We start from the raw sequence: 115,343 nt of genomic DNA on the forward strand, positions 1-115,343 counted from the left end.
ACGCATAGGTGAGTGTGCCGGCACCATCAGCGCCAAACGCCGAGCTGAAGTTGGCGGCATAGTTCTGGGTGGCGTTGGTCGCCAGCACCGTCTCGTCCACTGTCAGCGTCGGCTCCGTACCGGTGGTGCTGATGTTCGGTCCATCGTCCTTGAATATCAGGTTCTGTCCGATGTTGAGAGTCGCCTGGGCACTGTCGCCGTCGCCGTCGGTCTTGGTCGCTATCAGCGTCACCAGATTGTCAGAGGTCAGCGTTTTCGAATCATCGGGATTGGTGGTGTTGGGGTGTACCACGGCGCGGAGCTGGTCGAGCGTGACATCGCCATTGGCGGCGACACTGACCGTGAACACCAAATCGTTGCTGGTGGCCGTGCGACCTTCCACCACTGTGCCGTTGAGCGACAGGTTTACCACCTGGCCGGTGGCCGTATCCACCAACCCCGACGCACCGGCCACCACGGCCAGCGCATAGGTCAGTGTGCCGGCACCATCAGCGCCAAACGCTGAGCTGAAGTTGGCGGCATAGTTCTGGGTGGCGTTGGTCGCCAGAACCGTCTCGTCCACTGTCAGCGCCGGCTCGGTGCCGGTGGTGCTGATGCTCGGCCCATCGTCCTTGAACACCAGGTTTTGTCCGATGTTGAGGGTCGCCTGGGCGCTGTCGCCGTCGCCATCGGTCTTGGTCGCCGTCAGCGTCACGAGGTTGTCCGCCGATAGAGTTTTCGAATCATCGGAATTGGTGGTGTCGGGATGCACCACGGCGCGGATTTGGTCGAGCGTGACGTCACCGTTGGCGGCGACACTCACCGTGAACACCAAATCGTTGCTGGTAGCCGTGCGACCTTCCACCACGGTGCCGTTGAGCGACAGGTTTACCACCTGGCCGGTGGCCGTATCCACCAGCCCCGACGCACCCGCCACCACGGCCAGCGCATAGGTCAGTGTGCCGGCGCCATCGGCGCCAAACGCTGAGCTGAAGTTGGCGGCAAAGTTCTGGGTGGCGTTGGTTGCCAGCACCGTCTCGTCCACCGTCAGCGTCGGCTCGGTGCCGGTGGTGCTGATGCTCGGCCCGTCGTCCTCGAAGATCATTTGGGAGCCGATTTCGGTTTTCGAAACAGAGGCCTGGACCAGCGTGAAACCACCGATATCAAAATCGGCGTGGTTATTGCCCTTGGCGTCGAGCGCCGCGCCGTTTTCGACGAGCACGCGGTTGTGATCCGTCGTTGTGGTGTATTCAATCTGGTAGCCGGCCAAAACGCCGGTGATGGTAGCAACCCCACCGGAAAAGGTGATGCCAATGGCCCCATCATTCACCGATCCGTTTGAATTCTCGATCACCACCCCGGCGCTGTTGAAGACGCGAACATTGGTGATGGCAACCGGCGTATCACCCACATAACCGTTGATGAAGTTCACACCAGGTTCAGCAGCGGTGGTGAACGCGCTGATTTTTACCACGGCACTCTTGCCGCTTTGCAACTGCACGACGTCGAAGTTGGCCATCTTCGCGTTGAAGACGCCGGTAAAGTCGATGTTGGACTCAAGATCTGCTTCGTTCTGACTCAGGTTGGGAATGGTCACATCCTGCCTGGCACCGGTGACGAACGAAAAGCGAATGCCATCCTGTTCCGTAATCATCTGGTTGTTGGTGCCGAAAGTGGTCGGGTTGGCCGCCTGGCTGGTGATGATCGTGTCGCCAGTGTTTATATTGGCGCCGCTTGACTGGTCTGCGGGGTTCTTGCCGGTGGCGATGATGGTGGGATCCGTGATCCGCACGACACCATCGACCGTTTCAGTTGTAGGGTTCGCTTTCGTGAACATCAGGAACAGGTTCGCACCGGAGGGCACACCGGCCAAACTGAACTCCAGGTCCTGACTGGCTCCAATGAACACCTTATTCAGCAGATTGAGCGAATCATCGGGATTCGCCGTATCTGTATGCTTGATCGGTTGGTACTCCACGGTCCAGATCTTGCCACCCGAGACCGGCGATCCGGTTTCTTCGATATAGGCCGCGAACACGATCGCGCCAGTCGAGCCACCGGCCCGGCCCAGAACGATGTTGTCGTTGTTCGCATCCGTATAGAGAAGGATGCTAGTGCCATTGAGGGTATCCAGTCCGCTGTCCAGGCCATTAAGCGGTGCGCCATTGGAGTCGACGAAGCTGATATTGGTAATGGTGGCTCCGGGGTCAGCGGTGACGGTGAATGCATTACTCCCTGTGTTGCCCACGGCACCGGTATAGCCACTCAACGCTGCCCCCGTTGCAGTACCGGCACCCAGTGCAGTCAAGCGGGCAGAGAAGATCGAGGGCAGAGACGCCACCAGAATGTCGTTGTCGTTAGCGTCTTCCGCAGGGCTTGGAGTGGCGGCGGCGTTCTGCAACCCGGCCGTTTCGTCCAGCGTCACGTTCGCGCCGGTCGCCACGACGCTCAGAGCGCTGTCTGTAAACGACGTTGTCGCCACTGCGTCGTCACTGGTACCGAACACACGATCGTCGCCCGCAGAGGCCGCGGTGAGCAGAAACGTCGCACCAGCGGAGTCGTCCGGGTTCACGTACCACGAGGTTGTGACGCTGCCGTTGACTTGGCCGTCGAGATCGCCGGCACCGCCGTCGGTCACGTACCAGGGCTCGTGTCCCTCGCCGGTGTCGGTATCGAGCACGTCGTCGGGCGTGCCCCATACGTTATCCGCGCCGGCGCCGGTGGCGTGTTCCACTTCGAGCTTCACTGTGCTGCCCGGTGCGAACCCACCAGCCGTGATGGTGGCGGTGCTGCCGGGCGCGTAGTCGCTCAGGTCGGTGGTGACGGTCGGAGCATATAGGGGGGCACCGGTGTTACCGGCCTGGTTGCTTGTTAGCGATGAGTTTTTTTTGTGATTAGCCATGATTTTCTCCAGAGCAACACGGGCCATCGAGGCCGGACCGTAGACTTTTTACTGCTATGGCTTGCAACTATGTGTAAGCGCCGGGGATTGCGCATCGGCCGATACTCCCAAGCGGGGTGGGAGTTTCAGACTACTCGGGAGGGGAAAAGCGGGATAAGGGCGCGCAGGAACGGTGCCGCATATTCCGCTTGCAAATCAGGACATGGTACGAGGGTTCAAAATCGGTCGGGTTTTATCCGCCATTGTCGCGCTGTGCAACATCTCCGCCCGTCACCCACATGGAAACCCAGACCAGCGAACCGGCACTAACCCGAGGTTGCGCGGTCAGTAATTGGCGCCTGTAGCGACGGGGATCGTCTCTGATAGCGGCACATCAGGCTACGTTTAGCGTTTTCTCCACTGCCTTAGGGCAAAAACCAGCGATGGATTGCGTCCTGGACCGACTATTTCTTTTGCGGGCGACACTTTATGGGTTTGCTTCTCGATCCGCGTCATGACATTGATGCCGCTTTATTAAGCTATCGCCGGGTGTTCTGGTCGCTGGCGCTGTTCAGTGGGGTGATCAACCTGCTGGTGCTGGTGCCGTCGCTCTACATGATGCAGGTGTACGACCGGGTTCTCACCAGCCGCAACGAAACCACCTTGTTCATGCTCACCTTGATCGCCCTGGGCCTGTTCATGTTCAGCGCCCTGATCGAGTGGGTGCGCGGTGAGGTGATGATTCGCATGAGCGCGGGGCTGGACGATGCCTTGGGCGAGCGGATTTTCGATGCCGCCTTCGCCCGCAGCCTGCGCGAGCACAACGCCAACCCGGCGCAGGTACTCACCGATCTGGCGACGCTGCGGCAGTTGATCACCGGCCAGGGCCTGATCGCCTTGCTCGATGCGCCGTGGTTGCCAATCTTCCTGCTGGTGGCGTTCATCTTTCACCCCTGGTTCGGCGTGCTGACGCTGGTGCTGGCCCTGGTGCTGATCGGTCTGGCGCTGTGGGGCGAGTTGGCGACTCGCACGCGTTTGGGCGAAGCCAATCGCCTGGGCGTGCAGTCGTCGATCTATGTAAACAGCACGTTACACAATGCCGAAGTCATCCAGGCCCTGGGCATGCTCGGGCCGTTGCGCCAGCGCTGGAGCCTGTTGCAGCAACGCATCGTTGCCGCCCAGGCCCATGCCAGCGACCGCGGCGCGCGAATCACTTCGATGACCCGTTTCGTGCGCATCTCCGGACAGTCTCTGGCCCTGGGCCTGGGGGCGTTGCTGGTGCTTGAAGGCGAATTGTCGGCGGGCATGATGATTGCGATGTCGCTGCTGCTGGGGCGTGCCCTGGCGCCGGTGGAAATTGCCATTGGCTCGTGGAAGCAGTTCAACTCCGGCCGCCAGAGCTACCAGCGCCTGAGCCAGCTGCTGGCCCAGCATCCGCGCGAGCGTCTGCGCATGCCTTTGCCACCGCCCACCGGCGCAGTGCGTTTGGAGCAGTTGTATGTCGGCCCGCCCGGTGCCTCGCAACCGATCCTGCGGGGCATCAATTTCAGCCTGGCCAAAGGTGATGTGCTCGCCGTTGTCGGCCCCAGCGCCAGTGGTAAGTCAACGCTGGCCAGGGCGATGGTCGGAGTATGGCCGGCCATGGGCGGGTCGGTGCGCCTGGACGACGCCGAGATCAGTCAATGGTCCCACGATGCCCTTGGCCCGCACCTTGGATACCTGCCGCAGGACATCGAACTGTTCGATGGCAGTGTGGCCGACAACATTGCCCGCTTCGGCGAGCAGGACGCCGACAAGATCATCGCCGCCGGGCGTCACGCTGGCATTCACGAAATGATCCTCAGGTTCCCCAAGGGTTACGACACACCGCTGGGCCCCGGCGGGCTTGGCTTGTCCGGTGGACAAAAGCAACGCCTCGGCCTGGCTCGCGCGCTCTATGGGCACCCGTCGCTGATTGTGCTCGATGAACCCAATTCCAACCTCGATGAAGCCGGAGATCTGGCACTGGTGCAAGCCATCAGTGTGCTCAAGGCTGCTGGCAGCACCGTGGTGCTGATTACCCACCGGCCTAATGTGCTGGCGGTGGTCGATTCCATCCTGGTGCTCAAGGACGGCACTCAACAAGCATTCGGTCCAAGGGACCAGGTGCTCAAGGCATTGATGCCGGGGCCAAGACCGGCCGCGGTAAAGGAGACTGGCGAAGATGCATGATTTGACCCGTGAGCAGGGGCTGAGCGTGCGCAGCGCCAACACGTTGCCCAGCGCCAGTACCGACGCCGGCGGAGCGGCACGCTATGGCGTGGGTTTCCTGATCCTGACGCTGGGCGGCTTCCTGCTCTGGGCTTGCCTGGCGCCGCTCGACCAGGGTGTCGTGGGCAGCGGCACCGTGGTGGTGGCGGGCGAGCGCAAGGCTGTGCAGTCGTTGGTCGGTGGGGTGGTGGAAAAGCTGCTGGTCAGCGATGGCGATCGCGTCACCCAGGGGCAGTTGCTGGTGCAGTTCAATACAGTGCAGGCGCAGTCGCAACTGGACGTGACCCTGGGCAAGTTGCTCAACGATCGCAGCATTGAAGCGCGATTGATTGCCGAGCGCCTGGGCTCAGCCGAGATCCAATGGCCCGCTGAGCTGCTGGAGCGCGCCGACGAACCGCGGGTCAAGGCCGCCATGGCTTTGCAGAGCCAGTTGTTTCTGACTCGCCGCGCAGAACTGGGCAGCCGCTTGCAGATCATCGAACACGAAGCCGCGGCGTTGCAGCAGCAATTGCAGGGCTACGAAGGCGTCAAGCGCAACTACGACGCGCAGATGCGCTTCCAGCAGCAGGAGCTGGAAGGCTTGCGTGATTTGGCCCGTGAAGGCTACGTTCCGCGCAACAAACTCTTCGAGTCCGAGCGCAACGCCGCTCAATTGGCCGGGCAGATAGCCTCCGGAGTGGGCGATGTCGGCAGGACCCGCCAAGCGATCAACGAAAGCCGGCTCAAGGCTTTGCAGGCGCAGCAGGAATTTCGCCGCGATGCCGAAACCCAGCTCAGCGAAGTCTCTGCCGAGGCGGCAGGGTATGCCGATCAGATTCGTGCCTTGCAGTTTGAAGTCGACAACGGTGCGATCCGTGCGCCGGTGTCCGGGCAGGTCATGGACGTGAGTATTCATACGGTCGGGGGTGTTGCGCAGGCTGGGCAAACCCTGATGCAGGTGGTGCCGCTGGATGCGCCGATGGCGATCACCGCGCGTTTCGAGCCGCTGATGGCCAACAAGTTGCGTCCGGGTCTGCCGGTGCATGTGCATTTCACCGCGCTGCAACGGGTGGATACGCCAACGGTCACCGGCACGGTGACTACGGTGTCGGCGGACCAGTTGATCGATGAGCAGACGCACCAGCCGTACTTTTCCGCCAAGGTCGAAATTCCCGCCGGCACCGTCGCTTCGCTCCAGACCGCCGGTCTGCTGGTGCGCCCCGGCATGCTCGCTGATGTCACGGTGGTGACGGGGGAACGCACGTTGATGAACTACCTGATGAAACCTTTGCGTGAGCGCTTGCTTGCGGCCTTCAAAGAGGAATGAGCATGACCGACCGTTGTCGCTATCGCTCCCGTGTGCTGCTGGGTTTGTATATCAGCTGGGCCGTGGTCAATCCGGTTTGGGCAGCCGAAGGAGGCCTGAGCCTGACCGCTGCCTATGACGCCTCGCGCGCTAATGACCCAACCGTGCAATCGGCGGCGCATGCCTTTGATGCTTCGAAGCAGGAGGAGGCGATTGGCCGCGGGGGCCTCTATCCGCAAGTGTCGTTGACGTCGCGCTACGGCTACGGCGGGCGTATCGATGGCGGCGACGACAGCACCTACGTCAACAGTAATGACTACCAGGCAAACAACGTCACTCTGGCGGCGCAACAACCGCTCTATGACAAGGGGCGCTGGGCGGCGTATCAGGAAGGCAAGGCGCGAGGGCAGTTGGGTAACCAGCTATTCGACGTTGCCGGCCAGACCCTGTACGACCGGGTCGCCAAAGGCTACTTCGACGTCGCCCGGGCTGAAAACGAGATCAAGTTGATCGCCCAGCAAAAGGCCGCCATCAGTGGCTTGGTGACACAGAGCAAAAAGCTTTATCAGGGCGGGCAGGGCGCGATCACCGACATTGATGAGGCCCAGGCGCGGCTCGATCTCGTCGAAGCCCAGGAGGCTGAAGCCCAGGCCCGTCGCGTGGCTGCGTTGCGGGCATTGTCCGGTCGCGCCAGCCTGCCTATCGATGACATCCAGCCGATGCGCGAAGAACTCGCCGCCGGTAGCCCGATCCCGCCGGAGCAGGATTTGCCTTACTGGACAGCGATTGCCCGTGAAGCGAGCCCCGAGCTGGCAGCCCGCCTGGCAGCGGTGAAAGTCGCCGAGGCGCAGGCCGACAGCCAGCGCGCCGGGCATCATCCGACCTTGTCGCTGACCACCCAGTTAACCCGTCGGGAAACCCGTCAATACGAGGATCTCGATCCGCGCCAGGACACCTATTACGTGGGGGTGCAGTTGGATATTCCGTTGTATCGCGGCGGGGCGGTACGCGCCTCGGTGGCGAAGGCCGAAGCACAATTGGCCGGTGCCCAGTCTGACTACGATGTGCAGCGTCAACAGTTGGCCGAGGACATCGAAGCCGATTACCTGGGCGTGGTGGCCGGGTTCAGCAAGAGCAAGGCGATGCAGCGGGCGGTGGAGTCCAATCAGCGAGCCCTGACTTCCACGGAAAAAGGCTTTCAGGGTGGCGTGCGTTCCACGGTGGATATTCTTGATGCACAGCAGCGGGTATTCCAAGCCCGCCGAGACCTGCTCAACACCAAACTCGACATGCTGCAAAGCTATGTGAGCCTGCACACCCACACCGGCCAGATGAACCGCGGAGTTCTGGAACAGGTGCAAAGCCTGTTCTGAAAAAGCCTCGGTTCTAACCAAAGCTCAAGATCTCAGCCTAACCCTGTGGGAGTGAGCCTGCTCGCGAAAGCGGTTGTTCAGTCAGCCTCCATGCTGAATGTACCGCCGCCTTCGCGAGCAAGCCCGCTCCCACAGGTTTGGGGCTTGACTCAGGCTGTAAAGTCGCTGGCGTGCAGCTCCTTGACGCCCACCAGTTCGAACTCGAACTCGGGGGTGGCATCGGCGTTGACACTGCCGTAGAGAATGCCATCGGCAAAGCGCAGTTGGCCGGTGGCGTTGGCAGGGTCGAAGGCATTGCTGCCGATGAATGTGAAGGCGTCGACAGTGGCGGTCAGCGGGTTGGCGTCCAGGCCGGTGAAGTCCAGATGATCACCCTCGGTGGTCTTGAAACCGTTGATCACATCGCGCAACGCCCCGACGCCCATGTCCGACAGCGCACCAAATGCGTAGGTATCCGCGCCTGTGCCACCGGAGAGGTTGTCGGTGCCGGCTCCGCCGATCAGCCGGTCATCGCCCGAACCGCCCACCAGCGTGTCGTTACCCGCGCCCCCGTTCAGAACGTTCGCGGCGCTGTTGCCGGACAAACTGTCGGCGTAGGCGCTTCCCGTCAGGTTTTCGAAGTATTTCAAGGTGTCGAGCCCCGAACTCACAGTGTTTTGTTGCGCTGACGTCGAGAGGTTTACGGTAACGCCAGACAGGGCGCTTTCATAAGACACCGTGTCAATGCCATCGCGCCCGTCCAGCACGTTGTTGCCGGCTCCGGCGAACAATGTGTTGTCCAGCGCGTTGCCCGTGCCATTGGCGGCACCAGTTCTATCAACATACAGATGCTCGACATTGTTGCTGAGGGTATAAGCCGTCAGGCTGCTATGTACACGGTCGATCCCCCCAGACACGGCATTGCTGCTGATCTCGACCACGCTGTCGCCGGCGTTGTCGACATAGTAGGTGTCGTTGCCATCGCCGCCGGTCATGGTATCGGCCCCTGTCGCACCATTGAGCACGTTATTGGCGGCATTGCCGGTGATGAAGTTTTCCCGCTCATTGCCGGTACCGTTGATGTCCGACACACCGGTGAGCACCAGGTTCTCGAGATTGGCGCCCAGGGCCCAACTGACCGAGGCCTGTACCGTATCGATCTGCGAGGTCGAGGTGTTGCTTTCCACCACGCGGTCGGACGCGCTATCGACTACATAGATGTCGTTGCCATCGCCACCGGTCATGGTGTCGGCGCCCAGGCGTCCATCGAGTGTGTCGTTGCCCGAAGTGCCCACCAGGGTATCTGCCTGGTCGGTACCGGAAATCATGTTCTGAGCGTTGTCGAAAATGTCCTGCACGCTGTTGTTGTCATTAGGGTTGCCCTGGAAGCCAAGGTCGCTGGCGATGTAGTCAGCCAGACGCTGGCCGACGATTTCCGCCGATTCTTCGTGCAGGTGCCAGACGTCGTCGGGATACGCCTGCGGGTCGACTTCGTGGCGCAAGGGGAGGTCGGTGTAGTCCACCGCCAGCTTGACATCGCTGCGCTCGGCGGCGATGGCTTCCTGGGCGGCGCGAACATAGCCAACCCCCTCGACGATGGAGGCAATCTTCTCTTCCGAATAACCGCGGGTACGCGCAGCGCCCTGATCGTAGTGACCGGTTTCCATCATGTACACGCTGAAGTTGCCGAGCTGGGCATGCAGGTAATCAAACACCTTCAGGGTCGCGGCCTTGTAGGCCGCCGCTGCCGCTGCTTTGTCCGTGGCGCGGCCGATCTCCTGGGCGGCTTCCTCGCCCTGGCCCCAAATGATGCCCATGGTGACGTTATCGATGGATTGCAGTTCGGTGAGCTGTTCGCGCAGCAGCGTCTCGGCGCGCAACAGCGCAGGCCCGGGTTGGTTGGTGTCGGTCAGCCACCAGCACAACTTGAGTTCCTCGGCGCTGAGGGTCGACAGGCCGGTGACCGTGCTGCCGCCTACCGCGAGGTCGATGCCGTTGCCATCGGCGTCGTTGAACTGGCTGCGCACGTCATAGGTGGTGTAGCGGTCCAGGTCGTTGACCAGCATCGAGGTGCCGGACTGATTGTCGTCTTCCGTCATGCGCAGCAGGCGTGCATTGGATTGGCCGAGGACAGGCAGGTAGAGGATGTCCTGCTGAGCACGTTCGCCGAACACGAAATCACTGGCGGTCAGGGTGTTGAGGTAGTTGCCGTTGAGGGCGATTTCGAAGCGATTGCCATTGGCGTCGACTTCGGCGGATTTGATGTAGGTCTTGTCGCCGGCCGCGTTGAGGGTCATGTACAACGTGCCATTGCTGCCATCGCCGAGGCCGAGAATGCCCAGGGCCGACACATCGATCTTGTCGACGCCCACGGTGAAGTCATAAATGGTGTCGGTGGCCGTGACACCGCCAGTGCCGTAATTGCGGTAGCTGTCGAGTAAGTTGGTGTAGCGGAAGGTGTCGGCACCGTCGCCGCCGTACAGCGAATCGCGTCCGGCGCCACCGTCGACAATGTCCGCGCCAGTGCCGGCCTTGATTGTGTCGTTGCCACCGAGGCCGAGGATCAGGTCTTCGCCCACCGTGCCGTTGAGGCTTTCAGCGTTGTTGGTGCCGGTGATGGTGTTGACGGGGGCGGGGGCATCGGCCACCGCCAGGGCGAAGCTATCGCTGACCGATGCACCGGCTGGGTCCGTGGCTTTGACCAGCACGTTGTAATTGCCGGAGGCGGTGCTGGTCGGCGTGCCGGTGAAGGTCAGGTTGGTGGCATTGAAGCTCAGCCAGGCGGGCAGGGCGCTACCATCGGCCAGGGTCGCGGTGTAGCTGAGGCTGTCGTTATCCGGATCGGTAAAACTGGTGGCCGGCACCGCGTAGTTGAACGGGGTGTTTTCGGTCGCGCTCTGATCCAGCAACGCCGTTGCCACCACCGGCGCATGGTTGACCGTTGGCGAAGTGGCAAAGACAAAGTTGGCGCTGGTCAGCGTGTTGAGGTAGTTGCCGTCCAGTGTCACTTCGAAGCGGTTGCCATTGGCGTCGGCGGTCAGGGACTTGATGTAAGTCTTGGTGCCGGCACTGTTGAGCACCGCGTACACGGTGTTGTTCTTGCCATCCCCCAGGCCGGTGAATCCAGTGGCCGAGAGGTCAATCTTGTCGGCGGCGATATCGAAATCGGTGATCACATCGCTAAGATTGGCACCGCCGGTGTTGTAGTTGCGGTAACTGTCCAGGCGATTGGAGAACGCAAAGATGTCCGCGCCAGTGCCGCCGGTGAGGGAGTCCATACCGGCACCGCCGTCGAGCTTGTCGTCGCCCGCGCCACCACTGAGGCTGTCGTTGCCCGCCAGGCCGAGCAGGGTGTCGGCCGAGTCGGTACCCAACAGCGAGTCGCTGCCGCTGGTGCCGGTGATCACTCGGTTGAAGATGAAATTGCTGGCGGTCAGGGTGCTGGCCAGGTTGCCCGAGAGAATCAACTCGAAGCGATTGCCGCTGGCGTCGGCATCGTAGTCCTTGATGTAGGTGCGGTCGTTGCTGGCGCTGTAGCTGACCTGCAAGGTGCCGCCACGGCCATTGCCCAGGCCGGTGAAACCGAGGCCTGCGAGGTCGATCTTGTCCTGGGTGACGTCGAAGTCGGTGATGGTGTCATCGAAGCTTGTGGTTGCGTTGCGATAACTGTCGGACTGAGCGACGTAACGGAACGTATCGGCGCCGGCACCGCCGGTGAGTTTGTCGAGACCGGCACCGCCCACCAGAATGTCGCCACCGGCCCCACCATTGATGGTGTCGTTGCCGGCAACGCCATAGAAAATCTCGCTGGCGGCACTGCCCAGCAGGGTGTCGTTGCCAGCCGTGCCTTGCACGGTGGTCATCGGCACCGTGGCGCTGACGTAGCTGCCGTCACCATAGACCAGCGTGGCACCGTTGCTGGTGTGGCTGATGGTGTTGCCGATGATGGCGTTGCGATCCGTGCCGTCTTCATTGCGCTCCGCAACGCCGTAGGTCGACAGGTTGCTGCCGGTGATGATGTTGCCCTGGATCGTGTTATCGCTGCCGTTGAAGTACTTGCCGGACACGCCCAGGGTGTCGTTGTAGGACTGGATGATGATTTCCGGTACGGGGTTGCCCAGGGAGTTGTTGGTGAGCGTGTTGTCGATGACCTCGACGTGGTTACTGCCGTAAATGCGAATCCCGGCGCTGGCGTTGTCGTGAATATCAACGCCGCTGACGGTCACCTCGCTGGACATTTTGATCAGCACCCCTTCGGCGCCGTTGCCGTACACCTCGCCACCGGTGATGGTGATATTGCTGGGGGAGGGGATGTCTTCGCTGCCGCGCTGCACCACGATGCCATTGCCGCCATTGTTGTAGGCAATGTTGTTGGTGAGGGTGAAGTCGTGGGTACTGGTGACAACGTTGAAACCGTGGCGGTCGTTGTCGTAGGCGACGTTGTTTTCGAAGGTGCTGTCGCTGAGGAAGTCAGCCACGAAACCGTCCAGGCCATTGCCGTGGGACACGCTGTTCTTGATGACCATGTTGACGGTCTGCTCGTGCGGGTCGAAACCGTACCCGGAGCAATCCTTGATTTCGACGCTGTCGAGGGTGACGTTGGAGTCGTAGCCTTCTTCGCCGGGAATGTAGCCATTGAACCAGCCGTCGATCTTGCCCGTAGTGCTGTCACGGTTGCCATCAATGGTGAGATTGCTGACGCCGAAGTCGTGGGTTTCCTCGCCATAGGCAGAGCGGATGACCCCCGTGATCTTGGTGTCGGAGCCGTCAGCCACTTTGACCGTAGTTGCGCCCATGCCGTCGCCGTACAGGTAGACGTTGCTCTTGAGCATCAGGCAACCGTCGGAGGGTTCTTCGCCTCCCGAAACGATATAAGTTCCGGTCGGCATATACACCTGCCCACCCCCTGCGGCGGCCGCTGCATCAATTGCACTTTGTATAGCCGCGGTGTCGTCAGTGATGCCATCTCCTTTGGCGCCAAAATTTTGTACGTTAAAAATCATATGCTTATCTCCATATCAGGCCGAAACTACGATAAATGCCAATATTCCATCGGCGGCTACCGTGTTATGACCCGGTGGAGCGCAAAAGTTGTGACCACATATCGGGGAAGTGTCAAAAAACCGAACTAACTGATCAGCGGTTATGCGGTCTTTCGAAAAAACAACGTTCTATTGACGCTGGGTCAGGTAGCGCGAGATGCCGTATGTCGTCCCCGGTGAACGTCTCGCCAGTTGGCAGTCTCTACCGCATACAGCCCTTGGAAACGGGTGCCATGTACGAAGACCGGAAATCACAAGCGCTAGCCACGTGGCATAACTTGCTGGATTGCTCTGATATCCGCATGACTGCGCAGGAGCAATATGAAGAATTGCTCCGACTGGTAGAGGTGTACCTGAGACAAGGTTTCATCGACCGAGAGGAGCGAAAGCGCCTGGTGACTGAGGCGACCAAACGTTATGCCCAGGCAGTGGAAGGCGTGAGAATTGGAAGATAGGGAATAAGCGGCAAGCTGATAGCTCTCGGCCCGGGCCTGATGCCCGGCTTGCTATTGCTTTCGTGTTCGCTGCTACCTTTTCTCAAAATGATTGGCCGAGTAGCGGGGAGCAACAGGGCTGACACGATCGAGGTCGTTGCGCAGATCCGAGATAAGGGTCTCGATGGCAAAACCGTTGTTGAGCGGGGCAATCGGGATCCCGGTGACCGTCAGGATTTCCTGATTCGAGGTGCCCTGATAAAAACGAACGGTCAGCGTTGCCGGTGGATCTACCGTACAGTCGCAGCGTGTCGGCAGAAAGCTTTGCTCTACGAGATGGCGCAGTTCCAGAGTCGATAACATGGCGACATACCTTGACGGGAGTCAGCCAAATGACTTTTGTCAGACGTGGATGGGGAAGCTCCTGGAAAGTAGATGCTTGGTGGGCTCCCTAAACACATTTGGCCAGGAGCCCCTCATCAAGTGTATTCCTCAAGCTCCCGGAGGGATTAGACCGTTTTTCTCTGGCAGCCTTGAAAGGTGGCGCATTCGTCGCGGTCGTTCAGAGAGGTTTTTTTGTTTATCTCGCCAGCTGCCGCCCAGACGTGTACTCGGATCCCTTCAAACATCCAAACATCCGGCTACCACCCCTTTCACGCTGCACAGGGCACGATGAAGGGGAACCGCTCGCACGCAAGTTGATCCAGGTCAAACGGCATCTGTCTATCGGCGCCATGATTTTGGTAAACATGGGCGAGAGGTCTGGTCATGACAACCAACAAGCTTGTCAGCAGGATTCACGCGGTACACGACTGGTGCTCGGGCAAAGGCTTGGCACTCGGGCACCTGCATCGGTCGGGCACCAGGCCCTGGAAACGCAAGGCAATCATCCTGCTGTCGATCCTGCTGGCGCTGGCGATGGCTTATCTTGCAACGTTTCAATTCGCCTCTCGCGCCATGCAGGATTTGATAAGTACGTGCACCGCGAGATTCGAGATAGAGCTTGAGAATGCCGGCATAGAGTCCCTTACAAATACCTTGCCTCGATCTTTGTGTGAATGCCTGGCACACAAGCTCCTCGACAAAAACGGTATGGTGCGCCTGGCGTTGGTCGATAGGCACAGGCTTGATCCTCTAGCCCTTGAACCTGTGACGGAGGAGGATGGTTCGGACTGTATCAATGCCCTGTGAGCGCCTGACGGTGGGCTGGCCCAGGTAGTTCAGCCGTGATTTCCTAGAGGTGATAGCGCGATTGCACAAGGCGCGTGATCTGTTCCAATGCATTCTTGGGCGCCAGTGTTCTGTCTGTTTCAATAAGGTGTGTCTTATTGGCAAGCACATCGTCCCGAATCACCTTGCGGAACCAATTGGAAAAATCCCCCGCATCCATATGTTCGCGAAGGGGGAGGTCCGCAAGCTGCGATGACGAGGACAAAAACTCAGTCAGGTTCGAGGCACTTTGGCCAAGAGTAGGAAAGTGGAATGAATGCCATGCGCCGACATCCCCAGCGACGTACTTGCCGCTGTGGCGATGGTGCTTTTGATTGGGCTGAACCTGATTGAGCAGGGTCACCTCATCGCCTTCATGAAGGTTCCAGAGACAGGCATGTTCGAGGCCTGGAGAGCGTTCCGGAAACTCGGGACTCCGGCGCCGCATGCGTTTGGCGAACTGTTCGGCCAACTCCCTGGCGGTGCAGCCTAGTGTCACCAGCACGTCTACCCCCTCAAGGAGGGCTGGGCATACCTGATCGAAGTCGAGGGCAACGATGATTGCACCGATGTTTCCGAGAAAACCGGGCGGCCAATCGGCACAGTGGGGAAGCATGTAATGAGCTTCGTCCACTATCAGCCAGTACGGCCGACCTGAAGCGCTGCGAAGATGCTGGATAAAGGGCAGTAGTTCGCCGAACAGTTGCACTCGTGCTGCCGGATCCAGAGCAAGGGCGCTGACCACTACATTGAGCTGCGCCTGTAAAAGGTGGTGGACCGACTCTTCTGTCGTCGGAGGGACGGTCAGGCCACCAACCGTTACCGCATTGTCCAGGGTCAGATAGTCACCCTCGGGATCAATGATGCAAAATCCCTGGTGAGCCTCGACCATACGTTCGGTCAGCCAAGTGATGTAGCTGGATTTGCCAGAGCCCGAATTTCCAACGACCAGCATCACCGATTCTGGAGCAAGCCATACCAAGCGTGCATTGGTGGTCTGGCCCAACTGGATCCCGGTGCGCTCGACGGGAACCAGCCTGGCGTCTTTTTCCAGCAGCATGTCCACCAATTCACAGACCCCTTGATCGGGGCATCAGGATGGAATCATTAAATCCCTATGTGTTAGTAAACGTTGAGCTTTGTCAGTATTTGAGGGAACAGCGGGGCGCTGAAGGCGGACTCGGCATCCAACCACCAGGCTTCGATAACGCTTGATGTCCTGAGCAAAGTGCAACAGAACACCACTGAAATCCGCAAACAGACCGTTTTACCAAAGCGCCCCTCATTCACGTTCTGTCATCGGTTGTTTTCGCCCTGGTATGCAACCACTCCTGCCAGGCTTCTTGGTATTTTTCATCCGCCCGTTTTTTTGCGTCAGAAAACTTATGGATGATCTGAGTCGAAACGGGCTCGCTCAACAGTGCGTAGGCTTGATCGTTCAGACGGTCGGCTTCAAAAAACAACGCCTTGCTGCGGCTGATCGATTCAAGGTTGGCTGCATGCTGCATGGCTGATTCATTGATGGCCATGGTCGTACTCCTTCTGGAAGCACAAAAAGGTGAGCTGGGTGTCCTGATCCCCCTCAACTTTCCATATTGAGACAACCGCGCCCGGTTCTATTCGTCACGTGTCCAGTTGACGCTCCAGGGCATGCTCGGCTGTGACCGAATAGCAGCTCCCTTCGACGTTCACCCCGCTGAACACACCTTGTTTTCTACATTTTCATTTGGACTCGGTTTCTTGCTGCGCGAATTGATCTTTGTCAATTCCGGGGCGTGAGCTGACAGTCGGTTATCCGGGCGGCTTGGGGCTTGGAGGCGTTGTCAATTTGTTGATAAAAGTCAACGTCGCTCGGGCCATTTCATAGAAGCTGCCAAAACACACTTGTTGTAAACCCGGCCCGGAGAGCACCCTGATGGCTCACACTAAAATCGTGTTTCGTGCTGCAGCTCGCGAGAAAATCCTGAGTGGCGCCACACAGTTGGCGGACGCCGTGCGCGTGACGTTGGGGCCGAAATCAAAATCGGTATTGATCCAGAACAAGTGGGGCAATCCGACGGTCTGCAATGATGGCGTCACGATCGCCAAACGCATTGACCTGCTCCACCCCGAGGAAAACCTGGGTGCGCAAATGCTGCGTCAGGCGGCCGAGCGCACAGGCGATGCGGTAGGGGACGGAACCAGTACGTCAACGGTGCTGGCCCATGCAATCCTGGCCGATGGCATCCGCAACGTCGTTGCCGGGGCCAGTGCGATCGACCTCAAGCGCGGCCTGGATCGAGGGCTGTTGCTGGTCGTGGAATCCCTCGCAACCCAGTCGCGTCCAGTCAGCACTCCCAAGGAAAAGGCCCAGGTCGCCACGCTGTCGGCGCATAACGATGCCGTCATCGGTCAGCTGGTGGCAGACGCCCTGGAAAAGGTCGGCGTTGAAGGCGTCGTCAGTGTCGAGGAGTCCAAGACCACCGAAACTGTGGTCGAGGTCATGGAAGGCATGCGGTTTGACCGGGGTTATGTCTCACCTTATTTCGTCACCGATGCCGAGAAGATGCAGGTCGAACTCGATGATGCCTACTTGCTGCTCTGCGACCATAAAATCGGTGCACTCAAAGACTTACTCCCATTGCTTGAGCTCGTTGCCAAAAGCGGGCAACCGCTGGTGTTGATCGCAGACGACATCGAAGGTGAGGCGTTGACCACACTGGTCGTCAACCAGATAAGAGGTGTTTTGCGAGCGGTGGCAATCAAGGCGCCAGGCTTTGGTGATCGGCGCAAGGAAATGCTTCAGGACATGGCCGTTCTGACGGGTGCAACGGTGGTTTCCAACGAACTGGGCGTCACCCTCGAACAGGTGGAACTGAACCAGTTGGGACGTGCTCATCGAGTCGTGGTGCAAAAAGACAGCACCGCGCTGATAGGGGGCGCCGGTACACGCGAGGCCATCGAGGCGCGTTTGCAGCAGATCCGTGCACAAATGGACACCACCACCAGCGAATACGACCGTGAAAAGCTTCAGGAACGACTGGCCAGGCTGTCTGGAGGTGTCGCGGTGATCCGGGTCGGGGCGCCTTCCGAAGCCGAAATGAAGGCGCGCAAGGATGCACTGGATGATGCTATCTCAGCGACCCGGGCGGCAATCGCCGAGGGCATTGTCCCGGGGGGTGGTCTTGCGCTGCTCAAGGCCGTCCCGATTATCGCAGCCGAAGAGGCCCGCTATGAGGGGGATGCCAGGACCGGCTTGCAGATTCTTCGCCGAGCGCTGGAAGCCCCGGCCAGACTCATCGCTGAAAATTCGGCAGTGGATGCCGGCGTCGTGGTTGCGCGCATGCTTGCGGAACCTGGGAACATTGGCTTCGATGCGTCCGCCAATTGCTATGTCGACATGTACGAAGCCGGCATCATTGACCCGACGAAGGTGGTGCGTGTTGCCCTCGAAAATGCTGTTTCAGTCGCCAGTATCTTGTTGCTGACAGAGGCGACCATGACTGATATCCCGGAAAAGGAATCACCTGCCCAGCCACCGTTCCCTGAGTGATGGCTGTGAAAGGGGTAACGCTCACGTATACGAAGACGTCTCGATCAACGCCAGGTGACTGAACAGCGGATTTTCGCCGTGCAGGTAGTTCAGTGCCTGGTGCATCAACTGCACAGCTTTTTCTTTTTTCTCGTAACGCTTGGCCGGATCGGCATGACGTAGCGCTGCACCCGCAAGGGAGAAGCAGCGCGTGGCAGCCCGCAAAGAAAGGAAAAACGCCAAGGGTTTGCAATCTTCCTCCCAAACACAGTGGTTGATGTAACTGGACAACAGACGCGCACCTAACCTGTTCAGGCCATGGTGTTGCAGGTCCATCAGCACAAACGCCAGGTCGTAGAGCACATCGATGCAGGCTAGCCGCTCACTGAACTCGATGCCATCGAAGAGTGTCGGCTGACCATCGAGCAGGCAGATATTGGCCAGGCGCATATCACCATGGCAGCGGCGAACAAGCCCCGCGCGGCGACGAGCCTCAAGGCCCGCGCTCAACGATTGCAACTGGGTCCGGGAGCTGTGTGCAATCGCCGTGACGGTCGCGATGTCGAGGATAGATGGGTAGCGAGACATTTCCCGATGGTTTTTCTCTATTTCTTCATGCAGGTTCTTGGTGCGGCCGAAAGCCGGAGTGATTTGTGCGCTCGCATGAAAGCGAGCGATCTCAGCCCCCAACTGTTCGATTATCGGTTCGGTCAGATGTCCTTCAACGGCCATGCGGTCAAATAGCCGATCCTGAGCGAAACGACGCATCACCACGAGCCAGTCAACCGCCTGTCCGCAACCGTTGAGCGCCAGCTGGCCATTCGCCAGGCGATTGATCGAACAGACGCTCAAATACAGCGTCGGCGCTGTTCGTCGATTGAGTAGTAACTCGGCCTGACAGGCGTTTTTGCGGTTTTGCAGACTGAGAAAATCCAGCTCGGCAAACGCGACGGCGCGTTTGAGTTTGTAGGCACGGTCGGCATGCAGAAAGATCACCGAACCATGGGTCTCGATACGCTCCACTGGCTGGTTTGACGTGCCATAGCTGGACGGTCTGGAGAGAAAGGCAATGACCTCGTCTTGCAGGTTGTTCATTCTTGCCTCCACGCCGTGTGCGGGCTTTTTGGCAGTGTGAAGAAGGAGGCCCCGCTCCAATTGATATTGATCAAGTACGGTGCAATGAAAGGCTGCGCATCTTACGGCGGGCCTCACGCCGGTATTTGATATTTATCAACGTCAGGCACAGTCCAGGGGAGCAACCTGAATCAACGCTGGTGCCAGGTCCGGCGTGGACGCAACGGCTGAGTCCTTCGAGGCCAGCGGCAGACGTTGAAGCCCTCTCTGCGTGGAGTCAGGTCATGAGCCAGTATCAACAGTTGTTACTCATCACCCACCTGGCCCTGCGCCATTCTCCGGCAATCGACCATGGCGCAGCGCTCGCCAAGGCCAGCGGTGCACGTTTGCATATTGCGACGTTGATTCCTGCGTTGAAACTGTTGTCGCTGCTCGAAGAAGGCGACCGGGAAAAGGCTCGGGCGCGTTACCTGCAGGACCATCGCGATTGGCTTAAGGACCAGGCCAAACGACTGCGTGGAAGAGGGATCGAGGTGACCACCGAGGTGGCTTGGACTGATGACATGGAGCAAGACATCCTGGATCACGTCAAGGAATTGCAGCCTGACCTGTTGATCAAGGAAATCCAGCATGAATCTGTGCTCAAGCGCACGTTTTTCACCCCGCTGGACTGGCACTTGCTGCGCCACTGTCCGATACCGGTTTATCTGGTGGGTGGAGCTCACCATGCCCTGGCGCGCAAGATCGTGGCGGCGGTTGATGCGGCGGCGGATGGGCCTGAGAACAGCGAATTGAATGACCGCATAATCCAACAGGCTTCCAGCCTCGCCATACAGTGTGATGCCGAGTTGCACCTGCTGTATGCCTATGACATTCCGCAAGACTACCTAGAGGAATTGGGTGGTGGTTTAAAACTGTCTGAGCTGACCAAGGGGCTGCGTAAAGAGCTGGAAAAATCGTTCCTGAAATTCGCCGGTCGGTACGGTGTGCCTGCAAACCGTCGGCATTTTACTCTGGGACATCCCGTCTCGGCGCTGAGCGAGTTCGTCAACACGCACAACGTGGATGTGATCGTGATGGGCAGAGTTCAGTACCACGGGAGGGAGAAACTGCTGGGCAGCACGACCGAACATATTCTGTATCAGGTGCCTTGCAGCGTACTGGCGGTTTAAAGACGGACCGATGACGACTATCGACAACGGCGGGTCAGCGCTGCGCAAGGAATGGCCAGGAAGGGCAGTTGGCTCCGTTAAACAGTGCGCTCTCAAGGGGGCAACCATGCATCCGGCGGTCATCAAGAAAACCCTGGCCAACTTGCCGTTAGCGCCGAATTGGCTCGATAGCGTGCAAGCTCGGCAGGCCTTTTCCTGGGAGGTGGAAGCGCAGAACATCCATCTGATGCAGGTCAGATTAGCTGATCAGGACGAGCAGCTTCACCTGCTCAGACGGTACCCCATGCTCCATTTTCAGCCAGCAACGTGGCTATCAGGCCGGTGGTGTCGAGTATGTGCAAGTGCTGCGTCACGCACTCGGGGGGCAGGCGAAAGGGAGGCACGCTGTCAGAGATCGCAATCTGTTCGAAAAGCGGCTTGTCGAACTGATGACTGCCAGCAGTGAACAGGCCATGGGTCGCCGCTGCGAACAATCGGGTGGCTCCAGCCTTTTGACAGGCAAGGCCCGCATGCTTCAGCGTTTCACCGGTGCTGATCAGGTCGTCGAAAACGATGGCTGTCTTACCCGATACTTCGCCAACCAAGAGGGTGCCCGTCAGCGTCGAGTGAGCACGGTGCTTTTCCATCAGTGCGCTGCCCACTGAGCGTCCCAGATGTCGTTCGAGGGCCCGGCGAAACTGTTCGGCGCGCTTGGCTCCACCGGAATCAGGCGACACCGCCACTACGTCGGCGTCGCCGACGAACCTGGCGAAATGCTGGGCGAATAATTCTGTGCACTGCAAGTTCCACGTTGGAATGCGAAAGGCATTGTCGAACGCTGCCGGATTATGCACCTCCAGGGCAACCAGACGATCTACGTGGCAGGCTTCAATCATGGTCGCCAGGTAGCGGGTGATCGTTGGGTCTTGAAGTTGGCTGCGACGATCTTTGCGTCCGTAACAGAGGTAGGGAGTTACGACCTGCACATGGCGAGCGCCGGCATCCTTGAGTGCTCCGCAAAAGAACAACAGGCGACACAACTTATCGTTGGCGCTCTGTCGGTCATCCCCATACAAAGAATGGAACACCACGACCTCGCGACCGTTAACCGACGCCAGCGGTCGGCATTTATGCTCGCCATCTTCATAGTCGCGCTCTTCATGCAGGGCCAGTTGGCAGCCAAGCCGCTGCGCGACGCGGGTTGCATAGTGCTCACTGCCTTGCAGGGCAAAAAGAAGCGGGCGATCGGTGAGCATGTATTGGCTCCTTTGAGGCTTATCGAACAGTTGCGCCGTCATCGGGCAGCACCATGACGCAAAACTTCAATGCAGAATTCCATTTCGTAGGGCGGGACGTTGCATTCGACGATGTCATGGGCGGCAACTTGCAGATGCACGCCGATAATGTCGGCATGGATCGGTTGCTGGCAAACATGCCGGTCAACCAATACCGCAGTGTAGACCCGACGAGCCCCCAGTTGCGCCAAATAGGCACAGGTGCGCAGGAGTGAATGACCTTCAAAAAGCACATCGTCGACAACAAGCAGGGTGGTATGGGCAAGGTCCAGCTCGCCCAAAAGTGGGTTCTCGGTCAATTCCGTGTATGCATGCAGCACCTCGAGGTCATCGGCATAGCGCTTGACCTTCAGGGGGTAAAGCGGCAGTTCTGGCTGGCCGGTCTGACGCGAAAGATGCTGCTGTAAACGCTGTGCCAGAGGCTCGCCTCGACGTTGGATGCCAATCAGTGCCGCTTGAGTGGGCGGCAACAATATCGCCGCTTGGCGCGCCATCGCCTGCAGCACGCCATCGAGTTCATCGCTGTCGTACAAGCGTAACCGCTGATTCGCAAGCTGGGTCGGCATAGCCGTCTCCTATCGAAAATCGATGGGTCAATCATGATGCAGGGACTGCGCTGCTGGCAGCGTCCGGTGTGGTGGGGGCGTCACACCATCAACGAACCGGCATGCATCAAAGTCCTCAGCACAGCAAAAAAAATGCTGTTCCATTTTGCCAACGTAATCGCGCTTGGCTCGGCCCTATTGATATTGATCAAGTACGGTGAAATGAAAGTTCAATCCATGAGCGGCGTTGCTCCATTGATCGGTGTTACGCAGGGATCTGATATAAATCAACGCCAGGGCGACATCAACGGAGGACTCTGAATCAACGCTGGTGCCTGATCCGGCGCAGACGTTACGGCTGGCCACAGCAATGGGGCAGCGGTGGACGTCGAGTCCCATCTGCCTGGAGTCAGATCATGAGCCAATATCAACGCTTGTTACTCATCATCAACCCGGCCCTGCGCCACTCCCCTGCGATAAACCATGCGGCCGCACTAACCAAGGCTAGCGGCGCAAGCTTGCATATTGCCGCGTTCGTAAAGCCGTTGGAGATACTGTCACTGCTTGACGAAGGCGTGCAGGAAAAAACCCGGCAAAGCTACCTCCAGGACCATCGAGACTGGCTGACGAACCAGGCAACCAATCTCCACGCTCTCGGGCTCAAAGTGACAACGGAGGTGACGTGGGCCAATGACATGAAGCAAGACATTCTTGATCACGTCACGGAAATGCAGCCCGATCTGTTGATCAAGGAAGTGCAGCACGAATCGGCTCTCAAACGCGCGTTCTTCACCCCGCTGGACTGGCATTTGTTGCGCCACTGCCCGATACCGGTCTATCTGGTGGGCGGCGGCCACGCCTTGCCGCGCAAGGTCGTGGCGGCGGTTGACGCATCGGGTACAGAGCCGGCAAACAGCGAGCTGAATGAGCGGATCATTCAGCAAGCTACCAACCTGGCGTTGCAGTGCGATGCCGAGTTGCACCTGCTATATGCCTGCGATCTTTCGGGTGTCTATCTGGCGGACATGGGTGGTCTGGCGCTTTCAGACATCACCAAAGAGTTGCGCACAACCGAGGAACAATCGTTCATGAAATTGGCTGGACGGTACGGCGTTCCCTCGGACCGTCGGCATTTTGTTCTCGGACACCCGGTTTCGGCGTTGAGCGATTTTGCCAACGAGCAGCAGGTAGATGTGATCGTGATGGGCAGAGTTCAGTACCACGGCCTGGAGAAGCTGCTGGGCAGCACGACCGAACACATACTGTACCAAGTGCCTTGCAACGTTCTGGCGGTCTAGAATGGACACCCTTGCCCGTGGCTTCAGACGAAGAAGTCATCGATTTGTTAATGCGGTCCTGGCAGCGAGCGCCTGCCACCAGTGCCTCGACTCAGGGGAACGTCGATGATTGAGTTGAAAAGTCGGCAGCTGGACTTGAGGGATGTTGAGTTATCAGCCGATTTGCGTCTGCCGACCAGCGCCAGCGCTCTGGTGGTCTTCGTGCATGGCAGCGGCAGCGGTCGTACAAGCCCGCGTAATCAGTATGTTGCTGAGTCGCTGGCCAAGCGGGGGCTGGCGTCGCTGCTGTTCGATCTGCTCACGGAGCCAGAGCAACGCCTGGACAACCTCACCCGAGAGCTACGTTTCGATATCGCCTTGCTTGCCAGGCGACTAGTGGAGGTCATCGACTGGGTCGGTAGGGATGTGGAATTAAACCCGCTACGAATCGGTCTGTTCGGCGCAAGCACCGGTGCTGCGGCAGCGTTGTTGGCGGCGGCCGTGCGCCCAGAGGCGGTGCATGCGGTGGTCAGCCGGGGAGGGCGCACCGACCTGGCGGGTATGGCATTGTCGCAGGTGAGGGCGCCCATTCTGCTGATCGTCGGCGCCCAGGACCCGGTGGTGCTCGAATTGAATGATCAAAGCAGTCATGCCTTGCAATGTGAGCAGCAGCTGGAAATCGTGGCGGGCGCAACCCATCTTTTCGAAGAACCGGGAGCCCTTGAGGAAGTCGCCAGACTCGCTGGCGACTGGTTCGAAAAGCATCTGCATGACCCCGACTGACAACTCTTGATCGGCCTCACCCGCCAAACGGATAGGTTTCGATTTCCGGTTTGCTCACAGGGCATCAAGCCCGCACGGATATTGCGAATGTAGACCTGAATGGCGCCTTTGCCTCTGACCTTGTAAATGGTCCGCGTGTAGCTAGGCTCCAGCCAAGGGGTGTCACCAGGCAGTTTTTTCAGAGGGAATTGAAACGTAGATGAGCGACGCGTATTGATCCGCTGAACGCAGGGGCGTAGATCATGGAAGCATTTGGCACGAAGAATATTTTCAACCAATCACATCTCACTCTTGCCCTCTGCGTAGCCGCGCTTATGGGTTGTACCAGTACGAGTGAAGAGACATCGCAAACAACGTCGCCGATGTCTGGTATCGCCATGGCGGACCAGGTTTGCGCCCAATGCCATGGGCTGACGGGGGAGTCGATTTCACCAACATTTCCCAAGCTGGCCGGTCAGCAAAAAGAGTACCTGATATTGCAGCTGGCTGACTTCAAGGACCATGCTCGCAGCGATAAAGCCGGGACTCAGTACATGTGGGGTTTTACCCATCTGACAGAGACCCAGATAGCAGAACTGGCAGATTATTTTTCAAGCCAGAGCCCCATGAAGGCTGATGCCGATACACCTGATGCGCGCGGTGAATTGATCTTTCTCAAGGGTTTGCCCGAATCTGGCGTCCCACAGTGCAGTTCCTGTCACGGTGTTGACGGCCAGGGCAATGGTCGGTTTCCTCGCCTGGCCGGCCAACATGCAAACTATATGAGTCGCCGGATCAAGGTTCTTCAACAGACCGACCAGCACAGCAGTGACACCCTGATGAAGCAGGTGAATCATTCACTGTCTGATGCAGATGCCGAATCTGTCGCAAATTACATGGCGACACTCGGGGCAAAAAAATAGTGGCTTCTGCTGTTTTCCGGTGGGTGGGTGAGCTTCTTTCAGTCAGCCAGTTCTTCCGGTGAAACCACCCACGCGCTGCACGGCATTTTGTACAGCAGCTGTTCCACCGTACTGCCGATCAGTCGGCCCATGCCACGATGGCCAACACGTCCCATGACGATGACATCGATGTCATAGGCATTCGCATAGCTGGAAAGGACCTTGGCCGGATTGCCCATGATCATGTGCTGGCGTTCCGGCGGGATCCCGTTGCGCTCGGCCAGCTCGCGAAAGGCATCGCCTTGTGCATCGAACAGCGTCTTGGCGGTACCTGAGGAAAAGAATGCAGAGGCGTTGTCGAAGCCGAATTCGTCGGCGCTAATGGATGAAAGGTCATGGGCGTAGATCACATCCAGCGTCGCATTACAGGTGCTTGCCAGTTTCGAGGCCTCGCGCAGAATCCGATCATTGAAATCTTTGTACTGACCAGCACGATAGAACGGATCCACTGCGGCGACGATCTTGCGCGGGAGGGCGTGCTGCACGTGACTGACGAAATGCAAAGGCACGGGGCATTCGCGCAGTAAATGAATATCAAGGGGCGTGAACATCAGGCGCGACAGCAGCGATTCGTATTCGAGTGCCTTGATCAGTGCGGTCATCGGCTGTTCTTTGAGGTGAATGAGGATTTCCTGCAAGGGTCTTTCCACCCAGACCACTTCAGTGGTGACGTGCACTCCGATTTTTCGTAAGGGACGGGCCTGCTCTTCCAGCCATTGACGATGGCGCTCGACATACCCGAGTCGCATCTGCTCCAACGCTTGTTCGTTGACCATGCCGGCGGTCGCCAGCCCTTCGAGGTAATCGAATGCAACGATATGCAGTGCCGCACCCGAAGCCTTGGCCAACGCCCCGGCCCGGTCGAACGCGGGGCTGTTTTCCATCAGGGGGGAGACGACCAGCATTAAACGTGATTGCTCAGACATGACAAATCTCCTGTAGGTAATCCGGAAACGCTTGCGCTCATTGGCGGGCAGTGAAGTCTTAGGCTCATCCTGCCGCTGACCGGGGAGGCGGGATTGATTTTTGTCAAACAGGCGGGGGATGGAAAAATGCCGTCCGACGCGCGGTTAGTCGCGCCGAGCCCATCATGAAATGGTTGACCATTATCAACCTCCCGTCCGTCATTGCGGCGCAGTCTTGGGCGCGTGCTGAACTCAAGCGCAAGAATGAGACGGGAGGGATCGTCATGGCGAACATGAGAGCGGGGCATCCATGATCGAAAACCTGGGCTTGGCGGGAGTGGCCGCTGCGCTGGGGATCGGCATGCTCATCGGTCTTGAACGCGAACGGCACAAGGGGCGAGGGGACAGCCGTGCCTGTGCCGGCTTGCGCACGTTTGCGATTACCGCGTTGTTGGGTTACGGGGCAATGTTGGTCGGAGGTGGTCTGCTGGTGGGGATCATGGCTTTCGGCCTGGCGATGCTGGTTTGCGTGACGTATTGGCGAAGCTTGAGTAACGATCCGGGTGTGACCAGCGAAGTGGCGTTGCTCACAGTGTTGGTATTGGGCGCGTTATGTAGCACCGCGCCTGAGCTGGCCATCATCATGGGTGTGGTGATAGCGGCGCTGTTGATGTACCGGCAGAAGTTGCACCACTTTGCCCGCAGCCAACTGACCGAAGCGGAAATGCGCGACGGGCTGGTGCTACTGATTGCGGCACTGGTGGTACTGCCACTGGCACCGGACCGTTTTATCGGCCCGTATGCCGCCATCAACCTGCGCACCATTTGCACCCTGACCGTATTGCTGATGGCGGTGGGTGCGATGGGCCATATCGCGGTACGTACCTTGGGCAGTCGTTACGGCTATGCGATCAGCGCCATCGCTTCCGGGTTTGCTTCCAGTACCGTAACGATCGCCGCCATGGGGCATCTCGTCATCAAAGAACCAGAGCACATCAAAACCCTGAGCGCCGCAGCGATACTGTCCAATCTGGCCACCGTCACCCAGGTTGGCCTGATCCTGGGGGCGGTCGATACCGGCCTGTTGCGTCATATGTGGGGGCCGCTGTTATGCGGTGCCGCTGCCACGGCGCTGTATGGCCTGGGCTTGATGTTTTTCACACCTGCGACCGGCGCGAACCAGCCGATCAAGGTGGGTGGTGCGTTCAATCTCAAGCTGGCCCTGATCGTCACGCTGACCATGACCGGCATCACTTTTCTGTCGTCAGTGATGCTCAGCCACTTTGGCGAGGCAGGGGTGATGTTGACCGCGACCCTTAGCGGATTTGCCGACGCGCATTCCTCGACGGCGTCCATTGCCTCCCTGGCCAAGGCCGGGCTGTTGCCTTTCGATGCTATTGCCGGCCCCGCGCTGATAGCTGTCAGTAGTAACTCGCTGAGCAAATGCCTGGTGGCCTGGGTCAGCGGCGGACGACGATTCGCCGCGTATGTGATCCCCGGCCAGGTGTTGCTGACACTGGCGATGTGGGTGGGCACCTTGTTGCACTGAGGTCGTGTATTGAGTTCTTACTCAGCATGTGGCGGCAGGAGGCTGAAACGGCAGGTATTGCCACCGGCTTGTTTTGCCTGGTACATCGCGCTGTCAGCCTGCCCGAGCAAGTCCTCGGCACTGACGCCTTCAGAGGGAAACAGGCTGATACCGACGCTCATGCGCATTTCGATACTCTGTGCCTCGCTCATGAAGGGCTGATTGATCGCGGCGATAAGTTTATTGGCCAATGCCTCAAGCTGGTCGACTTGATCCGTGCCCGTGATCAGAATCGCGAACTCGTCCCCGCTTAAACGAGAGACAACGTCGGATCTGCGCACGGTCTGGCCCAAGCGTTCGGCCACCGCTACCAGCAGCTTGTCTCCACAGGCGTGCCCCAGCGTGTCGTTGACCGACTTGAAGCGATCCAGATCGATAAACATCAACGCCAACGACTGTTGATGTCTCGTGGCGTGGTCCATCGCCTGATCGAGCAGATTCAGAAACAACCTGCGGTTAGGCAACCCGGTCAGGGGGTCATGGAACGCCAGCTGCCGCATGCTGGCGCGTTCGTCATCCATCAACTTGAAGTTGTGCAAGATGGCGATGAAGTGCGTCACCACACCTTGATGATCGAGCACGGGGGTGATGACCTGATTGACCGTACAACTACCCCCATCCTTGCGTCGCTCGACCATTTCTCCCTGCCAGGTCAGGCCCGCCAGGAGCGTCAACCATAGGTCCCGATAGAAGGTAGTACTTTGTCTTCCCGAGGAGAGCAGGTGCGGGGTTTTCCCCACCAGTTCCAGTTTTGTATAGCCACTCAAGAGGCAGAACGCTTTATTGATCCAGACGATGCACCCCGTCCGCTCAGTGATCATTACCGGGTTTGTCGCAGCATCCAATGCTCTTACCAACAACTGCTGGTCATATTCGATCATTGCCCCTCCGACATTGCTATTGACACGTTAAGCCTTGATTCAGGCTAGGGCCATGGAGGAGGAAATCCGTTGATCAAGATCAACTTTAGCTGCCGTAATCAGCGTCGAACGGGACGCCGTTTCTGATAAAGATCAAGTCGCCTCCGGCAGGAACGTTCAATCTGGATACCTGTTCACTTCATCCAGATGGCCGCGTGCCAAGGTGCCCCATGTCGCAGACTCAACGTTTACTGCTAATAGCCCCCCCAGCCATGACCCGCACGCCCGCGTTCGACCGCGCCGCCGCGTTGGCACTCGCGATGCAATTGCCGTTGCACATCGTGGCGTTCGATTATTTGCAGGCCCTGGCGGTGGCTGGCCTGTTCGCCCCTGAAGAAATCAACCTGGCCCGGGACGGCTATTTGCAAACCCATCGGCAGTGGCTCGCGGAGCAAGCCGGGCTGATGAGCAAACACGGGGTCGAGGTCACTAGCGAGGTGGTGTGGGTACAGCATCCTTATGAGGAGATTCTGCACTTCGTCAACGAGATGCCGCTGGCGCTGATCATCAAGGATGCCCAGGAAGAATCGGCATTGAAACGGGTGTTTTTTACGCCGCTGGACTGGCAGTTGTTGCGCGATTGTCCGGTGCCGGTGCATCTGGTGACCAATGCCCTCAACCCGCGACCCCACAACGTACTGGCCATCGTCGATGTGTTGCGCGGCGAAGACCGGGACCCTGTCTTCAACGATCAGATTATCGACGCTGCGATCAAGCTCGCTGAACAGTGTGACGCCCGGCTGGAGCTGCTACATGTTTTTGACTGGACGGCCGTGTATGCCCAGGACATGGGATTTGGTGCGCTACCGCTGGCCGTCGGGATTTATGAAACGTTGGGCGTGGCTCAGGCCGAGGCATTTGCGGCCTTGGCAGAGCGTCACGGTGTGCCACCGGAATGTCGGCACTTCATCGAAGGCGCACCGGTGTCGAGTATTTGTCAATTTTCGGCAGACCACCGCACCGATGTCATCGTGATGGGAACGGTGCAGCACAAGGGGTTGAACAAGCTGCTGGGGACCACGGCCGAACAACTCCTGCATCGGGCGCCGTGCAGTGTACTGGCGATAAAACCAGGCAAGACTCTGCAATCCTGAAAACTTGGGTAGCCCCGCGATGAACCGTTGGCCGGAACATCGCGGGAGAGGGGGAACGAGCGCGTCTTGAAACCACCGGCGCGTCGCCAGAGCGTCGGCATTTTTTCACCTGCCATCAGGGAGTGAGCACGATCGCGCCATTGAACCGACCGGTCCTCAAGTGCGTCAGTGCCTGATTGGCGTCGTCCAGCGCAAAACGGGTGATGTCGCAGTGCACAGGCGTGTGCTGCAACTCCTCAAAAAACTGCGTGCCGTCTTCGCGGGTCAGATTGGCCACCGAACGGACACTGCGCTCGCCCCACAGCAGGCGATACGGAAAAGCGGGGATATCACTCATGTGAATGCCGGCGCAAATCACACAGCCGCCCTTTACGGTGACGGCCAGCGCCGCCGGCACCAGCGCGCCTACAGGGGCGAAGATGAGGCTGGCATCGAGCAGGTGCGGAGGTGGCTGGTCCGATGGCCCCGTCCATTCGGCGCCCAGTGATCGGGCATAGGCCTGGCCTTCGCTGTCATCCGGCCGGGTGAAGGCATACACCTGCTGTCCCCGACCGCGCGCGACCTGAATGGCCAGGTGTGCCGCCGCGCCGAAACCATAGAGGCCCAGGTGGCGTGCACCTTTGGCCATTTGCAATGCTCGAAAACCAATTAGCCCGGCACACAGCAGTGGGGCTGCTTGAAGGTCCGAGAGCGCCTCAGGAATGGGAAAACAGAAACGCCTGTCGGCCACGGTGTACTCGGCATACCCGCCATCCAGATGACAGCCGGTGAATCGGGCCTGATCGCAAAGGTTCTCCCGGCCCGAGCGGCAGAACGCGCAGTGACCGCAGGTCCAGCCAAGCCATGGAACACCCACCCGCTGGCCTATCCAGTTGGGCGCAACGTCGGCACCTACGGCTGTGACTTCACCGACGATTTCATGGCCCGGCACTCGCGGCAGTACCGCTTGTGGCAATTCGCCGTCCACCAGGTGCAGATCGGTGCGGCACACGCCGCAGGCCAAGACTTTAATGAGTAGTTGGTTTGGACCGGCTGTCGGGATTGGGCGCTCTTCCCGTTGCAGCGGCTGGCCGGGTGCATGCAAAACCATGGCACGCATGTCGATGCTCCAGACGTGCGGATGTTAGCGGAGGGGACGATGACAGCCCACGACTAGCTGCTTGAGCCCTTCCATGTTCAGGATCTTGACGTCTCGCCCCGTTATTTCCACCAGCCCCTGATCCCGCAGATGCGCAATGCCCCGGCAGATGGTTTCCAATCGCAGCCCCAGGTAGGAGCCGATTTCTTCGCGGCGCATTTTCAGCACGAAGTCCCTGGATGAATAACCACGCATATTCAAACGTTGTGACAGGTTCAGCAGAAAGGCGGCCAGGCGCTCATCCGAGTTCATGTTGCCCAACATCATCAGCATGTCGTGATCGCGGACGATTTCCCGACTCAGGAGCCTGTTAAGGTTGTGCTGCAGTGACGGCAGGCTCTGGGCGAGTTTTTCCAGTTGCGCAAAGTGGATGGGGCAGACTTCACTATCCTCAAGGGCAAACGCGTTGCAGGCATGTTCATCGGTACTGATGGCGTCCAGCCCGAGTATCTCGCCAGGTATTTGAAATCCGGTGACTTGTTCACGACCGTCGACGGACACCATGCAGGTCTTGAATGAGCCGATACGGACCGCGTAAAGCGAGCGCAGGGGATCTCCAGTCCGGTACAACGCTGCACCCTTTTTGACCTTGAAGCGTTGCACGATCAGCGTATCCAGACGCTCGACCTCCGGGCCACTCAAGCCTATCGGCAGGCATAATTCCAATACGCTGCAGTTGGAACACGCCGCCTTGAGGTAATGGACTTGAAGAGGATGGGCTTCAGGCATGGGAGAAAACACCTTCTGGGAATGCAGTAAGCATAGGTGGCGGGCCTTTCGACGCGCATCTCATTGGGGGAGGGGACCGAGAAAATCGACGAATGGGGGAATCCCGTGCCATTCAGCTTGAGCGATGACTTGGAGAATTGATGTAAATCAAGTCTCAAGCGTTTCAGACTTTCAGAATCGATGAATATCCAATGGTGCACCGACACTCTGGCGGAGACCCTCATGAGCGATTTTCTGAGTCCTGAGCAACTGCAACGGCTGGATGCCTATTGGCGGGCCTCCAATTATCTCGCCGTCGGGCAGATTTACCTCAAGGACAACGCGCTGCTGAAGCAACCGCTGACCCTGGCGCACATCAAACCGCGCTTGCTGGGCCATTGGGGCACGACCCCTGGGCTGAACCTGATCTACACCCACCTCAATCGGCTGATCAACCAGTACGACCTGAACATGCTCTTTGTGGCCGGCCCCGGTCATGGTGGGCCAGCGGTTGTGGCACAGACTTATCTGGAAGGGACGTATACCGAGTTTTATCCCTCGGTGGAACGCAACACCAACGGTCTGGTTCGCCTGTTTCGGCAGTTTTCATGGCCTTACGGAATCTCCAGCCATGTCTCGGCGCAGATTCCGGGATCGATCCATGAAGGCGGCGAACTGGGCTATAGCCTGGCCCATGCCTATGGCGCCGCGTTTGATAATCCCGACCTGATCGTCGCCTGCGTGATCGGTGACGGTGAGGCCGAAACGGGGACGCTGGCCGCCAGTTGGCATTCCAACAAATTCCTCAACCCTGCGCGTGACGGGGCGGTATTGCCGATCCTGCACCTCAACGGCTACAAAATCGCCAACCCCACGGTGCTTTCCAGAATCAGTGAGGAAGAACTGTCAGCCCTGATGTATGGCTATGGCTACGACCCGTATTTTGTCGAAGGCGATGACCCGGTACAGGTGCATCAGGCGATGGCACAAACGCTGGACACGATGGTGCTGAAAATTCGTGAAATCCAGCTTGAGGCGCGTCGGCCCGGGCCATCCGGGCCACCAGAGCGCCCGCTTTGGCCAATGCTGGTATTGCGCACGCCCAAAGGCTGGACCGGCCCGACATTCGTCGATGGCCGTCGCGTCGAAGGCACTTGGCGCGCGCATCAAGTGCCGCTGGCCGATTTCCAGCAGCCGATTCATCTACGGCAATTGGAGGAATGGCTCGAAAGCTATCGACCCGACGAACTGTTCGATGCCAATGGCGCCTTGCTCCCCGAGATCGCCGCGTTGGCCCCCACCGGGCATCGGCGCATGAGCGCCAATCCCCACGCTAACGGGGGCTTGTTATTGCAACCGCTGAGCCTGCCGCGATTTGCCGACTATGCCGTCAAACTCGACATTCCCGGCAGCCTGCGCGCCGAGGCCACACGGGTGATGGGCACGTTTTTGCGCGACGTGATGAAAAACAGTCTGGGTGCGAGCAACTTCCGTCTGTTCGGCCCGGATGAAACCGCTTCAAACCGACTGGATGCGGTCTATGAGGTCAGCGCCAAGGCTTGGATGGAACCGCTGGAGCCCGATGATCTCAACCTGGCAGCCGATGGCCGGGTGATGGAAATCCTCAGCGAACAGGTGTGCGAGGGTTGGCTCGAAGGCTATTTGCTGACGGGTCGCCATGGTGTGTTGTCCTGTTACGAAGCGTTCATCCATATCGTCGATTCGATGGTCAATCAGCATGCCAAGTGGCTGAAAACCGCCGCCGAGGTGCCGTGGCGAAAACCCGTTGCTTCGCTCAATTATTTGCTGACGTCCCATGTCTGGCGCCAGGACCATAACGGTTTCTCCCACCAGGACCCGGGGTTCATCGATCTGCTGGCGAATAAAAAGTCGGATGTCGTGCGGATCTACCTGCCGCCCGATGCCAATTGCTTGCTATCAGTCGCTGATCACTGCTTACGCAGCCGCAACTACATCAATGTCATCGTCGCCGGCAAACAACCGGAATGGCAGTGGCTGGATATCGATGCCGCCATCGGTCATTGCCAGACGGGCATCGGTCGATGGGATTGGGCGTGCCGGGATGATCAAGACCCGGACGTGGTCATGGCCTGTGCCGGTGACGTCCCGACCCTGGAAACCCTGGCCGCCGTCACCCTGTTGCGCGAGTACGTGCCGGATCTGCGGGTGAGGGTGGTCAATGTCGTGGACTTGATGGTGCTGCAGCCGTCGTACCAGCATCCTCATGGCTTGTCGGACAGTGCCTTCGATGAATTGTTTACTGTCGACAAACCGGTGATCTTCGCCTTCCATGGCTACCCTGCGCTGATCCACCGACTGTTGTACAAACGCAACAATCACGAAAATTTCCACGTTCGTGGCTTCAAGGAGGAGGGCGCGACTACGACACCGTTCGACATGGCGGTGATCAACAACCTGGATCGCTATCAATTGGCGCTGGACGTCATCGAGCGCGTGCCCCGGTTGCACGATCAATTGCAAACCGCGCGGTCGCGCTACTGGTCGACCATGGAGAAACACAAGCTTTACCTCATTGAGCACGGGCAGGACATGCCCGAAGTCCTGAACTGGCAATGGACGCCAGTGGCGGGTCGCTGAAGTCCGATAGGGCCGCGCGGTATCAAATACCCACCTGATGGAAGTGCGTACACCTATTTTCTCTTCCAGTACTTCTGCATTTCGAGAAATAGAAATGATGCTGTCCAGGTAATGAGTACCAGACCGGTCAATGCCTGCAGGCCGGTCAGGTACTTGAGATTACCCACGGGTGAAATATCGCCGAAACCGATTGTCGTGTAGGTCGTGAAGGAGAAGTACACGCAGTCCAGCAGCGAGCCGTCGAAGTTGCCGGTCAGGCCGCCCCATTCGCCGGAGCGCACCATCAGGTAATAGACCAGCGCGAAGCACCAGACCTCTAACGCGTGGGCCAGCAGGGCGCCGAATACCCCGACGACAATCCTGAAACGGCTCCAAAGCTTGAGCCGCGGCAGCCAATCGTTCAGGCGCAACAGGCATTCGTAGTGGATCACCACAACAATGATGACCACCAGTGTATTGATCAAGGTGACTGCCAGCATGGCGAACCTCCGGCGGTAGCGGATGCGTAGCGGTCCGCACTAAGGGATGTCATCAAGACAGGTTCTCAGGGGGGCGTCACGGTCAGCTGGGTGGATGGCGGGGACGGGTTTGATCGGCATGAGCGGTGGAAACTCTTCGGGCGTCAGGGTTTCTTTTTCCAGCAACAAGTGTGCACCGGCGTCCAGATCACCCCGACGACTGTCAAGCAGGGCTTTTGCCCGCCCATAGGCTTCATCGAGCAGGGCACGAATACCCAGGTCAACTTCCCTGGCCGTTTGTTCCGAATAGTCTTTCTCACCAACGCTCTGCATACGTTCGCCCAGATAGGTGGTGTTTTGCCGTTCCAGAACCGACTGTCCGAGTTCGGTACTCATGCCAAACCGGGTGATCAATTGTCTGGCGATATCAGTGGCACGAGCCAGATCATCGGCAGCCCCGGTAGAAATCTGGCCATAAGCAAGGTATTCGGCGGCGCGTCCGGCCATCAGGATGACGATCCGGTCCTTGAGCATTTGGCAACTGATGAGGAAGTGATCTTCGGTCGGGCGCTGCAGCGTATAGCCCAGCGAGCCAATGGCGCGCGGCACAATTGAAACTTTGTGGACGGGGTCCATGGCGGGCAGACTACTGGCAGCCAAGGCATGCCCCATTTCGTGATACGCCACCACCTGGCGCTCGTCGGGGTGTAGCACGCTGCTCTTGCGTTCAACCCCCGCAACGATACGTTCCACTGCCGCCGTGAAGTCATTAAGGCTGACCGCTTCGGCGCCACGACGAGTGGCCACGATGGCCGCTTCGTTGACCAGGTTTGCCAGATCAGCGCCCGTGAAGCCCGTGGTGATGTCGGCAATACGCTCGCCATCCAGACCGGGCTCCACAGTGATTTTTTGCAGATGGACCTTGAGGATCGCTTGCCGGCCTTTACGGTCCGGGCGATCAATCAGCACCTGGCGGTCGATCCGGCCGGCTCGCAACAGTGCCGGGTCAAGGATCTCTGGTCGATTGGTCGCGGCCAGTAGTACAACGCCTTCACGGGGATCGAACCCGTCCAGCTCTGCCAGTAACTGGTTGAGGGTTTGCTCCTTTTCGTCATTGCCGCCAAATGCGCCAACACCTCGCATTTTGCCCAGCGCATCAAGTTCGTCGATGAAGATGATGCAGGGCGCCGCCTGCCGTGCTTGCTCGAACAAGTCGTGTACACGGGCGGCACCCACGCCCACGAACATCTCGACAAATTCCGACCCCGAGATCGAGAAAAACGGCACACCGGCTTCACCCGCGATGGCTTTCGCCACCAGGGTTTTGCCGGTTCCCGGCGGACCGACCAACAACGTGCCCTTGGGAATGTGCGCCCCCAAGCGTGCATATTTGGCTTTGTCCTTAAGAAAAGAGACGATTTCTACCAACTCGGCCTTGGCTTCATCGATACCCGCGACATCGGCGAAGGTCACCCCGGTATCACGCTGCACGAACACCTTGGCTCGGGACTTGCCGATGTTCATCAATCCGCCTATGCCTTGTTTTTCCGCCATGCCGCGAAACAGAAAATGCCAGATCACCATGATCAGGAAAAACGGCAGCAGCCAGCCCAGCAGTCCATTCAAAAAGGTGTTTTCGTTGACCCCGGTAAAGCCGACACCCGATTGAGCGAGATCCTTCGCCAGCACCGGATCGACCCGCACAGTGGAGAACAAGTCGTGCCCGTCAATGGGTTCCTGCAGTTTGCCGCTGATCTGATCCTTCTCGACTCGTAAATCGCTGACCTTTTGCTCGTTCAGCAGTTGCAGAAACTGGCTGTATGGAATGCTTTGTACGACACGACTATCAATAAACAGAAATTGACCGAGGGTGAGCACGATAAACGCGATCGCGAAGTAGGACAGGTTCCATTGCTGATTTTTTTTCATGAAATTCACTCAGAAAGGAGGCCTGGGTCCAACAGGCAGATCGCAGGTGCCAGGGGGATTGGCTCAAACAAGGCGCAAATGATCGTCCACCTCCCTTACCCCCGGCACCGACCAGGCGGCCCGTTCCGCGATGCGGCGCTCGCGCCACAAATGAACGTTGCCTTCCAGTCGCACAACATCCCCATCGACCTTGACGTGAATGTCCTGGGCGTCGACTTCTGCGTTGCGCTTGAGGGCTTCTTCAATGCGATGCTGGATATCGACCACGTCTACCCGAGGGACGAGGGTGAGTCGATTGTCCACACCGACCACGCCGGACAATTTGTGCACGGCGCGCTCGGCGGCTTCTTTCTGGTACTGCCAGTCCACTTCGCCTTCAAGGGTGACCCTCCCGTTCTGCACGATGACCTTAATGTCACCGTCGGGTACGTCGACGCTCCACTTGAGGATGTTCAAGGCGCGGGTCGCGATGGTGTCGTCCGCTGTGCCGGCGCCTTTCTCCAGCCTGACCTGGATTTCTTCGGCAACAGCGCGTACCCCTTTGATGCCTTTTACCGCGCGCTCTGCACTGACTTTCTGGGCATAGCTGTTGACGTGACCGGAGAGGGTGACAACGCCATTGTCCACGGCAACGCCAATGCTGGCAGCGTCGATTTCAGGCGTGAACTCAAGCTCCTCCAAAATAGTTTTACGCAGACTCAAATCAGTCATGGCGGTGTCCTCTGTTTGATGCGGTATTGATGGGGCGCAAATGCCCGGTAGTTTTTTTTTACGCCTGAACGACGCCAGGACATTGAGTTAAATCAACAAGGCTTCAGTGAGTTCCTCACTAATCGCCAGCAGGCCATTAGTTGACAAAAATCAGAGTGTGCAACTGATGGAGTCAGATACTTGGGGCACCGATCCGAAGCTTTTCCAGTTGCGATAAACCAAGAGGAAAAAGTCATGAATAAGCGCTTGCCCTTTGTATTGCTGAGCGTTCTGGTAGCAGTGACTGCCGGTTGCAGTAATAAGCGCACTCAGGAATTCGACGCCCGATTGGAGTCTGCGGAAAACAATGCCGCAACGGCCAGACTCCGGGCCGATGAGGCCTACATGAAGGCGGAGCAGGCGCAGGCAACGGCTAGCCAGGCGCTACGCACGGCCGATGAAGACAAGGTGCGTGCCAGTCGGATGACCGACAAGGCGACTCGCAAGTAATGAACTATTGCACGAACTCCCGACAGGAAGTCGGGTTTGCACTCGGGCAGATAAGCCAAGGAAGAGGTCTGTGATGTTTAAACTTAAACGTATCCTATTGATTGCCCCCACCGAAATGACCCGCACTCCAGCGTTTGACCGGGCGCACGCGCTGGCCTGTGCCACCGGAGCCATATTGCACATCGTCGCGTTCGATTATGTGCAGGCGCTGGCGGTGGCCGGGCTGTTTGATCACGATGCGATGGCCCAGGCACGGGAGGGCTACTTACAGGTGCATCGACATTGGCTGGAGCAGCAAGCCCGGTTCCAACGATGCATCGGGTTGCCGGTAACCACCGAGGTTGTCTGGGCCAGGTCCACCCCGGCAAATATCCTTGAGTATGTCAATGACTTCCATGCGGATCTGGTGATCAAGGACACCCAGCATGTACCTGCACTCGACCGCGCATTCCATCGTCCTCTGGACTGGCTGTTGCTGCGCAACTGTCCCGCACCCTTGCATCTGGTTACAGAAGCTGAAAATCCCAAACCGTTGAAAATTCTCGCGACCATCGATCTGTCCCATCTGGAGGAACTGACCCAAGGGCTCAATGACCGGATTCTCGACCTGGCTTCAACGTTGGCGGCCTCCTGTGACGCCGCCTTGCACGTGTTGAACGTCAACAACTGGTCAGTGATGGGCGACGCGACGCGGAGTGTGCCGACATCGAGTCTGGATGACAGTTTGAGAGACGCGGTCAACGATGCCCAGGAGGAGGCTTTTGAGGTGCTTGTCGAACGCTATGGCATTGAAAAAAAATGCCAACATCTACTGACCGGCATTCCCCACAAAGTGATCGGATCTTTCGCCCAACAGAATGCATTCGACATGGTGGTGCTGGGTACGGTCTATCACCACGGAATCGACAGGTTGATCGGCAGTACTGCCGAGAGCGTGCTGAACAGGGCCCCGTGCAGCTTGACAATCGTAAAACCATTGCCTTGGCTTGACTAAAACGACGATCCGGTCGCACCCCCGGTTGATAAAAATCAACTGTTCTTGCGCCAAAAGGAGCAATCAATAGAGCTCCCATGAATGTTCAAGGAAACGGCCATGCGAATGACATTTCTTGGTGCAGCAGGCACGGTCACCGGCAGCAAATACCTGTTGGAACATCGCGACCAACATGTACTGATCGATTGCGGCCTGTTCCAGGGCTATAAACAGCTGCGATTGCATAACTGGGACCCGTTCCAGCTCCCGGTTGGCAACCTCGGCGCCATCGTCCTTACCCATGCCCATCTGGATCACAGCGGCTACCTGCCCGTATTGGTGCGTAGCGGTTATCGCGGTCCGGTTTATGCCACACCCGCCACCTGTGAGCTGGTGCGGATCCTGCTACTGGACAGCGGCCGCCTGCAGGAAGAGGCCGCCGAGTTCGCCAATCGGCATGGTTTCTCCCGGCACAACCCGGCGTTGCCGCTTTATACCGAGCAAGATGCCGAGCGGGCACTGAAACTGTTGCGACCAGTGGAGTTGCATCACAGGGTCAAAATTGCCCCGGGCATGACCATCCAGCTTCGTTGCGCGGGGCATATATTGGGCGCGGCTACGGTGGAGGTGATCGCCGATGGCATCACGCTGGTCTGTTCAGGGGATCTGGGACGGCCAGATGATCCATTGATGCTCGCTCCAGAAACTGTCGAGCAGGCTGACTACCTGCTCGTGGAATCGACTTATGGTGATCGCAAACATCCGGTCGAGTCGCCGGAGGCGCAATTGGCCGAAGTCATCACCCGCACCACGCTGCGTCATGGCATCACCTTGGTTCCGTCGTTCGCAGTAGGGCGCGCCCAACTGTTGATGTACCACCTGTATCGGCTGAAACAACGACACGCGATTCCCGATCTGCCGATCTATCTCAACAGCCCGATGGCAACCGACGTCACGAGTTTGTACCAGCGTTTTCGCAGTGAGCACCGTTTGTCCCCCGAAGAATGCGAAGGCATGTGTCACGTCGCGCAGTTCGTGCGCTCCACCGCTGACTCGATCAAACTGGATCAGCAACGCACCCCGGCGGTAATTATCGCTGCCAGCGGCATGGCCACGGGGGGGCGTGTGATCCACCATCTCAAGGCGCTGGCCCCCAACCCGATCAATACGTTACTCGTACCTGGATTCCAGGCCGGCGGTACTCGTGGCGCGCAAATTGTCGCAGGCGCGCCTTCGGTGCGCATTCACGGCAAGGATGTGCCGATCAGGGCTGAAGTGGTGCCGATGGAAACACTGTCCGCGCACGCCGACGCCGATGAAATCATGCAATGGCTGCGCGGATTCAAGCGGCCGCCGAAACACACTTACGTGGTGCATGGCGAGCCGAATGCTTCGGATGTACTGCGTCGACGCATTAGCCTGGAATTGGGCTGGTCGGTGTCGGTGCCGGAGTACCGCGACAGTGTTGAGCTCGACGCCATCAGTGCGCCTGTAACCGCATCGCGCTGACTAAAGATGTCCTCGCCGGTTTGAAGCCTGCCCCCTTTGGCAGGAGGAATGTTTATTACCGCTCATTGACAGCACTTCTGCCCAACCGGTTTCCCGGCTGGGCAGGGCGGCGCCAGACTCAATCGCCTTTAATTGAAACGACTTGATCCGCTTTCATGGCTTCGGGCTTTTTCGGCAGCGAGATGCTCAGCACGCCTTTGCTGAAACTCGCATCGATTTTGTCGGTATCGACCCCCTTGGGTAGGCTGAACACCCGCTCGAAGGAACCGTAGTGACGTTCGCTAAGATAATAGCCCTTCCGTTTTTCTTCCTTGTCCTCTTTCTTTTCCCCTTTGATGATCAGGCTGCCGTTGGACAGCTTGATCTCGATGTTCTTCTGATCCATACCGGGTAACTCGGCGGTGATTTCGAAGCTTTTATCCTTCTCAGTGATGTCTACGGCTGGCATGCCACGTCCAATCGGTTCACGACGCCAGAACGGTTCAACATCGAACAGCCCACGACCAAAGGGGGAAAGACCCGAACCACGATTGAAGTCATCGAACAGGTGATCGACCTGCTGCCGGAGTTTTTCCAGCGGCCGCCAAAGATCGTTTGCCATCGGGTGTTGACTGGTTTTGTCGTCGGTAGCCACCGGCATTTTTTTTACAGAATTGCTCATTTCACTAATCCTCTTGGGTAAAGGGCAGGCTGCAAACATCCCTTAAACCAGTCCACCCTGGAAAGAACAGAACTCGAAGACTGGCTTTATATGGCCACCGTCCCGGACCACAGCATCCAGCCGGCATAGGCTGCCGCCGTCCAGATAATGATCAGCAGTCCCGTCTCGGGGCCGCTGAGCGGTTGCCCCTGACGAGCCTTCATGGTGGCCAGATAGATCAACGAACCGGGGGCGTACAGCAAAGCGCTGAGCAACATGTATTTAGGCCCGGCGGCATACAGCAGCCACAGGCAATACAGTGTGGCGACCGAGGCGATGGCCATGTCGCGTAGTTGCAGAGCGCGGTGGCCGGCATAGGTCTGGCCCTGCCAGGTCAGTTTCAGCGCATACAGACCACTGAACAGGTACGGCAGCAGAATCATTGAGGTGGCCAGGGAAATCAGCGCGAGGTAACTGGCGCTCGAATACAACGTCAGTAACAGGAACAGTTGAATGCAGCCGTTGGTGATCCACAGCGCATTGGCCGGCACACCCTGGGTGTTTTCCACGGCAAGCGCGCCTGGCATGACCTTTTCCTTGGCCGGTGTGAACACCGATTCCGCCGCCAGCAGCGTCCAGGCGAGCAGGGCGCCACCCACCGAAATGATCAAGCCAATGCTGATCAGCACCGCGCCCCACGGCCCGGCGGCAGCCTGAAGCACGCCGGCCATCGAAGGGTTTTTCAGGGCGGCCAGTTCAGGTTGTCTGAGAATGCCCAACGAGAGCAACGACACTGCAATCAACAGCAACAGGGTGATGACAAAGCCGATGACCGTGGCGCGGCCGACATTGGCCCGCTCCGCTGCGCGGGCAGAGAACACATTGGCGCCCTCGATCCCGATGAACACCCAGACAGTCACCAACATGGTGCTTTTGACTTGATCGAGGGTGCTGCCCAGCGCGGGCGAGCCCCAGAAGTCGACGCTGAAGGTTTCACGCTGAAAAGTTGCAATCACCAGACCGATAAACAGCAACAACGGCACGATCTTGGCCACCGTCGTCAACGCGTTGGCGCGCGCCGCCGTGTGCATGCCCCGGAGAATCATCCAGTGCAATGACCATAGCACCACGGACGCCCCGGCAATCGCCGCTTTGTTGTTGCCTTCACCGAACAGCGGGAAGAAATAACTCAGGGCGGCGAACAAAATCACCAGATAGCTGACGTTGCCGATCCAGGCACTGATCCAATAGCCCCACGCTGAATTGAAGCTGAGGTATTCGCCACCCAAGGCGCGGGCGTAGGCGAACACACCGTTATCCAGCGCCGGTTGGCGGTTGGCGGTTGGACAAGGTCTGATAAACCAGCGCCAGCGACAACATGCCGACGCCGGTGATCAGCCAACCAATCAGGATCGCCCCGGCCCCCGCACTGGCCGCCATGTTCTGTGGCAGGCTGAAAATACCGCTGCCAATCATCGAGCCGACCACCAGGGCAATCAGCAGGCTCAGGGACAGGCGCTTGGGTTCCACCTTTCGCAAACTGGCCGCAAGGGGGTGGCTGGCAGTCGGCGGGACGACCGGCTGGGTGCCTTGCAGGTGGGTAGCCATGGGAGTCTCCACGAAACGAGAGTGTCTGCACTCATCGCATGCGATGGTGCGAATGCTGACTCTAATTTCTGCGTGAACGTCCAACGTCTGTTTGATATAGATCAGAAAGTGGGAAATCAGCCGATTTATCCGGGCACAGCCATGCCCCTCTATTGTCTCCAACGCGTCAATTGCTACGCCCGGCGGACACGAAAGACATTCGAGTCCTAAGCTCTACCTCGATGAGCGGCAGTTGTTTTTACAGCGATGCATGCAAATCGCTTTTTGAGGAGCTCACTTCGATGCTCAGCAAGTGGCTGGACCCCGTTCTATTGCTGCTCACCGCATTGACGCTGCTGGCCGGCGGCATCGCGTATGTTGCGCAGAAACCTGATTGGGCATCGATGTACTGGGCAGCAGGCAGTCTGGTGATGTCCGCGGTATTGCTCATCGAGATTGCCAGGCGTCTGGCTCGACGCGAGGCTGGCGTGGACCTGATTGCGCTGATGTCGATCACCGCCGCCCTGGTCTTTGAGCAGACGCTCGTGGCGGCGGTGATTGCCTTGATGCTGGCGTCCGGCCGGACTCTGGAGTTTTTCACCAAGCAGCATGCCGAGCGTGAACTACGTGCGCTCATCGACCGTGCGCCACGTTTTGCCTGGTTACAGGAGGAGGGCGGTTTACGCAAGATTCCGGTTGAGCAGGTCCAGTTAAATCAAACATTGCTGGTGCGGTTGGGGGAGGTGATACCGGTCGATGGGCGCCTGCTGAGTCCTGCGGCGATTCTGGACGAATCAGCGCTCAGTGGTGAGTCGTTGCCCGTCACCCGTCGAGAAGGTGAGCAAGTGCACAGCGGCGTTTCGAATGTCGGTGCGCCCATCCTGCTAATTGCCACGCGAACGGCCGCGCAGAGTACCTATGCCGGCATAGTGCGGCTGGCCGAGGAGGCACGCCGTTCGCGCGCACCTTTCGTGCGTCTGGCCGACCGTTATGCACTGTTCTTCATCCCACTGACGTTGCTGATTGCCGGATTGGCCTGGCAATTGAGTGGTGATCCTTTGCGAGCGCTGGCGGTGCTGGTGGTGGCGACACCTTGTCCTTTGATTCTGGCAGTACCGATTGCCATCATGTCGGGGATTTCCAGAGCTGCGCGGCGCGGGATCCTGATCAAGGACGGCGCGACCCTGGAAGCGTTGGCTGGGGTCAAGCAGGTGTTCCTCGACAAGACCGGCACGCTGACCAGCGGCCATGCCCGTCTGCAGTCGATAGAGGTCAATGGACTGGCCGATCCGCAGCGCCTGCTTGGCCTGGCCGCTTCGCTGGCGCAGGCCTCGACGCATCCTATCTCCCAGGCAATTGTTGAAGCTGCGCTTCAGCGCCAATTGCCTCTCAGCGCCCCCCAGGGAGTAGAAGAAAGCCCAGGTTCTGGGCTTTGTGGGCTCGTCGACGGCGTGCAGGTGCGTTTCGGCACGTTGCCTTTTGCTCACAAAGACGCCCCTGAAACTGACTGGGTCGCCGCCATGCTGCGGCACATGGACTACCTGGCGTGCAGTGGAAGCTTCATCGACGTGGATGAGAAACTCGCGGGCCTGCTGGTTTTCTCGGACAAGGTTCGGCGCGAGACTCCACAAACTCTGCGTCGACTGCGCAATAGGGGCATCGAAAAGATCGTCATGCTCACCGGAGATCGCCTGGAAACCGCCGAAATGATTGCCCTATCTGCCGGGATTGACGAACTGCGTGCCGGGTTGACCCCTGAGGATAAAGTGCGTGCTGTACAGCAAGGTTGCCTGCGCACTAGCACATTGATGGTCGGTGATGGCATCAACGACGCCCCCGCGCTGGCGGCGGCCAATGTCGGCGTGGCCATGGGAGCCAGCGGTGCCACTGCCTCTGCACAAGCCGCGGGTGTTGTGCTGTTGGTGGATCGTCTGGATCGTCTGGTCGAAGCGCTGGACATTGCCCGACGCACCCGCTACATCGCCCGCCAGGGTGTGCTGATCGGCATGGGAATGTCGTTGCTGGCCATGGCCGTGGCAGCCCTCGGTTACTTGCCGCCGCTGATTGGCGCCGTGGTGCAGGAGGGTATCGACGTGGTGATTATCCTTAATGCCTTGCGGGCACTGGGGCCGTTGTGGGGGCTGAGGAAACGAAAGCTTGCCGCAGAACATATCGATCGCCTGCAAGACGAACACCAGCAACTGTCCACCGTACTGAGCGATCTGCATCAACTGGCCAATGACTTTGCCCAGCGCCCACTTGCGCAAGCACAGACCGACTTGGTGGAACTGGTCAACCAGCTGCAAACATCACTGGCGCGGCATGAACACGAAGATGAAAACACACTGTATCCGCTGCTGACGCGAAGCATGCCCGGCGAGGACCCGATGTCGGCTATGAGCCACGCTCACCGGGAGATTTTTCGCCTTATCCATTTACTGACGCGCATGAGTAGCGACTTCAGTTCCGACCCCGCAACGGCACCTGCTGATGAGATTCAGCATCAGCTGATTCGTCTGGATACCCTCGTGCGACTGCACTTTGATCAGGAGGAGGAACTGTTTCGTTATCTGGATTGGCGCTAAGGCATTCAAGTCCTGCAAAAGGGAATGAAATGAGTAAGGCCCAGGATCAGCCCATGACCTGCGGCCCGGTTCAAATAGGGATGACCGATGTTCACAAGCGGCTGTAACCCTGGATTTGAGACCCGTTAGCCAGAAAGCAGGTTAGAGTGTTCGTCAGTGTCTGTTCATCAGGACCCTCCACTCGATTCGCATAGTTGCACCAAGCGACGCCAGCGAACGAACAGGGGCAAAAAAAACCGTATATCAATCGTCATGTGAAGAATGAATCGTCCGCTGTTTGTTTCTCTAGATGGACCCAAGGGCGCCGGCAAAACCACACTGCTGGAGGCCGTTACGAAAGCCCTGAGGGCCGATAACAAAAAGGTGATCCGGCTTTGCGAGAAAAAAAGTGATCCTTACAGGGGGGAAACAATGGCCCTCGTTAACAAACTCGTCAGAGATCCCACCCGGGATTTGGAGTTGGAGGTTTGTGCGCGTTTTGCTGATAGCCGTACCTGGATTTCCCAGCACGTGCTGGCTAAACAGCCACCCGGCAGCATCATCTTGATCGATCGCTGGTACCCGTCTGATGCCGCGTTTCGCCGGATAGTCCCGTTTGCAGAGATTCTACAGTTGAACATTGATCGAAACGTCCGAGTGCCTGACCTGCATGTCGGGGTTGTCACCGCCCCTGAAATTTCATGGGCGAGGGCAGCGGCACGTCGGCGCGGGCTGAGCAGTACGGTGATCCATAAGCTGGAAGAACATGTCGCTTGTACCAAGGCGTTCGAGCGAGCGATTGCAGATCACGGCTGGGTTCTTTGCCGTAATGAAGGAACAATCGAAGACGCAACGATGCAGGTGGTTTCTGAGATCTATAGAGTCCAGCGCAGCTCGCTGCACAGGGCGTGATGCGGTTGAGATAGCCGTTGAAATAGCATCATTGGCAGGATTGAAGGAAAGGAGCTTTGGTAGAAGTTCCATCCTGACACATTATTTAACAAGTGGGCCATGTCATATGTTCATAGGCAGGCCGTTACTATGTTCTGCGGCACGTCCGAAGGCTAATGGCATGGAAATGTTCATGGGTCCAAGTTCATGGAAACCGGGCTGCAGCTTCCGAACTGTCCGGCCCAGCAGAACGGAGCACCCCGACCATTCCAGCCAAACGGCGGCAATCTGATACCGTTTTTTATGTTGGATCTGAGCCTTTTTTTTGCGGGTCGGTGCTCTATAGAGTGCGCGTCCGACGCACTAGTGGACAGTGATCGGCCGCCCACTGTTTCAGGCTCTCTGAAGACCGGACGACCTCGAGAGTCTTCAGGAACCACCATGAATACTCGTCCGAGCTTTCACAGCAAGACCTTCCCCGAGTCGCAACGTGACATTCTCGGCATGATCGCGACCGACCATCATCTGGGCGACATACTCTGCGCCATCTGTCAGATGCACGACGCACAGACCCCCGAAACCTTCTGCTCTATCCTGCTCACTGATGCCGAGGGCAAACACTTGCTAAGCGGCGCGGCGCCCGGGCTGCCGGCCGAGTACAGCGAGGCGATTCATGGAATGGCCATTGGTCCACAGGAAGGAACCTGCGGCACCGCAGCATTCCGGCGCGAGCTTGTGGTCACCGAAGACATCGCCCAGGACCCAAACTGGGAGCGTTTCCGCAGCCTGGCGCTGGGGCATAACCTGCGTTCCTGCTGGTCGGTGCCGTTGCTCTCCCATCAAGGAAACGTGTTGGGTACATTTGCCCTGTACCAGAACCGCGCCCATGCGCCGGACGAGGCGCAGATTCAACGATTGGCCTTTGCAGCCCAACTGGCAGTCATTGCGATCCGCCGCGAACGTGACGGCCAACGTCTGGAGGAAAGCGAACAACGTTTTCGATCATTGTTCACCTACAACCCCAACCCGGTGTTCGCCCTCGATCTGGCCGGCAACATCCAGAGTGTGAATCCGGCAGGCCTGAAGCTGAAACCGCACACCGCAACCGATTTCCTGGGTCATCACTTTTCCCGCCTGTTGCTCGAAGAAGACCTGGAACGGGTCAGTCAGCATTTTTCCGCAGCCCGCGCTGGAGAGCCTCAACGCTTCGAGGCACGGCTTCTCGACGAGAGTGATAAATTGCTGACCATGGACATTTCCAACCTGCCGATCATGGTCAACGGAGAGATCGTCGGGGTATTTGGCATAGCCCGAGACATCAGCGAGCAGAAGCATTTCGAGCGCCAATTGAGCTTCAATGCCAGCCATGACCGGCTGACCGGTTTGCTTAACCGTGTTTCGCTTGAAGACCGGCTTGTTCTGGATTGTCACATCAGTCGTCGGCGTAAGCGTCGTCTGGCGGTGATGTGCATTGACCTGGATGGATTCAAATCCATCAACGATTCGATCGGGCATTACTTCGGCGATCAGGTGCTGATTGAGGTGGCGCAGCGTATGACCCGGCAGGTTCGTCCCGGTGACACCATCGTGCGCATGGGCGGTGACGAATTTATCGTGCTGCTGCCGGACCTGCTTCGTGATGAGGACGTTGTACCGGTGGTCGAGCGCTTGATGGCCAGCATTGCCAGACCCTACTGCATCCAGGGCATTGACCTGCACGTGAGTGCAAGTATCGGCATCACCCTGAGCGATGGTCACATCGAGCAGCCGATGCAGTTGATCCAGCAGGCTGACATGGCCATGTACAAAGCCAAGCAGCAAGGGCGCAACAACTTTCAGTGGTACACCAGCGATCTCAATCAGCGCGTTTGCGAGCACGCGAGCCTGCGCAATGACCTGCAAAAGGCTATCGAAACTCAATCGTTCAAGCTGCATTATCAACCGCAGATAGAGGCGCGCACGGGGCGGGTGGTCGGGATCGAAGCGTTGCTGCGCTGGGAGCATCCTGAAAAAGGATTTATCTCACCCGCTGTGTTTGTGCCGGTGGCAGAGGACAGTGGTCAGATCATCCCGCTGAGCCTTTGGGTACTCGATACGGCCTGCGCGCAGCTGCGCCAGCTCGGCGAGCAGGGCATCACCGGCATCTCGATGGCGGTGAATATTTCGCCGATGCATTTTCAGCGTGGCCATTTCGTCCAGTATGTCCAAGCCACCCTGGAGAAACACGGACTCTATGGTGAGCAACTGGAGTTGGAGATCACCGAATCGCTTCTGTTGCATAACGCTGAACAGGCGATCGACACGTTGCACCGGCTCAAGGCATTGGGGGTGCGCATTGCGCTCGATGATTTCGGCACCGGTTTTTCCAGCCTCAGCTACCTCAAGCGTTTGCCCATCGACAAGATCAAGATTGACCGCTCGTTCATCCAGGAAATCGCTACCGACCATCACGATGCAGCGATTACCCAAGGCATTATTTCCATGGCCCATCACCTCAGCCTGGCGGTGGTCGCCGAAGGCGTGGAAACGGCGTCTCAGGTGGATTTCCTGAAGGGCAGTCGCTGCGATATTTTTCAGGGGTATTACTTTGCCAAACCAATGCCCTACGCAGAAATCGAAGCTTTCCTGAGCCATCCCGCGTCCCTTCCCTGAGCGGCCATTCTGTCGGGTCCCAGTCCTGTAAATCAGACGCTAAGGCAAATTGTCAGACTCCAACGCAGAACTCCCTCTCCCCAGGCAAGGCGCTCCCTGCGCCTTTCTCACACACTCGGCTCTAACGCTATCGCGCTGCATAACAACAAGAGCCGCGAAAAAATGACTAGTTTCCAACCTGCTACCGAAAATCAGACCGGCCACATCGGCGCCCGTCAGGCCCGTGTCGAGGACGCCGCATTGTTGCGCGGTCTCGGCTGCTATGCCGATGACGCTGCGATCCCTCCGGGAACGCTGCACGCGGCGATCATCCGTTCACCCCACGCTCATGCGCGGATCACCTCGGTGGACTTTTCCAAAGCGCTGCTGATGAAAGGCGTGCACGGCGTGCTGGTCGGCGAAGACGTCAAACGCTGGGCGCTGCCGTTTCCGGTGGGTGTGCGTCAGCCGATGGAGCACTGGTGCGTCGCCGTGGACAAGGTGCGCTATGTCGGAGAGCCGGTGGCCGTGGTGATCGCCGAGAGCCGCTATCTGGCCGAGGACGCCATCGAAGGTGTGCGCGTTGAATACGAGCCGCTGCCCCCGATCATCGATCCCGAACGGGCCACCGCCGAACAGGCGCCGATCCTGCACGAAGCCGTCGGCAGCAACGTGGTCAACGAACGGCGCTTTCGTTATGGCGAGCCGGAGCAGGCGTTCGAGCAGGCGCCGCACAAAGTCTCGCTCAAAGTGAAGTTTCCGCGCAGTTCCTGCACACCCATTGAATGCTATGTAGTGCTCGCTCAGTACGAGCGCGCCACCGGCATTTATGACGTGCTAGCCAATTTTCAGGGCCCCTATGCGTTGCACACGGTCATGGCCCGGGCACTGAATGTGCCCGGCAACCGCTTGCGTTTGCGCACACCGAAAGACTCCGGCGGCAGCTTTGGCATCAAGCAAGGGGTTTTCCCTTACGTGGTGATGATGGGCCTGGCGTCACGCAAGGTCGGCGCACCGGTGAAGTGGGTCGAGGACCGTCTGGAACATTTGCAGGGGGCTTCCTCGGCGACCAATCGGGTGACCGAAATTGAAGCAGCGGTAGAAGCAGATGGCCGCATCACCGCTTTGCGTTATGACCAGATCGACGATTGTGGTGCCTACCTGAGAGCGCCTGAACCGGCGACTTTCTACCGCATGCACGGCAACCTGACGGGGGCCTACGCGATCCGTAATTTGCAAGTGCGCAACCGAGTGGTGCTGACCAACAAAACCCCTTCCGGCCTGAACCGTGGTTTTGGTGGCCCACAGGTGTATTTCGCCCTGGAGCGTCTGCTGCAACACATCGCCGTGCAGTTGAAGCTTGATCCGTTGGACGTGATCCGCCGCAACCTGGTGCCGGCCGATGCCTTCCCTTATCGCGCGGCCGCCGGTGCGTTGCTCGATTCCGGCAATTACCAGGCAGGCATTGCCTTGGCGGCGGCTGACGGTGGACTCGACGAGTTGCTCGAACGTCGTGATCAGGCGCGTGCCGAAGGCCGGATCTACGGCATCGGTTATGCCGCCGTCATCGAGCCTTCGATTTCCAACATGGGCTACATCACCACCGCGATGACACCCGAAGAGCGGCGCAAGGCCGGTCCGAAAAACGGCGCTGTCGCCACCGCCACCATCAACGTCGGCCCATTGGGTGACGTCAGTGTGCACGTGTCCTCGGCACCGCAAGGGCAGGGCCATCAAACCACCGTCGCTCAGGTCGTCGCTGAAGTGCTTGGGGTTGCGCTGGAATCCATCGTGGTCAACGTCGAACTGGATACCCAGAAGGACGCTTGGTCGATTGCCTCGGGCAACTATTCCAGCCGCTTCGCCGGCGCTGTGGCCGGTGCCGTCTACAAGGCGGCGCTGAAGATCCGCGATCGCCTCGCCGCGATTGCCGCCGAGCAATTGCAGGCCAGCCCCGAAGATATTCGTTTCGCCGGCGGCAAGATTTTTGTGGTCAATGGCGGAGCGGTCGCGCCATTCCATCGGATTGCCGGTGCGACCCACTGGTCGCCGGGCCTGCTGCCGGAAGGTGAAAGTGGCGGACTGCGCGAAACCGCGTTCTGGAGCCCGCCGCAATTGGTGGCCCCGGACGACCAGGATCAGGTCAACAGCTCGCTGTGCTACGGCTTTGTCTTCGACATCTGTGGTCTGGAAATCGACCGCATGACCGGCGAGATCCACATCGATCGCTACGTCACCTGCCATGACGCCGGCCGCCTGCTCAACCCGGCGCTGGTCGATGGCCAGATTCGTGGTGGCTTCACCCAAGGCCTCGGCGCGGCGCTGATGGAAGAGTTCGCCTATGGCGAGGACGGCAGTTTCCTCTCAGGGACCTTCGCCGATTATCTGGTGCCGACCGCACCGGAAGTGATCGAACCGGTGATCCTGCACATGGAAACGCCATCGCCATTCACCCCACTGGGCGCCAAGGGTGTGGGCGAGGGAAACAATATGAGCACGCCGGTGTGCATCGCCAACGCGGTGGCTGACGCCCTTGGCCGCTCGGACATCCGTCTGCCACTGACGCCATCGAAAGTACGCACGCTCATCGGGATCGACGAGCCGCCACGGCCCGCCGGTATGGAGCCCGATGAAAACCTGGACGCGGCCGCTGCCGGTGGACCGGCACTGCGGGCCAACGACTCGGTGGTGATTCCTGCTGCGCCGCAACAGGTCTTCGATACCTTGCTCGACCCGCAGACGCTGGCGGCAATCATTCCCGGTTGCCACGACCTCGTGCTTGAAGGCGAAAACCGTTACCGCGCAGACGTCACCGTCGGCGTCGGCATGATCCGTGCGCGCTTCGAGGCCAAGGTTGCCCTGAGTGATCTGGACCCGCCGCATTCATTGCGTCTGTCCGGTTCCGGCAGCAGCTCGATGGGTTCGGCCCAGGGTCAGGCCAAGGTGCGTTTCGTCCAACTGGAAAATGGCCACACACGTCTGGAATACCAATACCAGGTGGCGGTCAGCGGCAAAGTCGCCGCGGTCGGCGGCCGAATGTTGCAAGGGGCCTCGAAAGTGATCATCGGACAAATCTTTACTCGCCTGTCGCAACGGGTCAGCGGCCAAGCCATCTCCACCGGCTGGTGGGCGCGACTGCGGGCCTCGCTTGGCGCGCTGTTTGGCAAGGGAGGTGCGCAATGAAACCGGCTGCTTTCGATTACGTTCGGGCTGACACCCGTCGTCAGGTGGTTGAGTTGCTCGCCGAGTACGGCCAGGAAGCTCGCATCATCGCCGGTGGCCAATCGCTGATGGCGGTGCTGAACATGCGCCTGGCTCAACCCAAGTTACTGATCGATATCAATCATGTGGCTGAACTGGCCTATATCGAACTGCGCAAGGATTGCCTGGCGGTAGGTGCCGGGGTACGACAGGCGCAGTTGCTGGCGCGTTCGACCCTGATGGACGAGGTGCCTTTATTGGCACTGGCGATGCCCTGGATCGGTCACTTCCAGACGCGTAATCGCGGCACCGTCTGCGGTTCGGTGGCTCACGCCGACCCCAGCGCCGAGTTGCCACTGTGCCTGGTGACGCTGGGCGGCGAGATCGTTCTCGAGTCGAAAAAAGGCAAGCGCATCGTCAAGGCTGCCGACTTCTTCCAAGGCATTCTCACCACCGACAAGCGTGCGGATGAACTGGTCGTCGAGGTGCGTTTTCCGCTCAAGCGCGAAGGCATCACCTATCGCTTCCGCGAAATCGCCATGCGCCACGGCGACTTTGCCATTGTCTCCCTGGCCGCGGCCATCGGCGCGGATCAGGTCGAGCTTGGCATCGGCGGGGTCGCCGACCGTCCACAACGTCGTAGCCTGCCTCGTGGTGCCGCGCTGCCAGACGCGCTCAATCAAACCGCCTGGTCGCTCGACGCACAAGACGATGTGCAGGCCAGCGCTGCCTATCGCCGCCAACTAATTCGCGAGCTGGGTCATCAGCTGATCGAAGGAGTCTGAACATGCGTGTAACTGCCGACCAAACCTTTCCGATTCGCCTGGAACTCAATGGCCGCTCCCGCGAAGCCCTGGCTGAACCGCGAACCCAACTCTGCGACTTCCTGCGCCACGACCTCGGTGCCACCGGTGTCCATGTCGGATGCGAACACGGTGTCTGCGGTGCCTGCACGGTGCTGGTGGACGGAGTCGCGATGCGTTCCTGCCTGATGCTCGCGGTACAGGGGCACGAGCGGCGTATCGAGACCGTCGAGTCCTTGGCCGACGACGACACACTGAGCGACCTGCAACAAGCCTTTCGCCGTCATCACGCCTTGCAGTGCGGCTTTTGCACTGCGGGCATTCTCATGTCCTGCGTGGATTTCCTGGAACGGGTACCCAACCCGGACGAGACCCAGGTACGCGACATGCTTTCGGGGCATCTATGTCGCTGCACGGGCTACACCGGCATCGTCCAAGCCGTGCTCGAAGTCGCTGCCCAGCGCCAAACGAACGAAGGGGTATAACAACAATGTTCGATCTCGGACGCAGTTTCCTCGCTGCCGTTGAACGCCGGCCGCACGCCGTGGCGGTCAGTGACGGTGCGTTGAAGAAAACCTATGAAGACTGGTTCGTCGATATCCAGAGTGCCGCTTGGGGCTTGCAATGCCTTGGGCTGCAACGCGGTGATCGACTGCTGGTAGCGATGCAAAACCGCTGGCAGATGGCAACCCTGCATTGGGCCTGTCAGTTTGCGGGCATCGTCATGACCCCGTTGAACTGGCGTTCGACCGCCGATGAACTGGGCTACTGCATCGAAGATGCGCAAATCCGTGCAGTGGCTTACGACGATGCTACCGTGACCGCCGTGGCCGGTTGCAGTGCCGCCACAAGGCTGCCACGGATCGCCACCGGTCTGCGTGCTGCCAACACCGACCTGAGTTTCGAGGAACTGTGTTCGCAGACCCCCTCCGGCATCATTTTGCAGGCCGACGCCGAAGATTTTTCACTGCTGCTGTACACCTCCGGAACCACCAGCAAGCCCAAGGGCGTGCCCCGTCGGCACCGTTGCGAACGTGCCGCGGCGGTGGCCCACGTCGCGCAAAACCTCTACCGCCAGAGCGAATGTACGCTGGGGGTCATGCCGCTTTACCACACCATGGGCGTGCGTTCGTTGCTCTCCATGGCGCTGATCGACGGACATTTCGTCTGTGTGCCGAAGTTCGACGTGGAAGCCACGCTGCAGGCCATCGAACGGGAAAAGGTCAGCAACCTGTACCTGGTGCCGACGCTCTACCACATGCTTATCGAGCACCCGGCCTTTGCCCGCGAGCGAGTCGCCAGTGTGGAGAAAATCGGCTTTGCGGGTGCGCCGATGAGCGACGGCTTGATGCGTCGCGTCGAGCAGGCGTTCCAGCCGCAGTTATTCGTCAATCATTACGGCAGCTCGGAGATCTACACCTTCACCATCGACCAGCAAGCCAGCCGCAAACCCGGTTCGTCAGGGCGCAGTGCAATGAACCAGCGCGTGCGCGTGGTGCCGATCGATGCTGAAACGCCGGACGTGCAGGTCAACCCAATGGAGGAGGGCCAGATCATCGCCGACCTGGCGAGTGACGAGGCGTTCGAAGGCTACCTGAACCGCCCCGAAGCGACCGCCAAGGCCTTGCGTGATGGATGGTATTTCACCGGTGACATCGGCTACTTCGATCTGGAGGGTGATCTGTTCGTCACGGGGCGTGTCGATGACTTGATCATCACCGGCGGCGAAAACGTCAGCCCGGCGGAAATCGAAAACATGCTCTCTCTGCACCCGGCAGTGGAAGAAGTGGTGGTGGTCGGTCTGCCCGACGAGCAGTGGGGCAAGATCATTGCCGCGTTTATCAAGCTGCGCGCCGAGGTCTCGGAAGACGACCTCGATGCCCATTGCATCGCTTCGGGCCTGGCCAAATTCAAGCGGCCACGGCGTTACCAGTTCATCGATCAGATTCCAAAATCTCCAGTCGGCAAGGTTCTGCGGCGCGTGCTGCTGGCCCAATTCCAGGAACAGGCCTTGAAGGCCATCAGCTAATCATCCAGAGGACACTCTCATGCAACAACAAGCGATCCAGCAATTTCTCGACACTCAGTTCGATGGCTTCCAGGTTGAAGTCGATGTGTCCCGCGAGCGCGCCGACATCATCCTCAACAGGGCACCGTTGAACGTCATTTCCATGGGGCAGCGCGATCAATTGCGCCTGGTCTTCGAAGCCCTCGATGCACACAAAGACGTGCGCGTCATCGTGCTGCGCTCGGTGGGTGAACACTTCTCCAGCGGCGGCGACATCAAGGGCTTTCTCGAAGCATCGCCGGAGCACGTTTCGAAGCTGGCCTGGAATGTCGCGGCACCGGCACGTTGCGAAAAACCGGTGATCGTTGCCAACCGTGGCTACACCTTCGGCGTCGGTTTCGAACTGTCCCTGGCCTGCGATTTCCGCATTGCTTCACAAACCACTCGCTACGCCTTGCCTGAGCAGAACCTGGGTCAGATCCCGGGCTCGGGTGGCTCCGCACGCCTGCAGAAAATCATCGGCATCACCCGCACCAAGCACATGGTGATGCGCGCCAAACGCATTACCGGCGACCAGGCCTACGCCTGGGGTATCGCGACCGAGGTCGTGCCGGATACCGAACTGGAAAGCACCGTCGACGCGTTGGTCGATGAACTGCGGCGCTTCTCGCCGTTGGCTCAGCGCACGGCGAAAAAACTGATCAACGATAACGAAGATGCGCCGCTGACCGTCGCGATCGAAATGGAAGGTCACTGCTATAGCCGTCTGCGTAGCTCCAAGGACTTCAAGGAAGGCGTTGAAGCGTTTCACAGCAAGCGTACGGCCGTGTTTATCGGCGAGTAAATCGTACTGGCGAGCGGGCCCGGGAGTATGTTGGTAACAGCGTACGCCTTACGGAGCAGGGCCTGCCGCCCCTTCAATGCAACTGAAAGGGCACATCAAGGTTTCACCGCTGACCTGCTGATTACTCGCAACCCGTGCACCGGGATGCAGAACGTTCGATCACCGTTTGTGTGAGGCAACCATGACTACGACAACAACAATAACTGCATCACCCTCCAGCGCCGCTTGCGATACACCACAGATTCCACCGGGCAAGGCCTTGCTCGCGGCATTTGCCTCGACATTCGGCTGGGCGCTGGATTTGTTCGACCTGTTCATTCTGCTCTACGTGGCGCCCATCATCGGCCGCCTGTTCTTCCCCTCGGACACCCCGACCCTGTCGCTGGCCGCGGTATATGCCTCGTTCGCCGTGGCCTTGCTGGTGCGTCCGCTGGGCTCGGCGATCTTCGGCGCATATGCCGATAAACACGGCCGCAAGCGTGCGTTGATGGTGTCGATGGTCGGCGTCGGTATTTCCACGGCACTGTTTGGCGCGTTGCCGACCATTCATCAGGTCGGCATATTGGCCCCGATACTGTTTTTGGTCTTGCGGGTGATACAGGGCATTTTCGTGGGCGGCATCGTTGCCTCCACTCACACCATCGGCACCGAATCCATCTCGCCGCGCTATCGCGGCTTGATGTCCGGGTTGATCGGTGGTGCCGGCGCCGGTATGGGCGCGCTGTTGGCGTCATTCACTTATCTGGTGTTGTCGGAGATCTTTCCCGCGGAAGAATTTGACGTCTGGGGCTGGCGCTTCATGTTCTTCTGCGGCCTGCTAAGCACGTTTTTCGGTCTGGTGATGTTCCGTTACCTGGAAGAGACCCCGGTCTGGCAGCAACTGCAACAAGCGCGCAAAACCAAGGGGCCGGCGGTAGTTGTCGTGTCGCCGCTCAAGCGTCTGTTCGGTCGCGAGTACCGCGGCGTGATGCTGGTCAACCTGCTGATTACGTTCGGAGGCGGTGCCACGTATTACCTGGCCTGCGGTTATCTGCCGACGTTGCTCAACGTGGTCGCCAAAGTGCCTCATGCGCAGACTTCGCAGATGCTCATGTACGGGTCGGTGGCAACCATTGTCGGAGCACTGGCCTTCGGTTACCTGAGCGACCTGATCGGTCGCAAGAAGACCTTCATGCTGCTGGGTGTGATCAACCTGGTGAGCCTGCCGATGATGTTTCTGGGTGTCGCCGAATCGGGTTCGCTGACCCGTACTGCGCTGTATTGCGTGGGTATAGGCTTCATAGGTGGGGCGATCATCGCGCCGATTCTGATCTTCCTCAACGAACGCTTTGCCACCGAGCTGCGAGCCAGCGGCACCGGATTGTCCTGGAACATCGGTTTCGCCCTCGGCGGAACCATGCCGACCTTTGTGTCCCTGGTCAGCGGCAGCCCGGCGCAGATCCCCATGGTGTTGGCGATGTTCGCCGTCGGTCTGTCGGTGATCTACCTGATCGGCAGCGTGGTGATTCCAGAAACCCAAGGCAATTTCAAGTAAAGGCGGGGAGGCGCTTCAGGAATTCGCAGATCAGCTGCAAGGTCTGCTCGGTCGCTTCGGTCTGGGGAAAGTGCCGACAGTTATCCAGCAACACACAGCGGCACGGTCCAGCGACCTGTCGCTGGATGACCACCAGTTGCTCGGGCGTGGCGTAGTGGTCTTCGCGACCCTGAATGACCAGCAACGGCTTTTCGATATAAGCCAACTGCGCTTCGAGATCATCCAAGGAAAAGTCCGGGTGCAACCAACTGTCGCTCCAACCGTGAAAAGCGCCATCGACATTTGTCCCATGGTGGCGTGCCAGGCGCTCGCGCAACTCGCCCTGATGCCAGGCCTCGGTGGTGTGGCGAATGCCATCGAGGCTCTCGGCCTCGACAATCACGTGAGGCGCCAGTGCGATGCTGCCCAACACGCGTGGATCGTTGGTGGCGGCATAGGCAAGGACGATGGATGCGCCGTCACTGTGACCGAGCAAGACCACTTGCGGCAGTTGCAAGGCATCGAGCAATTGCCGCAGTTCCCGAGGGCCGTCGCTGCTCAGGTAGTTCAGCGGACGCGGCAGGGTTACCGGGCTCGATTGCCCATAACCCTGACGGCTGTAAGTGACCACACCGTAACCGCTGGCCTGGGCCAGGCGCAGGGGGAAGTCTTTCCATTGGTCGGCGCTGCCGAGGCCTTCGTGCAACAGCACCAGTGTCGGTCGCGATGGGTCAGCCGGAGGCAGTTGGCGATGTTCCAGGCGCAGCGCCCCGAGTTGCAAAAACTGTTGTGGCGACATGTTGAATCAACGATTGAACAGGATTGCTCGCAGGTTACCGTAAACGTAACCCTGCATGCAGCACCACGCTTTGCTTGAGGTACAGAAAATATGCGTCATCTCGATGTTCAGGTGATCGACCAGGCACTGCAATGGGCTCGCACCGGGCAGGCCCAGTGGCTATGTACGGTGCTCTCCACCTATGGCTCGGCACCGCGTGCGCCGGGTGCGATGCTGGTGACCAATGGCACAGGCGAACACGTCGGCTCGCTGTCGGGTGGCTGCGTCGAAGAGGAGTTTCTCGAAAGCCTGACGCGCGGTGAGTTACGCGAACCGGCGCAGATCGTCAGTTATGGCGACAGCGTCGAGCAACGCCACCGCCTGCGATTGCCCTGTGGCGGCGTGCTGATCGTGCTGGTCGAGCACCGCGCTGCCAGTCTCGAATGGATCGCCCACCTGGAGAGTCTGCAAGCAGCGTTGCTGGGTCAGCGTCGTCTGCTGCGTCACGTCGAACTGAGCAGTGGTGCCTTGCGCCTGGACCCGGACACCGGACACGGCTGCGAGCGGGTGCAAGTCGTCGACGAAAGCGTGCGCATCAGCGTCGGCCCGGCGTTACGACTGATTCTGGCGGGGCTCTCGCCGGTCGCCGAATTCTGCGCCAGTTTTGCCCGCGCCATCGGCTGCGAAGTCATCGCCTGCGATCCCCGGGAAGAGATGCTGCAAGTACAACTCGAAGGTGTGGAGATGCAACGCGTGCTGCCCTCGATGTTCATTGCCGCCGGAGGTTGCCACGCGGCGACCGCGGTGGTGGCGCTGACTCACGATCCGCGAATCGATGACCTGGCGCTGATGGAAGCGGTGCACACTCCGGCGTTTTACATCGGCGCCATGGGATCTCAGGCAACGTCGGCCAAGCGCGCTGAGCGGCTGAAACGCATCGGTGGTCTGACGGATGAACAGATCGCCCGTTTACACATGCCCATCGGCCTCGATCTGGGCAGCAAGGCCCCGGCGGAAATCGCTCTGGCGGTGGTGGCCGATATCCTGCGCGTTTATCACGGCAAAGAACGCCATGCCTTGTAAGGCGGTTTTTCCGACGAACGTGGGGGCTGCGAAAGTCGAGGTAGACGCTCGGTCATTCGCGCGCGATAGTGACCAGCCAAGTGTTGCTGAACCATGGACCGATCGACGGGCTTGTGAAATAGATAAGCGCCCCGATGATATGCATTGAGGCCGATAACGATATCGCTTCAAGCGAGCGGAGGAATCTGATGTCGATTGCCCAACGGGTTTTCCACGGCAGGTTTGGCCGGGTCGCCTTGCTGAATATGGATCATTCGCTGGTCACCCATACCCATTCCGAATGCCATGTGCTGGTCAAAGTGTCCGGCGAGGACACTTACTTCAACGTTAACGGTCGGCGGGTTCCGCTCAGTGATCGCACGGCGGTGCTGGTCAACGCCTGGGAGCCGCATTTCTACGATCCGCAGCCGGGTGCGGGTGCCACCGTCATCCTGGCGCTCTACATCGAGCCCGCCTGGCTGGCCACTGCCCAGCAGTCGCTGGCGCTCAGCGGTCGGCCGGACTTTTTTGCCCAATCATGCATCGAGCTGTCGAGTCGAAATCGCACCCTGGCCGACATCCTGGTCGCCGAAGCGCATGGTTGTGGGATCGTGCCGAAAGAGCGCTTGGAGTTCATGCTGTTCGACTTCCTGATCGAACTGATCGAGGACTTTTCCAGCTGGCGGCATTTGTCGCTGCTGGGTGCGCCGAACTCAAATGAGTTTCGGGACGCGCGCGTGCGCCGTGGCACCGCCTGGTTGCTTGAGCACCTCGATGATCCGAACCCGATCGACAACGCCGCGCGGGCTTGTGGTCTGTCTCGGGCACACTTCTTTGCGCTGTTCAAGAAAGACACCGGCATGACGCCGACCCTTTTGCTGAACGACGCGCGCATGCGCCGCGCTTTTGCCTGGCTTGAGCGTGAGCGCAGTGGAACGCTGGGTCTTTTGTCGGAGAACCTCGGGTTCTCCGAGCAAGGTCATTTCACACGGTTTTTCCGTCAGCACATCGGAGCTTCGCCCAGCCAGTATCGGCGTGTAGTGGATAGTTACGCGGCGGTTTGAATCGAGAGGAGGGCGGGGGTATTGGGCAATACTCCCGCCGATGAAGTTAGTCTTTTATCTTGAAACTGGCGGCTTGTATAGGCTACGAAAGTTGTAGGGTCTACTAATCGTCCAGAAAATCATAAATCTCTTTCATGCGTTCTTCACGCATCAACTCAAGCTCTTCCTTAGTTTCAGCCACCCACTGCAGAATGAAGTCCCAGCAATCGCAGTCGTGAGCATCCGCTTCTGCTTCAAATGCTTCTTGTAGAAATTTCAGGCGATATTCTTCTGGCGAGAGCCCGCAGTTTTCAGCGAGGCTGTAGTTCAGCTCGCTGAGTTCAAGCTGGATCCATAAGTTGGCGTCCAGGAATTTCTTCAGGGCGAGTTCGGCTCTAAGTTCTTTTGCGATCATGAATACACTCTCGTGTCATAAAACAGGTAGACATTTTTTCGAGATCAGTAGCGCTACACAGGATTATGTCAATTTCCCGCCATCATCCATCCTCTAACACCATGACTTTCACTCAACTCTTTCACGACTCGAGCCGCATCCTGCTTCTGTTTATACGGGCCGATGACGACAAAGTTGTTTTCTTTACGCGCTACCGGCAACTCCAACTGCTGAATGGCTTTTACTGCGCGATGGCGGCTAGGTGTATTCAATGCAATTTCGACCACCCATAGGCCGGATGAAGGCGTGATTGAAGCTTATTTTTTAGTGTGGAAAATGTAGCCGCCGCATGTCAAAAACGGGCGTTCCAGCGTGATTAGCGAGCCTGGTACGGTGCGAAAGACATGCCATTGCGGATCGATGGTTTTTTTGCGGGCGAAGAGTGCCAAGAGCAGGCCGGTAAAAGCAATCAGACCGCTGAGAATAATTGTCCATTTGTGCGCCTGTGTGGGTAATGAAGGCAGCGAAAGTACCGGTGTTTCGTCTGGCTTTTCGATCAAAAACTGTACGGCGTCAGCCTCCGTTGAGTCGGGTATCCGGAATTCGTTTTTCGCAAGGGGCGTAAGCCCGTCGGAATATTTTGTACTGAGGTCTGTCACAACTTTATTGGCGGTGTCATCGATGAGTTGTTCGAACTTTGCCACCTTTTTCTGAATGTATGAATTGTCGACGTTATTTTGACAAATTGGTCCTGTGGACGTGTAGGTCCATAGTAGTGCTGATAGTTGCCCAAAAACGCCAGTTACCAGGAAGCCCAAGCCAAGCTTTCGCACAGCGGCCGTCTCCAAAGCAAGTGAATAGTTATTTGCCCCGTTTATTTCTGATAAACAGGGTTCTTTTGTTGATCCTGGGATTGTCTAAGTTCTTGAGCGCGTCAGTGTGCTCAAGCGCCAAAACTAGTTGGCTGTTTTTTGTTGTTTGAAAGAACATCGGGCTTGCACTTTATAGACTGTTGGTTGACGAAAAAGGCTCAGGTTGTCAAAAAAAGAACCGTATCAGATGGGTGTGAGGAGCGATGCGTTAAAACACTTGTATTTAAGGTGAATGTCGTGACCAAAGTGCCTTGTCCAATATTCAAGCCATGCCTACGCGTTCGGTGTTAATGAAAGGATTTTTAGCCGGCCCTTTTGCGGTACGGAGAGGGAAAAGCTACTGAATTTTTTGTCACCCTTTCAAACGATGCCGGTGTCTGCACTACACTTCAGGTGTCATTCCTACCCTGGAGAGTTCCTGGTGAACCCTCCAGATATTGTGCTTGGTCCTGAAAAAATTGCGGGACTGAGCGCTGAGCTTTAAAGCTCTACTCGACACGCCTGGCCGTGGACGCATTACCGGTCCTGATGTGGGATGAGGGTCAATGCCATGGCCGTTGAAGGCAATGCAGGTCAATTATTTGCTGTCGTCACTTTGCTTGCCGCCGCCGTGGTGGCAGTGCCGTTGCTCAAACGCATCGGGCTCGGCTCAGTGGTCGGTTACCTGGCGGCGGGGCTGATCATTGGCCCCTTCGGACTGCAACTGATCAATAACCCCCACACCATCATTGAGGTGGCCGAGCTGGGTGTGGCGATGTTTCTTTTTGTGATTGGACTGGAGATGAAACCCTCGCACCTATGGGATCTGCGTCGGCAGATCTTTGGGCTGGGCAGCCTGCAGGTGGTGGTCTGTGCTGTTCTGCTCACTTTTGTCGGCATGGCTTTTGGATTCCCTTGGCAAGTGTCATTTGTCTGCGCAGCGGGTTTTGTACTCACCTCCACGGCCCTGGTTATGCAAGTTCTCTCGGAACGCGGTGACATTACCGAGCCGAGAGGGCAGCACGTCGTGTCCATTTTGCTGTTTGAAGACCTGTTGATAGCCCCTTTGCTGGCGGTGGTGGCATTTCTGGCGCCCACTGAGTTGGCGAATGGACACACGTCACCCCTTTGGCAACGCATAGGTACCGCTGCGCTGTCCCTGGGTGCATTGGTGGCCATCGGATTGTGGCTGCTCGATCCCCTGTTTCGAGTATTGGCCCATGCCAAAGCGCGCGAGGTAATGACTGCCGCTGCGCTGCTGGTTGTGTTGGGAGCAGCGCTGCTGATGGAAATCGGCGGTCTTTCAATGGCGATGGGTGCTTTCGTTGCCGGTGTGCTGCTGTCGGAATCCACATTTCGCCACCAGTTGGAGGCCGACATAGAACCGTTTCGTGGCCTGCTGCTGGGGCTGTTTTTCCTCGGCGTCGGCATGTCGCTGGATCTGCAAGCGATGGTCAGCGCGTGGAGGCTCATCATCTCTGGTGTGCTGGCACTGATGCTGGTCAAGGCCCTGTGTATTTATGCAGTTGCGCGTCTGGCGAAAAGCGGTCATCGCGACGCGCTGGATCGCGCCGTGCTGATGGCGCAGGGTGGCGAATTTGCTTTTGTGCTGTTTGCCGAAGCGCTCAAACTCAGGGTCATCGGTCCTGAAGTCAACGCCAACATGACGGCCATCGTGGTGCTCTCCATGGCGCTTACACCGGTGACCTTATTGCTGTGCAAACGGTTTACTCGCCCACAGCCCGTGTCCATGGACGGTGTGGAAGCCGCACACAATCTGCAATGCAATGTACTCATCATCGGTTTTGGCCGTGTGGGGCAGATTGCCTGCCAGGTGCCGCTCGCTCAGGGAGCAAAAATTTCTATCATTGATGTAAATCCGGAGGTCATCCGCGCCGTGACACCCTACGGTTTCAAGGTCTATTACGGCGACGGCGCCCGCCATGAAATATTGCACGCTGCCGGTGCCCATCACGCCCGCGCCATCATTATTTGTGTGGATGATAAAAAAGCCGCGACACGCATTGTCGAAAGTACGCGGCACTACTGCCCGCAGGTGAAAGTGCTGGTGCGCGCTTTTGACCGCGAACACGCGCTGGAACTGGTCGAACACGACGCCGACTACATAGTGCGGGAGACCTTTGAGGCCGCCCTGCTGCTCGGCCGTCAGGCCGTGGTGACGCTGGGTGCGTCTGAGCACGAAGCCGACGCGGTCATCGACGAAGTGCGCAAACGTGATGCCGAACGTTTTGCCTTGGAAACAGCGGGCGGCCTGTTTGCCGGACGAGCGTTGGTATTGGGGAATATTGAGCGCATTGATCCGCCGAACCATGAAGCGCGGGATGCTCAGTGAGCATCAATCGCAGTCATTCGGTTCACGGCGCACCAGCGCAGAAAACTGACCACTCAACCACGTATAAAGCTGGGAAACGGCAGGGCTGATCTGCTTGCGATGCGGGCACACCAGACTCAACGGCGAAGCTTCGCCAGGATAATCCGGCAGCAGCACAAGCAGGCGCTCAGCGGCGATATCGGCACTGACATCCAGCCAGGACTTGTAGGCGATACCTTCACCGTCCAACGACCAGCGTCGCACGACATCGGCGTCATCGCTGAACAGTGGCCCCGAAACCTGCACGGTTTGCCCGCCCAGGTTCCACTTGTCGTAGACCCGGCCATTTTGCAGATAGAGCAGGCAGTGATGCTTGCCCAAGTCATCCGGCGTTTGGGGAGAACCGCAGCGTTTCACATACTCCGGCGAGGCAACCAGCACCCGCTGGTTCCACGGTGCAAGCGGCAGTGCCACGTAGTTGGCGTCTTCATTCGGGCCGTATCGAATCGCCACGTCCACCGGGTCGCGAAACAGATTGGCCATCTGGTCCGACAGGAAAAAACGCAACGTCAATTCTGGATGCTGACGGCGGAACAGCGTCAGCCACGGCAGCAGTATGTTGCGCCCCAGATCGGACGGCGCTGTCACTTGCAGTACGCCCCGCAGCGTGGCGTTCTCACCACGCAGGTTTTCCTTGCCTTGCTTCAGGGTCTCAAGCACTGAGTGGGCGGTGGGCAGATATTGCTCGCCCTCGGCAGTCAATCGCAGGCTGCGAGTGGTGCGGGCGAACAGGCGTACGTCCAGCTCGCGCTCCAGACGTTTGATGGCGGCGGCGACCTGACCAGGCAATAGATCAGCCTCCAGCGCCGCTGCGGTGAAACTGCCCAGCGCGGCGCTGCGAATGAATAAACCAAGATCATCGATGCGGATCATTTTCACTCCTGCAGTGAAAGTGTTGGCGCATTCTGCTTGTTTTTCTTTGTACTTGGGAAGTCGAAGATGGCTGCAAACGAGTGCATCACCCTTCAGACAGCGAGTGTCCATGAAAGCCATCACCTTTACCGAACACGCTTTGCCCATCGACAATCCACACGCATTGATCGACATCAGCCTCCCGGTGCCCACGCCGGGTCCACGGGATCTGCTGGTCGAAGTTCGCGCGGTGTCAGTGAATCCGGTCGATACCAAGGTGCGCGCCGGAACTTTCACAAAAGAACCGAAAATCCTCGGCTGGGATGCCACAGGCATTGTCCGCGAGATCGGCTCTGAAGTGACGCTGTTTCAGCCGGGCGATGAAGTGTTCTATGCCGGCTCGATTACCCGCACCGGCAGCTACAGCGAATTCCATCTGGTCGATGAGCGGATCGTCGGGCACAAGCCTCGGTCATTGAGTGCCGCCGATACGGCAGCGTTGCCGTTGACCTCGATCACTGCCTGGGAATTGTTGTTTGACCGGCTCGGTGTCGTCGAGGGTTCGGGGGAGGGCAAGTACCTGTTGATCACCGGAGCGGCTGGGGGCGTCGGTTCGATGCTGGTGCAACTGGCCCGACAGTTGACCCGCCTTACCGTCATCGGAACTGCCTCACGCCAGGAAACCGCTGATTGGGTGCGGCAGTTGGGCGCGCATCACGTGATCGATCACAGCCAGCCACTGCTCGCACAGTTACAAGCGCTCGGCGTGCCGGAGATCGACTATGTCGCCAGCCTGACTCACACCGAACAGCACTTTGCACAACTGATCGACGTGCTCAAGCCGCAAGGGCGTCTGGGTGTGATTGACGATCCGGACAGCCTCGATGTGATGCCGCTCAAGCGCAAGTCGCTGTCGTTGCATTGGGAGCTGATGTTCACCCGCTCGCTGTATGAAACCCCGGACATGATCAACCAGCATCACCTGCTCAATCGGGTCAGCGCTCTGATTGACCAAGGTGTTCTGCAAACCACTGTGGGCGAGCACTTCGGTGCGATCAATGCGGCAAACATGCGTCGTGCCCATGCGCTGGTCGAGAGCGGCAAGGCCCGGGGCAAGATCGTTCTAGAAGGTTTCTGACTTCACTCCTCGGGCGGGCTCGCTTGCGGGCCTCTGAACCGCCTGCGGCATCACTGCCATTTTTTATGTCGCAGAGTTGACGATGAATCCGTCCAGTAACGTATTGGTTTCAGTTCGCTTCGGAACGAGGCTGTACTCCGAATTGCGGAACGATGTGAGTGCCCAGCTCCTCAATAACTTGCGCAGCAGGGCGCTTACCGTATTTGAGATTCAGGATAACGTGGTCCACCCCGATTTCCTGAAGCACCTCTAGCAAACCCCGGAGGTGGTCGCGTCCAAGCCTGAACCCCAAATGAATACGAGTGGGCGGCGTTGACGGGTTCTCAGCGAGGTCGATGTATAGCGACTGAGCGAAGGGCTTATAGACGGAACCACATTGCTTCATGACCTCCAGCCGCCAATCTTCCACGATCAGTCGCTGCATGTTCGGTTGGCGTGGATAGTTGATCCATCCGATGCTTTCGCGCGCGATCCAATCCAGTGACTGGCGACTATTCCCGGTCACGAGCATTGGAATAACTTGGGTTGTGGGTTTCGGAATGAGGTCTGCGCCCTGCATCTCACCACCGCTCCAGCGGATGGGTTCAAAGCTGGTGCTGTGGGCTCTGCGAATCACCTCGTAGTACTCTCGAAAAATGTCTCCGCGCCTTTCGGCATCGACGCCAAAAGCCGAAAACTCCACAGGGCGATCGCCGGAAGCTACCCCCAGAATCAAGCGACCTGCGCTCAACTGATCGACGCTGGCCGATGCCTTGGCCGTGTGCAGCGGATGGTGTAACGGGATGGCAATGGATGCGGTGCCAAGCGCTATCTCTGACGTATGAGCGGCCATATAGCCCAGGTAAACCCAAGGGTCGAAGACTTGGCCGACGTCGCCGAAGCCAGGGTCGCGAAGAGGCACGTCGCGAAACCAGAGCGCGCAGAAGCCCAGCGCCTCTGCTCGTTTGGCCAATGCGACTTGGTTGAGCATGCTCGGAGTGTCCCCATCGAAGGCCTCCAAAGGAAAGAACAATCCAAGGCTCAAATGACCCTGAGTGAAGGTTCGGCTGAACCCTCGATGCTGCTGATAAGGAATCGTGCTCGGCCGATACATACTCATCTTCCTCAATGGGAGAAACGTGAACAGCGCCCCTGTTTAAGAGGTGCTGCGGCATCGGTCGCTTGGGAACGACAGGTGGGGTGGTGCGTGTAGCCTTTATCCGTTGCGCCATACATGCTGGTCGGGTCGACCGGGTGAGGGGACAGCTGCTGGCAAAACGCGTGGGCAGGCCCGGATTGGCGATGAACGGACGGTCAAAATAAATTAGATCGTTCCGGCCCGATACATCGCCTGAGCAAAAGCAGGGGGACCATCCAGCAAGAATAGGCGGCGTTGCGGGGAACCGCCATGTTCGTCGTCCGTCCCGGTACCTGACGCAGATTGGTTACACCGCAGTCTAGGCCTTGGGCGTCGTGATCGGCGCGCCGCGGGTTGCTATAGAGGACAGTCGTCAGGTCAGCCCGCTGAGCCTTTGGGTACTCGACCGACAATTGTGTCCGGCCCCAGTCCTGAAATTCAGACGATAAGATAAATTTTCAGACCTCAACGCAGAACTCCATTTCCCCAGGCAAGGCACTCCCTGCGCCTTTCTCACACAATCCGCTCTAACGCTATCGCGCTGCATAACAGAAACAGGTGCGATGAGCGACTTTGGAACTTGCATTAACAATATTAACTTGATGCAGGAGGGGCGAGGTATCGTCGATTTCTCGTTTTCAGCAGGATATTAAGAATAATAAAAAACGCACACCTGAAAATTTTGCGTTGCTTCTATCACTTTAAAATAACAAATGGAGCGCTATATAAATGAGTGGAAAAACAATAACTGCAAGTTCGGTGTTTCTTAGTATCACCCTGAGTGCCCAGGTGCATGCTGACTTCCTGAGTGATAGCAAAGCCACCTTGGGAATGAGAAACTTCTACTTCAATAACGACAACCGCGATGGCGTTGCCGCACCTTCCAAAACCGAAGAATGGGCGCAGGGTTTCATGCTGGACTTCAAATCGGGCTATACCGATGGAATGGTTGGCTTTGGTGTCGATAGCCTGGGGTTGCTGGGAGTTACCTTGGACAGTGGCAAAGGACGGCATGTCGGTAGCAGCATGATGCCTTCTGACAGTGACAACCGTGCCGTCGACGAGTGGAGCCGGCTGGGGATGACCGTAAAAGTCAAAATATCGAAAACTGAACTTCGCTACGGCACCTTGAATCCGAAACTCCCCATTCTGGTCGCCAATGATGGGCGCGTGCTTCCACAAACCTTCGAGGGCGGTCAAATCACCTCGAGCGAGCTCAAGGGGCTGACCTTGACTGGAGGTCGGATCGAACATGCAACAGGACGTGGTTCGAGCGATCAGACGGGGTTGGCCGTTGCTGGTGGTACGCGGGAAAGCAATCAGTTTGACTTCGCCGGGGGCGATTGGAACGTTACCAAGAATCTGACAGCTCAGTACTACTACGCCAGCCTCGACAACTACTATACGCAGCATTTTATGGGATTAATTCACACCCTTGCCCTCTCGGACAATCAGTCCCTTAAAACCGACCTGCGCTATTTCAAAACTGACTCGTCAGGGGCAAATAGCTCCGGGACGTCAGGCTACAGAATGAGTGGCTACACCAAAAACGGTAGTGGAGAGATCGACAACCGTACCTGGAGTGCCGCGTTGATTTACACACTGGGTGGTCACGCGATTACTGCGGGGTACCAAAGTGTGTCAGATGGCAGCAACTTCACTCAACTCAATCAGGGTAGCCTGACTGACAAGGGCGCCGGTGGAGCAAGCCTATACCTGTATACAGACCGCCTGATCCAAACTTTCACCCGCGCAGGCGAGCGCACAGCTTTCGGTCAGTATGCTTACGACTTCGCCGCTCTGGGGGTCCCTGGCCTGAAAGGCTCGGTCATGTACCTCTCCGGCGATAATATTAAAACTACGTCAGGCAACAACCAAAAGGAATGGGAAAGAGACATTAGTCTGGACTACGTCCTTCAATCCGGAGCGCTCAAAGGCCTCGGGTTCGGCTGGCGTAACGGCAAGTCCAACAGCGAAGCATCTCGAAACGTAGATCAGAATCGAGTTTTTGTAAGCTATAGCATTCCGCTTCTCTAGATAGTGGTGCGGGAAGTTTGATTTAACCAACGTCCGAACCCATTATGGCAGACAAACGATTGTAAAGGGCGGGCCGGGATATCGGATGCTCATGATCGGCGCAGACCCGGAGTGCGACACGCCAGTCATGGTCAAGCTGGTCGTCGATGCCGAGGTAAGAGTGGTCCTTTTCTACCGGTCGGGTGCCATGCACCTCGGGCTACATTTGATAGTGTCCATTCGAAGGCATACGATTGAGCGGGATGGTGTCTACGTACAAGTTACAGATCCGCCACGGTGACACCACGCCGGAAGCGGTCAGCAGACCGGGAGGTGTTACTTGAAGCACACAACTGATACGCCCGCTAGCGTCATCACGACACTTACCTACCTGGTCAAGCACGATGCGAAGCCCTATGTGCATACCGAGGCTCTGACCGGTAACAGTGAACCGCACTACTTTGCTGAGCAGGAGGAGCGCGAGGTCACGATACATAACGGTCGTCCGTTGGCAGGCAGCCTGTCTCTAGACAAGCAGGGGTTTGAGCTCCATCGGCGGGATACGGTGGTCGACGACCTCTACGACGATGCCTTGGTGGAAAGCGTCTACTATGACGAGGTCAAGGCCTTGATCAAGGAGCTGACGGGCGCGAGCCGGGTCGTCATCTTCGACCACACCAGGCGCAGCGACGCCGAGGGGCGGGATATTCGCGGCCCAGCCAGCCGTGTGCATAATGACTACACCGAGCGCTCGGGACCTGAGCGTATTCGCGACGTGCTGGGCCAGGATCAGGCCGCCGCACTGGTGTCGGTGGCCCAGATTAACCTCTGGCGCCCGATGAGCGGGCCCGTCAAGCGCTCACCGCTGGCCGTGCTGGACGCCTCGACGCTTGACTCCAATGACCTGCTGGCCACCGACTTGGTCTATCCGGATCGTATCGGTGAGATCTACCACCTGGCCTACAATCCGCAACAGCGCTGGTACTATTTTCCTGACATGCGCCGTGACGAAGTCTTGCTGATCAAGGGGTATGACTCACGTCACGACGGCCGTGCCCGCTTCACGCCCCATACCGCCTTCAAAGACCCCAATACGCCGCCGGGAGCGCCGCCGCGAGAGAGTATCGAAGTTCGCACCCTGGCCTTCTTTGATTAGGTTTTGCCACTTGTTGGTGTCTGCGAGTTATCTGTTAGGTCGATGTATAGCGACTGGGTGAAGGGTTTGAACAGCTCACCACATTCGGCACGAACCGCAGTGCGCCAGTCCTCGACAATCAGCTGCTGAGTCTTTGGTGCGCGCGGATAGCTGATCCACCCGTGTTATGGCCTAATTATAAAGATTCAACGATATCTGAAATTTAGAAAAACATAACAGATCATGGTTGCTGTTAGGCCGACCAATATGTACTCGACGCGGGGTAGGAATATAACGAACCCACCTAGAGAAAACACGATCAAGGTGTTTTGTAGTATGTATTTCCTTATTTTAGGTACGGCTATGAAATAGCCATATTGCTTGCCTAGGAAAAATAAGGCCATGCCGATGATTGACATAATCTGGAAATCGCGCATCGCAATGTCATTCAAGATCGCATGTCTGATCAAATTTGCGAGGAGTGCTAGTCCCATAAATAGAAAAAGGTGCGAGTAGATTAAGGAGTGTCCACTCATACTACTTTCATTTTTGCTCAGTAGGTAAAAGCTATCAAAATAGATCCACCAGATACTGCAAATCATGATAAATCCGGTGATTGCCGCCATCACATTATAACGATCCCATTGAATGTCAGATAACCCTCCAGAAAGGCTAATTACCGACTCGCCCAATAAGATGAGGGTGAGTAAACCTAGTCGTTCAACCAAGTGTTCTGTATGTGCGGGCAATGGCTTTAGCTTACCCCAAGAAAATAGAGGGAGCAGAATGTCAAGTAAAATCCCAATGTAAGCGACAAGGTAACGCATAGGTGGGTCAAAAAGAATGGATGAAAGACTAACAACTGCGCTAACTAACAGGGCGAAGCCAAGCCTGGAGGAGAATTCGCTACGGTGATCGAATTTATTTATGGACGAAATGTACATAATACTGATGATGGCACGTATACCAAAATAGCAGGCAATAACAAGCGCATAGTTTACTTCCAATTCTTCCCCAATCCGTGCAGACAGCACAATGAGCAGCAACATTAAAAATAATGTTGCCAAGCGGTGAAGGTTACTGTCTGTATCAAACCTGTTTGAGTAAATCGTGTGGCTGGACCAGATCCACCATAATGGAACAAAAAGCAGTAAAAATGTCCATAATTGCTCCTGTTCAAAGTGGCCGTGATGAAGATGTCCAAGAGTATGCGTAACCTTGCCAATTGCAACAACAAAAATCAGGTCAAAAAACAACTCTAACCATGTGGCGTGTCGATTTTTTTCATAATACTTCAAAGATTTCATTCGCTGCTGGCTCCGTGTGCACCTCTTTAATGTAGAAGGAAACTAACGGATAAGCGAACGGGTGGACGGGTATAGGCGTCAACCTTGGGGGCGGTCGCAAAAACTGAGTGCAACACCTGACCTAGTCCACCACCACGTCTGTTAGTACGGTCAATACAGAATCCAGCGTGCCATCGGGCCGATAGCAACATTGCGCACGGGCGGACCTTAGCGGGCAACTGGGCTGCTGTTCCGCCAACCATTCATTCAGCGCCTCGACCAGGACACGGGCCTCGACTATGGAATCTTCCGAACTGTCAAAAATTAACATCGCCATTTTTTATGTCCTCGGTTCGCTGGGCTGATATTTTCGTGCCGCTGCTTTATGAGCGATGCTTGTCGCTGGCAGCACCGTGGATTCTTCAATCTCCCGTATTGAAATATCATCGAATGCACACCTGGTGCGCTGCGCAATGGGGCACGTTCGCCCTCGGCTACGGTGTGGGTGATGCCAAGCGATTTCACTATCTAGCGATTTCGTCAACTCATTAACGAAAGCTCAATCATCTGACTCATCTCGGTGAACTCTGGAGCCCCGTCATAGCGAAGCCCGTCAATGTAAAACGCAGGGGTGCCATTCACGCCGCTCCGTACGCCGCCATTAAAATCGGATTTTATTTTGGGTACGTAGGTACCGTCCTGCATGGCAAGATAGAGTTCTTCGTCGGAGAGGCCATGTTTTAGAGCGATGGCCCGAAACAGCGGCAGGCCCAATCGATCCTGATTTTCATACAATTCGTCGTGAGCCTCCCAGAAGAATCCTCGACTCCCGGCAAACTCAGCGGTGACAGCTGCAGCCATCGCATGCGGGTGAGCAGTGGTCAGTGGAAAATTACGGAACACGAACAGCAAATCATCGCGAAAATGCTGTTGCAGATTCTTGACTATCCAATACGCTTCAGCGCAATAGGGACATTGATAGTCGCCAAATTCCACCAGTGTGACCTTGGCATGCGCACTTCCCTGGCGATGGTCGCTGGCACTTACCGGGACTTTGAGAGTGGCCATGGGATCACCTGTTAATTTTAGGTTGGCGTGCTTTGTGATGAATTCGCCAGAGCATCCAGCGCATCCAGAATGCCGTCCGCCCCCGGATTGATTGCCATCGGGGAGACGTAGCTCCAGGCGACCACCCCCTCCTTGTCAATCACGAACAGCGCCCGCTTACAAACCCCCAGGTGGGACTCGTAGGCTCCATACTGCCGCGCCACAGCCCCTTTGGGCTCGAAATCGGCGAGCAGGCTGAAGTGAAAATTCCGATCTTTGGAAAAGGCCTGATGACACCAAGCGCTGTCAACCGAGATACCCAGTAGCGTCGCACCGTATTCTCTGAATGTGGGTAGCAACTGGTTGTACAAGGTCAGTTGGTCGCCACAAACCGAAGTCCAGTCTGCGGGATAAAACGCCAGTATCACGGGATTTCCCTTTAGCTCGCGTAGCGACAACTGCTGATCAGGGGTTGCGTACAGAGTAAAGTCGGGCGCGACAGTGCCGGCCGGCAGCGGCCCCTGAACCAGGTCGCCATTCGTTTCTTTCGCATCATCCAATTCTGAAGTGTGCATGGCTTGAGCCCTTATAGATGGGCGGTTGGGGTCTGCTCAGCGGGATACGACTTGCCCGGGGGGATAACTCCATCCACCGCCAAGTGATTTATAAATGGCGACGATGCCTCGATACACCTCGTTCGAGGCCTGAGCCTGAGTGTCTTCGGTTGCGAGACGTTCACGATCCGCATCAAGAAGCACGAGGAGATCCGCCGTGCCTTCGCGGTATTGGATTGAGGCCAGGTTGGTAGCGGAAAGGCTGGATCCGCTCTGACGCACCACTGACTATAGTCGTTGTTGGCGCTTGCCGTAATCGCTGAACGCGTTCTCCGTTTCCTCCAGTGCAGGCAAGACCTCGCGCGCTCGTTCTTTTGCTGTCATTTTCGGCGGCTTTTTTATCCGATGGTTTTGGTGCGAACCGCAATCATGTCCTTGCTGATCGATTCGCCCCTGCGAATTCCGACATCGAAGCGTTGCTCGATCACGCTGGTGATTCCATAGCCTCATTTGCTGATGAGTTGGTGGTTTACGACTGGCGGTATTTTTGAGCACAAATTTATCAGACGTCGTTCGTCGGTATCCTGGATCGCCCATAGCGTGTTTTGATGAGATCCGACTATCGTTATTGGATGGCGTCGTCTGCCGAGACTGCCATTCCCTCCAACGTAATCGTCTTCCTGAGCAATCTCAGCGTATTGCGGATCTCATGCCCCTGTTGCTTGAGCATCGTTTACGGGGCCGTAGATCCATCTGAATGAGTCCGTGTTATCCATCTTTGGAGACAACTCATCATGGCTACTCTCTGTGAAATATGTAATGCGAGACCCGCTGTAGCGCGAGTGACCGTATCGCAAAATGGCCAAGCCAGGACAATGTCCATTTGCGACCACGATTACCGTCAACTCTTACGCCATCAAAGCATGTTGAATCCATTCGACTCTCTGCTGGGCGGGGGTGTGTCCCGCTTTTTCGACAGCATGGGCGGAGCAAAGGATCAAGCGGGTGATGACTTCAGGCTCTCTGCGCAAGTGCCTCGAGAATCTGTCGATGCAACCGATGCATTCAGTTCCCAGACGCTGGAAATCCTGCAACGCGCGGGTGAGAAAGCCCATGAGCTCAACCGTAGCGAGCTCGATACTGAGCATTTGTTGTATGTGCTTGCGGATACCGATGTGGGTACGGCGTTGCTTAAGGAGCTGAAGCTTTCTCCGGACGAGATCAAAGGCTACATCGATCAACATGCTCAGAGGGGCACAGCGGAGGCCCAGGCCCCGGTGGACCAGATGAGCATTTCGCCACGGTTAAAGAAAGTTTTCAATTTTGCGTTCCAGGCATCTCGTGATTTAGGACATTCGTACGTTGGCCCAGAGCATTTGTTGATCGGGCTTGCCTCTGTACCAGAAAGTATCGCCGGGACATTGCTTAAAAAATACGGCGTAACGCCTGAAGCCTTGCGGCAGAAGGTGGTAAAGGTGGTGGGTAAGGGGGCTGAGGATGGGCGAGTCGACACCCCGACGGGAACACCGACACTCGACAAGTTCGGTCGCGACCTGACGTCACTGGCTCGTGAGGGCAAACTGGATCCCGTACTGGGGCGCGCGCAGGAAATCGAAAATACCATCGAGGTGCTGGCGCGGCGCAGAAAGAACAATCCGGTTCTTATCGGCGAACCTGGCGTCGGTAAAACAGCCATCGTTGAAGGGCTTGCACAACGAATAGTAAAGGGCGATGTCCCTGAGATTCTGCGTGGCAGACGGCTTGTTGAAATCAATCTGAACTCAATGGTTGCGGGCTCTAAATATCGTGGTGAATTCGAGGAGCGAGCCAAGCAACTACTTGATGAAGTCGCCGCAAAAAGCTCGGAGCTTATTCTGTTCATCGACGAGTTGCATACGATCGTTGGCGCGGGGCAGGGTGGTGAGGAGGGCGGCCTGGATATTGCCAACGTACTGAAACCCGCATTGGCACGCGGGGAGCTTAGTTTGATCGGTGCGACGACACTCAATGAGTATCAAAAGCACATCGAAAAAGACGCAGCGCTTGAACGACGTTTTCAGCCTGTGCTGATATCCGAGCCCACCGTCGAACAGACCATCATTATCTTGCGCGGGTTACGCGATAAGCTTGAGGCTCATCACCAGGTCACATTCGCCGATGAAGCATTTGTGGCGGCAGCAGAGCTGTCGGATCGTTACATCACCTCGCGCTACCTGCCGGATAAAGCCATTGACCTGATCGATCAGGCCGCGGCCCGTGTTCGAATCAGTTCCTCCTCAAGGCCGGCTGGCATCCAGGAGCTGGAAGCCGAAATCACGCAACTTAAACGTGAACAGGACTATGCATCTTCCCGTAAACGTTTTGATGAATCCAAAGGCTTCGAAGAACGCATTGGTCAAAAACAAGCGCAACTGGGAGAGGAAACAGAAGCCTGGCAGCGCAAGACAGGTTCCGAAACCCTTGAGGTGACCCTGGAATCAATTGCCGAGGTGCTGTCCCGTCTCACCGGTATTCCTGTGACCGAGCTTACGCAGGAAGAGCGTCAAAAGCTGTTGAATATGGAAGACACGTTGCGTGAGCGGCTGGTTGGGCAGGAAGACGCTGTTCTCGCGGTCAGCGATGCCGTTCGTTTGTCTCGAGCCGGCCTTGGCCAAGCCAACAGACCTATTGCCACGTTTCTCTTTCTTGGCCCTACGGGCGTTGGCAAAACTGAACTTGCCAAAGCGTTGGCGGAAACGGTGTTTGGTGACGAGCAATCGATCATTCGTATTGATATGTCGGAGTACATGGAGCGGCATGCGGTTGCGCGTTTGATCGGCGCGCCACCCGGTTATGTGGGATATGACGAAGGCGGTCAGTTGACAGAGCGTGTCCGCCGCAAGCCCTACAGTGTGATTCTGCTCGACGAGATCGAGAAAGCGCATCCCGATGTGAGCAACGTATTGCTGCAGGTATTCGACGATGGGCGTCTAACGGACGGTAAGGGACGTGTCGTGGACTTCAGCAATACGATCATCATTGCCACCAGCAACTTGGGCTCTCCCATTATCATGGAGAATCTTGAGCGCCCCGAAGATGAACGCCTTACGGATAAAGCGTTACGTGATGAATTAATGGGCGTCCTGAAAGGGCATTTTCGTCCCGAATTCCTGAACCGTATTGATGACATCATCGTGTTCCATGCCCTTACCCGTGACAACATCCGATCGATTGTGAGCATTCAGCTTGATCGGGTCATTCGGACCGCAGCTGCACAGAACATCACAGTGAAAATTGATGGCTCACTCATCGATCATCTGGCGGATGTTGGTTATCAGCCTGAGTTTGGCGCGCGCGAGTTGAAACGTCAGATTCGCCAGGCCGTCGAAACGCGGCTTGCGAAGGAAATGCTCGCTGGCAAGCTGCAAGCCGGCGACAGTGTTGAGTTGGGTTACGACACGGAACGTAGGGGAGTGGTCTTCAATAAAGTGGAGGTGGATGCGCCAAAGACCTCCGGAAAGAGTAGTCCGCCAGACCAGCCAGATGATCTGGCACCTACTGCGGAGACCGGGACTTAGCCCCAGCACACTCACGTAACCTGGGAGCAGGCCTGTTGATCACGACGTGCAGTGGTGTACTGGATCATCAAATGCCTGGACGAGCCCGGCAGACTGAAGACGCAAGTGTGGAGGGTTATCGTGTCAAAGCCTGATTCTGAAAGGCGTGAGCGCAACTCGACGCTGAAAAATTTCAGACTTCAGTGGGCGCTGATGAATGCTTACGAACGTTTCGAACAATTGGTTGTTATAGCGCTCAGTCTCATCATCGCGTCTGTGATTTTGATGGCGCTACTGCAGCTCTGTCGCAGGGTTGTGCCGTTGGTGATCGGTGGTGCGATTGACCCTCTAGATCACGATGTTTTCCAGGCCCTCTTTGGCTCAATCTTCACCGTGCTGATAGCCCTGGAGTTCAAGCATTCGATTGTGCGCCCGGCCCTACGTCGCAACAGCATCGTTCAGGTTCGCACAGTGCTGTTGATCGCCTTGCTGGCGCTCAGCCGGAAGTTCGTTATTCTCGATTCTGCCGCTACTCCTGCGCTCACCATTGCCGCACTGGGATTTGCCACCCTGGTGCTCGGCATCGTCTGCTGGCTCTTACGAGAGCGTGATAAGGATGACTTACGAGAGTGATGCTTGCATCACTCTGAAGGCCCTACATTTTGGACGCCTCGCCGCACACGTGGCCAAGTTCATTTGGAAGCCTACGTAAACAAGACATCAATCCAGCGCTGCCATTAACTGCTATCTGAGGGAGTGTTTAGCAATGAATGCACTCGCAAAGTGAGTTCATTCAGACTGAAGGGTTTGGTCAGTAATCGGGTTGTCCTATCAACCGAGACCAGTCGCGAACTGAATCGCCCCGGATTCTCTAGACACCTTGCAAACTCATTGCGTAACGCTTTTCAAGCTCTACCGGTGACAGTTGATTGCTGAAACCATGGCGACGTTTTGCGTGGTAGAGCATCTCGATGTAATCGAACACATCACTACGAGCATCTTCCCGCGTGGTGTAGATTTTCCGCTTGATCCGTTCTTGCTTTGGAAACTCTAAAAGCTCTCGGATTCGGCGTTGTCATGACAGTTGCCTCGGCGACTCATGCTGGCAACCAAATTGTTCGACTTCAAAAAACTGCGCCAATCGGTGCTGCTGTACTGGCTGCGTTGGTCGGAGTGAACCATCACCACCAGTTTCGGTTTACGCCTCCAAACTGCCATCAATAACGCATCAATGGCCAAATCACTGGTCATCTGCGACTTCATTGACCAGCCAACGACCTTACAAGAAAACAGATCCAGCACCACAGCCAAATACAGCCAGCCTTCATACGTGCGAATGTAGGTGATGTCGGTGACCAAAACTTTGTTGGGTTCTACGACATCGAACTGACGCTTCAGTAAATTGGGTGAAGCGACTGCTGGCTTACCTCCGAAATTTCCAGGGCGTCGTCGATATCCTGTCTAAGAGCGCAGATCTTCAAGACGCATCAGCCTTGCCACACGATCCGACCACAATCCTCACCGACCTCGCGCAGATCGCCATGGATTTTGCGTTAGCCATAAACGCCGCCGCTCTCCAGCCGCGAATGCTTGATCAAACCCAGCAATCGTTGGTCGTCTTTAGCGCGTGCAGATTGCGGCTCAGACAATCAAGCGTAATAACCACTGGGATGGACTTTCAGCGTCAGGCAAAGCCGTCGAATGGAATTGTCGCCCGCTCGCTGCTTGATAAAGGCGTACTTCAACCGCACTCCTTGGCAAAGTACGCGGCAGAGCGGAGCCACCATGCGAATATCTCGTTGATGGCGCTTAGTGGAGTTTCGTTTATGTGGCGGCTATTTGCGCCAGTTAGCTTGGTCTGCGCACCGCATTGGTGGAAAAAGCACAACTAGGCGGGGTCTGCCTGAACTGGGGCTGCGCTCCTATCAAAGCGCTCTTCGCCTATCGAGCGAACTCTGGTGGGGGAATGCGTTGACGGCGCGCTCCAACAGGCTTTTTCATCACCTCTTTCAAACGCTGAGCAGCTGCTTCTAACTCAGATGGCGACGCAAAGTTAACGGCAAGCAATAACGCCTCACGGCGTTTCCGTTTACCTTCCAAAATATCAGAGAGGCTAATTTCCGGCTTTACTGGGTGCTTCATCGCTGCTGACCTCGATCTTCGGATCAAATTGGATGCTAGCACAAGCCTTACAACCCGCAGTCTTCCGTTGATCTACTTTGCTCATGGAACGTAATCCGTCAGAAGTTTATTTCATCTCTCTTGGCAGCTCCGTTCGAATTCGGGAAAACAGCTCGTCGAGTGAGATCGGGTTGTCCTGAAGCAGATAACAGCCTACGAGGATGGTCAGCGGATGAACGTCCATTACAGTTGCCAGCTCGTCTACCTTCTCGATCGTAGGGCTCTTCAGACCGCGCTCTAGGGTGCTGAGATAGGTACGACTACTGACGTCGGAGAAATCTTCCTGGGAAAGCTTCCTCTCCGATCTCAGCTTTTTCAGGGCCGCGCCAAATGCCTGTTTCAGTTCCATATTGCCGACCTCGCAAAAGGAACGATGAAGCCTTCGCGAGCTCTATAGGGCTACAATCTATAGTGTTCACTTTTAGGATGGCGCTATGTTTATCACTCACAAACCAGCAGAGATTTTCCTCGGCGCGTACCTGGGTGAGGACATCATCCAGTACTGGCAGTACGTTGAGCAGACCACTCATTGCCCCTGGTTTTACGTCAATGTAGGTCGACAGCAAGGCACTCAAACGTTGAATAGCATGGTTCTGATTCCCAGCATTTCAGCGCTTGAGCAGTTACTTAATGAACAAGGAGCAGACATCTGGCTGTTGGATGTGCAGTTGGTTTCCCCGGCTTATCTGAACGGAAGTGAGGGGTGGAAAATGGAGAGGCTGTTAGAGGTGCGCGAAACGGTGGATGACATCAGTGAAGAGGCGGCCTACGTGTATCGCCTGGAGGGAGGGCATATCTACACTGAAGCCTTGGGGTCCAGCACATCCGATTTGCAAAATCCTCGTATCATTTTTTCGGCTACACCGGCATCTCGGCGAGCATGAGACCAACACGCTCGAACGGTTCACGGCATCTTCGACGCGCTAGCGGTTAGGCAATCTTGCCTGCCCGCCGCGTCAGTTGGCGGCGTTGGCAACCTTTCTGCCACTTACCGCTTTCGCAATGGAGTCAGTATGTTTTCGACATCCAATCCTTTCAGCAGACAGTTGTGCGCAATTGCCGACAGTGCTTCATAGAGCTGGTCTCGCTGCTTTATCAAGTCGGCATTCTCCGCCTGCAGATTAGCAATACGTTCTTCGAGGCTTCTTCGGCGGCGGGCACCGTCTGGATCTCTCCCACTCTCCTTGAGTTGTGCGATACGGGCGGACTCGATTCGACTCCCACGGTCCCCCACTAAGGTAGCTCGGCTAGTCAGGCCCAATCGACGCTGCACTTCGGGGCGTGAAATAGGCGCGTTCTCTAGTCCTAAGCTAATCATTTGGGCGAGGAGGGCGTCGATTGCCTCATCCAAGGTCCCGCCTCTCAAGGTCTGTCGATGAGCCATGGTCGCCTCTAATCATCTGAAACAGAGCTGTGCCGTTTGTCCGTGCCCGCAATCGTCATTGGGTGCCCATTCGGAAATACGCGTTGCACACCTACATTGGTATCGCGTGCGAGGACGGATTTTAAATTGTTGAGCTTGTCTTCCTGGTCCATCAGCCATACATCGCTACCTGCCTCTCCGGCGCCGGCATCGCGCATGATGGTGATTGCCGTCGTCAAATTCTCGGCTTGTTTCTCAAGGTTGGCCCGCTCCGACGGAGTGCCCATCAGATGGAGATGCGAGCAGCCATTCCAGCACTGAAGATGCTTAGGGCAGGGCGCTTGGGAGAAATCGTGAATGCAACCTCCGAAGGGTGTTACGTGTAGCGCCGTGGCGTGTACGGTGAGGAATGCTTCTGCAGTTGTCGTGCCTTTATCTGACAGCAACGCATGGTAACTGTCGGTTAACGCGCCCTGAATGCGTTTATCTCTTATGCCTGTATGCAGAAAATCGATGCGCTCGTGATGGCTATTGAACGCCAAGAACTCGTGATGCGCAGCAGTGTTTTCCTCAATGCTTGTGTGTTGGTAGTAGACATTCTGGTCGAGGCGTTTTCGCCCTAAGGCCAATGCTTGCTGAACATCACTCATGCCGGTCAGATGATAAATAGTGTTTCGCCAGTGTCGGGGTTGGTGGCTTGTTAGCCTAATCGGAGTGCCATCGGATTCGGTTAGTAAACGACGCGAAAAAATGGACGCATATTTTTCATCATCACCTAACGCGTGATTGATATCCACGATGCTGACCCGACGCGGGACCGCACGAAACACATTTGCCTCACGTCCACCGAAACGAAATTGCCCGTCGAAAGCGATGGCAAGTGTTTCGCTGGTTCTAAGTACGATACGAGCCTCTCCCCCGACATTTTCTGTTAGTACCGCGTGCCCACGGAGCTTCGGGACGATCAGTCTTTCAATCTCCCCCGCGACGTAGCGTCGCTTTAACGACCTTCCTCGTTTCTCATCGGGCTCATTGTCAAACGGATGGACGCCGTTGCGTGTGAGGAAAAGGTATAGATTTCTGTTTGCACTCCTTGTTTCGCTAAAACCTAGCCAATCCAAGACCATTGCATCGGAGATCACCGACTGAGGAGGGTAGCTCCAAATACGTCCTGGGTGGAGTTCTTGCCAAGCGGCAATCTCTCGCTGCTCTTCGGTTAGCGTCTTCAATCTCTCTACCGCTCGCCTGGCTAAAGGAACGTCGCTTTCAGCCAACCAATGAACACGGGATTGAAATTGCTTTTCCGCAAAGTACCTAATTCCGCATTCGACCAGAGGCTTACCATTGGCATCTACAACGACCTCTCCTGCGCTCCCTTTGATCGGCCTCTCGACCCAACAATCATAGGGGATGACTGCTACTTCGTTACCTCGCTGTCCAGTCGCAATCAATAAATCGATCACGCGCAGCAAAATTTCTTCGCCGTCACTGAGCGGGTTGTTCGAACATAGGGCGTATGCTTCCATCGCCTCACGAGAAGGCAATCTATCATCAGATTTACGCTGTTTTACCGCACGATCAGGATCGTGCAATGAGATGTACTCGTGGCGGCGTTTCTCTGGTTTTGCATCATGTACGAAGTGGATGGCGGTCTCGGTTAATTGCAGTTTATCGATCGTATCCGCTATTACCTGAAGATGAGAGATCGCGTCGTAAAGGTTCTTGTAGCCACTCACGCGGAGAAATTCTACGACGCGGTCAAAATCACCCCGCGTCAACTGTGTAGGGTCGGATACGCGTCGTTCAAACAACGGATTGTAAAGCCGGCGTACGGCAATATTGTAGGCCGCGACCATCGAAAACTTCAGGCTTCGGGTGCGTTGAAGATATACGATTAATGCCTTGCAAAAATCCTGGAAATCTAAGGGGAGGGCAGCTTTAGGAGGAACAGAATAGCCATTCTTTTCAAGCGACTGTCGGTGAGTTTCAAAGGTTATGGTCTGTTGCTTTAAGCGCTGCGGCAGCCAATGCTCGACCGACCATAGCGTTAGCTCCCAAGGGGTTGTAATCGGTAATGACCGAAAAACCACTTGTTCCTGTTTGATGAAGCCTTCGAGACTCTGCGTTGCCCTAGACTGCGTCATCTGCGGCATCCTCCGTGTGTTTCCGGCAGCGCTCGATCGTAGCGCTTACCGCCAGGATGGTTGTCTGATGCTGGGCGAGGGGCCGGTTGTGAATGAGATCTCCGGCTTGTTCCGCCATGTCTATGAACCGTTGCGCTTCTCGTTGCAGCGCCTCTTTTACCTGCTCATGGCGGCCGTCAGCAAAGGGGTGAAACTTCTTGCAGGTGTAGCAGGCGTAGACGGGATTGTAGGGGCAGTGCGTATGAACCGGGAGGGCGCATGCACCGATGTCCCCAATGTACTGTGTGTCGATCACGCCACGGATCGCTCTTTCGGCAACAGTATCGCGGCGTTGCACGACTTCCCCGGTCAAGAGACTGCGCATAATGCGTTGATAGGCGGGACTCTTGCCGAGTGCTTTTTCTTTGATCCGGGCAATGTTGGGAGTTGCCGTGACGTAAGCGCGCGCCGCTACTGTGCTGTTGTGGCCAAGCAGTTCGGCAATCATGTCTGCCGGTGTTCCCTGGTCAGCCAAACCTTGCCCGAGGTGATGACGCAACAAGATAGTTACTTGGTTAGGCTTGTCTATCCCTGCTTCACGCAGTTCATGTTTAAGGCCTATGCCGATTTCGTTAACTGACAGACGTTTTCCATTAGGACTGACAAACAATGGTCCGCAGTCGCTGCCAAATTGGCGTTGAATTTCCGAGATGTGGCGTGAGATTTTTTCACCCAGTCGAGAGGTGACTTTGCGGGGCCGTCGCTCAGGCCTGCGCTGGCCGACCTTTTTGGCCATGGGTAGCCACAGGGTGTAGTACCTCTCATGATCAGCGCTTTCAATGAACTCAAAATCCGCGATGTCAAGCGAGTGGAATTGAATCGAGCGTGGTGCGAGTTCGAAACCTAAGTGAAGTACTATATTGAACTGGGCCTCCTCCCAAGAGATAGGTGAAACCTCTCGTTCAATGCGTTTGAGCAATCGAACTTCCTCATCGAGGTCTAAACCAGACTGCGAGAGAAAAATTCGCGCATACGGGTCAACTCGATCTGATTTCACATCCTTGATTTTTAAGTAGGTGATTGGATCGAAGCCATTGACTCCTCTATCCATTGCCCATCGGTAAAGCCTTCGAAATCCTATAAGTACTGCCCTCGTTTTTTTGAGTTCCTCGAGAGCAGTGACCAGTTGATGGGTGTCCCAAGGAAGTCCGGTCGCGAGATTTGTACTAGATAAAAAGCGTAGGGTATCTGCGAACATTACCGCGGTTCGAGGAGCATATTTCTCAAGTGCATAGGCCATAAAACCTTTGCCTATTTCTATTAGCTCCGAATTCAATTGGAGTGCAGCCCAATCGATTTTCATCGCGAGTCCACCGTCGTACCACGTCCACACCGGCAGCCGGGTATCGACGTATCGTGGCTGGTCAGTGGTGCGAGTTCGAATCGCAACCTGAGCCGGGCCCTCGAACGCGTAGGTCGGAAAAGAGGAGGAGGGTGAAGCGTGTTCTTGATCGGCTGATTTGGTCACGGCGAACCTCCTTAACTGTCAAGTCGGCTCCAGGCTGCCGAAGCACGCTGGGCGTTGTGGAGGTTAGCCGACTCGGCTAGATAACGACTTGCATAACGGCGTGGCATCGTCGAAGTGTCGGACCAACCGCAGACTCGCCGGAGTTCGTCCGTGGCCCGCTCGAGGTCATACCCATGCTTCTCGACAAGGTAAGCCAAAAACCGATCGGCAAAGGTGTGGCGAAAGTCATGCGCGGAAAGTGTAGGCAACAACCCCGGATGAGCCAGTTCAATGGTCAGAAACAGCCGATCAAGGACGTTAGACAACGCGCGGATCGACAGCGGGCGACCTCGGTCAGAGATGAACAAATAGCGGTACAGCAATTTCATTGGTTTGCCATTACGCAGGGGGCGTCGCTCGCCCTGGATATAACGCTCGTAGACCTCATACAACTGCGCGGAGATACCTACTGTCCGTCCGTGTGTTTTCAGCGCAGGCTCTTCAGCGCGCGGGTCGCCGGGATCATGTTCGCGGTCATTGATGCTGACATAGGCATGCTGAGAACCCTCATTGACATCGGTGGTGTAGAGCTTGAGAAGCTCCCCTCGGCGCATACCGGTCTCCAGTAGTAATTCAATCATTAGCCAATTGCGCAGCTGCAGCCTTTCCGGGAACGGATTCTCCGTAGCGCCGGGGCGAATCAATGTGCGAATGATCTGGAGTTGCGTATCCGTCAGGCTGCGGTAACGAGCGCGGTCCTGCCGAACGTTGATGATATGGCTCTCAAAGCGCCGCTCAATGACGTCGGCGACATCTGCAAATAAAACCTCGATGTTAGCCAGGGTGGTTGAATTTTGACGAGCGCGCGGGATGTATCGGGTGACACACCAGGACAGGTATAGCTTCAGCAAACGCAGGTACTGGTCACGAGTACGCGGATCGATATACGGAAAAGGTGCCGTTTCAGCTTTGCCGATTCGGGCGACCAGGTTGTCGGCTTGACGGCCGCTTTGGAGCCAGATGGCGTAGCCGTCCAGTAACGCCAGAATCGACTCGAATTGGCAGGCCAAGATGGCGTCATCAATATTGAGGTCACGGCTTTTAGCATAGATATAGAAAGCCTGGATCGCGCGCAGATGTGCCGCCGCCGTATTGTAAGCCCGGTGCCTGAGTCTGAGTTGGACGTAGATGAACGGAACGAGTATGGGCAACGGCTCCGCGTTACCAGCGTGCACGAGCAGCGGAACACGCTGACCTGAAGAGAAACGGCACTGAATCAGCTTCATCGGCAGCCACCACATTGAATGACTCGCCATGAACACGAAGGACATGGCCCGTTGAAAGAGTGGACGTCAGAAACGGATTTGTCGAATCAGTGGCTTAGACAGCTCATGAACATCTATGACATGACCTGTCGTTTAACATAATATACATTACACGTAACGATATGTTTCGAGATTAACCCAGCTGCGCGCAGATTTTGCAGCGTTCAAATCACCTCTGCCACTCAACGTCTCAATCAGCTGCGTGTGTTCGGGAAATTACTCTGTATGTTGCTGGCCGACCAACTCCATATCTGCAAAATCAAACCCTGGCGTAACCGCTTCACCAACCAGACCGTATCCCGCCAATCCATTTGTAAGCTGCGGAGCTTTTCCAGACGCCCCCCGGGACATGTAAACAGCAGACATTGTTCGGCGCGATTCATCATTGCCCATCACACCGTTTTTAATGTGCCGTCCGGAAAATTAGCCTGCACTGAATTGCATCTCCCACTTGGTATTAAATGCACGATGTCTGATTGGTTCAAATGACCATCGGCGAACTCTTCATCAGCAAGTAATAAACAGATGTCATCAGGCAGCGCCGACCGCCAGCGGTCCCAACCATCGCGCGGCGTTGAGCTTGAAAGGTTCTGCGTTAGAAACCGTTCTTATGTGGGAGCCTCAACGCTGTGATTACAGCCTGTAGCGCTGGGAATGTGTTCATCAAAGGTGTTGGTAAATCATGTGAAATAAGGTGCATTTAATGCTCTAACGCTATCGTGTATTTTGATTCGATTAATAATAACTATGCTAAATAGCTCTTTAGTCGAGCTACCCATTAGGAGCTTGAACAGGCGAGTACTCATTACCTCGCCCCCTATTGTTATTCACGCCGCACTGGTGTTTGCGACACGAGCCGTGCGGATAAACAAGGCGCGCACTTTCTCCCAGAAATTACCCCCTAATACGAAAAAGCTGGCGATCAGCATGAGATCACCCAGCGCTTGAGCTTGCCAGAGGTTGGGCCTGAGCCCTGGCCAAATGCTGTCGATGTAGGGTTCAAGAAAAGAAGAAATCAGCGGCACGAAGAACATAACGATGCCAACTCTGTGACGCCATGGGCCCACTTCGACTTCTGCGCTAGGTGCAAGTGAGGACACATATCCGAACAGGCTTCGTTTTAGCTGTTGGAATCCGGCTTTGCCCATCACCGCTATAACGATGATCAACAGGACTTTGTTGCTGATGAACAGCACGCCGGTCAGTGCAGCGATCTTTGATCCCGGCACGTCGGCAGCCGCGGCGAGAGGCACCAATAACCAGGAGCCCAGCATCAAGCAGATAATTGCTATCCCCAACTTAAAGCGCCAGCTGGCTGAATGCGATTCAGCGACACCTTCGGTGTTACTCATAATTTCCGTACCTTTTTTGACTGATCACAGTAGATTTGATGGCGCTTAAAAAGCGTAGCAGCCATGTGACCATTTGGACGACTATGCTCCAGTGAACTTTGTTGGTCGGGAAATGTGGAATGCATCCAGGTACAACCCTGCTGAATTGGCCAGGCCGGCTCGCGCTGCTTGGCGTACTCGGCCTCAGTGGCTGCGTACGACTCGGGCCGGACTTCCAGCCGCCCGGCGAAGAATGGGTCAAACATTGGAGCACCCCTGCCCTCCAGCAATCCAGCCAGCGGAGCCTGAACCCGGACTTCCGTCAGTGGTGGCACGTCTTTGCCGATCCTGTCCTGGATCATTTGATTACCGAGTCGGATGCACGCAACTCCAGCCTAAAAATCGCCGGTCTGCGCGTCATGGAAGCCCGCGCTCAACTCGGCATTGCTCAAAGCGGGCTTTACCCGCAACTGCAGCAAGCCAGTGTCGACAGTCTTTACTTCAACCGCAGGCAATCCGGCGGGACCAACCCGCAAGACAGTCATTTCTGGCAACACAGCGCGGGGTTCGATGTGGGTTGGGAGCTGGATTTCTGGGGCCGCTTCAGTCGCGCCATTGAGTCATCCGATGCCAGCTACTTTGCCGCCCAGGCCAACTATGAAGACGTACTGGTACTGCTGCGCGCACAAGTGGCCGATACCTATTTCTCGCTGCGCACCACCGAAGCCCGTTTGCGTGTCGCCCAGGAAAACGCCAAGCAGCAAAAACGCAACTTCGAGATTACCGAGAAGCTCTTCAACAGTGGCCAAACTGCCGAACTCGACTTGCAACAAGCCAGAACCCAGTACCTGGGCACGTTGAGCACCATCCCCAATTTCGAAGACCAGTTGCAACGAACCCGCAACGCGTTGGCGGTGCTGGTTGGTCAGCCGCCTGGCGCACTGCCGCAACTGGCCCAGAGCATGGGATTGATCCCGCTGGTCGATCGTGCTGTGTTGCAGGATGTGCCGGCTAACTTGCTCCTGCGTCGGCCCGACGTACGCGCTGCCGAGCTTAATGTCGCCGCCCAGTCTGCGCTGATCGGTGTGGCCGAAAGTGATTTCTATCCGTCGCTGACCTTGCTGGGGAGCATTGTCTGGTCAACCGACACGCTCAGTGGCACGCCCCGAAATCTGGATCTGATCGGCGGCCCAAGCCTGCGCTGGAATCTGTTCGATCACGGCCAGATCAGCAACAACGTTCGCGTCCAGGATGCGCGGTTGCAGCAGCTGATCGAAGCCTACCGCGACAAGGTTCGCCAGGCAGCACGCGAGGCGGACGATGCGGCCTATGGACTGATCAAATCCCTGGAGCGCGAAGGCATCTTGCGTGAGGCCGAAGTGGCGGCCAAACGCTCGCTGGTGCTGGCTAGCGCGCAGTATCGCGAAGGTTATTCGGACTTCCAGCGGGTGCTGGATGCGCAGCGAGCCTTGCTCGAACAACAGGACAATTATCTGGTCGCCCGCAGCAATGCCGTGAGTAATGTCATTGCCTTGTACAAAGCCGTGGGCGGTGGCTGGTACAGCGCCCAGCCGAAAGTTGATCCAGCCACCCGCCAGCAAATGGAAAAACGCACCGACTGGGGCGATCTGCTGAAAGAGCCCGCCGCTGCACAGCCTGCCATTCCAATGTCTTACAAGGTAAAAGACCAATGAGTGAAGCCGCCAAGCCAACGCCCGAGACACCTGTCACCCAGGCGCCAGCGCCGGCTGCCGACCCGGCGAAAAAAGGCATCAAGTGGGTGCTGTTATTGATCCTCCTGAGTCTGACCTGGTACCTGTTGGCGGATCGTTTCACACCCTATACACAACAAGCCCGGGTGGGCGCCTTTGTGATTCCGGTCGCCTCGGAAGTGGCAGGCCGCGTGATCCGAGTGAACGTGCGCAACAACCAGGACGTCAAGGCCGGTGAAGTTCTATTCGAGGTGGACCCTCAGCCGTACCAGATTGCCGTCGACCGTGCACGTGCCGACCTTGAATCCACCCGTCGGCAGATCGGTGCGAGCACCGCCGGCATTGCCTCGGCGCAAGCCAACTTGCGGGCAGCCCAGGCCAATGAACTCAAGGCGCGCCAGGACAATCAGCGTCTAGAGGGTTTGTATCGTGAAGACCCTGGCACCATTTCCGTACGACTGCTCGAGGTGTCTCGCGCCAACCGCGAACAGGCTGTGAGTCAGGTCGCTGCGGCCCGCGCCGAAGTGCAGCGTGCGCGGGAGCAGGAAGGTGGCAGCGAGGAGGACAACGCCTTGCTGCGCAGTGCCGCCACGGCGTTGTCCAAAGCCGAACTGGATCTGTCCAACACGCAGATTCGCGCTCGCTCGGCCGGATTGATTACGGACCTGCGTACTGACGCCGGTCAATTCGCTGCGGCCGGTAGTCCGGTCATGACCCTGATCGCTCTTCATGATGTGTGGGTCAGTGCGGACATGACCGAGAACAACCTCGGTCTGGTGAAGCTCGATACGCCGGTTTCGATTGTTCTGGATGCTCTGCCGGGCGAGATATTCAAGGGGCGCGTGCGCAGCGTCGGTTACGGCGTCAGCGTGGGACAGACACCCGCACCGGGCACCTTGCCCAGCGTGCAGAACAGCCGCGACTGGTTACGTCCGGCCCAACGTTTTCCAGTCATTATCGAGTTCTCGCCAGACTCATTGAACACGTTGCGTGACAGTCGAGGGATCCGTGCCGGTGGGCAGGCTGAAGTCATGGCCTTCCCCACCGAGGGCAATCCGTTGAACCCTCTAGGGCACGTATTTGTGGGGTTCATGAGCTGGCTGAGCTATGCCTATTAAAGGTATGTCTACCCGGCGCACGCCGCGAGATCAACGCGCACTGCGCCTGGCTACCGGTACGGCGTTGTGCCTCACTGCCAGTTTCGGCCTGGGCTTGCCGATTCCTTTTTTGGCGCCGGTGCTTTGCCTGTTGTTACTGGCCTCGATCAATCGCCCGCTGCCGTTCAAGGCCGGACTGGTTCTCGCACTGGCCGCGCTGTTGACCACCGGCATCGGCCTGCTTTTGATCCCGCTCCTGCGTTATTACCCTGTTAGCGGCGTGCTATTGATCAGCGTCGGTCTGTTCCTGGCCTTCCGTTTTGGCCTGCGCGGCGGCAACACCTTGATCATGACCTTCCTGGTGATTGGCCTGACCATGATTTCCTCGGCCGGTATCGCCGAATTCGAACTGGCGGCGATGGTCATCGGCGCACTGGTCAAGGGCTTGCTGCTCGCCGTTGTCGTCGTGGGGTTCAGTCATGGGTTATTCCCCGATCCACCCAACGCCCCTTCTCCGCCGCCCGCCCCACCCCTGCCGACAGAAGAGGTCAGTCGGATTGCGCTACGTGCAACCCTGATCGTGTTACCGGCATTCCTGCTGGCGTTGATCGACCCGGCCGGTTATCTGCCGATCATCCTGAAGGCCGTCAGCCTGGGTCAGCAAAGCTCCACGACAAACGCCCGCATTGCCGGTCGCGAACTGCTCGGTTCGACGTTACTCGCAGGCCTGCTGGCGATCCTGTTCTGGAGCGCCCTCAGCCTGTTTGTGCATTTGTGGATGTTCTTTCTATGGATGTTGCTGTTCGGACTGGTGCTGGCGCGCAAACTGTATGCCCTGAGTCCGACGCGATTTACCCCGGGATTTTGGCTCAACACCTTGATTACCCTGATCATTCTGTTGGGCCAGTCGGTACAGGACAGCGCAGCAGGCAAGGACGTTTACACCGCGTTTGCCATCCGCATGGGCTTGTTCATCCTCGTGACCTTGTATGCCTGCCTGATGGTTCATCTGCTCGATCAACGGCGGCAAAATGACGTTCAAGGATTAACCTGATAGCCCTTCCCTTGCAGGCAACTGGTATAGGCGGTTGAGCTGGTTGACGCGCTGGTTTTCTCTTGTGCCCGACGTTCCTGACGCTGACGCGAGCCACCGACGACCGCTCCTGCCACGGCGGTCTCCTTGGCGCGATTCTGGCGATAATCCTGCTTAACATCATCGTCGACACGATCATAAAACTCGTCATGCTGACGTCCACGCACCTGGGCCCCCGCCGCACCGGCGGCAGCGCCCGCCGCGGCGCCCTTCAGTCTTCCGCCGGAAGGCGATGTAGCCGAAGCGCTCTGGCCGGCCGCGATATTCTGGCATTCGGCAATGTCCGTTTGGGTTTGTTGCGAACTCTGCCCTTTCATCGGCACGACTGTTTCCGCCCAACCCTGGGTCCAGGAAACCGACAGTGCAATGCACAGGCTTATGGATGACAAGCTTTTCATGATGACCTCCGACAGGGCCCGGCATTTTGCAAGCACACTGGGTCAGTAAACAGACCGCTCAATCCGTCACACCTCGTGATCCTGAGCGTGGTTCAGCATAAAAGATTGTAGATCACCCCTTCTCACCCGCGCGCGCCCTTCCCTATTAATGATCACGAGCGGATTTTTTTCGCGCCTGCACATGTCATGACCTAACCTCAATGGCTAAAGCCGCTGATGGCATGCCTATGCATCCTGCATTGAAGTTACTCATATTCGTTGTGTTTGCGCTGATGGGGGCGAACATCGGCGGACTGTCGGCGGATGAACTGCCCGACACTTCGAACAACAGTGAGACCAGCGCAACCGTTAATGTGTCGAAAAGCGATCTGGAAGCACTGCAATTGAGGCTGGACAACCTTAAGCAGCAGGTGTCATTGACCAGTAACTACACCCAGTTGATAGGCTTTCAGGACAAGGTTCAGTTGCTCTTCAGTGATGTGGAAAAGTTGGTGACCGCTTTACTTCCCGAGCAAGCTCAATTGCAAGCACAACTCAGTGTGCTCGGAACGACATCCGCCACCAGCGTGGCCATGGAAAAGTCCGAACTGGCGAAACAGAGGTCCTATCTCACCGCTCAAAAAGACAAGATCGATAACGATCTCAACATACTGCTGGCCATCAAGGAAGGCGCGACTAACCTCATCACCCAGATTGCTGCCATTCGGCGCACTCAACTGGAAACCGAGCTGGCCCAGCGCACTGCCAGCTTCCTCAACCCCCGCTTTTGGCTACCGCTGTTTTCTCCGTTGCGGGAGGATGAAAACCGTCTGAGGTTTTTGATTGATCAGTCCAACAGTGTCATCCAGTCGGTCTGGCAACCCGGCCGGCGTGCCGCGACCGTCACGTTGTTATTGCTGGCCCTGGCCTTCTGGACGCCGGGACGAAGACTGGCTGAACGGGGTTTGACATGGATCTGTATCCATCGAGTACCCGAAGGTCGCTTGCGCAGAAGTTCATTGGCGATTGCGACGGTAGTTGCCACGATGTTGAGCGCGGTGTGTGCCATTCAGCTCATCTCCGCTGCGGCTACCCGCTTTCAGCCATTGCCGCAGCCACTTCAAGGTTACTTCGATGATGTCGAGAAAGTCGCTTACGCCTGCGCGCTGATTGTCGGTTTGAGTCGGGCCCTGCTGTCCAAACGCAATCCCTCATGGCGGTTGCCTGGCATCGCCGATGAAGTAGCACTTGCAATAAACCCTTTTCCGGCACTGCTGGCCGGGTCAATGCTGATACTCATCTCGCTGGTACAAGTCACCAACGCAACGGGTATGAGTACGCAAGTGGTGCTCTTCAGCCGGGGCGTTGTGTCATTAGTGGTCATTATGATTATCGGTGCGCTATTGATACGCGTCAGCAGAACCCGCCGGGCGATGGTGATTGCCGGGGAACATCCCGAGTCAGGCACTACGCTGGCGGGGGTGATTTATACCGGTGTCAGTATCGCCGTGCTGATCTCCATATTTGGCCTGTTGATCGGTTACATCTCCCTGGCCCGATTCATCACTTACGAAATTGTCTGGCTCTATATCGTTATCGCCAGCTTCTATTTATTGACGCAGTTATTCAGGGACTTGTGCGATTACCTGTTTTCGCCAAAACAGCCAAGCGGCAAGGCGATCAAACAGCTGCTGGGTATCGGTGATGTACGGCTCGAACAAATCGAGGTTGTCGTGGCGGGTATTGGCAGAGCGGCGTTACTGCTAATTGCCGTCATTACAACGTTTGTGGGGGGGATAGGGGCGACCTTTGGCCAACTGACTGACAGGGTTTCTGCGATCCTCGGCGGCGATGGATTGCGCAAGCTGAACATCATTCCAGGCAACCTGTTGAATGCGGTCCTCGCGCTGTTGATCGGTATTTACCTGATTCGATCGCTGCGCAGATGGCTGGATAACGAATTCCTGCCGAAAACCGATATGGACCCCGGCATGGGAGCGTCGCTAAGCACCCTGTTCAGCAATATCGGGTACGTCCTGGTCATCCTGCTGGCGTTGTCTTCGCTGGGCGTCAAATGGACGAATCTGGCCTGGATCGTCAGTGCGTTGTCGGTGGGTATCGGTTTCGGCTTGCAGGAGATCGTCAAGAACTTCGTATCCGGGTTAATCCTGCTTACCGAACGTCCGGTCAAGGTCGGTGACCTGATCAGCATCAGCGGGGTCGAAGGCGATATCCGACGAATCAATGTCAGGGCCACCGAGATACAGCTCAGCGACCGTTCGATTGTGATCGTGCCCAACTCGCAGCTTATTTCCCAGAACCTGCGCAATGTGACCATGGGCGGAAGCGCCCAAGGGGTGGCCACGCTCGAATTGGTGTTCCCTCTGGACATCGACCCCGAAGAAGTCAAAAACCTGCTGTACACCGCTTATCAGGAGCATGAAACCATCCTCGACAAACCTGCTCCCGTTGTCCGCTTCAGCCATCTGAGCCCTGATGGCATCACCCTGACCATCACCGGGTATGTCAGCAGCCCAAGGATTGTCAGTACGACCAAGAGCGATCTGCTCTTTGAGATCCTGAAGCGACTGAGTGCGGCCGGCATCAAATTGGCCAAACCGGCCCCTGCTGCGTAAGCCACAAAGCCGCTGACTATTTCCGGCTTACCCGCGACCTGTTGCGCCACAAGGTTTGCGGGCGAGCGTCTGACTGGGAAGTTCGTTGAACAACGCGCGATAACTGCTGGAAAATCGCCCTAAATGCCAGAACGACCAGTGCATCGCCACTTCGGCAACGGTGGTTTGCGTCGCTGTGCGACCGAGCAATTCGCGGCGTGCGCTGTTGAGTCGGCGCAAGCGCAGCCAATGGGTCGGGGTCATCCCGGTATAAGCCTTGAATGCATGCTGCAATTGCCGCAGTGACACCCCGGCAATCTGCGAAAGCTCCAGCAGGTTCAGGGTGTCTTCCGGCGCATCAGCCGCCCATTCACCGATGCGTTTCATCACTGCACGTTCTTCGGCGCGACGCTGTAAACCGCCGCGATCAAGGCAAACACAGGCGTTATCGAGGATGTACAGGCAATCTTCGAGCAACTGCTGGGTCAACGCCTCCTTGCTCGGTGGATCGAAGGTCTGCGCCAGTCGGGTCAACGTCCCGCTGAGCCAGCGACTGAACAATGCGTTCTGTCCCGAGTTCAGTGGCGCCATGAACAGGCCTTCGAGCCTGGCCACGTTCAAACCGTGACGCTGCACGAACTCTGGACCGAACACCACGGCGATTTCCTGGTAGTTCTCCGGGGTGATCCAGATGTTGCGGCTTTCGCCATTCAACACGTACAGCGCGTTGTCGCTGCGATCGAAACAGAACGCCAGCGAACCTTCGGGCGCGCTGAAATTCTGCTCGACCCGGGTGTTCATCTGTTCCTCGTAAATCTCCACGCCTTGCAGGTCCAGATAGCGCACACGCCCGGCGAAATGCCCCGGTGACATTTGCTGGTAATGCTGTACCCAACCCGGCGTGGCGCGGATTTGCTCGGCGACATCGGCGGTGTTGAACGCTTGGACTTGCAGGGGGTTGCACGTTGTCATGGATGACCTTACGCACTCGTTTGGTGCGTTTTGGTGCTGCTGAAAGTGGATAGATGGAACGTCAAGGCTCGCCCAAGATAGTCGTCAACGCGCCACAGGGGAAGTGTGTGGTGGATGAAACCAGCCTCCCCGGCGTCAATAAAACCAATAACGAGGTCTTTATGAATGTCCCTTTCGATCAGCTGCTCACGTGGCTGAAAGATCACAAGATTACCGAAGTCGAGTGTGTGGTCAGCGACTTGACCGGCATCGCACGCGGCAAAATCGCACCCACCAACAAGTTCCTGCATGAGCGAGGCATGCGCCTGCCGGAAAGTGTGCTTTTGCAAACGGTAACCGGGGACTTTGTCGACGACGACATCTACTACGACCTGCTCGACCCGGCCGACATCGACATGGTGTGCAAGCCCGTTTCCGATGCGGTGTACGTGATCCCATGGGCCATCGAGCCCACCGCCATCGTGATTCACGACACCTTCGACAAGTTCGGCAACCCGATCGAGCTGTCGCCGCGCAACGTGCTGAAAAAAGTCCTGCAGCTGTACACCGACAAAGGCTGGCGGCCGATTGTCGCGCCGGAAATGGAGTTCTACCTGACCCAGCGCTGCGAAGACCCGGACTTGCCGCTCAAGGCACCGCTGGGGCGTTCGGGCCGTGCGGAAAGTGGTCGTCAGTCGTTTTCCATCGACGCTGCCAACGAGTTCGACCCGCTGTTTGAAGACGTGTACGACTGGTGTGAACTTCAAGGCCTGGACCTCGATACCTTGATCCACGAAGACGGCCCGGCGCAGATGGAAATCAACTTCCGGCATGGCGACGCACTGGATCTGGCCGACCAGATCACCGTGTTCAAGCGCACCCTGCGCGAAGCGGCGCTCAAGCACAACGTCACTGCGACCTTCATGGCCAAACCGATTGGCGATGAACCCGGCAGCGCCATGCATATTCACCAGAGCGTGGTGGACATCGCCACCGGCCAGCCGATCTTTGCCGATGCCGACGGGCAGATGAGCGAACTGTTCCTGCACCACATCGGCGGCCTGCAAAAGTACATCCCCAAAGTGCTGCCGATGTTTGCGCCGAACGTCAATTCGTTCCGCCGCTTCCTGCCGGACACGTCGGCGCCAGTGAACGTCGAATGGGGCGAAGAAAACCGCACCGTGGGCCTGCGTGTACCGACCTCCACGCCGGACGCGATGCGCGTGGAAAACCGTTTGCCAGGCGCCGACGCCAATCCTTATCTGGCGATCGCAGCAAGCCTGTTGTGCGGGTATCTGGGGATGGTCGAGCGCATCGAGCCGAGCGCTGCGGTTCAGGGGCGGGCCTATGAGCGCCGCAATCTGCGCCTGCCGATCACCATCGAGGATGCCCTGACGCAAATGGAAGAGTGCGACACCGTTTCTCGCTATCTGGGCAGCAAATTCGTTCGCGGTTATGTGGCGGTCAAGCGAGCGGAACACGAGAACTTCAAGCGGGTGATCAGCTCGTGGGAGCGAGAGTTTCTGCTGCTTAGCGTTTAGAAACCTCGCTCCCCCATGGCATCACACATCCCCTGTGGGAGCGGGCTTGCCCGCGAAGAGGCCGGCACATTCAACATCTCGGTTGACTGACAGGCCGCCATCGCGGGCAAGCCCGCTCCCACAGGGTTAGAGAACACCAAAGAAACGCCTGAAAAAACCAACAACTCGAAGAGGTGTCGTATGCGTCTATTGAAATCCGTGGTTCCGGTCGCGCTGGCCGTGTTGTTCAGCGCCGTTGCGCAGGCTCAGCCAACGGTCAGCGTCTACAACTGGACCGATTACATCGGCAAGACCACCCTGGCCGACTTCCAGGCGAAAAGCGGGATCAAGGTGATCTACGACGTGTTCGATTCCAACGAAACCTTGGAGGGAAAGCTGCTCGCCGGTCGCACCGGGTACGACGTGGTGGTGCCGTCCAACCACTTCCTGGCTCGCCAGGTGAAAGCCGGCGCGTTCCTGAAGCTCGACCGTTCGCAGTTGCCAAACTTCAAGAACCTCGACCCGAAACTGCTGGCACTGCTCGAAAAAAACGATCCGGGCAACGAACACTCGGTCCCGTACCTGTGGGGCACCAACGGCATCGGCTACAACGTCGACAAGGTCAAGCAAGTGCTGGGCATTGATCGCATCGATTCCTGGGCGGTGTTTTTCGAACCGGAGAACCTGAAGAAACTCAGTCAGTGCGGCGTGTCGATGATGGATTCGGCCGATGAAGTGTTCCCCGCCGTTCTCAATTACATGGGCATGGACCCGCGCAGCGAAAACCCTGAAGACTTCAAAAGAGCTGAAGCCAAGCTGTTGACTATCCGCCCTTACATCACCTATTTCCATTCATCCAAGTACGTTTCGGACCTGGCCAACGGCGACATCTGCGTGGCGTTCGGTTACTCGGGTGACGTGTTCCAGGCCGCGAACCGGGCGAAGGAAGCCAAGAACGGCGTGAACATCGCCTACGCGATTCCCAAGGAAGGCAGTAACTTGTGGTTCGACCTGTTGGCGGTTCCCGCAGACGCCAGCAATCAGAAAGAGGCGCATGCTTTCATCAATTACCTGCTTGATCCGCAAGTGATTGCCAAGGTCAGCGCGTCAGTCGGCTACGCCAACCCGAACCCGGCGTCCAAGCAAGACATGGACCCTGAACTGGTCAAAAATCCTGAGGTTTATCCGCCTCAGGCAGTCCTCGACAAGCTCTACATTTCCACCACCCCGCCCCAGTCGATCATGCGCTTGATGACCCGTTCCTGGAGCAAAGTGAAGTCCAACCAATGAACCAGCACAGCAACGAACACGCTCATTCCTATTACGCGGCGTCAGCCAATCGAATGGTGCCCTACCCTACACTGGCCGAGGACCTTGAAGCCGATGTCTGTGTGATCGGCGGCGGCTTTACCGGGGTTAACACGGCGATCGAACTGGCGCAGCACGGGCTCTCGGTGATTCTGCTGGAAGGCCGACGGATCGGCTGGGGTGCCAGCGGGCGCAACGGTGGGCAGTTGATTCGCGGTATCGGCCATGACGTCAGCGGTTTCGCGCGTCATGTCGGTGAAGAAGGCGTGCGCTACCTTGAGCGTGCGGGCGTCGAGTCGGTAGCGCTCGTGGGCAACCGCATTCGTGAACACGGGATTGATTGCGACCTGCGCTGGGGGTTCTGCGAACTGGCCAATACCAAAGCGCAGTTCGCGGCGTTCGAGGCTGAGCAGCAAGGCCTTGCCGAATCGGGGTACGCCCATGAAACCCGACTCGTCGGGCCGCAGCAGATCCGTCAGCAGGTGGTGGACTCAGGCGTGTATGCCGGTGGGCTCGTCGACATGGGCTCGGGTCACTTGCACCCGCTCAATCTGGTCCTTGGCGAAGCGCTATTGGCGCAATCCCTGGGGGTGCAGATTTTCGAGCAGAGCCCGGTGCTGGAATTGATCCATGGCAGCACGGTGCAGGTTCGCTGTGCCGGTGGCACGGTGCGCGCCGGCAGTCTGGTGCTGGCGTGCAACGCTCATCTGGATGAGCTCGAACCGAAACTGAGCGGCAAGGTGCTTCCTGCGGGCAGCTACATCATCGCCACCGAGCCGCTGGCGCCCGACGTTGCAGCGCAATTGATCCCGCAGAACCTGGCGCTCTGCGACCAGAAAGCCGGCCTGGATTACTACCGACTCTCGGCGGACCGACGTTTGCTGTTCGGCGGTGCCTGCCATTATTCCGGGCGTGATCCGGCAGACATCGAAGCCTACATGCGCCCGCACATGCTCAAGGTCTTCCCGCAACTGGCCAACGTGCGCATCGACTATCAATGGGGCGGCAAGATTGGCATCACCGCCAATCGCTTCCCCCAGGTCGGGCGCTTGAGCCAGCATCCGAACGTTTTCTACGCCCAGGGCTATTCCGGCCATGGCCTGAACGTGACCCACTGGTGCGCAAAACTGTTGGGTGACGCGATCCACGTCGGACACAGTCAGGGCTTTGACGTGTTCAGCGCCGTGCCGCACATGACCTTTCCCGGTGGGCCCATGCTGCGCTCTCCACTGCTGGCCCTCGGTATGTTCTGGTATCGGCTGCGCGAACTGCTTGGGTGACGATAACTCTCCCCCTCCTCTTATGATCGTTCCCACGCTCCGCGTGGGAACGATCAGTACCCGCCTTTTAATTTGCTCAATCGCGATGCGCTTCTATATTGAGGGAGTGCTCTGACTTCCCTGCGTCCTGGCGAGTGCGGCCTATGGCTACGACTGACCGACTGATCATCTGCGAGCACTGCGACTGCGTGTATGAAAAAGTCACGCTCGCCAAACATCAGAAAACCCTGTGTACACGCTGCGGCGGCGTGCTTCAGCGCTATAACGGCCTGACAGTGGAGCAACGTCTGGCGTTGACCTTCACCGCGTTGATGCTGTGGATTTTCGCCAACTTCTACCCCGTCATGAGCATCAGCCTCAAAGGCCTGAAAAACAGCGCGACGCTTTGGGATTCGGTGCTGGCCCTGAGTCTGGGGCCGATCACGTTCATTGCCATGGTGGCGGCGATCTCGATGATCATCGCGCCGATTTTCCAGTTGTTGCTGCTGATCTGGGTGCTGAGCTTCGCCCTCGCCCGCCAGCGCTCGCCTGGCTTCAGGTTTTGCATGCGCTGGCTGGAAACCCTCAGGCCCTGGAGCATGCTGGAGGTCTGTCTGCTGGGGGCAATGGTCGCGGTCATCAAACTCGCCGGATTGCTCGATGTGCTGCCCGGCATCGGTCTGTTTGCCTTGGCCATTCTCAGTCTGATGATGATCCGCATCGCCGGGCGCGACATTCGTGACCTATGGGACATCTTATGAACAGGCCCCCGGTGGCGAGTGAACTCAACCTGTGCCTGTGCCATAGCTGCGGCCTGGCCTGTGACATCACCGATGAACCTCACGAATGCCCACGGTGCGGCGCGCCGCTGCATCGGCGCAAAACCAACTCACTGGCCCGGACCTGGGCCTACATGTTCACGGCCCTGGCGTTTTACGTCCCGGCTAATCTGCTGCCAGTGATGAACACCAAGATGGTTGGCAGCGGCGCCGATAGCACGATCATGAGCGGTGTCATTGAGTTCTGGCAGCACGGCGCCTGGGACATTGCCCTGATTATTTTTATCGCCAGCATCGCGGTGCCGGGCATCAAGTTCGTCGCCCTGACGCTGTTACTGGTGACCGTGCAGCGCGACAGCCAATGGGCCAGTAAGCAGCGTTCAACGCTGTACCGTTTCGTCGAGCTCATCGGTTACTGGTCGATGCTCGATGTGATCGTGGTCGCCCTGGTGGCCTCACTGGTCAAGTTTCAAGCCCTGGCCGATATCGAACCGCGCCCGGGGATCTTGTTTTTTGGCCTGGTGGTGGTCTTCACCATGCTGTCGGCAATGAGTTTCGACCCACGCCTGATCTGGGATAAAGAAGAACGGGATAACCCAAACGAGGAGGTCATGGATGAAGTCGCAAATCACTGACGGGCCGCAAGCCCCCGGTCAGGCCCCTGTCAAGACCCGCCGTTTCAGCGTTTCATTGGTGTGGATTGTGCCAATCGTCGCGGTGCTGGTGGGGATTTCCCTGGTCGTGCACACCATGATGCAGGAAGGTCCGACCATTACCGTTACGTTCAAAACCGGTAGCGGCCTGACCGCCAACAAGACCGAAGTCAAATACCGCAACGTGGTGATCGGGCATGTCTCGGACGTGGAGCTGAGCAACGATCAGAGGAGCGTCAACGCCACCATCAAACTGTCCAAGCAGGCGGAAAGTTTCACCCGCGAAGACTCGCAGTTCTGGGTCGTGCGGCCACGTATTGGTGCCGGTGGGGTATCGGGTATCGATACCCTGCTGTCCGGGGACTACATTGGCGCCGACATTGGCCAGGCCAACGCTCGTGCAAAAAACTTTATTGGCCTGGAAAACCCGCCACCGATTACCTATGGCGAGCCGGGCAAGCGCTTCACCCTGAACACCCAGGACCTCGGTTCGCTGGACATCGGCTCTCCGGTTTACTACCGCAAGATTCCGGTGGGTCAAGTGGTGGCCTATGCCCTGAACGCCGACGGCAAAGGGGTCAACATCGAAGTGTTCATCCACTCGCCCAACGATGCCTACGTCACCGAAAATACCCGGTTCTGGAACGCCAGCGGGATCGACGTGAATGTCGGCGCCAACGGCTTTTCGCTGAAAACCGAGTCGCTGTCATCCATCCTGGTGGGCGGCATCGCCTTCCGCGCTCCGGATTACAACCCGAATGACCAACCGGCTAAAGAGGACAAAGTCTTCGATCTGTTCGAAGACCAGCTAACCGCCCTCGCCCCGCCCAGCGGCAAGGGGCAATTCCTCAGCTTGCGTTTCGATCAAGCCTTGCGCGGGCTCAGGGTCGGTGCGCCGGTGGAATTCCTGGGCATGGAGTTCGGCAGAGTCGTGGCGATCAATCTGGATTTCGACGCGAAAAAACGCAGTTTCCCGGTCAATGTCGGGATCATGATCTACCCGCAACGACTCGGCCAGGCCCACACCAAAATGCTCGAGGTGTTGAAGCATGACCCCAACGACGAAGCCGCTGGCGTACGTTTGATGGGTTCTTTCATCGAAAACGGTCTGCGGGCCCAGGCTCGAAGCGGCAATCTGTTGACCGGTCAGCTCTACATTGCGCTCGACTTCTACCCCAAGGCGGAGAAAGTCGTCTTCGACCCGACCGCCCGCCCAGTCGCTATCCCGACTATTCCTGGCAGCCTCGAGCAGTTGCAGGAAAAACTCGAGGGCATGGTCAACAAGATCAACCAACTGCCCATCGAGCGCATTGCCGGCAACCTGGACAGCAACCTCGTCGAACTGCGTAAAGGTCTGGCGCAATTCAACGCCAAGACTTTGCCTGGCGTGCAGACCACCCTGGCGGATGTCAGCAAGACCCTGCAATCGGCCAGTTCGACCTTGGCCGAAGACTCGCCGCAACGCGAACAATTAGGTCAAACCCTCGACGAGCTCGGGCGCATGTCGCGATCCTTGCGTGAACTCTCGGATTACCTGGGACGCCATCCGGAATCGCTGATTCGCGGTCGTCCCGACAATGCCGCGCCGATGGATATGCAGGGGCCACCGCGCAAATGACCACAGGAGCATCACTCATGGTTTATCCGCTGAAAGTCAGCTTGGTCACTGCATTGTTGCTACTGGCCGCCTGCCGCAGTGATCCAATTCAATTTCACACCCTGATTCCGGCTCAACCGGGACTTGCGGCGCGCAACAGCGGTGCGGAAATCCAGATCGAGGGCATCAGCGTGCCGCCCCAGGTCGATCGTCCGCAGATCGTCATTCGCCAAGGCAACAGTGGAATGGCAATCCTCGAAACCGAGTGGTGGGCGGCGAGCCTGGTGGATGAATTGCGCAGCGCGCTGATCGATCAAATGGTCAACAGCAATCCCCGGCGCAACGTATCGGTGCGGATAGAGGTGCAGCGATTCGATTCGATTCCCGGTCAATATGCGTTGATCGACGTCAAGTGGCGCCTGCGCAATCTGAGTGAAAGTGATGCCGCGCTGGTCACCTGCCGCAGCACTTTGCAGACGCCTTCAGGCGCTTCCATCGATGAGCTGGTGGCGGCTCAACAAAACAATGTCAAACGCCTGGCTGCGCTGATCAGCCAGGCCGCGGGCGGAATGCAAAAAGGGTGTCCATCGGCTTAATCAAGCCATCACGCGACCTGTAGCAGCTGGCGAAGCCTGCGTTCGGCTGCGAAGCAGTCGTGAAATCAGGCACCACGCTGTTTCAGGTAAATCGAACTGGCTGGATTGACGACTGCTTCGCAGCCGAACGCAGGCTTCGCCAGCTGCTACAGGTGATGCGTTGCTACTGAAATTTTGACGCTTTTTTCTCATTTAACACTTTACATTTGCCGCGCCTTGAACATGCAAATGATTCGTATTGAACTACACTGATCGACGACCCTTTCCCGTCGATTCTGCCGAGTTTGCGCGCAGGATTTTAATAAAAACAGGAGCTGCCAACGCATGAATCCCCCGTTCCCTTCTTTCCTGAAAACAGCACTGCTGGCCACCGCTTTGGTGAGTGCCGGTCATGTGTATGCGGCGGATGCCGATGGCATTGTGGTCTACAACGCCCAGCACGAAAGCCTGACCAAATCCTGGATCGAAGGCTTTACCAAGGAGACCGGAATCAAGGTCACCCTGCGCAATGGTGACGACACCGAGATGGGCAATCAGATCGTGCAGGAAGGCACGGCCTCCCCGGCCGACGTGTTCCTGACCGAAAACTCCCCGGCCATGGTGCTGGTCGACAATGCGGGGCTGTTTGCACCGGTTGCGCCGGCCACCCTGGAACAGGTCGGCAATGCTTACCGCCCGGCCCATGGCAAATGGGTGGGGATCGCCGCGCGCTCCACAGTGTTTGTCTATAACCCGAGCAAACTGCCCGAAGCCGAGCTGCCAAAGTCACTGATGGACCTTGCTGGCCCGAACTGGAAAGGTCGCTGGGGCGCTTCACCGGCCGGTGCCGACTTCCAGGCCATCGTCGCCGCCGTGCTGGAACTCAAGGGCGAAGCCGCCACTCTGGAATGGCTGAAAGGGATGAAAACCAACTTTACCGCGTACCGGGGCAACAGCTCTGTGCTCAAAGCGGTCAACGCCGGGCAGATCGACAGCGGCGTGATCTACCACTATTACAGCTTCGGCGACCAGGCCAAGACCGGCGAGAACAGCAAGAACACCGCCCTGCACTACTTCAAGCACAAGGATCCGGGTGCGTTTGTCAGTGTCTCCGGTGGCGGCGTGCTGGCGTCCAGCAAACACAAGGAACAAGCCCAGGCGTTCCTCAAATGGATTACCGGCAAAGATGGCCAGGCCATCCTCAAAACCGGCAAATCGTTCGAATACGCGGTGGGCAAGAACGCTGAATCCAATCCAAAACTGGTGCCTTTGCAGCAACTCGACGCGCCGACAGTCGATGCTTCAAAACTCGACAGTAAAAAAGCCGTGGAGCTGATGACACAGGCGGGACTGCTCTAATTGCTGCCTGAAACCTTGCCGGCGGGTGTCGCTGAGGCGATACCCGCGAATTTGCGACGACGATCCCGCGGCCTCTTCGCGGGACGTGGTGGCGCGTGGGTGATCGGTTTGTCGGTGCTGATTTCGCTGCTGTCACTGCTGCCGATTGCCTTCGTCATCGGCGTATCGTTTCAGACAGGCTGGGCGACCCTTGTGCCGCTGGTATTCCGGCCGCGGGTCGCTGAATTATTGATCAACACCGTTTTGCTGGTGGTGATCACGATTCCGTTGTGCGTCACGTTAGGCCTGTCGCTGGCCTGGTTGACAGAGCGCACCAACCTGCCGGGGCGGCGCTGGTGGTCGTTGCTGGCGACCGCGCCGCTGGCGGTGCCAGCGTTCGTGCACAGCTATGCGTGGGTCAGTCTGGTGCCGCCGATTCACGGACTGTTTGCCGGGGTGCTGGTCTCGGTCATCGCTTACTTCCCGTTCTTGTATTTGCCGATAGCCGCCACCCTGCGCAGGCTCGATCCAGCCATCGAAGACGTTGCCGAATCGCTAGGGCTCAAGCCTTGGGCGATATTTTTCCGTGTGGTGTTGCCGCAACTGCGCCTGGCCATTTGCGGCGGCGCATTGCTGGTCGGCCTGCATCTGCTGGCCGAATATGGCCTGTACGCGATGATCCGTTTCGACACCTTCACCACGGCCATCTTCGATCAGTTCAAGTCCACCTTCAACGGCCCCGCCGCCCACATGCTGGCCAGCGTGCTCGCCCTGTGTTGCCTGGTGATGCTGACCGCAGAATCGGCCGCTCGTGGTACGGCGCGCTACGCCCGGGTCGGGTCGGGAAGCGCTCGCGAACAGCGGGTGGTGCGCCTGAAACCCGCAACCACCCTCCTCGCCCTGACCGTCCAGATGGCGACCTGCGCACTGGCACTCGGCGTGCCACTGGTGACTTTAGGTAACTGGCTGATCGCCGGCGGCACGCAGGTGTGGCAATTGGACGAGCTTCTGCCGGCGCTGGAACAGACGCTGCTGCTCGGCGTTGCGGGCGCCGCCGTCACCACCTGCGCTGCCATCCCGATTGCCTGGCTGTCGATTCGCGCTCCGGGCCGGTTGCAACGCGTATTGGAAAGCTGCAACTACATCACCAGTTCGTTGCCCGGGATCGTCGTGGCCCTGGCCTTGGTGACTGTCACCATCCATTTTGCCCGGCCGATTTACCAGACGACGGTCACGGTGCTGCTAGCGTACCTGCTGATGTTTTTGCCCCGCGCCCTGGTGAGTTTGCGCGCCGGCATCGCCCAGGCGCCGGTAGAGCTGGAAAACATGGCCCGTAGCCTCGGCCGTTCCCCAGCCCGGGCATTGTGGCTGATCACCCTGCGTCTGGCCGCGCCCGGCGCTGCCGCTGGCGCCGCGCTGGTGTTTCTGGCGATCACCAATGAGTTGACCGCCACCCTGCTGCTCGCCCCCAACGGCACACGCACCCTGGCCACCGGGTTCTGGGCGATGACCAGCGAAATCGACTACGCCGCCGCTGCGCCCTATGCCCTGTTGATGATCCTGCTGTCGCTGCCCTTGACCGGACTTCTTTATCACCAATCCAAACGAACGGCTGGCCGATGAACGCTCTCGAACTCCATTCCATTTCCAAGTCCTACGGCGCCCATCAAGCGCTGGAGAGCGTCAATCTGTCGGTACCCACAGGCAGCCGAACGGTCATCGTCGGCCCGTCCGGCTCAGGTAAAACCACTTTGCTGCGGATGATCGCCGGCTTCGAATTCCCGGACTCGGGGCGTCTTTCACTCAATGGCCAAACGCTCGTCGACAGCACCCACGAAGTCCCGGCGCATCAGCGTTTGATTGGTTATGTTCCGCAGGACGGCGCCCTGTTCCCGCACATGACCGTGGCCGCGAACATCGGTTTCGGGCTTTCGATCAGGGGCGCTGCAAAACAGGAGCGCGTCGCTGAGTTGATGGACAGCGTGGCGCTGGATGCGAGCATGGCCAACCGTTGGCCCCACGAGCTCTCCGGCGGCCAGCAACAGCGCGTCGCACTGGCGCGGGCGTTGGCCCAACAACCGTGTTTGATGCTGCTGGACGAGCCGTTTTCGGCCCTCGACACCGGGCTTCGTGGCGCCATGCGCAAAATGGTCGCCCGGCTGCTGACCGACGCCGGCGTGACCACCATTCTGGTCACCCATGACCAGAGTGAAGCCTTGTCGTTCGCCGATCAGCTGGCGGTGATGCGTGACGGTCGGCTGGTGCAGTCGGGCCATCCGCTGGACCTTTACCGCTACCCCGAGGATGAACAAACCGCGCTGTTTCTCGGGGATGCCATCGTCATGCCCGCCCGAATCGAAGCCGGCTGGGCCCATTGCGACCTTGGCCGGATACCGGTGAACAATCACCGGGCCAATAAATCGGCGCAGATCATGCTGCGCCCCGAACAATTGCAACTCGTCAGCATCCAGCCCAACCCATCCAAGGCTGGCGGGTGTCGCGCCGTCGTGACCGAGCGGGATTTCAGCGGCAATACCTGCACCTTGACCGTGGAACTGGAGGCTTTGGTGTCCGGGCAACAGCCTGGGCGATCATTGATGGTGCGCAGTTCTGGCCTGTATGCACCACCCGCCGGCAGTGCGGTTCACGTTTCGACAATCGGCCATGCCCACGTACTGAGTGAAACGTGAACCGCTTCCATCAAAGATCGAACCGATCCACCGCACGACGTCGCTCGTTGTCATCGCGCACATCGTAGTTGGCCGTGGTCTGGATGTTGCTGTGATGGGCGAGTTTCTGGGCGATCGACAAGTCGTACTCCTCAATCACTCGGGTAATGAACGAACGTCGGAAATCATGCGGCATGATTTTCACCCCGACCTGCGCGCCCCGCTGGCGGGCGATGTAATAGATCGCATGTTTGGTGATGCGCTCGCGGGTGATGTGGCTGCCGCGGCGGATGCGATTGAACAGAAATGAATCGTCCGTTTCGCCCTCCTTCAATAGCGAGCGCCGCAGTTCCAGCCAGTCATTGAGTTTGGCGAACGCCCAGGCCGGTGCGTACTTGATCAGTTGCTTGTTGCCCTTGGCGGTCACACGAAGGCTGCGCTCGGCGAAATCGACCTGGTTCAGGTCCAGGTTCACCGATTCCGATTTGCGCATGCCCGAGCCATACAAAATCCCGATGATCGCCGCATCCCTCAACCCTTGTGGCCGTGGATCGGCAGCACAGACCGCCATCAGTTCCTGGATCAGCGTGCGCCTGAGGTTGCGCCCCTGGGATAATCGCGTGCCGGCAATTCCCTTGACCGAGCGCATTTTCAGCAAGTGCTCCTGACTGATCAGGCTCATGCGCCACGCCTCGTTCATCACCCCGCGCACCGCATTGACGTACAGCGAAGAGGTGTTGGGCGCATAGCCGTCGGTGCGCAAGGTGGCGACCAGCGCGATGACATCTTCCGGTTGCAGGTTGTGCCAGGGAATCTCCTCGACGTTCATGTCTTCGAAGCCCAACCGGTCAGCGGCGTCCTGCAACACATAACGCATGGTCAGCTGGCTGGAGGGCGCCAGACGTGCCAGGTACAGGGTCAGCGGGTTGGTCTTTGAGGGAATGGAGTCGGTAGCGGGTAAGTCAATCAAACGAAACGGCCTTAAGTGGAAAACAGTTCATTAAATAACTAAGGATTGAAACATCCTTCATATAACGCGGAACACTTCTGTAGGAATTTCCACTAAAAAACTCGATGAACGGCAGAAGTCTGAACAGTGACTGTATGACTTTCAGGTAAGCAATTCACCCACCGGTTTTCTCATGCCCCTTTCACAAAACCAGACATAACCTTCAATCAATCCAGTGAGCCTCGGTGGGCTCCCAACCTGCCGGCCACGGCTGTAAATGTCAAATACAGTGTGCGTCTGGTCGTTAGCTAAATCATTGAAATCACGTTTCTTTCGGCATTGACGCTGAAGGATGGCTTACGCCCGAAAGTTCTCCAGCAACCAGGCTTTTTCCTGTTGTCCCGTTCCAGTACCGGCGATGAAGAAACTGCCGTCGTAAAGCAAGTATTGGGTTTCGCTCGATACCGCCGCGAGGCCGTGGCTTGGAGTCTGAAACGTCTGGACGTGGCGTTGTCCAGCACGATAGACGAATTGAAATATGACCACGCCTATCCTGACGCCGCACAGCAGCGAGTCGACCGTCATCGCCCTCAACGCTCGCCCTGCTCTCGCATCCGGACTCAGGAGTGCCCCATGAAAATCAGTGTATTTGGTAGCGGTTACGTTGGCCTGGTGCAAGCGGCTGTCCTGGCTGAAGTCGGCCACGACGTGGTCTGCATGGACATTGATGAGCGCAAAGTCGAACGGCTGCAACAAGGCCACGTGAGCATTTTCGAACCGGGGCTGGCCAGCCTGGTGCGCGAAGGCCTGGAAGCCCATCGTCTACAGTTCACCACTGACGAGCAGTTTGCGGTGCAGCATGGCCAGGTATTGTTTATCGCCGTCGGTACACCGTCCCGGGACGATGGCTCGGCGGATCTGCGTTATGTGCTGGCGGTGGGCGAAGCCGTGGCGCGTCATCGTGAACAGCCGGTGATTCTGGTGGAGAAATCCACGGTGCCGGTGGGCACGGGTGACACCTTGCGCGCACACATCGACAGGTGCCTGATCAAGGTCGGTCGGCTGCTGCAGTTCGATATTGTCTCCAACCCGGAGTTTCTGAAAGAAGGCTCAGCCGTGGCCGATTGCCGACGTCCGGACCGGATCGTCATCGGCTGCGAACGCGATGAAGTGCGTGACGTAATGCGTGACCTCTACGCGCCCTTCAACCGCAACCATGACCGGGTCATGTTCATGGACCTGCGCAGCGCCGAGCTGACCAAGTACGCCGCCAACTGCATGCTGGCGACCAAGATCAGCTTCATCAACCAGATCGCCGAACTGGCCGAACACCTGGGCGCCGACATCGAATCGGTGCGCCTGGGCATCGGCGCCGATTCGCGCATTGGCTACCACTTCATCTACCCGGGCTGCGGTTATGGCGGCTCGTGCTTTCCCAAGGACATGCGCGCGCTGATCCACAGCGCCGAACAGGCGCATTGCTCCAGCGATTTGCTGCAAGCGGTGGAAGCAATCAACCAGCGTCAGAAGCATAAGTTGTTCGAGCGTATCAACGCGTTCTACCGGGGTGATTTGCGTGGCAGGACCTTCGCCGTGTGGGGGCTGGCGTTCAAACCGAACACCGACGACATGCGCGATGCACCGAGCCGGGTGCTGCTGGAATCGCTGTGGGCTGCCGGGGCCAACGTCCGGGCGTTCGACCCGGAAGCCATGCAGGAAACCCAGCAGCTGTATCCCGATGAATCCCGATTGATGCTGATGGGCACGCCGGAATCGGTATTGTCCGGCGCTGACGCGCTGATCATCTGCACCGAATGGCAGCAGTTCAAGGCCCCGGATTTCAGCCTGATCCAGCAGCGACTCAACGCACCGGTGATCTTCGACGGACGCAACCTGTACGACGCCGATCGCCTGGCCCGCGCCGGTTTCATGTACTTCCCGATGGGCCGTGGTGAGTCGCGTAACTTGCCGATTCCGCATCAGCAGTGGCCCGCTGCCTCGGTCGTCGCTTGAATACGATGTCAGCCGCTATCAGAGCGGCGCCTTCAAATCGACCCCCAACGCCAGGGCAAACGCCTTGACCAGCGGACTGCGCACCGTGTTGTGACGAAGGATCAGATTGAACGGGGTGCTGATGTTGATCAGGTCTGGGCGCACCGCCCGGAACTGTCCCTGCGCCACCATCGACGCGGCGTAATGCTGTGGCAGAAAACCCACGAAACGCCCGGTCTTGATCAGCAATGCCACCGCTTCGACCTGGCTGGCCGAGGCGGAAAAGCTGTCGTAGTGGGCAAAATTCAGTTTGTCGCGATGAATCGCATAGCGGTGGTTGATGCACTCGTAATCCTTGAGCACATGACTGCCGATTTCTGCGTCCGGCACCGTGAATAACGGATGACCGACCGCGCAATAAACTTCAGAGCGTTCTTCATAAAGCGGGTAGTAATCAAACTCTTCACGCTTCTGATACACCGGCACTATTCCTGCTACTAATCGCCCCTCTACAACACCTCTTTCCACCTCATCCAGTTGTGAGGCTTGAAGTTGAAATCTTACTTTCGGCGATGTTTCATTAATTGCTCTAAGCGCAGCAACTAACGGCGAATTAGCATCGGAAATCGTATTATCAATAACCCCCACGCCAAGGTCACCGATCAGTTCATTCTGAGCTGAACTAAGGCGGTCGCGAAAGTTGTCGACCGAGGCAAATAAATCAATGGACGCCTGATACACCAGGCGACCCTCTTCGGTCAGGTGAAAACCCTCGCGACCGCGGGTGCACAGGCGCATGCCGATGCGGATCTCCAGGTCGGAGATCTGTTTGCTGATGGCTGCCAGACCCACATTCAGCTCATTCTGGGCAGCACTGAAGCCGCCGGCTTCGACCACTGCCTTGAATACTTTGAGCAGTTTGAAATCCAGGCCGCTGAGGGTCAGCGGTGCCCGATGACCCGTTTTCAGCGGCGGGTTTCCGGAATTGGAAAGTGGGGTTTCCATAATGCCTATTTACCTCTGGCGCCCTATTCAACAACCTGTGTCCAACAACAAAAATAGTGCTGGTAAATAATAATGACCACAGAAAACCAGGCTTGGCAACCGCTAATAAATCCCGCACATCAGTGCCAACTCACTGATTTCGAACTATTAAAAGCTGACACTTCGATCAGCTCTCGTAACGATGCAACTGCGCTTTCCCCCTGCCCTTGAATAATGTTTAGGCCAAACCACGCCCAATTGATTTGCGGCGAGTGTTTCAGGCCCGGCACACCGATTTCAGTTCGCTTTACCGACGAGGAAAACAACAATGTCTCAAACCACCGACCGTCTCTGGGGTGCCCGCTTCAAAAGCGGTCCGTCCGAAGCCCTGGCGGCCTTGTCCCGTTGCCCCGAGCGCTACTTTCGCCTCACCCCGTACGACCTCGCCGGTTCCAAGGCGCATGCCCGTGAATTGCAGCGCGCCGGGCTGCTGAGCGAACAAGAAACCCAGACCATGCTCGACGCCCTGGAGCGCATCGGTGATGACTTCCGAGCCGGCAGCATCGCGCCGACCCTGGATGACGAAGACGTCCACACCTTCATCGAACGCCTGCTGACCGAACGCCTCGGCGCGCTGGGCGGCAAGCTGCGCGCCGGCCGTTCACGCAACGACCAGACTGCCAACGACCTACGCCTGTTCCTGCGTGATCACGTCCGCACCCTGGCCGTTGAAGTCCTGGCCCTGCAACAAGCCTTGGTGGATCAGGCCGAGCAGCACATCGAAAGCATCTGCCCAGGGTTCACTCACCTGCAGCAAGCCCAGCCGATCGTGTTCGCTCACCACTTGCTGGCCCACGCCCAATCGATGTTGCGTGACGTGCAACGCCTGGTGGACTGGGACGTACGCACTTCGCTGTCGCCACTCGGCGCGGCGGCCATGGCCGGTTCTGCCATCGCTCGTCTGCCGCAGCAGTCGGCCAAGGAAATGGGCTACAGCGGCGTGTGTGAAAACTCCATCGATGCCGTAGCCAGCCGCGATCACGTTGCCGAGTTCCTGTTCATTGCCAGCATGCTCGGGATCAACATTTCCCGCCTCGCCGAAGAGTTCTGCCTGTGGTCGTCGCGGCAATTTCGCTGGGTCGTGCTGGACGATGCCTACGCCACCGGCAGCTCAATCATGCCGCAGAAGAAGAACCCGGACATCGCTGAATTGGCGCGGGGCAAGGCGGGTCGCCTGATCGGCAACCTGACCGGCCTGCTCTCCACCCTCAAATCCCTGCCGCTGTCGTACAACCGCGACTTGAGCGAAGACAAAAACGGCGTGCTCGACAGCGTCGACACCCTGTTGCTGGTGCTGCCCGCCATGGCCGGGATGGTCGCAACCATGAAGGTCAACGTCGAAGAACTGCGGCGTCAGGCGCCACTGGGTTTCACCCTCGCCACCGAAGTCGCCGACTGGCTGGCCATGCGCGGCGTGCCGTTCAAGGAAGCCCACGAAATCACCGGTGCGCTGGTCCAGGCCTGTGAGAAACACGACATCGAATTGTGGGAAGCCTCCCCGGCGCTGTTGGCCGAAATTGACCCGCGCCTGACCGCAGAAGTGCGCGAGAGCCTGACCCTCGAAGCCGCCATCGCCGCCCGCAGCGGCTGGGGCGGCACCGCACCGCAACAGGTGCGCGAGCAGATTGGTCGACTGAAAACTGCCCTGGCTGCGCAGCAGCAATGGACCGAGAACTATCAGGGCTTTCGCCTTTAAGTCAGAGCACAAAACCTGTGGGAGCGGGCTTGCCCGCGATGAGGCCATCACATCCACATTTTTGTTGACTGACAGTCCGCTATCGCGGGCAAGCCCGCTCCCACAGGGACTGTGCTGACCTGAAATATCAGAGTACGGAGAAACAACATGAGCCAGACTCAGGCAGAACGACTCCAGTCGGAGCGCAAACTGGCGGAAAACCAGTTCGATATCACCCAGTACCACCATGTGCCACGGCGTTATTACGGGCGGATTTTCTTCGCCACCGTGATCGTCATTGCGATTATCGGCCTGGTACGAGCCTTCGCCGAAGGCAAGATCGAGTGGTCCTACATCGGCCAGTTCCTCACTTCCCAGGCGATCATGTGGGGCTTGCTCAACACCATCGTCATGGCGGTGCTGGCCATGGCACTGGGCATCGTTTTCGGGGTGATCACCGCGATCATGCGCATGTCGGCCAACCCGATCCTGCGCTACGTGGCGGTGACCTACACCTGGCTGTTTCGCGGCACGCCACTGATCCTGCAACTGCTGTTGTGGTTCAACCTGGCGCTGATTTTTCCCACCATCGGCATCCCCGGCCTGTTCGAAATGGACACCGTGAGCCTGATGACCCCGTTCGTGGCGGCCCTCCTCGGCTTGAGCATCAACCAGGGCGCCTACACCGCCGAAGTGGTGCGTGCCGGCCTGCTGTCGGTGGACACCGGCCAGTACGAAGCCGCCAAGTCGATCGGCATGCCGCGCCTGCAAGCGCTGCGCCGGATCATCCTGCCGCAAGCCATGCGGGTGATCATTCCGCCGGTCGGTAACGAGTTCATCGGCATGGTGAAGATGACCTCGCTGGCGAGCGTCATCCAGTACTCGGAACTGCTCTACAACGCCCAGAACATTTACTACGCCAACGCCCGTGTGATGGAGCTGCTGATCGTCGCCGGTATCTGGTACCTGGCCACCGTTACCGTCCTGTCCTTTGGTCAAAGTCGTCTGGAGCGTCGTTTCGCTCGCGGCGCCGGCAAGCGTTCTTGAGGAGCCCCACATGAGAAGCATCGTCAAGGCCGTGAGCCTGAACAAGTACTACGACCATTTCCACGCGCTCAAGGACGTCAACATCGAAGTCGAGCAAGGCGAAGTGCTGTGCATCATCGGCCCGTCCGGCTCCGGCAAAAGCACTTTGCTGCGCTGCATCAACCAGCTGGAAAAAATCGACAAGGGCGGCCTCTGGGTCGATGGCGAACTGGTGGGTTACCGCATCGTCGGCAACAAGCTGCACGAACTCAACGAGTCGCAGATCGCCCGTCAACGCCTGGCCACCGGCATGGTGTTCCAGCGCTTCAACCTGTTCCCGCACATGACTGTGCTGCAAAACATCATCGAAGGGCCATGCCAGGTGCTCAAGCGTTCGCCCAAGGAGGCGCACGAGGAAGCCTTGGAATTGCTCGCTCGCGTCGGCCTGGCCGACAAGCGCAACAGCTACCCGATCGAACTCTCGGGTGGCCAGCAACAACGCGTCGCCATAGCCCGTGCACTGGCCATGCGGCCCAAGCTGATGCTGTTCGATGAACCCACTTCGGCACTCGACCCGGAACTGGTCGGTGAGGTGCTGTCGGTGATGCGCGATCTGGCGCAGACCGGCATGACCATGATCGTCGTCACCCATGAACTGGGCTTCGCTCGCGAAGTTTCCAACCGCATGGTGTTCATGGACGGCGGGCAGATCGTGGAGGCTGGAAGCCCCGAAGAAATACTAATAAGCCCGCAAAACCCGCGCACCCAAAGCTTCATTTCTGCCGTTCGAACCTAAGCGTCCTTTGGCGCTCACAACACTCATAAGAGAACGACCATGAAGAACATTGTTATCCCAGCAGTACTCGCAGGCGTTATGGCTTCCGGCTTCACCTGGGCCGCCGAACTACCGGCCAGCATCAAGGAAAAAGGCGAGGTCGTGGTAGCGATCATGCCGAACTACCCGCCGATGGACTTCAAGGACCCGGCCACCAACACCCTCACCGGTCTTGACTACGACCTGGGCAATGCCCTGGCCGAACGTCTGGGCGTGAAGATCAAATGGCAGGAAACCGGCTTCGAGCAAATGATCAATGCGCTGACCACCGACCGCGTGGACATGGTGCTGTCGGGCATGACCGACACCGCCGAGCGTCAGGCCAGCGTGACCTTCGTCGACTACTTCACCAGTGGTCCGCAGTTCTACACCTTGCAGAAAAACAAGGATTTCAACGAGATCATCGACCTGTGCGGCAAAAAAGTCGGCACCAGCCGCCGCACCACCTTCCCGGCGGAAATTGCCGAGTGGAGCAAGGCCAATTGCGAAGCTGCTGGCAAGCCTGCGATCAACGTGATCGGCACCGAAGGCTCGGCCGATGCCCGCGCGCAATTGCGTCAGAGCCGTATCGACGCGGCCATGCAGGGCAGCGAGACCCTGTCCTACCTGAAGACTCAGGAAAAGGACATGTACAAAACCGTGGGCCTGCCGATCTCCAAGCAGTTCACCGGGCTGGGCGTGAGCAAGAAAAAGCCAGAGCTGAGCGAGGCGGTGAAGGTCGCGTTGCAGAGCATGGTGGATGACGGCAGCTACCAGGCGATCCTGAAAAAGTGGGACCTGGAACTGGGGGCGATCAAGACTGTGACCATTAACGCCGGGAAATAAGGGATCGGCGTGATGCCTTTGTGGGAGCGAGCCTGCTCGCGATGGCGGTCTGTCAGGCGACAGGGATGTTGAATGTGCCGGCCCCATCGCGAGCAGGCTCGCTCCCACAGGGTTCGGTGTTTATTTATGAATAGTTGGAGCACCACATGTCCTCCTTGCCACAACCCAACTGGCCCGACCAGCACAAAGCCTGCCTCGCCCTGGCCTTCGACCTCGACGGTCCGACCGGCGATGCCATGCTCAACGGTTCGATCTGGCGCAAGCCCGAGTACTTCGGTTTTGGCGGTTACGGCCCTTACCGCGCCTTGCCCCGCATCCTCGATGTGCTCGACGCGTACCAAATCCCGACGACGTTTTTCGTCCCGGCCTGGGTCGTGGAGAACTGGCCGAAACAGTGCCAGGCGATTGTCGAGCGCGGGCATGAAGTGGCCTACCACGGCTACAAGCACGAATCCTTTTACGCCCTGACGCTGGAACAGCAAAAGGACGTGATGAACAAATCCCGCGAGGTGTTCTGGAAGCACCTGAACATCCGCGCCGAAGGGTTTCGCACCCCGTCCGGTGACTGGCGGGCCGAAACCCCGGCGATGCTGGTGGAGGCTGGCGTGACCTACTCCAGCAGCATGCGCGGCGATGACCGGCCGTACCTGGTGAAAGTACCGGGCCACGACACGCCGCTGGTGGAGATCCCCGGCCGCTGGGAAATGGACGACTATGCCTCCCTCGCCTACACCCGCGCGCCGGACTTTCCTTCCGGGCTGGACCGCACCGCCAGCTACGCCCTGACCCTCGATAACTGGTGCCGCGAGTACGACGGTGCCATGAACGAAGGGTTGTGCCTGACCACCCTGTTCCACCCCAAGATCACCGGCAAACCGGGACGCATCCTGCTGCTGGAAAAACTCTTCGAACACATGCGCCAGCGTGATGACGTGTGGTTCGCCACATGCCGCGATGTCGCCCACTGGTGGCTGAAGGAGCATCACCATGGCTGATTCCCCTGTCTGGCCCAAAGGCTACCGCTGCGCCGTGGTACTGACCGTCGATTACAACGACATCCACGGCATCCTCACCCAGGCCCCGGAGGTCGCCGGGCGCGACAAGACGCTGTCGGTCTGGCGCTATGGCACCCAACGCGGCGTCGACCGTTTGCTCGGTTTATTCGAAGAACTGGGGGTTTCCAGCAGCTGGTTTGTTCCCGGGATCGTCGCCGAGGAAAACCCCGGGCACATTCGGGCAATCCAGGCCGGTGGACATGAGATCGCCTGCGCCGGGTATCGCCACCAGCACTACGACACCCTGAGCCTCAACGAACAAAGCGCCGAGATTGCCAAAGGCTGCGAGGCGTTGACCACGCTGACTGGCCAGCGTCCAACAGGCTTTCGCATCCCGGCCGGCAACGGTGCACCGGGCTTCATCGAAGCGTTGAAGGATCACGGCATTCGCTGGTCCTCATCGTGGCGTGGCGATGATTTGCCATTCGCTCATCCGACGGCGCCCGACGTCATCGAGTTGCCATTGCACTACGAACTGGAAGACGAACCCTACTTCGCCTTCAACCTGAGCCCGGCCGTGCCCCCGGCGCAATCGCGGATCGCCTCTTACAGCCACACCCTGGGCAACCTGCAACTGGATTTTGCCGGGTTTCACCGATTCGGCCTGTGTTATGTGCTGCGACTGCACCCGGAAAT

The 115,343-nt window shown here is 57.7% G+C and carries 93 protein-coding genes and 4 pseudogenes (1 of these 97 running past the window's edge); 56 read left to right on the forward strand and 41 right to left on the reverse strand.

What is annotated here, in order from left to right; translation table 11 throughout:
- A partial coding sequence (locus tag ACQ4OB_RS13365; RefSeq protein ID WP_430955815.1) for a DUF5801 repeats-in-toxin domain-containing protein occupies nt 1–2,881 on the reverse strand: 2,881 nt, incomplete at its 3' end.
- A 468-nt stretch (nt 2,882–3,349) separates the two neighbouring features.
- Here ACQ4OB_RS13365 and ACQ4OB_RS13370 point away from each other — a divergent pair.
- Genes ACQ4OB_RS13370 through ACQ4OB_RS13380 form a run of 3 tightly spaced genes read left to right on the forward strand, consistent with a single transcriptional unit; the run spans nt 3,350 to nt 7,768 of the window.
- Entirely contained in the window at nt 3,350–5,071 is a 1,722-nt protein-coding gene (locus ACQ4OB_RS13370; protein WP_074876638.1) for a type I secretion system permease/ATPase, read from the forward strand.
- A complete protein-coding gene (locus ACQ4OB_RS13375) occupies nt 5,064–6,416 on the forward strand; it encodes an HlyD family type I secretion periplasmic adaptor subunit (RefSeq protein ID WP_430955816.1) in 1,353 nt (450 codons plus the stop codon). Before ACQ4OB_RS13370 ends, ACQ4OB_RS13375 begins: the two co-directional genes overlap by 8 nt.
- Nucleotides 6,417–6,418: 2 nt before the next feature.
- Nucleotides 6,419–7,768: a TolC family outer membrane protein gene (locus tag ACQ4OB_RS13380; RefSeq protein ID WP_076031110.1), complete on the forward strand. Its 1,350-nt coding sequence runs from the start codon at nt 6,419–6,421 to the stop codon at nt 7,766–7,768.
- A 149-nt stretch (nt 7,769–7,917) separates the two neighbouring features.
- Here the strand turns inward: ACQ4OB_RS13380 and ACQ4OB_RS13385 are convergent, their stop codons facing one another.
- Together ACQ4OB_RS13385 and ACQ4OB_RS13390 are read right to left on the reverse strand one after the other, a co-directional pair.
- On the reverse strand, nt 7,918–12,750 hold the full coding sequence (locus ACQ4OB_RS13385) for a M10 family metallopeptidase C-terminal domain-containing protein (protein WP_074876644.1): 4,833 nt from the start codon (nt 12,748–12,750) through the stop codon (nt 7,918–7,920).
- Nucleotides 12,751–13,316: 566 nt separating this feature from the next.
- On the reverse strand, nt 13,317–13,586 hold the full coding sequence (locus ACQ4OB_RS13390; protein ID WP_074876648.1) for a DUF1652 domain-containing protein: 270 nt from the start codon (nt 13,584–13,586) through the stop codon (nt 13,317–13,319).
- A gap of 405 nt (nt 13,587–13,991) precedes the next feature.
- On the opposite strand from ACQ4OB_RS13390, the gene ACQ4OB_RS13395 reads away from it, so the two are divergent.
- Nucleotides 13,992–14,414: a hypothetical protein gene (locus tag ACQ4OB_RS13395; protein ID WP_074876650.1), complete on the forward strand. Its 423-nt coding sequence runs from the start codon at nt 13,992–13,994 to the stop codon at nt 14,412–14,414.
- Between the two features lie 43 nt (nt 14,415–14,457).
- Here ACQ4OB_RS13395 and ACQ4OB_RS13400 read toward each other — a convergent pair whose 3' ends face one another.
- Nucleotides 14,458–15,492 carry an AAA family ATPase gene (locus ACQ4OB_RS13400; protein ID WP_430955894.1) on the reverse strand — a complete coding sequence of 345 codons (1,035 nt, stop codon included), beginning with the start codon at nt 15,490–15,492 and terminating at the stop codon, nt 14,458–14,460.
- 226 nt (nt 15,493–15,718) lie between these two features.
- Nucleotides 15,719–15,961 carry a hypothetical protein gene (locus ACQ4OB_RS13405; protein ID WP_102615498.1) on the reverse strand — a complete coding sequence of 81 codons (243 nt, stop codon included), beginning with the start codon at nt 15,959–15,961 and terminating at the stop codon, nt 15,719–15,721.
- A gap of 386 nt (nt 15,962–16,347) precedes the next feature.
- On the opposite strand from ACQ4OB_RS13405, the gene groL reads away from it, so the two are divergent.
- Nucleotides 16,348–17,964, forward strand: coding sequence for a chaperonin GroEL (groL, locus tag ACQ4OB_RS13410; protein ID WP_430955817.1), 1,617 nt, complete (start codon nt 16,348–16,350; stop codon nt 17,962–17,964).
- 21 nt (nt 17,965–17,985) lie between these two features.
- Here groL and ACQ4OB_RS13415 read toward each other — a convergent pair whose 3' ends face one another.
- Nucleotides 17,986–19,038: a phosphotransferase gene (locus tag ACQ4OB_RS13415; RefSeq protein ID WP_430955818.1), complete on the reverse strand. Its 1,053-nt coding sequence runs from the start codon at nt 19,036–19,038 to the stop codon at nt 17,986–17,988.
- A gap of 263 nt (nt 19,039–19,301) precedes the next feature.
- Between ACQ4OB_RS13415 and ACQ4OB_RS13420 the strand changes: the two genes are divergently transcribed.
- Entirely contained in the window at nt 19,302–20,189 is an 888-nt protein-coding gene (locus tag ACQ4OB_RS13420) for a universal stress protein (protein WP_430955819.1), read from the forward strand.
- 269 nt (nt 20,190–20,458) lie between these two features.
- On the opposite strand, the gene ACQ4OB_RS13425 is transcribed toward ACQ4OB_RS13420, so the two are convergent.
- Both ACQ4OB_RS13425 and ACQ4OB_RS13430 read right to left on the reverse strand, forming a co-directional pair.
- The gene (locus ACQ4OB_RS13425; RefSeq protein WP_430955895.1) at nt 20,459–21,424 is read right to left on the reverse strand and encodes a ribose-phosphate diphosphokinase; all 966 of its coding nucleotides are present in this window, start codon (nt 21,422–21,424) and stop codon (nt 20,459–20,461) included.
- Between the two features lie 38 nt (nt 21,425–21,462).
- The gene (locus ACQ4OB_RS13430) at nt 21,463–22,029 is read right to left on the reverse strand and encodes a phosphoribosyltransferase family protein (RefSeq protein ID WP_102615493.1); all 567 of its coding nucleotides are present in this window, start codon (nt 22,027–22,029) and stop codon (nt 21,463–21,465) included.
- A 33-nt stretch (nt 22,030–22,062) separates the two neighbouring features.
- Here ACQ4OB_RS13430 and ACQ4OB_RS13435 point away from each other — a divergent pair, with 33 nt between their 5' ends.
- The 4 genes from ACQ4OB_RS13435 to ACQ4OB_RS13450 all read left to right on the forward strand — a co-directional run bounded on the left by ACQ4OB_RS13435 (nt 22,063) and on the right by ACQ4OB_RS13450 (nt 24,970).
- Entirely contained in the window at nt 22,063–22,329 is a 267-nt protein-coding gene (locus ACQ4OB_RS13435; protein ID WP_430955820.1) for a hypothetical protein, read from the forward strand.
- A 95-nt stretch (nt 22,330–22,424) separates the two neighbouring features.
- Nucleotides 22,425–23,306: a universal stress protein gene (locus ACQ4OB_RS13440; RefSeq protein WP_102615492.1), complete on the forward strand. Its 882-nt coding sequence runs from the start codon at nt 22,425–22,427 to the stop codon at nt 23,304–23,306.
- Nucleotides 23,307–23,411: 105 nt separating this feature from the next.
- Nucleotides 23,412–24,068: a dienelactone hydrolase family protein gene (locus ACQ4OB_RS13445; protein WP_430955821.1), complete on the forward strand. Its 657-nt coding sequence runs from the start codon at nt 23,412–23,414 to the stop codon at nt 24,066–24,068.
- Nucleotides 24,069–24,310: 242 nt separating this feature from the next.
- Nucleotides 24,311–24,970 (forward strand): c-type cytochrome, encoded by a 660-nt coding sequence (locus tag ACQ4OB_RS13450; protein WP_102615490.1) that lies wholly within the window; start codon nt 24,311–24,313, stop codon nt 24,968–24,970.
- A gap of 38 nt (nt 24,971–25,008) precedes the next feature.
- On the opposite strand, the gene ACQ4OB_RS13455 is transcribed toward ACQ4OB_RS13450, so the two are convergent.
- Complete coding sequence (locus ACQ4OB_RS13455) at nt 25,009–25,935, reverse strand: universal stress protein (RefSeq protein WP_430955822.1); 927 nt, start codon at nt 25,933–25,935, stop codon at nt 25,009–25,011.
- A gap of 164 nt (nt 25,936–26,099) precedes the next feature.
- On the opposite strand from ACQ4OB_RS13455, the gene ACQ4OB_RS13460 reads away from it, so the two are divergent.
- Entirely contained in the window at nt 26,100–26,228 is a 129-nt protein-coding gene (locus ACQ4OB_RS13460) for a hypothetical protein (protein WP_430955823.1), read from the forward strand.
- Nucleotides 26,225–27,463 (forward strand): MgtC/SapB family protein, encoded by a 1,239-nt coding sequence (locus ACQ4OB_RS13465; RefSeq protein ID WP_430955824.1) that lies wholly within the window; start codon nt 26,225–26,227, stop codon nt 27,461–27,463. The genes ACQ4OB_RS13460 and ACQ4OB_RS13465 overlap by 4 nt, the downstream gene beginning before the upstream one ends.
- Nucleotides 27,464–27,480: 17 nt before the next feature.
- Here the strand turns inward: ACQ4OB_RS13465 and ACQ4OB_RS13470 are convergent, their stop codons facing one another.
- Complete coding sequence (locus ACQ4OB_RS13470) at nt 27,481–28,383, reverse strand: diguanylate cyclase domain-containing protein (RefSeq protein ID WP_430955825.1); 903 nt, start codon at nt 28,381–28,383, stop codon at nt 27,481–27,483.
- Between the two features lie 209 nt (nt 28,384–28,592).
- Here ACQ4OB_RS13470 and ACQ4OB_RS13475 point away from each other — a divergent pair, with 209 nt between their 5' ends.
- Complete coding sequence (locus ACQ4OB_RS13475) at nt 28,593–29,516, forward strand: universal stress protein (RefSeq protein ID WP_430955826.1); 924 nt, start codon at nt 28,593–28,595, stop codon at nt 29,514–29,516.
- Between the two features lie 115 nt (nt 29,517–29,631).
- Here ACQ4OB_RS13475 and ACQ4OB_RS13480 read toward each other — a convergent pair whose 3' ends face one another.
- On the reverse strand, nt 29,632–30,615 hold the full coding sequence (locus ACQ4OB_RS13480; RefSeq protein ID WP_430955827.1) for a zinc-dependent alcohol dehydrogenase family protein: 984 nt from the start codon (nt 30,613–30,615) through the stop codon (nt 29,632–29,634).
- Between the two features lie 24 nt (nt 30,616–30,639).
- Nucleotides 30,640–31,383 carry a fumarate/nitrate reduction transcriptional regulator Fnr gene (gene fnr, locus ACQ4OB_RS13485; protein WP_102615484.1) on the reverse strand — a complete coding sequence of 248 codons (744 nt, stop codon included), beginning with the start codon at nt 31,381–31,383 and terminating at the stop codon, nt 30,640–30,642.
- A 222-nt stretch (nt 31,384–31,605) separates the two neighbouring features.
- Between fnr and ACQ4OB_RS13490 the strand changes: the two genes are divergently transcribed.
- The gene (locus ACQ4OB_RS13490; RefSeq protein ID WP_430955828.1) at nt 31,606–33,981 is read left to right on the forward strand and encodes a phosphoketolase family protein; all 2,376 of its coding nucleotides are present in this window, start codon (nt 31,606–31,608) and stop codon (nt 33,979–33,981) included.
- Nucleotides 33,982–34,034: 53 nt separating this feature from the next.
- Here the strand turns inward: ACQ4OB_RS13490 and ACQ4OB_RS13495 are convergent, their stop codons facing one another.
- From ACQ4OB_RS13495 to ACQ4OB_RS13505, 3 genes are all read right to left on the reverse strand, one after another.
- Nucleotides 34,035–34,460, reverse strand: a complete 426-nt coding sequence (locus tag ACQ4OB_RS13495; protein WP_102615482.1) for a potassium channel family protein — start codon at nt 34,458–34,460, stop codon at nt 34,035–34,037.
- A gap of 39 nt (nt 34,461–34,499) precedes the next feature.
- Nucleotides 34,500–36,368 carry an ATP-dependent zinc metalloprotease FtsH gene (gene ftsH / locus ACQ4OB_RS13500; protein ID WP_430955829.1) on the reverse strand — a complete coding sequence of 623 codons (1,869 nt, stop codon included), beginning with the start codon at nt 36,366–36,368 and terminating at the stop codon, nt 34,500–34,502.
- A 63-nt stretch (nt 36,369–36,431) separates the two neighbouring features.
- Nucleotides 36,432–37,079: a BON domain-containing protein gene (locus ACQ4OB_RS13505; RefSeq protein WP_076031102.1), complete on the reverse strand. Its 648-nt coding sequence runs from the start codon at nt 37,077–37,079 to the stop codon at nt 36,432–36,434.
- A 234-nt stretch (nt 37,080–37,313) separates the two neighbouring features.
- Here ACQ4OB_RS13505 and ACQ4OB_RS13510 point away from each other — a divergent pair, with 234 nt between their 5' ends.
- The 3 genes from ACQ4OB_RS13510 (at nt 37,314) to ACQ4OB_RS13520 (ending at nt 40,050) form a co-directional block, all read left to right on the forward strand.
- Nucleotides 37,314–37,568: an Lpp/OprI family alanine-zipper lipoprotein gene (locus tag ACQ4OB_RS13510; RefSeq protein ID WP_102615480.1), complete on the forward strand. Its 255-nt coding sequence runs from the start codon at nt 37,314–37,316 to the stop codon at nt 37,566–37,568.
- A 73-nt stretch (nt 37,569–37,641) separates the two neighbouring features.
- Nucleotides 37,642–38,562 carry a universal stress protein gene (locus ACQ4OB_RS13515; RefSeq protein WP_430955830.1) on the forward strand — a complete coding sequence of 307 codons (921 nt, stop codon included), beginning with the start codon at nt 37,642–37,644 and terminating at the stop codon, nt 38,560–38,562.
- A 99-nt stretch (nt 38,563–38,661) separates the two neighbouring features.
- Nucleotides 38,662–40,050, forward strand: a complete 1,389-nt coding sequence (locus ACQ4OB_RS13520; protein WP_430955831.1) for an MBL fold metallo-hydrolase RNA specificity domain-containing protein — start codon at nt 38,662–38,664, stop codon at nt 40,048–40,050.
- Nucleotides 40,051–40,168: 118 nt separating this feature from the next.
- Here the strand turns inward: ACQ4OB_RS13520 and ACQ4OB_RS13525 are convergent, their stop codons facing one another.
- Nucleotides 40,169–40,711, reverse strand: coding sequence for an Hsp20/alpha crystallin family protein (locus ACQ4OB_RS13525; RefSeq protein WP_102615477.1), 543 nt, complete (start codon nt 40,709–40,711; stop codon nt 40,169–40,171).
- A gap of 86 nt (nt 40,712–40,797) precedes the next feature.
- Nucleotides 40,798–42,166, reverse strand: a pseudogene (locus tag ACQ4OB_RS13530) (basic amino acid/polyamine antiporter).
- A 413-nt stretch (nt 42,167–42,579) separates the two neighbouring features.
- On the opposite strand from ACQ4OB_RS13530, the gene ACQ4OB_RS13535 reads away from it, so the two are divergent.
- The 9 genes from ACQ4OB_RS13535 (at nt 42,580) to ACQ4OB_RS13575 (ending at nt 56,753) form a co-directional block, all read left to right on the forward strand.
- The gene (locus ACQ4OB_RS13535) at nt 42,580–44,862 is read left to right on the forward strand and encodes a heavy metal translocating P-type ATPase (RefSeq protein WP_430955832.1); all 2,283 of its coding nucleotides are present in this window, start codon (nt 42,580–42,582) and stop codon (nt 44,860–44,862) included.
- 261 nt (nt 44,863–45,123) lie between these two features.
- Nucleotides 45,124–45,753 carry a dTMP kinase gene (locus ACQ4OB_RS13540; RefSeq protein ID WP_102615474.1) on the forward strand — a complete coding sequence of 210 codons (630 nt, stop codon included), beginning with the start codon at nt 45,124–45,126 and terminating at the stop codon, nt 45,751–45,753.
- A 420-nt stretch (nt 45,754–46,173) separates the two neighbouring features.
- On the forward strand, nt 46,174–48,384 hold the full coding sequence (locus ACQ4OB_RS13545) for a putative bifunctional diguanylate cyclase/phosphodiesterase (protein ID WP_430955833.1): 2,211 nt from the start codon (nt 46,174–46,176) through the stop codon (nt 48,382–48,384).
- 162 nt (nt 48,385–48,546) lie between these two features.
- A complete protein-coding gene (locus ACQ4OB_RS13550; RefSeq protein WP_430955834.1) occupies nt 48,547–51,546 on the forward strand; it encodes a xanthine dehydrogenase family protein molybdopterin-binding subunit in 3,000 nt (999 codons plus the stop codon).
- Entirely contained in the window at nt 51,543–52,349 is an 807-nt protein-coding gene (locus ACQ4OB_RS13555; RefSeq protein ID WP_102615848.1) for an FAD binding domain-containing protein, read from the forward strand. The genes ACQ4OB_RS13550 and ACQ4OB_RS13555 overlap by 4 nt, the downstream gene beginning before the upstream one ends.
- Before the next feature lie 2 nt (nt 52,350–52,351).
- The gene (locus tag ACQ4OB_RS13560; RefSeq protein WP_064596717.1) at nt 52,352–52,852 is read left to right on the forward strand and encodes a (2Fe-2S)-binding protein; all 501 of its coding nucleotides are present in this window, start codon (nt 52,352–52,354) and stop codon (nt 52,850–52,852) included.
- A 5-nt stretch (nt 52,853–52,857) separates the two neighbouring features.
- Nucleotides 52,858–54,396 carry an AMP-binding protein gene (locus ACQ4OB_RS13565; RefSeq protein WP_102615847.1) on the forward strand — a complete coding sequence of 513 codons (1,539 nt, stop codon included), beginning with the start codon at nt 52,858–52,860 and terminating at the stop codon, nt 54,394–54,396.
- Between the two features lie 19 nt (nt 54,397–54,415).
- Nucleotides 54,416–55,219: an enoyl-CoA hydratase/isomerase family protein gene (locus ACQ4OB_RS13570; RefSeq protein WP_102615846.1), complete on the forward strand. Its 804-nt coding sequence runs from the start codon at nt 54,416–54,418 to the stop codon at nt 55,217–55,219.
- Nucleotides 55,220–55,400: 181 nt separating this feature from the next.
- Complete coding sequence (locus tag ACQ4OB_RS13575; RefSeq protein WP_430955835.1) at nt 55,401–56,753, forward strand: MFS transporter; 1,353 nt, start codon at nt 55,401–55,403, stop codon at nt 56,751–56,753.
- Here the strand turns inward: ACQ4OB_RS13575 and ACQ4OB_RS13580 are convergent.
- Entirely contained in the window at nt 56,746–57,531 is a 786-nt protein-coding gene (locus ACQ4OB_RS13580) for an alpha/beta fold hydrolase (protein ID WP_183681689.1), read from the reverse strand. The genes ACQ4OB_RS13575 and ACQ4OB_RS13580 overlap by 8 nt on opposite strands.
- A gap of 90 nt (nt 57,532–57,621) precedes the next feature.
- Between ACQ4OB_RS13580 and ACQ4OB_RS13585 the strand changes: the two genes are divergently transcribed.
- Together ACQ4OB_RS13585 and ACQ4OB_RS13590 are read left to right on the forward strand one after the other, a co-directional pair.
- The gene (locus ACQ4OB_RS13585) at nt 57,622–58,593 is read left to right on the forward strand and encodes an XdhC family protein (protein WP_430955836.1); all 972 of its coding nucleotides are present in this window, start codon (nt 57,622–57,624) and stop codon (nt 58,591–58,593) included.
- Between the two features lie 188 nt (nt 58,594–58,781).
- The gene (locus tag ACQ4OB_RS13590; protein WP_150636601.1) at nt 58,782–59,636 is read left to right on the forward strand and encodes a helix-turn-helix transcriptional regulator; all 855 of its coding nucleotides are present in this window, start codon (nt 58,782–58,784) and stop codon (nt 59,634–59,636) included.
- A gap of 103 nt (nt 59,637–59,739) precedes the next feature.
- Here ACQ4OB_RS13590 and ACQ4OB_RS13595 read toward each other — a convergent pair whose 3' ends face one another.
- The 3 genes from ACQ4OB_RS13595 to ACQ4OB_RS13605 form a co-directional block, all read right to left on the reverse strand.
- Nucleotides 59,740–60,030, reverse strand: coding sequence for a DUF6388 family protein (locus ACQ4OB_RS13595; protein ID WP_430955837.1), 291 nt, complete (start codon nt 60,028–60,030; stop codon nt 59,740–59,742).
- 68 nt (nt 60,031–60,098) lie between these two features.
- Nucleotides 60,099–60,296, reverse strand: a complete 198-nt coding sequence (locus tag ACQ4OB_RS13600) for a hypothetical protein (protein WP_430955838.1) — start codon at nt 60,294–60,296, stop codon at nt 60,099–60,101.
- Between the two features lie 30 nt (nt 60,297–60,326).
- The gene (locus tag ACQ4OB_RS13605; protein ID WP_430955839.1) at nt 60,327–60,842 is read right to left on the reverse strand and encodes a hypothetical protein; all 516 of its coding nucleotides are present in this window, start codon (nt 60,840–60,842) and stop codon (nt 60,327–60,329) included.
- Between the two features lie 589 nt (nt 60,843–61,431).
- On the opposite strand from ACQ4OB_RS13605, the gene ACQ4OB_RS13610 reads away from it, so the two are divergent.
- On the forward strand, nt 61,432–63,213 hold the full coding sequence (locus ACQ4OB_RS13610; RefSeq protein ID WP_430955840.1) for a monovalent cation:proton antiporter-2 (CPA2) family protein: 1,782 nt from the start codon (nt 61,432–61,434) through the stop codon (nt 63,211–63,213).
- A gap of 3 nt (nt 63,214–63,216) precedes the next feature.
- Here the strand turns inward: ACQ4OB_RS13610 and ACQ4OB_RS13615 are convergent, their stop codons facing one another.
- Nucleotides 63,217–64,125: a LysR family transcriptional regulator gene (locus tag ACQ4OB_RS13615; protein WP_430955841.1), complete on the reverse strand. Its 909-nt coding sequence runs from the start codon at nt 64,123–64,125 to the stop codon at nt 63,217–63,219.
- A gap of 109 nt (nt 64,126–64,234) precedes the next feature.
- Between ACQ4OB_RS13615 and ACQ4OB_RS13620 the strand changes: the two genes are divergently transcribed.
- Complete coding sequence (locus ACQ4OB_RS13620) at nt 64,235–65,242, forward strand: zinc-binding alcohol dehydrogenase family protein (protein WP_430955842.1); 1,008 nt, start codon at nt 64,235–64,237, stop codon at nt 65,240–65,242.
- A gap of 109 nt (nt 65,243–65,351) precedes the next feature.
- Here ACQ4OB_RS13620 and ACQ4OB_RS13625 read toward each other — a convergent pair whose 3' ends face one another.
- Nucleotides 65,352–66,335, reverse strand: a complete 984-nt coding sequence (locus ACQ4OB_RS13625) for an LLM class oxidoreductase (RefSeq protein WP_116642242.1) — start codon at nt 66,333–66,335, stop codon at nt 65,352–65,354.
- Between the two features lie 753 nt (nt 66,336–67,088).
- Here ACQ4OB_RS13625 and ACQ4OB_RS13630 point away from each other — a divergent pair.
- Nucleotides 67,089–68,396 carry an OprD family porin gene (locus ACQ4OB_RS13630; RefSeq protein WP_430955843.1) on the forward strand — a complete coding sequence of 436 codons (1,308 nt, stop codon included), beginning with the start codon at nt 67,089–67,091 and terminating at the stop codon, nt 68,394–68,396.
- A gap of 319 nt (nt 68,397–68,715) precedes the next feature.
- Nucleotides 68,716–69,531, forward strand: a complete 816-nt coding sequence (locus tag ACQ4OB_RS13635) for a CmcJ/NvfI family oxidoreductase (protein WP_430955844.1) — start codon at nt 68,716–68,718, stop codon at nt 69,529–69,531.
- Between the two features lie 14 nt (nt 69,532–69,545).
- On the opposite strand, the pseudogene ACQ4OB_RS13640 reads toward ACQ4OB_RS13635, so the two are convergent.
- From ACQ4OB_RS13640 to ACQ4OB_RS13660, 5 genes and pseudogenes are all read right to left on the reverse strand, one after another.
- Nucleotides 69,546–69,695, reverse strand: a pseudogene (locus ACQ4OB_RS13640) (LLM class flavin-dependent oxidoreductase); the annotation flags it as partial.
- Nucleotides 69,696–69,716: 21 nt separating this feature from the next.
- Entirely contained in the window at nt 69,717–70,817 is a 1,101-nt protein-coding gene (locus ACQ4OB_RS13645; protein WP_430955845.1) for a low temperature requirement protein A, read from the reverse strand.
- 519 nt (nt 70,818–71,336) lie between these two features.
- Complete coding sequence (locus tag ACQ4OB_RS13650) at nt 71,337–71,864, reverse strand: DsbA family protein (protein WP_430955846.1); 528 nt, start codon at nt 71,862–71,864, stop codon at nt 71,337–71,339.
- A gap of 17 nt (nt 71,865–71,881) precedes the next feature.
- Nucleotides 71,882–72,418, reverse strand: coding sequence for a redoxin domain-containing protein (locus ACQ4OB_RS13655; protein ID WP_430955847.1), 537 nt, complete (start codon nt 72,416–72,418; stop codon nt 71,882–71,884).
- 36 nt (nt 72,419–72,454) lie between these two features.
- Nucleotides 72,455–72,760 (reverse strand): annotated as a pseudogene (locus ACQ4OB_RS13660) (TolC family protein); the annotation flags it as partial.
- Nucleotides 72,761–73,188: 428 nt separating this feature from the next.
- Here ACQ4OB_RS13660 and ACQ4OB_RS13665 point away from each other — a divergent pair.
- Nucleotides 73,189–75,954: an AAA family ATPase gene (locus tag ACQ4OB_RS13665; RefSeq protein ID WP_430955896.1), complete on the forward strand. Its 2,766-nt coding sequence runs from the start codon at nt 73,189–73,191 to the stop codon at nt 75,952–75,954.
- A 192-nt stretch (nt 75,955–76,146) separates the two neighbouring features.
- Nucleotides 76,147–76,566 carry a phosphate-starvation-inducible PsiE family protein gene (locus ACQ4OB_RS13670; RefSeq protein WP_430955897.1) on the forward strand — a complete coding sequence of 140 codons (420 nt, stop codon included), beginning with the start codon at nt 76,147–76,149 and terminating at the stop codon, nt 76,564–76,566.
- 238 nt (nt 76,567–76,804) lie between these two features.
- On the opposite strand, the pseudogene ACQ4OB_RS13675 reads toward ACQ4OB_RS13670, so the two are convergent.
- The 3 genes and pseudogenes from ACQ4OB_RS13675 to ACQ4OB_RS13685 all read right to left on the reverse strand — a co-directional run.
- Nucleotides 76,805–77,702 (reverse strand): annotated as a pseudogene (locus tag ACQ4OB_RS13675) (IS3 family transposase); the annotation flags it as partial.
- 172 nt (nt 77,703–77,874) lie between these two features.
- Nucleotides 77,875–78,075 (reverse strand): hypothetical protein, encoded by a 201-nt coding sequence (locus ACQ4OB_RS13680; protein ID WP_430955848.1) that lies wholly within the window; start codon nt 78,073–78,075, stop codon nt 77,875–77,877.
- A 106-nt stretch (nt 78,076–78,181) separates the two neighbouring features.
- The gene (locus tag ACQ4OB_RS13685) at nt 78,182–78,463 is read right to left on the reverse strand and encodes a helix-turn-helix domain-containing protein (protein WP_430955849.1); all 282 of its coding nucleotides are present in this window, start codon (nt 78,461–78,463) and stop codon (nt 78,182–78,184) included.
- Between the two features lie 85 nt (nt 78,464–78,548).
- Here ACQ4OB_RS13685 and ACQ4OB_RS13690 point away from each other — a divergent pair, with 85 nt between their 5' ends.
- Entirely contained in the window at nt 78,549–78,998 is a 450-nt protein-coding gene (locus ACQ4OB_RS13690; protein ID WP_430955850.1) for a hypothetical protein, read from the forward strand.
- Between the two features lie 508 nt (nt 78,999–79,506).
- On the opposite strand, the gene ACQ4OB_RS13695 is transcribed toward ACQ4OB_RS13690, so the two are convergent.
- From ACQ4OB_RS13695 to ACQ4OB_RS13715, 5 genes are all read right to left on the reverse strand, one after another.
- Entirely contained in the window at nt 79,507–81,621 is a 2,115-nt protein-coding gene (locus ACQ4OB_RS13695; protein ID WP_430955851.1) for a hypothetical protein, read from the reverse strand.
- Entirely contained in the window at nt 81,608–83,128 is a 1,521-nt protein-coding gene (locus ACQ4OB_RS13700) for a tyrosine-type recombinase/integrase (protein WP_430955852.1), read from the reverse strand. Before ACQ4OB_RS13700 ends, ACQ4OB_RS13695 begins: the two co-directional genes overlap by 14 nt.
- A gap of 11 nt (nt 83,129–83,139) precedes the next feature.
- A complete protein-coding gene (locus tag ACQ4OB_RS13705) occupies nt 83,140–84,393 on the reverse strand; it encodes a tyrosine-type recombinase/integrase (protein WP_430955853.1) in 1,254 nt (417 codons plus the stop codon).
- Nucleotides 84,394–84,648: 255 nt separating this feature from the next.
- A complete protein-coding gene (locus ACQ4OB_RS13710) occupies nt 84,649–84,825 on the reverse strand; it encodes a hypothetical protein (protein WP_371916906.1) in 177 nt (58 codons plus the stop codon).
- Nucleotides 84,826–85,259: 434 nt separating this feature from the next.
- Nucleotides 85,260–85,784 carry a transporter suffix domain-containing protein gene (locus ACQ4OB_RS13715; protein ID WP_074876668.1) on the reverse strand — a complete coding sequence of 175 codons (525 nt, stop codon included), beginning with the start codon at nt 85,782–85,784 and terminating at the stop codon, nt 85,260–85,262.
- Between the two features lie 119 nt (nt 85,785–85,903).
- On the opposite strand from ACQ4OB_RS13715, the gene ACQ4OB_RS13720 reads away from it, so the two are divergent.
- The 3 genes from ACQ4OB_RS13720 to ACQ4OB_RS13730 are packed head-to-tail and all read left to right on the forward strand — an operon-like array spanning nt 85,904 to nt 89,626.
- Nucleotides 85,904–87,457 (forward strand): efflux transporter outer membrane subunit, encoded by a 1,554-nt coding sequence (locus ACQ4OB_RS13720; protein ID WP_430955854.1) that lies wholly within the window; start codon nt 85,904–85,906, stop codon nt 87,455–87,457.
- Nucleotides 87,454–88,593: an HlyD family secretion protein gene (locus tag ACQ4OB_RS13725; RefSeq protein ID WP_074876672.1), complete on the forward strand. Its 1,140-nt coding sequence runs from the start codon at nt 87,454–87,456 to the stop codon at nt 88,591–88,593. The genes ACQ4OB_RS13720 and ACQ4OB_RS13725 overlap by 4 nt, the downstream gene beginning before the upstream one ends.
- 4 nt (nt 88,594–88,597) lie before the next feature.
- On the forward strand, nt 88,598–89,626 hold the full coding sequence (locus ACQ4OB_RS13730) for a DUF2955 domain-containing protein (protein ID WP_074876674.1): 1,029 nt from the start codon (nt 88,598–88,600) through the stop codon (nt 89,624–89,626).
- Here the strand turns inward: ACQ4OB_RS13730 and ACQ4OB_RS13735 are convergent.
- Nucleotides 89,611–90,063, reverse strand: coding sequence for a YMGG-like glycine zipper-containing protein (locus ACQ4OB_RS13735; protein WP_074876676.1), 453 nt, complete (start codon nt 90,061–90,063; stop codon nt 89,611–89,613). The genes ACQ4OB_RS13730 and ACQ4OB_RS13735 overlap by 16 nt on opposite strands.
- Before the next feature lie 227 nt (nt 90,064–90,290).
- Here ACQ4OB_RS13735 and ACQ4OB_RS13740 point away from each other — a divergent pair, with 227 nt between their 5' ends.
- Entirely contained in the window at nt 90,291–92,678 is a 2,388-nt protein-coding gene (locus tag ACQ4OB_RS13740) for a DUF3772 domain-containing protein (protein WP_430955898.1), read from the forward strand.
- A gap of 27 nt (nt 92,679–92,705) precedes the next feature.
- On the opposite strand, the gene ACQ4OB_RS13745 is transcribed toward ACQ4OB_RS13740, so the two are convergent.
- Complete coding sequence (locus tag ACQ4OB_RS13745) at nt 92,706–93,629, reverse strand: helix-turn-helix domain-containing protein (RefSeq protein ID WP_430955855.1); 924 nt, start codon at nt 93,627–93,629, stop codon at nt 92,706–92,708.
- 161 nt (nt 93,630–93,790) lie between these two features.
- Here ACQ4OB_RS13745 and ACQ4OB_RS13750 point away from each other — a divergent pair, with 161 nt between their 5' ends.
- The 10 genes from ACQ4OB_RS13750 (at nt 93,791) to ACQ4OB_RS13795 (ending at nt 105,327) form a co-directional block, all read left to right on the forward strand.
- Nucleotides 93,791–95,149 (forward strand): glutamine synthetase family protein, encoded by a 1,359-nt coding sequence (locus ACQ4OB_RS13750; RefSeq protein WP_074876680.1) that lies wholly within the window; start codon nt 93,791–93,793, stop codon nt 95,147–95,149.
- Nucleotides 95,150–95,329: 180 nt separating this feature from the next.
- Nucleotides 95,330–96,418: a polyamine ABC transporter substrate-binding protein gene (locus tag ACQ4OB_RS13755; protein WP_430955856.1), complete on the forward strand. Its 1,089-nt coding sequence runs from the start codon at nt 95,330–95,332 to the stop codon at nt 96,416–96,418.
- Complete coding sequence (locus ACQ4OB_RS13760; protein ID WP_430955857.1) at nt 96,415–97,716, forward strand: NAD(P)/FAD-dependent oxidoreductase; 1,302 nt, start codon at nt 96,415–96,417, stop codon at nt 97,714–97,716. The genes ACQ4OB_RS13755 and ACQ4OB_RS13760 overlap by 4 nt, the downstream gene beginning before the upstream one ends.
- A 143-nt stretch (nt 97,717–97,859) precedes the next feature.
- Nucleotides 97,860–98,456 carry a paraquat-inducible protein A gene (locus ACQ4OB_RS13765; RefSeq protein WP_430955858.1) on the forward strand — a complete coding sequence of 199 codons (597 nt, stop codon included), beginning with the start codon at nt 97,860–97,862 and terminating at the stop codon, nt 98,454–98,456.
- Entirely contained in the window at nt 98,453–99,109 is a 657-nt protein-coding gene (locus tag ACQ4OB_RS13770) for a paraquat-inducible protein A (protein WP_074876688.1), read from the forward strand. The genes ACQ4OB_RS13765 and ACQ4OB_RS13770 overlap by 4 nt, the downstream gene beginning before the upstream one ends.
- Nucleotides 99,090–100,745, forward strand: coding sequence for an intermembrane transport protein PqiB (locus tag ACQ4OB_RS13775; protein ID WP_074876690.1), 1,656 nt, complete (start codon nt 99,090–99,092; stop codon nt 100,743–100,745). The genes ACQ4OB_RS13770 and ACQ4OB_RS13775 overlap by 20 nt, the downstream gene beginning before the upstream one ends.
- Nucleotides 100,746–100,762: 17 nt before the next feature.
- The gene (locus ACQ4OB_RS13780) at nt 100,763–101,320 is read left to right on the forward strand and encodes a PqiC family protein (protein WP_430955859.1); all 558 of its coding nucleotides are present in this window, start codon (nt 100,763–100,765) and stop codon (nt 101,318–101,320) included.
- 324 nt (nt 101,321–101,644) lie between these two features.
- Entirely contained in the window at nt 101,645–102,658 is a 1,014-nt protein-coding gene (locus ACQ4OB_RS13785; protein WP_430955860.1) for an iron ABC transporter substrate-binding protein, read from the forward strand.
- Between the two features lie 3 nt (nt 102,659–102,661).
- Complete coding sequence (locus ACQ4OB_RS13790) at nt 102,662–104,260, forward strand: ABC transporter permease (RefSeq protein WP_430955899.1); 1,599 nt, start codon at nt 102,662–102,664, stop codon at nt 104,258–104,260.
- Nucleotides 104,257–105,327, forward strand: a complete 1,071-nt coding sequence (locus ACQ4OB_RS13795; RefSeq protein ID WP_430955861.1) for an ABC transporter ATP-binding protein — start codon at nt 104,257–104,259, stop codon at nt 105,325–105,327. The genes ACQ4OB_RS13790 and ACQ4OB_RS13795 overlap by 4 nt, the downstream gene beginning before the upstream one ends.
- Before the next feature lie 10 nt (nt 105,328–105,337).
- On the opposite strand, the gene ACQ4OB_RS13800 is transcribed toward ACQ4OB_RS13795, so the two are convergent.
- Entirely contained in the window at nt 105,338–106,276 is a 939-nt protein-coding gene (locus ACQ4OB_RS13800) for a site-specific integrase (protein ID WP_076031074.1), read from the reverse strand.
- Between the two features lie 336 nt (nt 106,277–106,612).
- On the reverse strand, nt 106,613–106,801 hold the full coding sequence (locus ACQ4OB_RS13805; protein ID WP_430955862.1) for a hypothetical protein: 189 nt from the start codon (nt 106,799–106,801) through the stop codon (nt 106,613–106,615).
- An 87-nt stretch (nt 106,802–106,888) separates the two neighbouring features.
- Here ACQ4OB_RS13805 and ACQ4OB_RS13810 point away from each other — a divergent pair, with 87 nt between their 5' ends.
- Nucleotides 106,889–108,268: a UDP-glucose dehydrogenase family protein gene (locus ACQ4OB_RS13810; RefSeq protein ID WP_430955863.1), complete on the forward strand. Its 1,380-nt coding sequence runs from the start codon at nt 106,889–106,891 to the stop codon at nt 108,266–108,268.
- Between the two features lie 18 nt (nt 108,269–108,286).
- Here the strand turns inward: ACQ4OB_RS13810 and ACQ4OB_RS13815 are convergent, their stop codons facing one another.
- The gene (locus tag ACQ4OB_RS13815; protein WP_430955864.1) at nt 108,287–109,252 is read right to left on the reverse strand and encodes a LysR family transcriptional regulator; all 966 of its coding nucleotides are present in this window, start codon (nt 109,250–109,252) and stop codon (nt 108,287–108,289) included.
- Between the two features lie 307 nt (nt 109,253–109,559).
- On the opposite strand from ACQ4OB_RS13815, the gene argH reads away from it, so the two are divergent.
- The 6 genes from argH to ACQ4OB_RS13845 form a co-directional block, all read left to right on the forward strand.
- On the forward strand, nt 109,560–110,987 hold the full coding sequence (argH, locus tag ACQ4OB_RS13820) for an argininosuccinate lyase (RefSeq protein ID WP_102615461.1): 1,428 nt from the start codon (nt 109,560–109,562) through the stop codon (nt 110,985–110,987).
- Nucleotides 110,988–111,134: 147 nt separating this feature from the next.
- On the forward strand, nt 111,135–112,013 hold the full coding sequence (locus tag ACQ4OB_RS13825; protein WP_076031070.1) for an amino acid ABC transporter permease: 879 nt from the start codon (nt 111,135–111,137) through the stop codon (nt 112,011–112,013).
- Nucleotides 112,014–112,023: 10 nt separating this feature from the next.
- Nucleotides 112,024–112,788 carry an amino acid ABC transporter ATP-binding protein gene (locus ACQ4OB_RS13830; RefSeq protein WP_102615460.1) on the forward strand — a complete coding sequence of 255 codons (765 nt, stop codon included), beginning with the start codon at nt 112,024–112,026 and terminating at the stop codon, nt 112,786–112,788.
- Nucleotides 112,789–112,827: 39 nt separating this feature from the next.
- Complete coding sequence (locus ACQ4OB_RS13835; protein ID WP_074876709.1) at nt 112,828–113,652, forward strand: ABC transporter substrate-binding protein; 825 nt, start codon at nt 112,828–112,830, stop codon at nt 113,650–113,652.
- Nucleotides 113,653–113,798: 146 nt separating this feature from the next.
- Nucleotides 113,799–114,647 (forward strand): polysaccharide deacetylase family protein, encoded by an 849-nt coding sequence (locus tag ACQ4OB_RS13840; RefSeq protein ID WP_430955865.1) that lies wholly within the window; start codon nt 113,799–113,801, stop codon nt 114,645–114,647.
- Nucleotides 114,640–115,343: the 5' portion of a polysaccharide deacetylase family protein gene (locus ACQ4OB_RS13845; protein WP_430955866.1), read on the forward strand. Its footprint extends 184 nt past the window's final position; the window shows 704 of its 888 coding nt (coding positions 1–704); the start codon lies at nt 114,640–114,642; its stop codon lies beyond the right edge, outside the window. The genes ACQ4OB_RS13840 and ACQ4OB_RS13845 overlap by 8 nt, the downstream gene beginning before the upstream one ends.

The organism is Pseudomonas sp. ES4 (genome assembly GCF_050586665.1).
Taxonomy (GTDB): Bacteria; Pseudomonadota; Gammaproteobacteria; order Pseudomonadales; family Pseudomonadaceae; genus Aquipseudomonas; species Aquipseudomonas frederiksbergensis.

Excerpts from the sequence above, each read along its gene's own strand:
- ACQ4OB_RS13725 (WP_074876672.1), top strand. The coding sequence starts at position 87,454 with ATGAGTGAAGCCGCCAAGCCAACGCCCGAGACACCTGTCACCCAGGCG.
- ACQ4OB_RS13545 (WP_430955833.1), top strand. The coding sequence starts at position 46,174 with ATGAATACTCGTCCGAGCTTTCACAGCAAGACCTTCCCCGAGTCGCAA.
- ACQ4OB_RS13840 (WP_430955865.1), top strand. The coding sequence starts at position 113,799 with ATGTCCTCCTTGCCACAACCCAACTGGCCCGACCAGCACAAAGCCTGC.
- ACQ4OB_RS13655 (WP_430955847.1), bottom strand. The coding sequence starts at position 72,418 with ATGCACACTTCAGAATTGGATGATGCGAAAGAAACGAATGGCGACCTG.
- ACQ4OB_RS13720 (WP_430955854.1), top strand. The coding sequence starts at position 85,904 with ATGCATCCAGGTACAACCCTGCTGAATTGGCCAGGCCGGCTCGCGCTG.
- ACQ4OB_RS13795 (WP_430955861.1), top strand. The coding sequence starts at position 104,257 with ATGAACGCTCTCGAACTCCATTCCATTTCCAAGTCCTACGGCGCCCAT.
- ACQ4OB_RS13445 (WP_430955821.1), top strand. The coding sequence starts at position 23,412 with ATGATTGAGTTGAAAAGTCGGCAGCTGGACTTGAGGGATGTTGAGTTA.
- ACQ4OB_RS13685 (WP_430955849.1), bottom strand. The coding sequence starts at position 78,463 with ATGGAACTGAAACAGGCATTTGGCGCGGCCCTGAAAAAGCTGAGATCG.
- ACQ4OB_RS13680 (WP_430955848.1), bottom strand. The coding sequence starts at position 78,075 with ATGAAGCACCCAGTAAAGCCGGAAATTAGCCTCTCTGATATTTTGGAA.
- ACQ4OB_RS13695 (WP_430955851.1), bottom strand. The coding sequence starts at position 81,621 with ATGACGCAGTCTAGGGCAACGCAGAGTCTCGAAGGCTTCATCAAACAG.
- ACQ4OB_RS13525 (WP_102615477.1), bottom strand. The coding sequence starts at position 40,711 with ATGAGCAATTCTGTAAAAAAAATGCCGGTGGCTACCGACGACAAAACC.
- ACQ4OB_RS13780 (WP_430955859.1), top strand. The coding sequence starts at position 100,763 with ATGGTTTATCCGCTGAAAGTCAGCTTGGTCACTGCATTGTTGCTACTG.
- ACQ4OB_RS13770 (WP_074876688.1), top strand. The coding sequence starts at position 98,453 with ATGAACAGGCCCCCGGTGGCGAGTGAACTCAACCTGTGCCTGTGCCAT.
- ACQ4OB_RS13575 (WP_430955835.1), top strand. The coding sequence starts at position 55,401 with ATGACTACGACAACAACAATAACTGCATCACCCTCCAGCGCCGCTTGC.
- ACQ4OB_RS13425 (WP_430955895.1), bottom strand. The coding sequence starts at position 21,424 with ATGCTCACCGATCGCCCGCTTCTTTTTGCCCTGCAAGGCAGTGAGCAC.
- ACQ4OB_RS13590 (WP_150636601.1), top strand. The coding sequence starts at position 58,782 with ATGTCGATTGCCCAACGGGTTTTCCACGGCAGGTTTGGCCGGGTCGCC.
- ACQ4OB_RS13815 (WP_430955864.1), bottom strand. The coding sequence starts at position 109,252 with ATGGAAACCCCACTTTCCAATTCCGGAAACCCGCCGCTGAAAACGGGT.
- ACQ4OB_RS13440 (WP_102615492.1), top strand. The coding sequence starts at position 22,425 with ATGAGCCAATATCAACGCTTGTTACTCATCATCAACCCGGCCCTGCGC.
- ACQ4OB_RS13570 (WP_102615846.1), top strand. The coding sequence starts at position 54,416 with ATGCAACAACAAGCGATCCAGCAATTTCTCGACACTCAGTTCGATGGC.
- ACQ4OB_RS13735 (WP_074876676.1), bottom strand. The coding sequence starts at position 90,063 with ATGAAAAGCTTGTCATCCATAAGCCTGTGCATTGCACTGTCGGTTTCC.
- ACQ4OB_RS13405 (WP_102615498.1), bottom strand. The coding sequence starts at position 15,961 with ATGGCCATCAATGAATCAGCCATGCAGCATGCAGCCAACCTTGAATCG.
- ACQ4OB_RS13370 (WP_074876638.1), top strand. The coding sequence starts at position 3,350 with ATGGGTTTGCTTCTCGATCCGCGTCATGACATTGATGCCGCTTTATTA.
- ACQ4OB_RS13380 (WP_076031110.1), top strand. The coding sequence starts at position 6,419 with ATGACCGACCGTTGTCGCTATCGCTCCCGTGTGCTGCTGGGTTTGTAT.
- ACQ4OB_RS13745 (WP_430955855.1), bottom strand. The coding sequence starts at position 93,629 with ATGACAACGTGCAACCCCCTGCAAGTCCAAGCGTTCAACACCGCCGAT.
- ACQ4OB_RS13625 (WP_116642242.1), bottom strand. The coding sequence starts at position 66,335 with ATGTATCGGCCGAGCACGATTCCTTATCAGCAGCATCGAGGGTTCAGC.
- ftsH (WP_430955829.1), bottom strand. The coding sequence starts at position 36,368 with ATGAAAAAAAATCAGCAATGGAACCTGTCCTACTTCGCGATCGCGTTT.
- ACQ4OB_RS13510 (WP_102615480.1), top strand. The coding sequence starts at position 37,314 with ATGAATAAGCGCTTGCCCTTTGTATTGCTGAGCGTTCTGGTAGCAGTG.
- ACQ4OB_RS13400 (WP_430955894.1), bottom strand. The coding sequence starts at position 15,492 with ATGCTGCTGGAAAAAGACGCCAGGCTGGTTCCCGTCGAGCGCACCGGG.
- ACQ4OB_RS13550 (WP_430955834.1), top strand. The coding sequence starts at position 48,547 with ATGACTAGTTTCCAACCTGCTACCGAAAATCAGACCGGCCACATCGGC.
- ACQ4OB_RS13460 (WP_430955823.1), top strand. The coding sequence starts at position 26,100 with ATGAAATGGTTGACCATTATCAACCTCCCGTCCGTCATTGCGGCGCAG.
- ACQ4OB_RS13450 (WP_102615490.1), top strand. The coding sequence starts at position 24,311 with ATGGAAGCATTTGGCACGAAGAATATTTTCAACCAATCACATCTCACT.
- ACQ4OB_RS13595 (WP_430955837.1), bottom strand. The coding sequence starts at position 60,030 with ATGATCGCAAAAGAACTTAGAGCCGAACTCGCCCTGAAGAAATTCCTG.
- ACQ4OB_RS13765 (WP_430955858.1), top strand. The coding sequence starts at position 97,860 with ATGGCTACGACTGACCGACTGATCATCTGCGAGCACTGCGACTGCGTG.
- ACQ4OB_RS13520 (WP_430955831.1), top strand. The coding sequence starts at position 38,662 with ATGCGAATGACATTTCTTGGTGCAGCAGGCACGGTCACCGGCAGCAAA.
- ACQ4OB_RS13785 (WP_430955860.1), top strand. The coding sequence starts at position 101,645 with ATGAATCCCCCGTTCCCTTCTTTCCTGAAAACAGCACTGCTGGCCACC.
- ACQ4OB_RS13385 (WP_074876644.1), bottom strand. The coding sequence starts at position 12,750 with ATGATTTTTAACGTACAAAATTTTGGCGCCAAAGGAGATGGCATCACT.
- ACQ4OB_RS13670 (WP_430955897.1), top strand. The coding sequence starts at position 76,147 with ATGAATGCTTACGAACGTTTCGAACAATTGGTTGTTATAGCGCTCAGT.
- ACQ4OB_RS13630 (WP_430955843.1), top strand. The coding sequence starts at position 67,089 with ATGAGTGGAAAAACAATAACTGCAAGTTCGGTGTTTCTTAGTATCACC.
- ACQ4OB_RS13560 (WP_064596717.1), top strand. The coding sequence starts at position 52,352 with ATGCGTGTAACTGCCGACCAAACCTTTCCGATTCGCCTGGAACTCAAT.
- ACQ4OB_RS13755 (WP_430955856.1), top strand. The coding sequence starts at position 95,330 with ATGCGTCTATTGAAATCCGTGGTTCCGGTCGCGCTGGCCGTGTTGTTC.
- ACQ4OB_RS13750 (WP_074876680.1), top strand. The coding sequence starts at position 93,791 with ATGAATGTCCCTTTCGATCAGCTGCTCACGTGGCTGAAAGATCACAAG.
- ACQ4OB_RS13430 (WP_102615493.1), bottom strand. The coding sequence starts at position 22,029 with ATGCCGACCCAGCTTGCGAATCAGCGGTTACGCTTGTACGACAGCGAT.
- ACQ4OB_RS13455 (WP_430955822.1), bottom strand. The coding sequence starts at position 25,935 with ATGTCTGAGCAATCACGTTTAATGCTGGTCGTCTCCCCCCTGATGGAA.
- ACQ4OB_RS13565 (WP_102615847.1), top strand. The coding sequence starts at position 52,858 with ATGTTCGATCTCGGACGCAGTTTCCTCGCTGCCGTTGAACGCCGGCCG.
- ACQ4OB_RS13395 (WP_074876650.1), top strand. The coding sequence starts at position 13,992 with ATGACAACCAACAAGCTTGTCAGCAGGATTCACGCGGTACACGACTGG.
- ACQ4OB_RS13580 (WP_183681689.1), bottom strand. The coding sequence starts at position 57,531 with ATGTCGCCACAACAGTTTTTGCAACTCGGGGCGCTGCGCCTGGAACAT.
- ACQ4OB_RS13415 (WP_430955818.1), bottom strand. The coding sequence starts at position 19,038 with ATGAACAACCTGCAAGACGAGGTCATTGCCTTTCTCTCCAGACCGTCC.
- fnr (WP_102615484.1), bottom strand. The coding sequence starts at position 31,383 with ATGCCTGAAGCCCATCCTCTTCAAGTCCATTACCTCAAGGCGGCGTGT.
- ACQ4OB_RS13715 (WP_074876668.1), bottom strand. The coding sequence starts at position 85,784 with ATGAGTAACACCGAAGGTGTCGCTGAATCGCATTCAGCCAGCTGGCGC.
- ACQ4OB_RS13705 (WP_430955853.1), bottom strand. The coding sequence starts at position 84,393 with ATGAAGCTGATTCAGTGCCGTTTCTCTTCAGGTCAGCGTGTTCCGCTG.
- ACQ4OB_RS13620 (WP_430955842.1), top strand. The coding sequence starts at position 64,235 with ATGAAAGCCATCACCTTTACCGAACACGCTTTGCCCATCGACAATCCA.
- ACQ4OB_RS13810 (WP_430955863.1), top strand. The coding sequence starts at position 106,889 with ATGAAAATCAGTGTATTTGGTAGCGGTTACGTTGGCCTGGTGCAAGCG.
- ACQ4OB_RS13830 (WP_102615460.1), top strand. The coding sequence starts at position 112,024 with ATGAGAAGCATCGTCAAGGCCGTGAGCCTGAACAAGTACTACGACCAT.
- ACQ4OB_RS13505 (WP_076031102.1), bottom strand. The coding sequence starts at position 37,079 with ATGACTGATTTGAGTCTGCGTAAAACTATTTTGGAGGAGCTTGAGTTC.
- ACQ4OB_RS13645 (WP_430955845.1), bottom strand. The coding sequence starts at position 70,817 with ATGAAATCTTTGAAGTATTATGAAAAAAATCGACACGCCACATGGTTA.
- ACQ4OB_RS13710 (WP_371916906.1), bottom strand. The coding sequence starts at position 84,825 with ATGGGCAATGATGAATCGCGCCGAACAATGTCTGCTGTTTACATGTCC.
- ACQ4OB_RS13470 (WP_430955825.1), bottom strand. The coding sequence starts at position 28,383 with ATGATCGAATATGACCAGCAGTTGTTGGTAAGAGCATTGGATGCTGCG.
- ACQ4OB_RS13835 (WP_074876709.1), top strand. The coding sequence starts at position 112,828 with ATGAAGAACATTGTTATCCCAGCAGTACTCGCAGGCGTTATGGCTTCC.
- ACQ4OB_RS13690 (WP_430955850.1), top strand. The coding sequence starts at position 78,549 with ATGTTTATCACTCACAAACCAGCAGAGATTTTCCTCGGCGCGTACCTG.
- ACQ4OB_RS13740 (WP_430955898.1), top strand. The coding sequence starts at position 90,291 with ATGCATCCTGCATTGAAGTTACTCATATTCGTTGTGTTTGCGCTGATG.
- ACQ4OB_RS13435 (WP_430955820.1), top strand. The coding sequence starts at position 22,063 with ATGATGCAGGGACTGCGCTGCTGGCAGCGTCCGGTGTGGTGGGGGCGT.
- ACQ4OB_RS13375 (WP_430955816.1), top strand. The coding sequence starts at position 5,064 with ATGCATGATTTGACCCGTGAGCAGGGGCTGAGCGTGCGCAGCGCCAAC.
- ACQ4OB_RS13465 (WP_430955824.1), top strand. The coding sequence starts at position 26,225 with ATGATCGAAAACCTGGGCTTGGCGGGAGTGGCCGCTGCGCTGGGGATC.
- ACQ4OB_RS13540 (WP_102615474.1), top strand. The coding sequence starts at position 45,124 with ATGAATCGTCCGCTGTTTGTTTCTCTAGATGGACCCAAGGGCGCCGGC.
- ACQ4OB_RS13610 (WP_430955840.1), top strand. The coding sequence starts at position 61,432 with ATGGCCGTTGAAGGCAATGCAGGTCAATTATTTGCTGTCGTCACTTTG.
- argH (WP_102615461.1), top strand. The coding sequence starts at position 109,560 with ATGTCTCAAACCACCGACCGTCTCTGGGGTGCCCGCTTCAAAAGCGGT.
- ACQ4OB_RS13825 (WP_076031070.1), top strand. The coding sequence starts at position 111,135 with ATGAGCCAGACTCAGGCAGAACGACTCCAGTCGGAGCGCAAACTGGCG.
- ACQ4OB_RS13480 (WP_430955827.1), bottom strand. The coding sequence starts at position 30,615 with ATGCGTGCCATGGTTTTGCATGCACCCGGCCAGCCGCTGCAACGGGAA.
- ACQ4OB_RS13390 (WP_074876648.1), bottom strand. The coding sequence starts at position 13,586 with ATGTTATCGACTCTGGAACTGCGCCATCTCGTAGAGCAAAGCTTTCTG.
- groL (WP_430955817.1), top strand. The coding sequence starts at position 16,348 with ATGGCTCACACTAAAATCGTGTTTCGTGCTGCAGCTCGCGAGAAAATC.
- ACQ4OB_RS13775 (WP_074876690.1), top strand. The coding sequence starts at position 99,090 with ATGAAGTCGCAAATCACTGACGGGCCGCAAGCCCCCGGTCAGGCCCCT.
- ACQ4OB_RS13490 (WP_430955828.1), top strand. The coding sequence starts at position 31,606 with ATGAGCGATTTTCTGAGTCCTGAGCAACTGCAACGGCTGGATGCCTAT.
- ACQ4OB_RS13515 (WP_430955830.1), top strand. The coding sequence starts at position 37,642 with ATGTTTAAACTTAAACGTATCCTATTGATTGCCCCCACCGAAATGACC.
- ACQ4OB_RS13730 (WP_074876674.1), top strand. The coding sequence starts at position 88,598 with ATGTCTACCCGGCGCACGCCGCGAGATCAACGCGCACTGCGCCTGGCT.
- ACQ4OB_RS13585 (WP_430955836.1), top strand. The coding sequence starts at position 57,622 with ATGCGTCATCTCGATGTTCAGGTGATCGACCAGGCACTGCAATGGGCT.
- ACQ4OB_RS13495 (WP_102615482.1), bottom strand. The coding sequence starts at position 34,460 with ATGCTGGCAGTCACCTTGATCAATACACTGGTGGTCATCATTGTTGTG.
- ACQ4OB_RS13420 (WP_430955819.1), top strand. The coding sequence starts at position 19,302 with ATGAGCCAGTATCAACAGTTGTTACTCATCACCCACCTGGCCCTGCGC.
- ACQ4OB_RS13475 (WP_430955826.1), top strand. The coding sequence starts at position 28,593 with ATGTCGCAGACTCAACGTTTACTGCTAATAGCCCCCCCAGCCATGACC.
- ACQ4OB_RS13650 (WP_430955846.1), bottom strand. The coding sequence starts at position 71,864 with ATGGCCACTCTCAAAGTCCCGGTAAGTGCCAGCGACCATCGCCAGGGA.
- ACQ4OB_RS13555 (WP_102615848.1), top strand. The coding sequence starts at position 51,543 with ATGAAACCGGCTGCTTTCGATTACGTTCGGGCTGACACCCGTCGTCAG.
- ACQ4OB_RS13615 (WP_430955841.1), bottom strand. The coding sequence starts at position 64,125 with ATGATCCGCATCGATGATCTTGGTTTATTCATTCGCAGCGCCGCGCTG.
- ACQ4OB_RS13535 (WP_430955832.1), top strand. The coding sequence starts at position 42,580 with ATGCTCAGCAAGTGGCTGGACCCCGTTCTATTGCTGCTCACCGCATTG.
- ACQ4OB_RS13760 (WP_430955857.1), top strand. The coding sequence starts at position 96,415 with ATGAACCAGCACAGCAACGAACACGCTCATTCCTATTACGCGGCGTCA.